Source organism: Vibrio tubiashii, from assembly GCF_028551255.1.
Taxonomy (GTDB): domain Bacteria; phylum Pseudomonadota; class Gammaproteobacteria; order Enterobacterales; family Vibrionaceae; genus Vibrio; species Vibrio tubiashii_B.
Map to the genome: position 1 here is coordinate 1,493,604 of NZ_CP117030.1, position 115,343 is coordinate 1,608,946.

The 115,343-nt window shown below is 45.5% G+C and carries 96 protein-coding genes, 1 pseudogene and 1 riboswitch (2 of these 98 cut by a window edge); of the genes and pseudogenes, 35 read left to right on the forward strand and 62 right to left on the reverse strand.

The window, feature by feature from the left end; genetic code table 11:
- The 4 genes from LYZ37_RS22245 to LYZ37_RS22260 all read right to left on the reverse strand — a co-directional run.
- A protein-coding gene (locus LYZ37_RS22245; RefSeq protein ID WP_272787666.1) for a hypothetical protein crosses the window boundary here: on the reverse strand, positions 1 to 403 show its 5' portion. 254 nt of this gene lie to the left of the window's left edge; only the first 403 of its 657 coding nucleotides appear in the window; it begins with the start codon at positions 401 to 403; the stop codon falls past the left edge of the window.
- Positions 404 to 538: 135 nt separating this feature from the next.
- The gene (gene glgB, locus LYZ37_RS22250) at positions 539 to 2,716 is read right to left on the reverse strand and encodes a 1,4-alpha-glucan branching protein GlgB (protein ID WP_272787667.1); all 2,178 of its coding nucleotides are present in this window, start codon (positions 2,714 to 2,716) and stop codon (positions 539 to 541) included.
- Positions 2,717 to 3,066: 350 nt separating this feature from the next.
- Complete coding sequence (gene malQ, locus LYZ37_RS22255) at positions 3,067 to 5,247, reverse strand: 4-alpha-glucanotransferase (protein WP_272787668.1); 2,181 nt, start codon at positions 5,245 to 5,247, stop codon at positions 3,067 to 3,069.
- 100 nt (positions 5,248 to 5,347) lie between these two features.
- Entirely contained in the window at positions 5,348 to 7,801 is a 2,454-nt protein-coding gene (locus LYZ37_RS22260) for a glycogen/starch/alpha-glucan phosphorylase (RefSeq protein WP_272787669.1), read from the reverse strand.
- A gap of 565 nt (positions 7,802 to 8,366) precedes the next feature.
- On the opposite strand from LYZ37_RS22260, the gene malT reads away from it, so the two are divergent.
- Together malT and LYZ37_RS22270 are read left to right on the forward strand one after the other, a co-directional pair.
- The gene (gene malT / locus LYZ37_RS22265) at positions 8,367 to 11,075 is read left to right on the forward strand and encodes an HTH-type transcriptional regulator MalT (protein ID WP_272787670.1); all 2,709 of its coding nucleotides are present in this window, start codon (positions 8,367 to 8,369) and stop codon (positions 11,073 to 11,075) included.
- Positions 11,076 to 11,380: 305 nt separating this feature from the next.
- Positions 11,381 to 12,544, forward strand: a complete 1,164-nt coding sequence (locus LYZ37_RS22270) for an amino acid permease (protein ID WP_272788404.1) — start codon at positions 11,381 to 11,383, stop codon at positions 12,542 to 12,544.
- 56 nt (positions 12,545 to 12,600) lie between these two features.
- Here the strand turns inward: LYZ37_RS22270 and LYZ37_RS22275 are convergent, their stop codons facing one another.
- From LYZ37_RS22275 to LYZ37_RS22325, 11 genes are all read right to left on the reverse strand, one after another.
- Positions 12,601 to 15,210 (reverse strand): hypothetical protein, encoded by a 2,610-nt coding sequence (locus tag LYZ37_RS22275; protein WP_272787671.1) that lies wholly within the window; start codon positions 15,208 to 15,210, stop codon positions 12,601 to 12,603.
- A 380-nt stretch (positions 15,211 to 15,590) separates the two neighbouring features.
- Positions 15,591 to 17,009, reverse strand: a complete 1,419-nt coding sequence (locus LYZ37_RS22280; protein WP_272787672.1) for an alginate export family protein — start codon at positions 17,007 to 17,009, stop codon at positions 15,591 to 15,593.
- A gap of 92 nt (positions 17,010 to 17,101) precedes the next feature.
- Entirely contained in the window at positions 17,102 to 18,688 is a 1,587-nt protein-coding gene (locus LYZ37_RS22285) for a PTS transporter subunit EIIC (protein WP_004743024.1), read from the reverse strand.
- Positions 18,689 to 18,691: 3 nt separating this feature from the next.
- Positions 18,692 to 20,098 (reverse strand): Sapep family Mn(2+)-dependent dipeptidase, encoded by a 1,407-nt coding sequence (locus tag LYZ37_RS22290; RefSeq protein ID WP_272787673.1) that lies wholly within the window; start codon positions 20,096 to 20,098, stop codon positions 18,692 to 18,694.
- Between the two features lie 59 nt (positions 20,099 to 20,157).
- Positions 20,158 to 20,862, reverse strand: a complete 705-nt coding sequence (rpiA, locus tag LYZ37_RS22295) for a ribose-5-phosphate isomerase RpiA (RefSeq protein ID WP_272787674.1) — start codon at positions 20,860 to 20,862, stop codon at positions 20,158 to 20,160.
- A 2-nt stretch (positions 20,863 to 20,864) separates the two neighbouring features.
- A complete protein-coding gene (gene tkt / locus LYZ37_RS22300; RefSeq protein ID WP_272787675.1) occupies positions 20,865 to 22,859 on the reverse strand; it encodes a transketolase in 1,995 nt (664 codons plus the stop codon).
- A gap of 11 nt (positions 22,860 to 22,870) precedes the next feature.
- On the reverse strand, positions 22,871 to 23,824 hold the full coding sequence (gene tal / locus LYZ37_RS22305; RefSeq protein WP_272787676.1) for a transaldolase: 954 nt from the start codon (positions 23,822 to 23,824) through the stop codon (positions 22,871 to 22,873).
- Between the two features lie 4 nt (positions 23,825 to 23,828).
- Complete coding sequence (locus LYZ37_RS22310; protein ID WP_272787677.1) at positions 23,829 to 24,563, reverse strand: HAD family hydrolase; 735 nt, start codon at positions 24,561 to 24,563, stop codon at positions 23,829 to 23,831.
- 20 nt (positions 24,564 to 24,583) lie between these two features.
- Positions 24,584 to 25,741 carry an iron-containing alcohol dehydrogenase gene (locus tag LYZ37_RS22315; RefSeq protein WP_272787678.1) on the reverse strand — a complete coding sequence of 386 codons (1,158 nt, stop codon included), beginning with the start codon at positions 25,739 to 25,741 and terminating at the stop codon, positions 24,584 to 24,586.
- 79 nt (positions 25,742 to 25,820) lie between these two features.
- Positions 25,821 to 26,537: a ribulose-phosphate 3-epimerase gene (locus LYZ37_RS22320; protein ID WP_069668620.1), complete on the reverse strand. Its 717-nt coding sequence runs from the start codon at positions 26,535 to 26,537 to the stop codon at positions 25,821 to 25,823.
- A 9-nt stretch (positions 26,538 to 26,546) separates the two neighbouring features.
- Positions 26,547 to 27,389, reverse strand: coding sequence for an HAD family hydrolase (locus LYZ37_RS22325; protein WP_272787679.1), 843 nt, complete (start codon positions 27,387 to 27,389; stop codon positions 26,547 to 26,549).
- Positions 27,390 to 27,603: 214 nt separating this feature from the next.
- Here LYZ37_RS22325 and ulaR point away from each other — a divergent pair, with 214 nt between their 5' ends.
- Positions 27,604 to 28,374: an HTH-type transcriptional regulator UlaR gene (gene ulaR, locus LYZ37_RS22330; protein WP_272787680.1), complete on the forward strand. Its 771-nt coding sequence runs from the start codon at positions 27,604 to 27,606 to the stop codon at positions 28,372 to 28,374.
- Between the two features lie 57 nt (positions 28,375 to 28,431).
- Here the strand turns inward: ulaR and LYZ37_RS22335 are convergent, their stop codons facing one another.
- Positions 28,432 to 28,788 (reverse strand): YibL family ribosome-associated protein, encoded by a 357-nt coding sequence (locus LYZ37_RS22335; protein WP_004743013.1) that lies wholly within the window; start codon positions 28,786 to 28,788, stop codon positions 28,432 to 28,434.
- A gap of 80 nt (positions 28,789 to 28,868) precedes the next feature.
- The gene (locus tag LYZ37_RS22340; protein WP_272787681.1) at positions 28,869 to 29,510 is read right to left on the reverse strand and encodes a CatB-related O-acetyltransferase; all 642 of its coding nucleotides are present in this window, start codon (positions 29,508 to 29,510) and stop codon (positions 28,869 to 28,871) included.
- Between the two features lie 218 nt (positions 29,511 to 29,728).
- On the opposite strand from LYZ37_RS22340, the gene LYZ37_RS22345 reads away from it, so the two are divergent.
- From LYZ37_RS22345 to LYZ37_RS22355, 3 genes are all read left to right on the forward strand, one after another.
- On the forward strand, positions 29,729 to 30,502 hold the full coding sequence (locus tag LYZ37_RS22345) for a DUF4344 domain-containing metallopeptidase (RefSeq protein ID WP_272787682.1): 774 nt from the start codon (positions 29,729 to 29,731) through the stop codon (positions 30,500 to 30,502).
- Positions 30,503 to 30,539: 37 nt separating this feature from the next.
- Positions 30,540 to 30,926: a thiol-disulfide oxidoreductase DCC family protein gene (locus LYZ37_RS22350; RefSeq protein WP_272787683.1), complete on the forward strand. Its 387-nt coding sequence runs from the start codon at positions 30,540 to 30,542 to the stop codon at positions 30,924 to 30,926.
- A gap of 199 nt (positions 30,927 to 31,125) precedes the next feature.
- The gene (locus LYZ37_RS22355) at positions 31,126 to 32,787 is read left to right on the forward strand and encodes a methyl-accepting chemotaxis protein (protein WP_272787684.1); all 1,662 of its coding nucleotides are present in this window, start codon (positions 31,126 to 31,128) and stop codon (positions 32,785 to 32,787) included.
- 68 nt (positions 32,788 to 32,855) lie between these two features.
- Here the strand turns inward: LYZ37_RS22355 and LYZ37_RS22360 are convergent, their stop codons facing one another.
- From LYZ37_RS22360 to LYZ37_RS22375, 4 genes are all read right to left on the reverse strand, one after another.
- Positions 32,856 to 34,283: an NAD-dependent succinate-semialdehyde dehydrogenase gene (locus tag LYZ37_RS22360; protein WP_272787685.1), complete on the reverse strand. Its 1,428-nt coding sequence runs from the start codon at positions 34,281 to 34,283 to the stop codon at positions 32,856 to 32,858.
- Positions 34,284 to 34,469: 186 nt separating this feature from the next.
- The gene (locus LYZ37_RS22365) at positions 34,470 to 35,588 is read right to left on the reverse strand and encodes an alkene reductase (RefSeq protein ID WP_272787686.1); all 1,119 of its coding nucleotides are present in this window, start codon (positions 35,586 to 35,588) and stop codon (positions 34,470 to 34,472) included.
- A 69-nt stretch (positions 35,589 to 35,657) separates the two neighbouring features.
- Positions 35,658 to 36,836, reverse strand: a complete 1,179-nt coding sequence (locus tag LYZ37_RS22370; RefSeq protein WP_272787687.1) for an MFS transporter — start codon at positions 36,834 to 36,836, stop codon at positions 35,658 to 35,660.
- Between the two features lie 82 nt (positions 36,837 to 36,918).
- Positions 36,919 to 37,587 carry an SDR family oxidoreductase gene (locus LYZ37_RS22375; protein WP_272787688.1) on the reverse strand — a complete coding sequence of 223 codons (669 nt, stop codon included), beginning with the start codon at positions 37,585 to 37,587 and terminating at the stop codon, positions 36,919 to 36,921.
- A gap of 115 nt (positions 37,588 to 37,702) precedes the next feature.
- Between LYZ37_RS22375 and LYZ37_RS22380 the strand changes: the two genes are divergently transcribed.
- On the forward strand, positions 37,703 to 38,617 hold the full coding sequence (locus LYZ37_RS22380) for a LysR family transcriptional regulator (RefSeq protein WP_272787689.1): 915 nt from the start codon (positions 37,703 to 37,705) through the stop codon (positions 38,615 to 38,617).
- Between the two features lie 45 nt (positions 38,618 to 38,662).
- Here LYZ37_RS22380 and LYZ37_RS22385 read toward each other — a convergent pair whose 3' ends face one another.
- Both LYZ37_RS22385 and LYZ37_RS22390 read right to left on the reverse strand, forming a co-directional pair.
- Positions 38,663 to 40,033, reverse strand: coding sequence for an L-serine ammonia-lyase (locus LYZ37_RS22385; RefSeq protein WP_272787690.1), 1,371 nt, complete (start codon positions 40,031 to 40,033; stop codon positions 38,663 to 38,665).
- A gap of 11 nt (positions 40,034 to 40,044) precedes the next feature.
- On the reverse strand, positions 40,045 to 41,586 hold the full coding sequence (locus LYZ37_RS22390; RefSeq protein WP_272787691.1) for a sodium:solute symporter: 1,542 nt from the start codon (positions 41,584 to 41,586) through the stop codon (positions 40,045 to 40,047).
- Positions 41,587 to 41,925: 339 nt separating this feature from the next.
- Between LYZ37_RS22390 and LYZ37_RS22395 the strand changes: the two genes are divergently transcribed.
- The 6 genes from LYZ37_RS22395 to LYZ37_RS22420 all read left to right on the forward strand — a co-directional run bounded on the left by LYZ37_RS22395 (position 41,926) and on the right by LYZ37_RS22420 (position 48,196).
- Complete coding sequence (locus LYZ37_RS22395; protein ID WP_272787692.1) at positions 41,926 to 43,224, forward strand: MFS transporter; 1,299 nt, start codon at positions 41,926 to 41,928, stop codon at positions 43,222 to 43,224.
- Between the two features lie 98 nt (positions 43,225 to 43,322).
- On the forward strand, positions 43,323 to 44,339 hold the full coding sequence (locus LYZ37_RS22400) for a nuclear transport factor 2 family protein (protein WP_272787693.1): 1,017 nt from the start codon (positions 43,323 to 43,325) through the stop codon (positions 44,337 to 44,339).
- Positions 44,340 to 44,521: 182 nt separating this feature from the next.
- Positions 44,522 to 45,604: a porin gene (locus LYZ37_RS22405; protein WP_272787694.1), complete on the forward strand. Its 1,083-nt coding sequence runs from the start codon at positions 44,522 to 44,524 to the stop codon at positions 45,602 to 45,604.
- Between the two features lie 260 nt (positions 45,605 to 45,864).
- The gene (locus tag LYZ37_RS22410) at positions 45,865 to 46,872 is read left to right on the forward strand and encodes a LacI family DNA-binding transcriptional regulator (protein WP_272787695.1); all 1,008 of its coding nucleotides are present in this window, start codon (positions 45,865 to 45,867) and stop codon (positions 46,870 to 46,872) included.
- Between the two features lie 231 nt (positions 46,873 to 47,103).
- Entirely contained in the window at positions 47,104 to 47,688 is a 585-nt protein-coding gene (locus LYZ37_RS22415) for an NAD(P)H-dependent oxidoreductase (protein WP_272787696.1), read from the forward strand.
- A 139-nt stretch (positions 47,689 to 47,827) separates the two neighbouring features.
- Entirely contained in the window at positions 47,828 to 48,196 is a 369-nt protein-coding gene (locus tag LYZ37_RS22420; RefSeq protein ID WP_171320268.1) for a winged helix-turn-helix transcriptional regulator, read from the forward strand.
- A gap of 57 nt (positions 48,197 to 48,253) precedes the next feature.
- On the opposite strand, the gene LYZ37_RS22425 is transcribed toward LYZ37_RS22420, so the two are convergent.
- Positions 48,254 to 48,793, reverse strand: a complete 540-nt coding sequence (locus LYZ37_RS22425) for a peroxiredoxin family protein (RefSeq protein WP_272787697.1) — start codon at positions 48,791 to 48,793, stop codon at positions 48,254 to 48,256.
- Between the two features lie 220 nt (positions 48,794 to 49,013).
- Here LYZ37_RS22425 and LYZ37_RS22430 point away from each other — a divergent pair, with 220 nt between their 5' ends.
- From LYZ37_RS22430 to LYZ37_RS22440, 3 genes are all read left to right on the forward strand, one after another.
- A complete protein-coding gene (locus LYZ37_RS22430) occupies positions 49,014 to 49,481 on the forward strand; it encodes a Fur family transcriptional regulator (RefSeq protein ID WP_272787698.1) in 468 nt (155 codons plus the stop codon).
- A gap of 72 nt (positions 49,482 to 49,553) precedes the next feature.
- On the forward strand, positions 49,554 to 50,888 hold the full coding sequence (locus LYZ37_RS22435; protein WP_272787699.1) for a dihydroorotase: 1,335 nt from the start codon (positions 49,554 to 49,556) through the stop codon (positions 50,886 to 50,888).
- Between the two features lie 39 nt (positions 50,889 to 50,927).
- On the forward strand, positions 50,928 to 51,932 hold the full coding sequence (locus LYZ37_RS22440; RefSeq protein WP_272787700.1) for a CobW family GTP-binding protein: 1,005 nt from the start codon (positions 50,928 to 50,930) through the stop codon (positions 51,930 to 51,932).
- A gap of 42 nt (positions 51,933 to 51,974) precedes the next feature.
- Here the strand turns inward: LYZ37_RS22440 and LYZ37_RS22445 are convergent, their stop codons facing one another.
- Together LYZ37_RS22445 and LYZ37_RS22450 are read right to left on the reverse strand one after the other, a co-directional pair.
- A complete protein-coding gene (locus LYZ37_RS22445; RefSeq protein WP_272787701.1) occupies positions 51,975 to 52,847 on the reverse strand; it encodes an aspartoacylase in 873 nt (290 codons plus the stop codon).
- A gap of 153 nt (positions 52,848 to 53,000) precedes the next feature.
- Entirely contained in the window at positions 53,001 to 54,389 is a 1,389-nt protein-coding gene (locus LYZ37_RS22450) for an SLC13 family permease (RefSeq protein WP_272787702.1), read from the reverse strand.
- Between the two features lie 337 nt (positions 54,390 to 54,726).
- On the opposite strand from LYZ37_RS22450, the gene LYZ37_RS22455 reads away from it, so the two are divergent.
- On the forward strand, positions 54,727 to 55,503 hold the full coding sequence (locus LYZ37_RS22455) for an SDR family NAD(P)-dependent oxidoreductase (protein WP_272787703.1): 777 nt from the start codon (positions 54,727 to 54,729) through the stop codon (positions 55,501 to 55,503).
- A gap of 4 nt (positions 55,504 to 55,507) precedes the next feature.
- On the forward strand, positions 55,508 to 56,503 hold the full coding sequence (locus LYZ37_RS22460) for an AraC family transcriptional regulator (RefSeq protein WP_272787704.1): 996 nt from the start codon (positions 55,508 to 55,510) through the stop codon (positions 56,501 to 56,503).
- Between the two features lie 42 nt (positions 56,504 to 56,545).
- On the opposite strand, the gene LYZ37_RS22465 is transcribed toward LYZ37_RS22460, so the two are convergent.
- Both LYZ37_RS22465 and LYZ37_RS22470 read right to left on the reverse strand, forming a co-directional pair.
- Positions 56,546 to 57,394: an alpha/beta fold hydrolase gene (locus tag LYZ37_RS22465; protein WP_272787705.1), complete on the reverse strand. Its 849-nt coding sequence runs from the start codon at positions 57,392 to 57,394 to the stop codon at positions 56,546 to 56,548.
- 108 nt (positions 57,395 to 57,502) lie between these two features.
- Positions 57,503 to 58,090, reverse strand: coding sequence for a TetR/AcrR family transcriptional regulator (locus tag LYZ37_RS22470; RefSeq protein WP_171320278.1), 588 nt, complete (start codon positions 58,088 to 58,090; stop codon positions 57,503 to 57,505).
- A 245-nt stretch (positions 58,091 to 58,335) separates the two neighbouring features.
- Here LYZ37_RS22470 and LYZ37_RS22475 point away from each other — a divergent pair, with 245 nt between their 5' ends.
- Positions 58,336 to 59,358, forward strand: coding sequence for an acyltransferase (locus tag LYZ37_RS22475; RefSeq protein ID WP_272787706.1), 1,023 nt, complete (start codon positions 58,336 to 58,338; stop codon positions 59,356 to 59,358).
- An 89-nt stretch (positions 59,359 to 59,447) separates the two neighbouring features.
- On the opposite strand, the gene LYZ37_RS22480 is transcribed toward LYZ37_RS22475, so the two are convergent.
- From LYZ37_RS22480 to LYZ37_RS22495, 4 genes are all read right to left on the reverse strand, one after another.
- On the reverse strand, positions 59,448 to 59,969 hold the full coding sequence (locus LYZ37_RS22480; RefSeq protein WP_272787707.1) for a DNA mismatch repair protein: 522 nt from the start codon (positions 59,967 to 59,969) through the stop codon (positions 59,448 to 59,450).
- The gene (locus LYZ37_RS22485; protein WP_272787708.1) at positions 59,969 to 60,355 is read right to left on the reverse strand and encodes an MAPEG family protein; all 387 of its coding nucleotides are present in this window, start codon (positions 60,353 to 60,355) and stop codon (positions 59,969 to 59,971) included. Before LYZ37_RS22485 ends, LYZ37_RS22480 begins: the two co-directional genes overlap by 1 nt.
- 198 nt (positions 60,356 to 60,553) lie before the next feature.
- Positions 60,554 to 61,126 (reverse strand): RNA polymerase sigma factor SigZ, encoded by a 573-nt coding sequence (gene sigZ / locus LYZ37_RS22490; protein ID WP_272787709.1) that lies wholly within the window; start codon positions 61,124 to 61,126, stop codon positions 60,554 to 60,556.
- The gene (locus LYZ37_RS22495) at positions 61,113 to 61,406 is read right to left on the reverse strand and encodes an ArsR/SmtB family transcription factor (protein WP_069668661.1); all 294 of its coding nucleotides are present in this window, start codon (positions 61,404 to 61,406) and stop codon (positions 61,113 to 61,115) included. Before LYZ37_RS22495 ends, sigZ begins: the two co-directional genes overlap by 14 nt.
- Before the next feature lie 209 nt (positions 61,407 to 61,615).
- Here LYZ37_RS22495 and LYZ37_RS22500 point away from each other — a divergent pair, with 209 nt between their 5' ends.
- Positions 61,616 to 61,798, forward strand: a complete 183-nt coding sequence (locus LYZ37_RS22500) for a hypothetical protein (RefSeq protein WP_239825026.1) — start codon at positions 61,616 to 61,618, stop codon at positions 61,796 to 61,798.
- A 194-nt stretch (positions 61,799 to 61,992) separates the two neighbouring features.
- On the forward strand, positions 61,993 to 62,706 hold the full coding sequence (locus tag LYZ37_RS22505; RefSeq protein WP_272787710.1) for a glutamine amidotransferase: 714 nt from the start codon (positions 61,993 to 61,995) through the stop codon (positions 62,704 to 62,706).
- Here the strand turns inward: LYZ37_RS22505 and LYZ37_RS22510 are convergent.
- Complete coding sequence (locus LYZ37_RS22510) at positions 62,703 to 63,980, reverse strand: peptidoglycan DD-metalloendopeptidase family protein (RefSeq protein ID WP_272787711.1); 1,278 nt, start codon at positions 63,978 to 63,980, stop codon at positions 62,703 to 62,705. The genes LYZ37_RS22505 and LYZ37_RS22510 overlap by 4 nt on opposite strands.
- Positions 63,981 to 64,393: 413 nt before the next feature.
- Between LYZ37_RS22510 and LYZ37_RS22515 the strand changes: the two genes are divergently transcribed.
- Complete coding sequence (locus LYZ37_RS22515; protein WP_272788405.1) at positions 64,394 to 65,467, forward strand: permease; 1,074 nt, start codon at positions 64,394 to 64,396, stop codon at positions 65,465 to 65,467.
- A 177-nt stretch (positions 65,468 to 65,644) separates the two neighbouring features.
- Positions 65,645 to 66,151, forward strand: a complete 507-nt coding sequence (locus LYZ37_RS22520; protein ID WP_272787712.1) for a hypothetical protein — start codon at positions 65,645 to 65,647, stop codon at positions 66,149 to 66,151.
- Positions 66,152 to 66,215: 64 nt separating this feature from the next.
- Here the strand turns inward: LYZ37_RS22520 and LYZ37_RS22525 are convergent, their stop codons facing one another.
- The 3 genes from LYZ37_RS22525 to LYZ37_RS22535 form a co-directional block, all read right to left on the reverse strand.
- Positions 66,216 to 66,701: a VOC family protein gene (locus LYZ37_RS22525; protein WP_272787713.1), complete on the reverse strand. Its 486-nt coding sequence runs from the start codon at positions 66,699 to 66,701 to the stop codon at positions 66,216 to 66,218.
- A gap of 190 nt (positions 66,702 to 66,891) precedes the next feature.
- Positions 66,892 to 67,500 (reverse strand): hypothetical protein, encoded by a 609-nt coding sequence (locus tag LYZ37_RS22530; protein WP_069668668.1) that lies wholly within the window; start codon positions 67,498 to 67,500, stop codon positions 66,892 to 66,894.
- A gap of 186 nt (positions 67,501 to 67,686) precedes the next feature.
- Positions 67,687 to 68,058, reverse strand: a complete 372-nt coding sequence (locus LYZ37_RS22535; RefSeq protein WP_272787714.1) for a nuclear transport factor 2 family protein — start codon at positions 68,056 to 68,058, stop codon at positions 67,687 to 67,689.
- Between the two features lie 100 nt (positions 68,059 to 68,158).
- Between LYZ37_RS22535 and LYZ37_RS22540 the strand changes: the two genes are divergently transcribed.
- Together LYZ37_RS22540 and LYZ37_RS22545 are read left to right on the forward strand one after the other, a co-directional pair.
- Positions 68,159 to 69,034 (forward strand): LysR family transcriptional regulator, encoded by an 876-nt coding sequence (locus LYZ37_RS22540; protein WP_272787715.1) that lies wholly within the window; start codon positions 68,159 to 68,161, stop codon positions 69,032 to 69,034.
- A 100-nt stretch (positions 69,035 to 69,134) separates the two neighbouring features.
- Positions 69,135 to 69,425 carry a hypothetical protein gene (locus LYZ37_RS22545; protein ID WP_272787716.1) on the forward strand — a complete coding sequence of 97 codons (291 nt, stop codon included), beginning with the start codon at positions 69,135 to 69,137 and terminating at the stop codon, positions 69,423 to 69,425.
- 70 nt (positions 69,426 to 69,495) lie between these two features.
- Here the strand turns inward: LYZ37_RS22545 and LYZ37_RS22550 are convergent, their stop codons facing one another.
- Positions 69,496 to 70,725 carry a hypothetical protein gene (locus tag LYZ37_RS22550; protein WP_272787718.1) on the reverse strand — a complete coding sequence of 410 codons (1,230 nt, stop codon included), beginning with the start codon at positions 70,723 to 70,725 and terminating at the stop codon, positions 69,496 to 69,498.
- 525 nt (positions 70,726 to 71,250) lie between these two features.
- The gene (locus tag LYZ37_RS22555; RefSeq protein WP_272787719.1) at positions 71,251 to 71,709 is read right to left on the reverse strand and encodes a MarR family winged helix-turn-helix transcriptional regulator; all 459 of its coding nucleotides are present in this window, start codon (positions 71,707 to 71,709) and stop codon (positions 71,251 to 71,253) included.
- Between the two features lie 332 nt (positions 71,710 to 72,041).
- Here LYZ37_RS22555 and LYZ37_RS22560 point away from each other — a divergent pair, with 332 nt between their 5' ends.
- The gene (locus LYZ37_RS22560) at positions 72,042 to 72,233 is read left to right on the forward strand and encodes a hypothetical protein (RefSeq protein ID WP_272787720.1); all 192 of its coding nucleotides are present in this window, start codon (positions 72,042 to 72,044) and stop codon (positions 72,231 to 72,233) included.
- A 66-nt stretch (positions 72,234 to 72,299) separates the two neighbouring features.
- On the opposite strand, the gene LYZ37_RS22565 is transcribed toward LYZ37_RS22560, so the two are convergent.
- The 7 genes and pseudogenes from LYZ37_RS22565 to thiD all read right to left on the reverse strand — a co-directional run bounded on the left by LYZ37_RS22565 (position 72,300) and on the right by thiD (position 78,303).
- Positions 72,300 to 73,067, reverse strand: coding sequence for a phosphatase PAP2 family protein (locus tag LYZ37_RS22565; protein WP_272787721.1), 768 nt, complete (start codon positions 73,065 to 73,067; stop codon positions 72,300 to 72,302).
- Positions 73,068 to 73,175: 108 nt separating this feature from the next.
- Positions 73,176 to 74,138, reverse strand: coding sequence for a sensor domain-containing diguanylate cyclase (locus LYZ37_RS22570; RefSeq protein WP_272787722.1), 963 nt, complete (start codon positions 74,136 to 74,138; stop codon positions 73,176 to 73,178).
- Between the two features lie 175 nt (positions 74,139 to 74,313).
- Entirely contained in the window at positions 74,314 to 74,979 is a 666-nt protein-coding gene (gene tenA, locus LYZ37_RS22575; RefSeq protein WP_272787723.1) for a thiaminase II, read from the reverse strand.
- Positions 74,979 to 75,929, reverse strand: a complete 951-nt coding sequence (locus LYZ37_RS22580) for an ABC transporter substrate-binding protein (protein WP_272787724.1) — start codon at positions 75,927 to 75,929, stop codon at positions 74,979 to 74,981. Before LYZ37_RS22580 ends, tenA begins: the two co-directional genes overlap by 1 nt.
- A 14-nt stretch (positions 75,930 to 75,943) precedes the next feature.
- Positions 75,944 to 76,669: pseudogene (locus LYZ37_RS22585) on the reverse strand (ABC transporter permease); the annotation flags it as partial.
- 67 nt (positions 76,670 to 76,736) lie between these two features.
- On the reverse strand, positions 76,737 to 77,483 hold the full coding sequence (locus LYZ37_RS22590; protein ID WP_272788406.1) for an ABC transporter ATP-binding protein: 747 nt from the start codon (positions 77,481 to 77,483) through the stop codon (positions 76,737 to 76,739).
- Positions 77,473 to 78,303 (reverse strand): bifunctional hydroxymethylpyrimidine kinase/phosphomethylpyrimidine kinase, encoded by an 831-nt coding sequence (thiD, locus tag LYZ37_RS22595; protein ID WP_272787726.1) that lies wholly within the window; start codon positions 78,301 to 78,303, stop codon positions 77,473 to 77,475. The genes LYZ37_RS22590 and thiD overlap by 11 nt, the downstream gene beginning before the upstream one ends.
- Positions 78,304 to 78,403: 100 nt before the next feature.
- Positions 78,404 to 78,513: riboswitch (TPP riboswitch) on the reverse strand.
- A gap of 168 nt (positions 78,514 to 78,681) precedes the next feature.
- Between thiD and LYZ37_RS22600 the strand changes: the two genes are divergently transcribed.
- A complete protein-coding gene (locus tag LYZ37_RS22600; protein WP_272787727.1) occupies positions 78,682 to 79,512 on the forward strand; it encodes an HDOD domain-containing protein in 831 nt (276 codons plus the stop codon).
- 94 nt (positions 79,513 to 79,606) lie between these two features.
- A complete protein-coding gene (locus LYZ37_RS22605) occupies positions 79,607 to 80,497 on the forward strand; it encodes a LysR family transcriptional regulator (protein WP_272787728.1) in 891 nt (296 codons plus the stop codon).
- Positions 80,498 to 80,508: 11 nt separating this feature from the next.
- On the opposite strand, the gene LYZ37_RS22610 is transcribed toward LYZ37_RS22605, so the two are convergent.
- The 9 genes from LYZ37_RS22610 to LYZ37_RS22650 all read right to left on the reverse strand — a co-directional run bounded on the left by LYZ37_RS22610 (position 80,509) and on the right by LYZ37_RS22650 (position 99,951).
- Complete coding sequence (locus LYZ37_RS22610; RefSeq protein ID WP_272787729.1) at positions 80,509 to 80,919, reverse strand: VCBS domain-containing protein; 411 nt, start codon at positions 80,917 to 80,919, stop codon at positions 80,509 to 80,511.
- Positions 80,920 to 81,219: 300 nt separating this feature from the next.
- Positions 81,220 to 91,647 (reverse strand): VCBS domain-containing protein, encoded by a 10,428-nt coding sequence (locus LYZ37_RS22615; RefSeq protein ID WP_272787730.1) that lies wholly within the window; start codon positions 91,645 to 91,647, stop codon positions 81,220 to 81,222.
- Positions 91,648 to 91,907: 260 nt separating this feature from the next.
- Complete coding sequence (locus LYZ37_RS22620; protein ID WP_272787731.1) at positions 91,908 to 92,066, reverse strand: hypothetical protein; 159 nt, start codon at positions 92,064 to 92,066, stop codon at positions 91,908 to 91,910.
- Between the two features lie 426 nt (positions 92,067 to 92,492).
- On the reverse strand, positions 92,493 to 94,385 hold the full coding sequence (locus LYZ37_RS22625; protein WP_272787732.1) for a PhoX family protein: 1,893 nt from the start codon (positions 94,383 to 94,385) through the stop codon (positions 92,493 to 92,495).
- 533 nt (positions 94,386 to 94,918) lie between these two features.
- Positions 94,919 to 95,971: a TRAP transporter substrate-binding protein gene (locus tag LYZ37_RS22630; RefSeq protein ID WP_272787733.1), complete on the reverse strand. Its 1,053-nt coding sequence runs from the start codon at positions 95,969 to 95,971 to the stop codon at positions 94,919 to 94,921.
- A gap of 92 nt (positions 95,972 to 96,063) precedes the next feature.
- The gene (locus LYZ37_RS22635; protein ID WP_171320313.1) at positions 96,064 to 97,341 is read right to left on the reverse strand and encodes a TRAP transporter large permease; all 1,278 of its coding nucleotides are present in this window, start codon (positions 97,339 to 97,341) and stop codon (positions 96,064 to 96,066) included.
- A complete protein-coding gene (locus LYZ37_RS22640) occupies positions 97,338 to 97,871 on the reverse strand; it encodes a TRAP transporter small permease (protein WP_272787734.1) in 534 nt (177 codons plus the stop codon). Before LYZ37_RS22640 ends, LYZ37_RS22635 begins: the two co-directional genes overlap by 4 nt.
- A 515-nt stretch (positions 97,872 to 98,386) precedes the next feature.
- Positions 98,387 to 99,220: an arginase gene (locus LYZ37_RS22645; protein ID WP_272787735.1), complete on the reverse strand. Its 834-nt coding sequence runs from the start codon at positions 99,218 to 99,220 to the stop codon at positions 98,387 to 98,389.
- 5 nt (positions 99,221 to 99,225) lie between these two features.
- The gene (locus tag LYZ37_RS22650) at positions 99,226 to 99,951 is read right to left on the reverse strand and encodes an IclR family transcriptional regulator (RefSeq protein ID WP_253649304.1); all 726 of its coding nucleotides are present in this window, start codon (positions 99,949 to 99,951) and stop codon (positions 99,226 to 99,228) included.
- 273 nt (positions 99,952 to 100,224) lie between these two features.
- On the opposite strand from LYZ37_RS22650, the gene LYZ37_RS22655 reads away from it, so the two are divergent.
- On the forward strand, positions 100,225 to 101,316 hold the full coding sequence (locus tag LYZ37_RS22655; protein ID WP_272787736.1) for an efflux RND transporter periplasmic adaptor subunit: 1,092 nt from the start codon (positions 100,225 to 100,227) through the stop codon (positions 101,314 to 101,316).
- A gap of 122 nt (positions 101,317 to 101,438) precedes the next feature.
- On the forward strand, positions 101,439 to 102,044 hold the full coding sequence (locus LYZ37_RS22660; RefSeq protein ID WP_171320317.1) for a TetR/AcrR family transcriptional regulator: 606 nt from the start codon (positions 101,439 to 101,441) through the stop codon (positions 102,042 to 102,044).
- 29 nt (positions 102,045 to 102,073) lie between these two features.
- Here LYZ37_RS22660 and LYZ37_RS22665 read toward each other — a convergent pair whose 3' ends face one another.
- Complete coding sequence (locus tag LYZ37_RS22665; protein ID WP_272787737.1) at positions 102,074 to 103,465, reverse strand: glycoside hydrolase family 1 protein; 1,392 nt, start codon at positions 103,463 to 103,465, stop codon at positions 102,074 to 102,076.
- A 205-nt stretch (positions 103,466 to 103,670) separates the two neighbouring features.
- Here LYZ37_RS22665 and LYZ37_RS22670 point away from each other — a divergent pair, with 205 nt between their 5' ends.
- The 4 genes from LYZ37_RS22670 (at position 103,671) to LYZ37_RS22685 (ending at position 106,284) form a co-directional block, all read left to right on the forward strand.
- Positions 103,671 to 104,090, forward strand: coding sequence for a universal stress protein (locus LYZ37_RS22670; protein WP_069668695.1), 420 nt, complete (start codon positions 103,671 to 103,673; stop codon positions 104,088 to 104,090).
- A gap of 305 nt (positions 104,091 to 104,395) precedes the next feature.
- The gene (locus LYZ37_RS22675) at positions 104,396 to 105,049 is read left to right on the forward strand and encodes a nitroreductase family protein (RefSeq protein WP_272787738.1); all 654 of its coding nucleotides are present in this window, start codon (positions 104,396 to 104,398) and stop codon (positions 105,047 to 105,049) included.
- 27 nt (positions 105,050 to 105,076) lie between these two features.
- Positions 105,077 to 105,367 (forward strand): putative quinol monooxygenase, encoded by a 291-nt coding sequence (locus LYZ37_RS22680; protein ID WP_272787739.1) that lies wholly within the window; start codon positions 105,077 to 105,079, stop codon positions 105,365 to 105,367.
- A gap of 44 nt (positions 105,368 to 105,411) precedes the next feature.
- Positions 105,412 to 106,284, forward strand: a complete 873-nt coding sequence (locus LYZ37_RS22685) for a LysR family transcriptional regulator (RefSeq protein ID WP_272787740.1) — start codon at positions 105,412 to 105,414, stop codon at positions 106,282 to 106,284.
- Positions 106,285 to 106,293: 9 nt separating this feature from the next.
- On the opposite strand, the gene LYZ37_RS22690 is transcribed toward LYZ37_RS22685, so the two are convergent.
- Complete coding sequence (locus LYZ37_RS22690) at positions 106,294 to 107,970, reverse strand: amidohydrolase (RefSeq protein WP_272787741.1); 1,677 nt, start codon at positions 107,968 to 107,970, stop codon at positions 106,294 to 106,296.
- 216 nt (positions 107,971 to 108,186) lie between these two features.
- Here LYZ37_RS22690 and trmY point away from each other — a divergent pair, with 216 nt between their 5' ends.
- Positions 108,187 to 108,786 carry a tRNA (pseudouridine(54)-N(1))-methyltransferase TrmY gene (gene trmY / locus LYZ37_RS22695; RefSeq protein ID WP_171320325.1) on the forward strand — a complete coding sequence of 200 codons (600 nt, stop codon included), beginning with the start codon at positions 108,187 to 108,189 and terminating at the stop codon, positions 108,784 to 108,786.
- A 107-nt stretch (positions 108,787 to 108,893) separates the two neighbouring features.
- Here the strand turns inward: trmY and LYZ37_RS22700 are convergent, their stop codons facing one another.
- The 6 genes from LYZ37_RS22700 to gcl form a co-directional block, all read right to left on the reverse strand.
- On the reverse strand, positions 108,894 to 110,030 hold the full coding sequence (locus tag LYZ37_RS22700) for a glycerate kinase (protein WP_272787742.1): 1,137 nt from the start codon (positions 110,028 to 110,030) through the stop codon (positions 108,894 to 108,896).
- Between the two features lie 9 nt (positions 110,031 to 110,039).
- On the reverse strand, positions 110,040 to 111,305 hold the full coding sequence (locus tag LYZ37_RS22705; RefSeq protein WP_004412799.1) for a GntP family permease: 1,266 nt from the start codon (positions 111,303 to 111,305) through the stop codon (positions 110,040 to 110,042).
- Positions 111,306 to 111,443: 138 nt separating this feature from the next.
- Complete coding sequence (locus tag LYZ37_RS22710) at positions 111,444 to 112,586, reverse strand: sugar diacid recognition domain-containing protein (protein ID WP_272787743.1); 1,143 nt, start codon at positions 112,584 to 112,586, stop codon at positions 111,444 to 111,446.
- Positions 112,587 to 112,957: 371 nt separating this feature from the next.
- The gene (locus LYZ37_RS22715) at positions 112,958 to 113,854 is read right to left on the reverse strand and encodes a 2-hydroxy-3-oxopropionate reductase (RefSeq protein ID WP_272787744.1); all 897 of its coding nucleotides are present in this window, start codon (positions 113,852 to 113,854) and stop codon (positions 112,958 to 112,960) included.
- Positions 113,855 to 113,904: 50 nt separating this feature from the next.
- Positions 113,905 to 114,681: a hydroxypyruvate isomerase gene (hyi, locus tag LYZ37_RS22720; protein WP_239823833.1), complete on the reverse strand. Its 777-nt coding sequence runs from the start codon at positions 114,679 to 114,681 to the stop codon at positions 113,905 to 113,907.
- Positions 114,682 to 114,699: 18 nt separating this feature from the next.
- Positions 114,700 to 115,343, reverse strand: the final stretch of a protein-coding gene (gene gcl, locus LYZ37_RS22725) for a glyoxylate carboligase (RefSeq protein ID WP_272787745.1). It continues 1,132 nt past the right edge of the window; only the last 644 of its 1,776 coding nucleotides appear in the window; the start codon falls outside the window, past its right edge; its stop codon occupies positions 114,700 to 114,702.

Sequence of the window (115,343 nt, forward strand, 5' to 3'; positions counted from 1 at the left end):
CCGCCTTTCTGGTCACTCCAGAAAGAAACAGATCCGTCCCACCTGACTCAACGATGCCATTATCGCCTAAGTAAGTACTGATCCCCATCTGATGAATCTTCTTCGATAAACGAAGGTTGGTTTCATCGTCGACAGAGCCTGGTATCTCCATTAATCGCAGTAGCTTTACTTTCGGGTACCGTTTAGTCATTTGTTCAAATGCAGTGTACGACCCCGAACAGATAACACCATTGACTCGCGCCTGCTCAAAAGAGGAGTCGACGGTAAAAGTGAGCGGCTCAAAATCATACTCATCTGCTTCTTGGCACTGTGACTGAAAGACATAGGGAGCAAGATTATCTTTTGAAGACTGACAACCTGAGAGTGCGGTAACGGCGATAAATAGCGGGATTAAGGGTTTCAATTTCAGCTCCAAAACCATTCATTATTGTTATGGATAGTTTATTGAGCCATTGATTATTAATGTATATGGATGTTGTAAGGCTTTGTCATCAAATGTCAGAGCTAAAAAAGCCCAGTTTTCACTGGGCTTAAATTACTAATCTAACTTGTAAAAGACAGTCGCTAACGGCGGCAATCTAAGGTGAATCGACTGCTCTAAGCCCTCGCTTGCTACCTCTTCGCTCGTCACCGAGTTTAACACTTCAAATCCACTACCGTGGTATTTGTTGTCATCGGTGTTAAGCAGCAATTGATATGTTCCTTTGTGCGGTACGCCCAATCTAAACTCTTCATGTGGAACAGGAGTAAAATTGGTCACAACAAGAATACGCTCTCCGCTATCACTCAAACGTTCATGAGCCAAAATCGACGCTTCAGCGGCATCTTGCAATCGCCACTCAAAGCCACGCGGTTCGCAGTCTAGCTCATGCATCGCTTTCTCGCTGCTGTATAGCTTATTGAGATCGCGAGTCAACGCCTGAACCCCTTGATGGCGTTCAAAATCAAGCAGGAACCATTGCAGTTGATCGTCATGGTTCCATTCCGCAGTCTGACCAAATTCTGCGCCCATAAAGTTAAGCTTTTTACCCGGTTGTGCGTACATGTAACCAAGGTACGCACGCAAGTTGGCTGTTTGCTGCCACTCATCGCCAGGCATCTTATTGTGAATCGAACCTTTACCGTAAACCACTTCATCGTGTGATAGCGACAATACATAGTTCTCGCTGTGGGCATAAACCAGTGGGAAGGTAATCGTATTGTGATGGTATTGACGGTGAATTGGGTCTTCTTGAATGTAAGACAAAGAGTCGTGCATCCAGCCCATATTCCACTTAAACCCAAAGCCTAAACCGCCCATAAAGGTAGGTGCTGACACTCCCGGGAATGCGGTCGATTCTTCTGCAATTGTCATTGCATTCGGGAAGTATTTATACACTTCCTCATTCATCCATTTCAGCGTGGCAATCGCATCGTAGTTTTCATTGCCACCATCAACATTTGGAATCCATTGGTCATGGCTACGTGAGTAATCGAGGTACAACATAGACGCCACTGCATCGACCCGAATGCCATCAATGTGGAACTGCTCAAACCAATACAATGCATTAGAAACTAAGAAACGTCTTACATGTTCACGGCCAAGGTCGTAGATGTATGAGTTCCAATCTTGGTGCCAACCGCGACGTGGATCTGGGTCGTGGAATAAAGGCGTACCATCAAAGTTCGCTAAGCCGTGATCATCTGATGGAAAGTGCGCTGGCACCCAATCAAGTACCACACCTAGACCGGCTTGGTGACACTGATCGACGAAGTATTTAAAGTCATCTGGTGTACCAAAACGACTTGTTGGCGCAAATAAACCCACAGGCTGATAACCCCAAGAGCCATAGAATGGATGCTCGGAAACAGGCATCAATTCGATGTGGGTGTAGCCCATATCGACAAGATAAGGGATTAGCTGCTCAGCCAATTCACGGTAGTTTAGGAAGTCACCGTTCGCGCCACGACGCCAAGAGCCCGCATGCAGCTCATAGAACGAGAGCGCTTCTTTGCGCTTTTCCGTCACCGGACGATTTTGCCACTGATCATCTTGCCATTGGTAACGGCTATGATCGTAAGTCACTGAGGAAAAAGAAGGGTACTGCTCCGCAAATGCGCCCCAAGGATCAGCCTTATGAGGTAAGCCTTCGCCATTTGGCCCTTTTAACTCAAACTTGTATTGAGTACCTTCAGGGAGGTTTGGAATAAAGATACCCCAGATACCATAATCGAGACGCTGCATAGGCGTGCGACGTCCATCCCACTGGTTGAACTCGCCCACCAAACTACACGCAGAAGCATGCGGGGCGTATACCAAGAAACGGATACCTGAAATCTGTTTGCCACCACGCTCAAGCGTCATAAACTGCGCGCCCATATGCTTGTACATTTCTTTAGGCGTATGCAGATCATCATATTCAGCGTAGATGTTGTGATACTGATAAGGATCATCCACCAGTTGCTCGGTCCCATTCCAATCGACAGCAAGCAAGTAGTGCGTTAAATGCAAATCTTGCTCTTGTTTAAGGATAAAGCCAGAGGCATCTTCCCTTTCAAGTTCTACTCGCTGATCATCGATCACTAATTCAACTTTATCAGCGCCTGGCATCCATACACGCAATGCGCCGTGCTCTGGATCGATAAAAGGCCCGATAAACGAAAATGGGTCAGCGAAGGTAGCGTGTGAAAGCCGGTTATATATCTTTGTCGCCTTATCTAACGTTGTTGTTTTCAAGTTACTTCTCTCCCTAACCTAACTTTCAAATTCCGAATAATACCAATCGGGATAAATAGATGCTCAGATAATTGCGCAGGAAAAATCGCTTAGAGCAAGGCATAGATTGCAGCTAGCTAGTTGACCTACCTACAAAATCTATAACGACGCTATCAGCGATTTTAACCAGCAAGAATGAACAGGTATTTATTCTGCTTGGTATAAGTTCAGTTGTAATATTAACGGGCCATATGACCCAAAAAGCCCGCTATGCAGCGGGCTTAATTAGCGTTACAACAGTTTACCGAATTCCGGCTCTACATAGAGTGATACATCCTAAAATTTTCTATGTATGAACTGCAATTAGACGACTATTTGCTTACTTTCGCTCGAACTTCGGTGAGCTTGTGAGCAATGCGATTAACCCCTTCATGCGCGAATACTTCGTCGAGATTCATCGACAGTTTCCGACGCCAGTTTGGATACTCATCGACCGTGCCAGGAATGTTAACTGGCTTGTCCATTTCAAGCCAATCTTCAAGCTGAACACTGAGCAGTGTCGAAGAGCCCGCGGCAACATGAAGTTGAAGTGCTTCCGCTAGGTAAGAGTCCATTGGCACATATTGCGCATCACGACCCACACCTTCTGGTAGGTAACCATGCCATGCCACTGAATCAAGGATTCCTTGCTTACATTCTAGACGGTCAGCGAACAGACCTTTGAGCTGCTCTGCGTCAGGGTATAGCCCAAGCTCTTCACCCATTTTAAGGTCTTCACAATGCCAGAAACCACGTAGCGTTGGCATATCGTGAGTACACAAAGCAGACATAGATTGCTCTGCGTAATGAGCTGGTGAAATAAAGCCACCGTCATCTTCTGAAGTTTCAAAGAAGAAGACCTTGTATGAGTGAACGCCAGCATCACGCAGAATCTCGACGATTTCATCAGGCACAGTACCTAAATCTTCGCCAATCACACTACATTGATAGCGATGCGACTCTAACGCCAAAATCGCTAGCATGTCTTCCACTGGGTAGTAAATGTAAGCGCCCTTAGTCGCATTTTCACCTTTAGGAATCCACCATAAACGTAGCAGACCTAACACGTGGTCAATACGCAGTGCGCCACAATGCTTCATGTTCGCGCGTAGCAGCTTGATGTATGCATCGTAGCCAGTCGCTTGCAGCACTTGTGGGTTAAGTGGAGGTAATCCCCAGTTTTGACCCAGTGGGCCAAGGATATCTGGTGGCGCACCGATGCTTGCATCCATGATTAGGTTGCCATCATCCGCCCAAGTTTCTGAGCCTGAATCCGCCACACCCACAGCCAAGTCACGGTAAAGACCCACTGACATGCCTTTCTCTTCAGCCAAAGCTTGCGCTTCTTTAATCTGAGTATCGGCAACCCATTGTAGATACATGTAAAGATGAACTTGATCTTGGTTTTGTTCGATGAAGCTTTGCACCGCACTGTTTTCAAACTTACGGTACTCTTCAGGGAATACTGGCCAACCCCAAACATTAGAATCTTCAGCGTGCAGTTTAGCGTGAAGCGCATCAAACGCCGCTTGATGAACTAAGCTCTCGCCACCCTCTTCAACGAAAGCTAAGAAAGTTTGCGCTCGCTCTGAATTTTTATCTAAATGACGTTTCTTAAACTCAGTAAATAGCTGAGGAAGAACACTCATTTTCAGATCAGAAACTTCGGTGTAGTTTACCCAGTGCGACTCGCGTGCTTTTTGCAGACGTTGTTGGAACTCTGCACTGCCCACTTTTTGCTGCGCTTCAATGCTTAGCGCAAACTCTGGTACAGAACTAACGTCAATGTACATGATGTTTAGCCAGCGGCGTGAAGACGGACTGTATGGGCTCGCCCCTTCTGGGTTTGCCGGGAACAATGAATGAATTGGGTTTAAGCCAACAAAATCACCACCGCGTGACGCGATGTCAGCAACTAGCTGTTTAAGATCACCAAAATCACCAATACCCCAGTTGTGCTGAGTGCGAAGTGTGTAAAGCTGAACACTTGGCCCCCACATCTTCTTACCGTTTAAGATGCCATCTTGTTTGAAACACGCTTTCGGCGTCACAATCAATGTCATCTCATAAGGGGCTTTACGACGTTTACGAGTGATCGTCAGCTTGTGATAACCCCAAGCGATATCTCTCGGTAATGCAAACACTAAAGGGCCACCCTCTTTGCGCTCATCGCGTACGATTTGCGATTGAAGATAGCCTTCAAGTACCTCTCCCTGCTCAGTATCTAAGCGCCAGCTAAACTCACTTTCACGAGCACTCGTTCCTAGATTCAGTGCCACTTCGACAGGTTCACCATCGCGGACAACCAGTACTGGGTCTAGCACATCTTTCTTATGCTTTTTCTCTGCTGATTTCAGAAGAGTTTCATCATTTGTCGTGTCATAGCCTAAAGACGCAAGTAAGTGACGAATGGTTTCGTCTTCAACTTTAGCTTCATCTCCCCACGCGCTAACGTAGCTGTCGGCAATTCTCGCCATTTCAGCGACTTGTTTTAATGCGTTACCTTGTTTCATCGCTCTCTCCGAAGGACTGCTAATACCTTCAAAATGTAGGGTTATTAATCATTATAAAAAGAGTAGAGCCAAGGCACGTGGCCTTGGCTTTTTTAATCAATTAGCGCTTAACAGCTTCTAATTTCCAAATGTTGTTCACGTAGTCTCTAATTGAACGGTCAGAGGTGAACTTACCAACCAAGGCGGTGTTCAATATGGCTTTCTTCGCCCAACCCGCTTGGTCTTTGTATTGTTTGCCCATATCTTCGTGTGCTTGAACATAAGAAGCAAAGTCAGCTAAACATAGGTATGGGTCACCACCATCTAGCAAGCTATCGAATGTGGCACGAAGTAGACCAGGTTGACCTGGGGTAAACTCTTCGCCCGCAAGTAGGTCAAGCGATGCTTTCAGTAGAGGGTCTGCGTGGTAGTAGTCGTAAGGGTTGTAACCTTGCGCTTTCACCGCTTGCACACCTTCAACGTCTAGACCGAAGATGTAGATGTTTTCATCGCCAACTTCTTCACGAATCTCTACGTTCGCGCCATCCATTGTACCGATGGTTAGTGCGCCGTTTAGCGCCATCTTCATGTTCCCCGTACCTGATGCTTCTTTACCCGCTAGCGAGATTTGCTGAGAAACGTCAGCCGCTGGAATGATGATTTCAGCCATGCTTACGCGGTAGTCAGGGATGAATACCACTTTCAGCTTGTTGCCAATGCGTGGATCGTTGTTGATCTTCTCAGCAACCTTGTTCACTGCGAAGATAATCTCTTTCGCTAGGTGGTAGCCTGGCGCTGCTTTCGCTGCGAAGAAACATACGCGTGGCGTACACTCAAAACCAGGTTCATTGATGATGCGGTGGTAAAGAGACAAGATGTGTAGCAAGTCTAGATGCTGACGCTTGTACTCGTGCAGACGTTTGATTTGAACATCAAAGATCGCATTTGTATCTAGCTCGATACCCATGTTCTCTTGAACCCAATCAGCAAGGCGCTGTTTGTTTTGCTTCTTAACTGCCATGAATTCCTGTTGGAACTTAGCGTCAGTTGCAAACTCAGCAATACCTTCTAACTGCTCAAGTTTTGCTGGCCACTCGCTACCAATCTTATCAGTGATAAGCTGAGACAGACCTGGGTTACAGAACTTCAACCAACGACGAGGCGTTACGCCGTTTGTTACGTTAGTCAGTTTACCTGGGAAGATTTCGTTAAACTCAGGGAATAGGTCTTTCTTAACAAGCTCTGAGTGAAGCGCTGCTACACCGTTGACTTTGTAAGAACCGATAACACATAGGTTAGCCATGCGAACCATGCGGTTGAAACCTTCTTGGATGATAGACAGCTTCGCTTGCTTCTCACCATCACCAGGCCACATTTTACGTACTTCTTGTAAGAAGCGGTGGTTGATTTCAAAGATGATTTCCATATGACGAGGGAGTAGACGCTGAATCAGCGACTCTGGCCATGTTTCTAGTGCTTCAGGTAGTAGCGTGTGGTTAGTGTAGGCAAAAGTATTTGCACTGATATCCCACGCTTTATCCCAAGATAGGCCTTTCTCGTCGATAAGGATGCGCATTAGCTCTGGGATAGCAATTGTTGGGTGCGTATCGTTAAGCTGAATTGTCTCTTGCTTAGGAAGATCAGCCAGCGCAAAACCTGCTTCTTCATGACGACGTAGAATGTCGCGTACCGATGCCGCCGAGTGGAAGTACTGCTGCATTAGACGCAGAGTTTTGCCTTTCTCGTGGTTATCATTCGGGTAAAGAACTTTAGTAATGTTGCCCGCATCAATTAGAGCGTGCTGCGCTTCAAAGTAGTTACCGTTGTTAAAGCTCGCTAGTGAGAATGGTGCAATTGCCTGACATTCCCATAAACGTAGCGGGTAAACCGTATCTGACTCGTAGCCCACGATTGGTAAATCCCAAGGCATCGCTTTTACGCTCATACCCGGTACCCATTTACGAACTTCTTTACCGTTCTCATGTGTGACTTCGACATGACCATAGAAGCCAATTTCTTGCGCAAGTTTAGGACGCGCGACTTCCCAAGGGTAGCCTTCAACACCGCGCCATGCGTCTGGTGCTTCTTGCTGACGACCTTCTTCGAATGATTGTTTAAACAGACCGTATTCGTAGTGTAGGCCGTAACCTACTGTTGGATATTCTTGTGCAGCACACGAATCCATAAAACACGCTGCCAAACGACCTAGACCACCGTTGCCCAGTGAAGGGTCACGCTCTTCTTCAAGTAGATCCGTTAGGTTTTGACCAAGCTCAGCCATCGCATCAGTGATTTGGTCGTATAGACCCATGCTGATTAGGTTGTTACCTGTTAGACGACCAATTAGGAATTCTAGAGATAAGTAGTTAACGCTTTTTGCGTTTTTGATTTTTGGATCTTGCTCTGTCTTAAGCAAGTCAAACGTTGTTAGTTCAGCAAGCGCTTTGCCCATAGCTAAGTACCACTCACGCGCTGTCGCTGTCTCTTCAGTCTTAGCGTAAGTTGCTGAAAGGTGCTTTTTCACGTCAGCTTGGAAAGTCGCTTTATCAAAATTTTTCTGTTGCGTAGGTTTCATTAGAGAAATCTCACTTATTGGTTCTAATCCATCTGTGCCATATCGTGCATTGACATGAACAGCAAAACATCCTCCCACAACACGGCAATTTGGGAGGAGGACGAAGGGCGTAGAGGGCGTATTACCAAGGGCTCAGTGATCTAACTCTCATTTAGATTCAACATCGTCTGAGCTCTGGTGATAGGGATCACACCATCAACGTATTTACCCTATAACTGATGTATTAAAGATATGTGTAGAGGGACATAACCAATTGAGCAATATGCATGCTCGGTCACAATAAGAATCACCACATGATGCAAATTACACAGTTTTTGGTGCAAACAGGTGTTCAAATCCCACTATTCAGCCCATCAATAAGTGACAAAAATCACAAAAATAGGGCGTAGTTGGCAGCAAAATGTGAATTACGCGAAAAACCCGCCGTCGATCAATAACTGTAGTGATTATTCTCAAGTAACATCCTTGCCGATAAGCTTGATTGCACAATATTTGCTCAATTACGTAAAGCACTTATTGAAATACGTGATCCTTTAAATAAAAGGTATGGCATAGGGATAAAAAGATGTGGATTCCTTCGAAATTAACTCGCCCAGCTCGCTTACATAATGCGATTGTCAGGCCGCGAGTTTTAGACCTTCTTCAACAAGCCCCGTTTTACAAACTGGTTTTGTTTAGATCTCCCGCTGGCTATGGAAAAACCACGATGGCCGCACAATGGCTATCGGATAAATCACACGTAGGTTGGTACAGTATTGATGAGAGCGACAACGATTCATTCCGCTTCATCAACTACCTGCTACAAGCGCTCAATAAAGCGACGGATGGCTGTTGCCCGAATTCACAAAAGCTGGCAGAAAAGCGTCAATTCTCTTCTCTTCACTCCTTGTTTGGCGAAGTTTTCACTGAAATGTCGAATTTCCATCAAGAGTGTTATTTGGTGCTGGATGACTATCACCTAATTTCAGAAGACGAAATTCACGAGGCAATGCGCTTCTTCCTCAAACATATGCCAGATAATGTCACTCTCGTTGTCACTAGCCGAGCAGCCCCACCACTTGGCACAGCGAACCTTCGTGTTCGCGATCTGATGATTGAAATTGGCGACGAACTCCTCGCTTTCGATACCGAAGAAACCACTCGTTTCTTCAATCAACGTGTCGCAGACGGCATTGATGATGCAACGGCAAGTAATCTACGCAACTATGTCGAAGGCTGGCCATCGGCGTTGCAGCTGATCGCTCTGCAAGCCCAGCACCAGCATAAAACCTTAGCTCAATCAGCCGAATCCTTCTCTCAGTTTAACCACGCTCATCTATGGGATTACTTGGTTGAAGAGGTGTTTGATCTTCTCGACAAAGAAACGCGTCATTTCTTACTCCAATGTTCGGTACTCGATCATTTCAATGATCAGTTGGTCTGTGAGCTGACAGAACGTGAAGATGCCCTTAGCATGATTGAATCTCTAAACCGATTCGGCCTGTTTATTCACCCGCTAGAGGGCGAGCAAAACTGGTATCGCTTCCACAACCTGTTCGCAGAATTCCTAGCTCACGAGCGTACCGCGCGTATCCCTCAACAAGAAAAACAACTGCATCAGACAGCAGCAAAAGCTTGGTTGAAACTCTCTTCGCCTCATCAAGCATTGCGTCATGCTCAAGAAGCCAATAACAACCAACTGACAGCGGATATCTTAAGCCAGTATGGTTGGAAGATGTTTAACGGCGGTGAACTCATCACGCTAGAAAAAGCGATTAATACTCTCACTCCTGAGCAACTTTATAGCGAGCCTAAACTCTGCATGCTGCAAGCTTGGTTGGCTCAGAGCCAGCATAGATATAACGACGTCGGTGATTTATTGTCGAAGGCCGATGAGCAGATGAAGCAGCTAAACATTGTATTAAGTGCTAAGGAGCAAGGAGAGTTCAATGCTCTACGTGCTCAAGTCGCGATTAACCAAGATGAGCCAGAGAAAGCGCTCGAACTCGCTGAACTGGCACTTAGCCAAGTAGACAGTACGGTTTATCGTAGTCGCATCGTTGCAACCTCTGTGGTCGGTGAAGTCAACCACGTACTCGGGCACCTAAGCCGCGCACTGCCTATGATGCAGCAAACAGAAAAGCTGGCTCGCCAATATCAGGTCTATCATCAAGCCTTGTGGGCAATGCTTCAGCAGAGTGAAATCCTCATTGCTCAAGGCTATGTTCAAGCGGCGTATGAAGTTCAAGATAACGCTTTCAAACTGATCGAAGAACACCAATTACAGCAAGTACCTCTGCATGAGTTTTTGCTTCGCGTCCGTGCGCAAATTCTGTGGTGCTGGAACCGCTTAGATGAGGCAGAAGAGTGTGCCTACAAAGGGCTTCATGTTCTCGGAGACCACAGCCCAAGTAAGCACTTACATAGCTATTCCATGTTGGCACGTATTGCGATTGGCCGAGGTGAACTGGATAAAGCGGGTAAGTTTATTGAACAGATTGCTCACTTACTTAAGCAATCTACTTACCATGTTGACTGGACCGCCAATGCATCACTGTCGCTGATCCTGTTCTGGCAAGCACGTGGCGATTTGGACTCCATTCAACAGTGGCTTGAAACCACAGTACGCCCTGAATCGGCGTGCAACCACTTTACTCAACTACAGTGGCGCAATATCGCTCGTGCACAAATCTCGCTAGAACAATATACAGATGCAGGGAAAACGCTTGAATTCCTGCAGCAACAAGCACAAGAAAATGAGCTGTTGACCGATACCAATCGCAACCTCATTGTCGAAGCCGGTTTAGCCGTCTCTCAAGGTGACGAAGAAACCGCACGCGAACGCCTAAAGTATGCACTAGAGCTTACTAACCAAACCGGTATGTTGGGCAATTTCCTCGTCGATGGTGCCAAGATTGGTCATATTCTTGAAAAGCTTAACCAGAAAAATGAACTTGGCGATCTAGAGCGCCATCGAGCACAGCAGTTGCTTAAAGATATTTCGACGACTCAGCGCAGCAGCTCTGTTCACTTTGATGAAGAGTTTGTTGAGAAGCTCGTTAATCACCCAAATATCCCAGAACTTGTTCGTACGAGTCCGCTTACTCAGCGTGAGTGGCAGGTGCTGGGGCTGATCTACTCTGGTTTTAGCAACGAGCAGATTGCTCAAGAACTTGATGTCGCTGGAACAACAATTAAAACTCATATTCGTAACTTGTATCAGAAGCTCAATATTGCTAACCGTAAAGAAGCAATTAAAACGGCAGAAAACCTACTGCAATTGATGGGCTATTAGTAAGAATTGGCCGACTTGAAACGTCGGCCAATTTTTTGAGCCTACTTGCTCAATTTGTCACGCTCAGCCAATCGCAAACGATTAAATGTCATTTATGAAACGAAATGGGATTGGAATCACTCATTTTCATTTATACATAAATCAAATCATATACACCCATCCAATAAGTCCACAAGATTTTAGAAAAAATCAACAAATCTTTTTGTCATTAGTGACACTTTTACGACCAATTTTGCTACTCTCTGGCAATAAATTTTTACAGATCAACTCGGATCTATCTTTGTCGAGGGTGTTTTCTTTTGAACATGAAATTGTTTGGCAGTTCGCTAATTTTAGGTGGAACTGCACTTGGTGCGGGAATGCTCGCCATACCTATGGTACTAGCGCAATTTGGCTTTATTACTAGCTCGATCTTGATGCTGGTTATTTTTGTTGGCACTACCTATGCGTCGTTGCTGCTAACCGAGGCATGCAGCAAAACCAAACAAAGTAATAGCATGAGTAGTGTTGCGGAATACACTTTGGGCAAGAGCGGTAAACGCTTTATCAATGCACTGTTTTATCTATTGCTGGTTTGTATGTCGATTGCCTACCTGCTTGGTATTGGCGACATCATCCACAAACTGTTTGATGACCAAGATATCTATGTTTCCGCTTCCACTAGTTACACGCTATTTAGCCTTATCATGGGGCTTGTCGTCGCTTCTGGTGCCGCATACATCGATCGATTAAATCGTGGTCTGTTTATCCTGATGGTTGTGATGCTGTTTCTTGTCATTGCCACTCTTCTTGGCAATATATCCTTTGATTATTTAGTTGAAACTAGCCAATACACAGGTCAAGAAGTCGTAAGATATAGCGCGATCATCTTCACCAGTTTTGTTTCTATGGTTGTTATCCCTTCATTGGTTAACTACAACCGCGAAGCGAGCAGCAAAGAGCTGCGCAACATGGTGCTATTAGGCTCGGTAATTCCACTCGTCTGCTACCTAACTTGGCTATTTGCTATTATCGGCAACCTAGGCACAGAGACGATAAGCCGTTTCCATAACATATCTGAGCTTATCAACGCCTTCAGTAACCAAGGTGCACATATTAAAGCTATCATCGCGATTTTTTCAGCTCTTGCTCTTGTGACTTCCTTCTTAGGTGTTTCCATGGCGCTATACGACCAAAACAGAGACATGGTGACAGCAAAGCGCCCAGTGGCTTACGCGTTAACCTTTATTTTACCGATTGTGTTAGCGACTTTGTTCTCTAACCAATTCGTCAGCATGCTCGATTACGCTGGCATGGTCTTAGTGTTCCTTGCTATTTGGGGACCGCTCGCCATGGTGCGTAAAGTGCGCCACCCTGAGTACAGCCAACCTATCGCCGATAACGCCTACACTGCAGGCGGTGGCAACGCCGCACTAGTCAGCACTACCCTATTCGGTGGTTTGATTTTTGTCTCTTGGTTTATGGGTTAAACAAAAAAGCCAACAGCTCATGCTGTTGGCTTCTTACTAACAGTTTAATAGGAACTCTATAAGATCTCTCGCGCTTCTAAAGACATCACAGCGTTCCAAGATGGCTCGACTCGCTCTTTCTTGACATAGCCTTTATTAATCAACCACGTCACGTCGCTATCCGTCTCATCCACTCCCGGGTAATGTGTTTTGCTAGTCAACTTACATGCGTCGAAAGTCCCTGCTGGAACTGATATCCGCTCTTTCCCTAGGTAAGTTTCACTATAATCAAATGCCGACATCGGCCAAGCCTCTGTTATGCTATTTAATGTAGTTTCACTATCCACACTTCTAAGCCCATGTGTCACAAGCTGAGCTGGCACCTTGCTATCATCAAAAATCACAGTTAGTGGGGCGTTGACTGCTCTGGTATGTGTTTTTTCAACACCAAGCAACTTGGAGCTATGTGCAACCGCTGGCGGTAAACCAACCTTGGCTGTCCCGTACAAAAGCTCACCTTGTGGATTAAAACCTTCCTGCCCTAAATAATGCTCATTTGTGCTATACATGAGTTCATAGCTATTTAAGTTACCATTCTGATCATAAATACTCAGCTTAGATTTAGACAGTGTTCCAGTCCAATCGGCTATCCATGTCGGTAAGCCAGTTACCTCCGTAACGTCATTTAGCCATGAAAAGTTGCTCCCTAAATACTCCAGTCTAAAATCAAAATTGGTCGACATTGATTGGTTCAATGTTCGTGTAACCTTGTAGTTAATCTTATCGCCTATCTTTGGTTGATAATGGCTGTCTGGTAGTGAGTCTAGACAAGCTTGTAGGTTGAGGGGCTGAGCATAGTTTTCCAAAATAAACTCTTTTGTCGCCACATCAAAAACGTACTCAGGCTCGCCTCTATTGATAGTTTCCATAAACCAAGCAACGCGGACGAAGTTGTCAACGACCGTGAAATAGACCGAATTATCAGCAGGGTTATAATTGTGCCAAGATGCCTGTGAAGCAATGCCTTTCGGTAAAGTCACCTGACGAAGCGTTTCACCATGAACCGTTAAATCTTTCCACTGTCCTGTTTGGGAATAACGAACCAACGGAGTCTCTCCATCATAGGAGCCCTTGTAATAGGCAATAGAGCCTGAAGGGAGTAATTGAGCATACAACACGCCATCATCTAGCTCGCCCATGACGGGCATACCTGACGTATCTACTGTACCTGTTCTATCACTTGAGTCCTGAGCGAGAGTTGACTCTAATGTCGTGAGCCAGCTGCTGACATTGTTCGCACTGACTCCATTACACATGTTGTTAAGCTCGGTATATCTTTGCAAATCATTGCACCAGTTTCCTTTGTTAAAACCATAATATCCTTTGTTAACAAAGTCGGTCTTAAGCTTGTACGCGGTTGTATTGTCCGGGAAGACTAAATCGCTAGGTACAACATTCGCCCAAGCGCCGGCTTCAGCAGTTTTAGCCAAAACCGCACTGACGTTCAGACCACCAATGTTAACTTTTTGAGCTGAGGCTGTTTGACTCAGTACCGACGAGCCTTTAACAAATGTCACCGTTTTATCGGGATTGAGCACTAGCTCAGCGACAGAGTCATTCAAAGAAGACCAACCAACTTGATCAAGCAATAAGATATCTTCAACTTGCCCAGTTGAACGAATAAACTCTCGACGAGCATAATCATAGCCATACTCCGTTGACGTCACTGAACCATCTGCTTCGCGCTTCAAGTATCCATAGTCAAGAGTCAATGGCTTGTTAGTGTGCGATTGGCTACTAAACCAGCTGATACCTTGTTCCGAAATCAAGGTAGCGAGATCTACCTTTGCGGAATTCTTAACCGCTTCATTCTCTTTGACTTTGTCGCGCAAATTATCTACATCTAGGTTGATGTGGTCGCGATCAATCTCGTCTGCAATCGACGTTGGATCGAAGCTGTTTCCATTTTGGGCGACTTTCGATACCACATTTTCAAGAACTATCGTCACTTCCTCGATGATTAAAGAGATTAACTCATCATCACTGATACCTGCATTTGCGCTCGCTTGCTTAAGAGAATCCGTTTTAGAAGCCATAATGTTGGCAGTAACTTGAGCCACTTTGTGTAAGCTTGCAAACGCTGTTTTCTCTTCGTCGCTTAAACTCGAAGAATTTTTTGCCGCTATATAATCTTTAGTTACATCAATTGTTGAACCAAGCTTTTGTTGTACTTTGCTTTTCGCTTCGTCTAGCGTGCTGCCTTTTTCCACTTCGTTTTGAATCATGGTGGTCAATGGACTCACAAAGTCAGAACCAGGAGGCGCAGTTAAGTTGTAACCTTTGCTCAACACTACACTGGGGTTGTCTGAATCAATAGTTTGTCCAGCGATTACTTCGATTAACAGTACGCCTTGTGCAATTTGTTCCGCAGTTAATCCAGTAAGTGTAAATTCGCCATTATCACTCGTTACTGCATTGGGTTCTGAAGATTCACAAACTTTGTTGTTGTTTAAATCTAAGCAAGCGTTCGCACCAATAAGGTAACCATCCGCGGCACGCGCAGTTAAAGATGTGGTGCTGGTTGAGCTAGATTCGCTATTTGTGTTCATTGTATCCGAGTCAGAACCTCCGCAAGCCGTTAATGCAACGGCTATAGCAAGAGCTATCGAAGAGTGCTTTAAGACCATAAACTGTCTCCAAATGTTCAATAATTGTCCTTAAAATGCACGAACCATGGATTCCTTGTGATATTTCGAAGGCGTGTGGCTTCATGCAAATACGCGCCCAAACATATCAATTAGCAAAATGGATAATTGCTACCCCATTCAAGTTTCAAATTGATATTTCACTTAGAAAATCCATGTATTTATTTGAATGCGAGCCACTACGAAACTATTGGGAAATTTATAAAAAACCTCTTATTTTCGAGACACTTATAGGTGTAACAAAATCTGTCAACTTGTTAATTAATATACACTTTCTTTCAACCTCCTATAACAAAAAAGCCCGACCAAAGGTCGGGCAATAGACAGACGATCATCATTCCATGACAATCAAATAGGACTTATTAGAAGTTATAGATTAGAGCAAGTTCGACACGCATTGCGTCTTTACTATCGGTGCTGACTACGTCACGGGTGTAGTCACTTGCTAATGCATAGTAGGTGTTCACTTCCGTTTTCAGGTTACCCGTAATGTAGTTATGGAACTGCAGATAGAACTGGGTGTAGGCGTACTTCTCATCCGAGTCTGCACCGAACAACACGTCTTGGTTTAGGGTGTAGATGGCATCATCCGTATTGGCACGCCACGTCGACATAAAGCCCGTAATAATGGTTTGCTTTGGAGAGTATTCAATCACTGAGTAGCCACCAAGCTGCATGGCGTTACCGTAAGCGCCATCATGAGCAAAGCCAAGTGGGTCACCCGTCCAAAGTGGGTTAAAGGTATTCACCTCATCACTATTCTTATCCGAGCCAGAAGCATAGTGAAGGTTCATACCCACACGGTAGTTCCAATCCGCTTTCCAGTTGTAGTTAAGGTCTGCATAACCCATGTAAGCCGAGATATCTTTACCTGCATGATCACCAAACTGGTATACACCGTCTAACATGTAGCCAAAGCCTTCACTAACGAAGTTATGCGCATGTAAGCCTAGCACTTGGATATCCACATCGCCGTCTGGTGCATTGACAAAGCTTGAGTTAGTTAGCTGATTGCTCATCACATAAGCTTGCATTACACCAAAGCTTGTTCCCCAGTTAGCGAATAAGCCCGTTGATTTCTTGCCGTTGGTTTTATCATCCCAGTTACCACCGAAGCTGCCATCTTTAAACAGCGGGAAGATCTCTTCACCATAGTAGGCATCAAAGTTAATGCCATTGACGCTGTACTTAGCGCTGACGGCATTCCAACTTGATTGAACTGGAGTGGGTTCTCGGTTCATCATTTGCCACTCATTGAGATAGATCTCTTGGCGACCTAGACGAGTACTTAAATACTGTTCTCCATCATCAACTAGCTTGAATTCAGTAAAGAATTGGTGGAAATCCGTCCCCGCATCATCGACAGGCCCCGGAGCATCTAAGTTGGTGTAGTTAGTGCGAATCTCACCAAACACACGCATCCAATCTTGATAAGTCACATCCGCTGAAAAGTGCATTCGTGAGCGAAGCTCGTTGTGTTTACGCACATCAGGGTCGTACATATGATTCCAGCGATTATCAAACGCCAGTTTCACGTTACCGGCAAACGAGACTTTCCACTCACCATCGTCCGTAATATCTAGACGTTTGAGTTTTTCAGAGAAGCTCTTGTCGCTCTCTTTTAGATTATCAACATAGCTCCAATCTTCGTTAGCGCGGTCGCCCCAGAAGACAATTGGGCTACGCTCTGGCCAAGAGGGGGTTTCTGCTTCACTGGCATGTAAGACACCGGAAATACTCAATGCTATTAAGGTAAGCGAACATTTTGTTATGGTTTTCATTATTCAATTTCCATATTTTGGGCACAAGGAATCCTGCCTGTGGCCCATCAGCCACAGGAGGAGTTTGTTGTTATTGGTATTTATTTTTTTAGTTAGGAATCCACGCCAAGCGCTTCTTTAATGCCTGAAGCTATGGTGATCACATTGGCACCGTAGATAACTTGAATACCTTTCGGCATACGGACAACACCGATGGCATTGAGCTCTTTCTTCCAGAAGTCATCGCTTGCGGCCAAGGTTTCGTCATGGAGTGAAACACGCAGTCGAGTCGCACAGTTAGAAACGTTTTCAATGTTCTCTGCGCCACCAAGTGCTTTGATGATCTCTACTGGCAGCCCAGCGGTGTTTTGCTTCTGCTTCTTCTTGAAATCTTCTTTGCTATACAGCGCGATATCACCTTCATCAGCGTCTTCACGACCCGGTGTTTTCGAATCAAACTTCAAGATAAAGAACTTAAAGGTGTAGAAGTAAATCACGAAGTAAAGCGGAATGATCCACAGCAGTGCCCATGCATGTACTTTCTCAGGTTGCAGTAAGTTTGGCACCATAAACAGTAGCTGGTTACCATGGATAGATACGCCCATCATCTCAGTAATGACATACGCAAGGCCATTGAGAGGCACGTGCACAGCAAAGAACAGGAATGGTTGAACGAATAGGAAGGTGTACTCTAGCGGCTCTGTGATACCGATAACCGCGGCAGTAAATACCGCTGGCACCATGATTGCGGCTACTTTCTTGCGGTTTTCCGTTTTCGCCGTAACGTACATAGCGTATGCAGCACCTGTTAGACCACCAATTTGGATTGGAATACGACCACTGGTGAAGTTATGCGTAATGTAGCCAGTCGCATCAGGTGAACTCATTTGGCCATTCATGATGTTACGAACACCTTCGTAGATCACGCCGTCAATTTCCATCACACCGCCGACGCGAGTGTATTCGATTGGGAACGCAATCAGATGGTGAAGACCAAACGGCAATAAGCCCTTATCGAACACACCAAACAAGAAAGAACCAAAAATGCCAGAACTCGTAATCAAAGTAGTAATCGACTGCAAACCGCCAGCAATTGGTGGCCATGCGTAGTAGGTAATTAATCCCACTGGCATGATCGCCATGTAAGAGAAGATCACTACCGCACGAGGGCCAGAGAAGAAGCTCAGCATTGCAGGCATTTCAAATTTGTAGAAACGGTTGTGTAGCCATGCCGTTAAACAGCCGACGATAATACCGCTGAAGATCCCCATGTTGTATGAGAATACCCCAAGGTTTTCACCCCATAGCGAGTTAAAGTTTTGCGCGGCAACCATCTCGTAACCGAGTTCGTTCACTAGGTAGTCGACGCTTGTTGTTTCTGGTGTCCAACCGTTGAAAGCGGCGATAGAGCCAACAGCAACGTTGAAACACATAAACATGGTGAAGCCAGTGAACGCCGCCCAACCTTTTTCTGATTTAGAAAGGGCGAACGCCAAACCAATGGCAAAGAATGGTGGTAGGTTACGCATTACCATCAAACCGAGATCCAACATCAGCTTGAAGAATGCCCAGATAACAGAGTCTTGGCTGGACATTTGGTTGACAACGCCCGCACCAATACCAATGTAAATACCTGCAATTACCAACACGATGATAGACACCATCATGCCGCCAGCAAGTGCTTGAACCTTATCTCTCATAATTTACTCCTGAAGTGATATGAGAACTTTCACGTATATTGTTATTGCTTTTCTCAATGACTCTAGGCTGAGCTGTTCATTGGGCTCGTGCACATGAGTCACATCACCTGGAAAAGTAGGTCCGAATGCCACACCATTGCTTAACGCACGCGCGTACGATGCCGCGCCTTTGCTAAAGCATTGAGATTCCATTCCCGTAACTTCGGAATACGCTTTTCCCATCGCTTGGATAAGGGCACTTTCGGGTGAGAGGTAAGATAGAGGTAGGTACTGCTGCTCGTTGAAACTCACTCCATACTTTTGGGATAAGTGTTGGAGTTGGGTACGGGTCTCTTCGATGCTCAGTCCTTTAGGAAACCGAAAATCAAAATCCAAGTTGTATCCATGTTCGTTGAGGTTGAGAGAAGAGACGCAGCAACTGGTGCTACCCATTTCTTCATCGTGATACGCAAGCCCTAATTTCGCTCCATCAATCGACTCTGAAAAACAAGAATCGAGCAATTCAATCAAGCTTTTTGAGTTTGCGTCTAACCCTTCAACATGGCGCATCACAGTCATAAACTTGTCCAAACAATTTGGGACGCGATGCGGGTTGCGAGATTTCTCCCACGGCGTTGTCAATACAACGCGATACAGCTCCTTCTGCTGAGTTACTTCGGCAACACTGTCAAAGTGTTGCGCCACTCTTGCTGCCTGTTGTCCTGAAAGCCAAACCGAAAGGTGGTGACACGTTGAAGTACGGTCTCGCTCACTTTCAATCCGGTGAATCTGGCAACATCCTAAGTCACGTAAAGGTGGGAATTCTTTTTGTAACTCGGCATACAAGATACCTTTCTCTCCATTGACGATTGGGAAGTCGCCATCCGGAGAAAAGCCAACAGCCGGTTGTGGCTGATGACGAAAATAATGCTCTACACATTCCCAAGTTGTCTCTTCAGCCCCACCGATAATGACGCGAATTTTTCGCTTCATCGGTACATTGAGCTGCTTAAACATCTTGAGGATGTACAGCGAAGCCATAAGAGGCCCCTTGTTATCCGTTACACCTCGGCCAAACACCAAACCGCCCTGTTGGTGAAGTTCAAACGGAGGCGTTTTCCAAAGGCTTGTGTCCCCTGCTGGGACGACATCAACGTGATGTAAAATGCCGATTTCTTCTTCACCTAGACCATAGCTAATGTCCATTGCATAGCCTTGGTGATCGCGTACTTCTAACCCTTCTCTTTTGGCAAAATTAATAAGGTAATCAAACGCTTCTCTAATACCTTTACCAAACGGTGCGTGGTGAGATTTTGTGCTCTCATCACGCACTGACGGAATAGCAATTAATCCAGATAAGTCGCTGAGTAATTCATCAGTACGGTGTACAAAATACTCTATCGCTAGGTTGGAAAAATTGCGTTCCGTCATCTTTTGTTCCTAATTTATTTACTGTTGATAAAGATATAATTAGAGTTGTTACACAAGTCTCAATTTCTCGCTAACCAGTGCACGCCACCCTGATCTGAAAACGCCATAAAGTCCGCTTTCCTGCGTGCAAAAATGCCATTTTCGACCACGCCTGGAATACTGTTTAACGCCGCTTCTGTTGATTCTGGCTCACTAAGATCAAGGCCAGAGCAGTCAAGGATGAGATTGCCGTTATCAGTGATGCAATTTTCTCGTCTGATAGGCGTTCCACCTAAGCTCTGCAAGGCGCGGCTAACGGCAGTCTCAGCAGCTGGCAGCACTTCAATCGGCAGTGGAAATGCGCCTAATGTGAGTTTTAGTCGCCCGCTGTCAGCGATGGTGATAAAGCTCATTGCCAATGTGGCGAGCACTTTCTCGCGTGCTAGTGCAGCGCCCCCACCTTTCACCGTCACGCCATTACTTAAGCCTTCATCGATGCCATCTACATAGACATCAATTCGCTCACATAAGCGGATAGGTTGCTCTGCTAATCCTGCATCGCTCAATGCTTTACTCGAACGCTCCGAGCTGGAAACGCAGTGAGAAAACTCAGCGCCACTTTGCTTGAGCAAGTGAATAAATATTTCAACCGTCGCCCCTGTCCCAATACCAATCACTGATGAAGGAGTCAGTACACTCAATACTTGCTCTAAGGCCACTTTCGCAGCCTTAGTTCGCAGGCAATCGGTGCTTTGCATTTCAATAAAGCGCTTTGCTATGCCCATAATTACTGCTCCAACAAGGCGTTAGCTTTTGACACCACGTTGTCGACGGTAAAGCCATACATTTCAAATAGCTGCTCTGCTGGTGCCGATTCCCCAAAGGTTGTCATACCGATGATGTCACCGTTAAGGCCTGTGTACTTAAACCAGTAATCGGCAATACCCGCTTCAATCGCGATGCGTTTAGTGACAGAGCTCGGTAGTACCTTTTGACGATAGTCAGCATTTTGAGATTCGAACAAGTCTGTCGACGGCATTGAAACGACGCGGCAACGCACATTAGAAAGCGCCTGTTTCGCTTGCATTGCGAGTGCTACTTCAGAGCCTGTCGCAATCAAGATAAGTTCTGGCTCACCAACACAATCAGACAAGATGTAACCGCCTTTCGCGACATCGTTTAATGTGGCTTGATCACGTTCGAACTGAACCAGATTCTGACGCGAGAAAATCAGTGACGTAGGACCTTCTTTGCGCTCTATTGCCGACTTCCATGCCACCGCTGTTTCCACTTGGTCACAAGGACGCCAAGTGCTCATATTTGGTGTTAAGCGCAGCGACGCGATTTGTTCTACAGGTTGATGTGTTGGGCCATCTTCACCTAAGCCAATTGAATCATGGGTATAAACGAAGATGCTGCGCTGCTTCATTAGCGCCGCCATACGCAGAGCATTACGCGCATACTCCATAAACATCAAGAAAGTGCCACCATACGGGATGAAGCCACCATGCAAGGCAATACCATTCATCATGGCTGACATGGCAAATTCACGTACGCCGTAGCTTAGATAGTTACCCGACGCATCTTGAGCGCTAATCGCTTTTGAGCCAGACCAGTTAGTGAGGTTCGATGGGGTTAGATCCGCAGAACCGCCCAAGAACTCAGGCAAATGTGCGCCAAAAGCTTCAAGCGCGTTTTGCGACGCTTTACGTGTCGCGATCGTGGCTGGATTAGATTGCAGCGTCGCAATCACATCTTGACTGATTTGTTGCCAGTTATCCGGTAAATCACCCTCGACTCTGCGCTTAAATTCTGCGGCTAGTTCAGGAAACGCTTGTTGATACTCGTTAAAGCGACTTTGCCATTGAGCTTCAGCATCTTTACCCGCCTCTTTGCCATCCCATTCAGCGTAGATTTCCGCCGGAATTTCAAATGGTGCATAGTCCCAACCTAAGTTAAGACGTACTAAAGCGACTTCATCATCACCAAGTGGTGCTCCATGGCAATCATGGCTGGCAGACTTGTTCGGCGAACCAAAACCAATGATTGTTTTGCAGCAAATTAGCGTCGGCTTGCCTGTTTCCTGCTGCGCTTCAACGATCGCTTGATGAATCGCCTCAGAATTATGTCCATCGACGTCAGAAATAACGTGCCAACCATAAGCTTCAAAACGCTTCGGCGTATCGTCAGAGAACCAGCCATCCACTTCGCCATCAATGGAAATACCATTGTCATCCCAAAACGCGATCAGCTTACCCAAGCCAAGCGTACCCGCCAGCGAACATGCCTCGTGGGAAATGCCTTCCATCATGCAACCATCACCCATAAACACATAAGTGAAGTGGTCCACAATGTCATGGCCAGGGCGGTTAAACTGCTCACCTAGTACCTTCTCAGCCAACGCCATGCCGACACCATTGGTAATGCCTTGACCTAAAGGACCTGTCGTCGTTTCAATACCCGGAGCATAACCATACTCAGGGTGGCCCGCCGTTTTGGCGTGCAACTGACGGAAAGATTTAATATCTTCCATCGTTAAGTCATAACCGCTTAGGTGCAATAAGCTGTAGATCAGCATTGAACCGTGACCATTGGACAAGATGAATCGATCGCGATCGGCCCAGTTAGGATTGGTCGGGTTGTGCTTTAAAAAGCTGCGCCACAAAACTTCGGCAATATCTGCCATACCCATTGGCGCACCGGGGTGACCTGAACCCGCTTTTTGCACCGCATCCATGCTTAGAACACGAATTGTATCTGCAAGTTTAGAACGTGAAATCATAGTCAAACTCCTTACAGACGCGCTTCAATCATGGCTTCTAGCTTGCCCTGATCGACCGCAAAGTTGCGGATACCTTCAGACAGCTTCTCTGTCGCCATTGGATCTTGGTTCATTTCCCAGCGAAACTCAGCTTCAGTCATCGCAACAGGTGCTAATTTCACCTCATCGCGCGCAGCAAACAGTGTCGGTTCAACTTCACCCTCTTGCGCCGCCAATTGGTCTAGAATGGCTGGGCCAATGGTCAAGCGGTCACAACCCGCCAGCGCTAGCACTTCTTCTGCATTGCGGAAGCTTGCGCCCATCACTACCGTGTTATAGCCGTGGTCTTTGTAGTAGTTATAGATTTTAGAAACCGACACAACGCCCGGATCTTCAAACGGTAGGTACTCTTTCTTATCGGTATTGGTTTTGTACCAATCGAGAATACGACCGACAAATGGTGAAATTAAGTAAGCGCCCGCTTCGGCACACGCTTTTGCCTGCGCAAAGTTAAACAGCAAAGTTAGGTTACAGTTGATGCCCTCTTGTTCTAGCACTTGTGCCGCGCGAATGCCTTCCCAAGTAGAGGCTAGTTTGATCAAAATGCGCTCTTTCTCAATACCTGCTTCTTGATACATGGCAATCAACTTGCGTGCTTTTACAAGGCTCGCTTGTTTGTCAAAAGATAAGCGTGCATCGACTTCCGTTGAAATACGTCCCGGTACTGTTTTTAGAATTTCGACGCCAATATTGACTGCCAACTTGTCACTTGCGTCAATCACCTGTTGCGCTTTGTCAGCACTTTGTTGCTGCGCCCATGCGACAGCATCAACAATCAAATGATCGTACTGAGGCATTTCTGCCGCTTTAAGGACGAGCGATGGGTTAGTCGTTGCATCTTGAGGCTGAAAGGCAGCAATAGCATCAATGTCACCGGTATCGGCGACAACGGTGGTGTATTTTTTCAGTTGTTGTAATTTGTTCATGTTTCTATCTCGATAAATGTTCAATCAAATTTGCTAGCGATAACTGGCTCATAGACGACAACACCACATTGGCGTGCGACACATCCAAATGCCGGGTTAACAGGTTGGTTACCGCAACCGTAGAAATATCTGCTGATCGAGCCGCTGTGACTCCGGGTGGAGAATCTTCAAAGGCAATGGCTTGATGGGCAGAGACTCCCAATTTAGCGAGGCTAGTTAGATACACATCAGGACATGGTTTTCTTCGCAGAGGCGAGATTTCTTCTGCGCCAGTGAAGCAGTCGAAGTAACCGTCTAACCCTAATCGTTGTAAGATTGGCATGTAGTGCTCGCGCTCTGAACTTGTTGCCAACGCAAGCTTAAGCCGCTTTTGTTTGGCAAAATTAAGATAGTCGCGTACACCCTCACGTTCTGGTATGGATTCGATTTTTTGATAGGCAAGTTCTAACACTTGCTCACGAATTTGCTGATCGGAATAGGTCAGACCGGAATGACGGCGATAAAGATGATAAAGAGCGGTTGCTGGCGCTGAGCTCCCAACTAGTCCAGCAACCTGGAGAGGCGAAACGTCAACACCGTATGGCTTCATCAAAGCTTCCCAGGCTCTGAACATACAGCTTTCCGTATCGACTAAAAGACCATCGAAGTCAAATATCAGTGCTTGAAAACGACCACAACTCATGTCCTCTCTTTCCACATTCGTCTGGTTTGTTTTTGTCACACTCATTTTGCCTTCCATGCTCTAAACTCCTGTTTTCTTTATGCTAAACTGGCATGAAGAATCGACTTCATCTCTTCACCCGTCGTCAGTGGTAAGTCAAAGCAGAATGCTGGCTCTAACGCCTCAACATCTTGCTTGCTTACCCCAACTTGCGTAAGGTTCGACTCCAAGCCAATGTCTTGTAAGAAACTCACCAAGTGACCTGCCAAGGATTGCGCTTTCTCTTCAGTGCTTCCCACGGCACCAAACAGTTCGGCAACTTGTGCGTATCGCTCTGGTTGCTTACGCCATTGCAGTTGGACATAGGCGGGATAAACAACCGCTAATGTCAAACCATGTGGCAAATTGGTTTTCTGGCTGCCGAGAATCTCACCCAGTGGATGAGGTGCCCCTGCGCCGCCATTAGCCAGTGAAATACCACCTAATGTGTCAGCCGTGGCAAGCTCGCAGCGACCTTGAATATCAGAGCCGTCTGCCACCACTTTTGGTAGGTTATCCACCACCAACTTCATTGCACGCAACGCAAGTTGATCAACAAATGGCGAAGGTCGAGTGCCCGTGAATGATTCAAACGCATGTGAAAACGCATCAAAGCCAGTCATCGCAGTCATTCTCGGTGGAAGTGTTAGCATTAACTCTGGGTCAATCACTGCTTCAACCGGGAAAAACTGCGGATGGAAAAGTGTCAACTTAGCGTGCTGTTCTACGTCAGTAATCACCGCTGCTTGAGTGACCTGAGAGCCAGTACCTGAAGTTGTTGGCACCGCAATTAACGGCACAACCGAGGCTGGTAATTCTGCAATGTCACCAAATGGAGAGTCATAGGTGTTAAACCAATGCGTCCAATCGATGTCAGGTGCTTTGATGGTTGCGGCGATGATTTTCGCGGTATCAATTGAGGAGCCGCCGCCCACCGCAAGCACGACATCACACTCTGCCGCTTGAGCAACTTGACGGCCTAATTCGACAACCGTGGTTGGAGGGTTAGGAACCACACCATCAAAGTGTGTCACTGTAATCCCTTCACTTGCCAAAAGCGCAAAGATGCGATCATAGGCAGGTTTAACGGCATCAAAGATCGGCTCTGAGACAACAAGGCAGCGTTTCCCGTACTGAGCGACTAGCTGACCAATTTTTGAAATTTCACCCGCACCAAACAGTAATTTGGTCGGCTGATAATGTTGAAATTGTGTCATGATAAAATCCTTGGTAGAGGTGCCAAGCCGGAGCATATCGGGGGAACATCAGCCTGGCACCAAATTCTTTAACGGGCAATTAAGCCGGTTCTACTTCAGCTGCGACGTTTTTCTCTGCTTGGTCCAATGCAGCGCGGAAGTCATGCACACCTGCTGTAATACCTTTCTCATGACCAAAGATATTGGTTGAAGCAACCATCACGTCGATGTCTTCTTTCAGCAGAGCTTCTAGGTTGTGGTTACGGATACCGCCATCCACACACAATTCACAATTAGGGTTACGTTCGTTAATAAGCTGGCGAGCTTCACGAATCATTTCGATTGCTGATTCACGCCATAGCCACTCATCGTTGTTCACACCGTGGATAACAATGTGCAAGCGATCTAGGTAGTAAATGGCTTCTTTAACGAAAGAAACAGGGGTGAAACAACCGACAGTCAAACCAAATTTCATGTTGTAGTCGCGGCAGTACTTCATCATGTACGCGAGTGGTGCGCCCAAAAAGTTTTCTGCTGGGAGGATCAGCATGTCTGCCCCTGCCGCTGCGATTTTTTCAACGAATAGACGATCGCAATCTTTAAAGTACGCGTGTACTTCAATTGGCTTGTCAGTGTATTGACGAATACCTTCAACAATTTGATGCCCGCCCATTAGCTGCATATTTTTCAAATCATGCATATCTGCTGCATCACAGTGGATGTAGTCTGCACCTGCATCTGAAACTTCTTTTACGATGTCAGCCATATGACCGTAATCAACGTGCGCTAGACCTGCAGCAATTTTTACTTTTTTCATGAGATTTCCTTAGTAGCTAAATGAGTGTTGGCATGTGTGTTGGCCTTCACGAACGATCAGTCGTAAATACTGGCCAATGCCGCAACCGTTGTTATCTGTGATAATGAGATTCGCGATTCCTCGAAGTGCCGGACTCGCATTGTCCATCGCAACGGGTTCACCGACGGCTTTAAACAACTCGATGTCGTTGTCTCCGTCGCCGAATGCGATGGTTTGAATTGGATTTAAATTGTTGTTTGTGAGCCACTTCAGTGCAGAGTGACCTTTGTTGGCACCGATAGCGGTAATGTCCAACTTATTCGGAGCTGATAAATCGGCTTGAAGCGTGTGTTGTAGCGCGCTTCTCAACTCGCTTAACGCCTGTTTGTCACTGCTCGAAACCAGCACCTTATAGACATCACCACATCTTTCTTGCAGTTGCTGTAACGATGGAATGACTTCCATATTAACCTTCACGCCCAAGCTGTTAGCTTGCGCCTCAAGACCATTGAAATGCTCAGAAGGCTTAGCGCTGAAGATGCCTCTCTTAGTGTAAAGCGTGAAATCAAAGTGACCGAGGTTCAGTGTAGTAAGCAGCTCTGTGAGTTGATTTTTTTCAAACGGCTTAGCATCAACAATGGCTCTCTTGTTCATGTCATAGTGGTATGCGCCGTTGCAACAGATCATCGCCGTTGAAATGCCAAGCTGCTCGGCATAAGGCAACATCAAATCATGTGGACGCCCACTCGCCAACGTCACCACTATCCCCTCTTTCTGTGCTTGCTGAATCGCTTCAACGTTATTCACACTGATCTGGTTGCGATCATTTAGTAGGGTTCCATCTAAATCGATAATGACAGCTTGATAGTTCACTTTGGCCTCCGTTGACTCTTTGTGACGCAACATGAATATAAACCGTCAAATTCGGTCATGTAAAGTCATGAATGACTTTTTATGACGTTTATTTTGCTAAAGATCACAAAATATCGTCACTTAAGATTCAAAAAACGTCAAATTAAAATTTAAATTGCTCAAAACGTCAAAATCGCTCAAAATAGTTCAAAATAAAAATCAGGATGTAACAGATATGAATGAAGCCCAACGTCATAGAAGGTTGTTAGACTATTTAGAAAGCCATACTTTTATTACCACCAACGATTACGTCGCTATGTTGGACATTTCTCTTTCTACGGCTCGTCGAGATATCACTAAGCTGGCTGAAGATGGGAAACTGAAGAAGATTCGTAATGGTGCAGAAACATTGAGATCAGACACTGGCACCCATCACACTCCTTCCAGCTTTATTCCCCATGAAGGTGATATTGAAAATGTTGAAGCAAAAAAACGAATCGCTCATGCGGCGGCACAGCTGTGTGATGAGCATGACAGCATTATTGTCAGTGGCAGTAACTCAACCTTTCTAATGGGTCAGTATTTAGCGGGGCGTGATGTTCAAGTCGTGACTAATTTTATGCCGTTAGCTCACAGCCTGATCACACAAGATCATCAGAGCATCATTATTCTCGGAGGTCAGTACCTGCCAGAGCGTCAGATCACCATCTCGCCTGATGAAGAAGCATCGGATGATCACAAAAGCCGCTTTGTGTTCTTCACAGGAACTGGCGTCACTGCAGCAGGTATCCATACCTCAGATTTGCTAGTGTATATGGCAGAGAAAAAACTCTTAGAGTATGGCGCTCGTTTAATTGCTCTCGTCGATGGAAGCAAAATTGGTAAGCATGGCGGTAAGCTACTGGCGACGACAAACCAACTAGATACCTTAATTACTGATGAAGCCGCAGACGGTACCGTTCTAGACTCACTTCGCAATCAAGGCGTTAATGTCGTTGTCGTGTAAATCTCACAGACACAAAAAAGCGCCATTGCGGCGCTTTTTTAATATCTCAAATCCCGATTAGAATTTTTTCGGTGCGTAACCTGTCATTACCTTAAGCTGCAGCTCTTTACCAAGCTTGGTCATTGGGTGAACCACAACAAGTCCCTTAACCGACTTCTTCAGTTTGCCCATATCCGCTTGCTCTGCTTTGGTGATCTCGCGAGAAAATGGCATATCCAACAAACTCTTACGCTCTTTATTCATATCGTAACTCTGCTTATGCTTCATAGAGTTCGCTTTTTTCGTTAGCTTGTCGATATCGTTGGTAAATTTAGTGATCATTTCTTGGTCACCACGGCCTTTGGCTGCCTCTAGTTTACGTTTGCAGTTATCTAGACGGTTGTGGATGTTTTGTAGTTCTTGCTTAAGGCTCATGGTTACACTCTTATAGAAACGGAAAAGGGCGGCGAGTGTAGCACAAGCCCACTCACTGCCCTAATTATAATCATTCAAATCTACTTGTCGTGCTTTTGATCGTATTGATTTACCGCACCTTCAAGCAATCCAAAATCAGCTTGGGTCAAATAACTTTGCAGTGCCGAGAACTTCTCTTTTGGCCATTGATAGATTTCCATCGCAAGCAGTTTTGCTATCTTCTCCGGCTCAAATCGATACTTGATGTGCTTGGCCGGATTACCACCAACCATCGCATAAGGCTCAACATCTTTAGTCACCACACTATTAGCAGCGATAACCGCGCCTTCGCCAATGGTTACACCTGGCATGATCATCGCTCTCATGCCAATCCAAACACCATCGTGAATGATTGTGTCACCTTTACTTTGATACGAGCGCTCGACATCTTCAAGAAACGGATACAGACAAAACCAATCGACACGATGGTTATGGTTGCCACCCATTAAGATAACCGCTTCAGCGGCGATACAAACATAATCGCCAATATAAAGCTGGTCTATCTCCCACCTTGGCTCCCATTGTCTACTTACCGCATCCCCATGTAAGTAGCGGACAACAGACTCTTCAAACCCATTATCCCAGCAATCACTGTAATAGCTGTGGGTACCTTTAACATGGATGTTTTTGTTACTCACCACTTGATGAAGTAACTGAAATTTAGACCAATGTTTTTTAGTCATGACAAATTCCTCTGATTATTTAGGATTGCCACGGAACGAATTTTCGTGGCGTTGTTTACACGTTCAAACTAAACAACGCGTTTTGCACCCGAGGTTGCTTTAATAATGGTTGAGTTTTCATATTGAGACTCCTTAGTGCGCAAACTATAGGCCAAAGCTTAGAATTTATGTCAGTATTAAGTGAGTTTATTTATGTAAAAGAACAATAAGGAATGTTTATGCTTTTGCGCTTCGTGCTGCTGCCTTTGCTCGCTTTCTCAACTCACGCTTTTTCCGCTTCAGATAACATCACCATTCGTTATCTTCAGCCGGACAATAACGCGGAAGCTAAATTAAAATCAGAGATAGAGCAAAGTGGTGTTAATCAAACTCTCATTGATCTCTCAAACGAACTGTTTCCTTTTAACAAAAAACTTACCGTAGAGTATGGCAGCAAAGATGGGCCACTGTACGATCCGGAAAAACACGTTGTGCAGATGCCATATCACTTTTACCAAGAGGCGTTGGACTACTTCAAAAAGAACAAATATGACGAAAAGTACGGGAAATCTGCCGAACTTGGGGCGATGGATACGGTCCTTCACACCTTACTTCATGAAGCTGGGCACGCCTATATTGCCGATCAGAACATCCCTATTTTGGGCAAAGAAGAAGATGCTGTAGACAATTTTGCCGCCGTGATGATGATTGAGTACGTAGAGAACGGCGAAGACGCTGCTATTAGCGCTGCGGATATGTTTGCTTTTGAGTCAGAAGATAAACCCGACTACTATGAGTTTGGCGAGTACATTGATGAACACAGCTTCGACTTACAACGCTACTTTTCAACGCTTTGTTTAGTCTACGGCAGCAACCCAGACAAACATCAGAACTTGCTCGATGAAGTGGAAAACGACTACCTTGCTGACCGTAAAGACTTCTGCGTGTTCCAATACCAGAACATCGCCCAAAATTGGCATAACTACTTAAATGTTGAAGTCGCTGATCAATAAGATAGGGGGCGTCGTAGAAAGTCTAAAAGGAGCCAATATGCCTACACTCACTCTCTTCTACGATGGCCACTGCCCACTTTGCGTTAAAGAAATGAACAAACTCAAGGGGTATGACACACATCACCAACTGCTTCTCGTCGATACACACTCGTCTATGTTCGACGACTATCCTGATATTGATTCGCACAAGGCTTCTAAAGTTTTGCATGCGATTGACGATCAAGGCACGCTACTTTTAGGGCTCGACGCCATTCACTGCGCATGGAAGCTAGTTGGAAAAGGCTGGCTTTATGCTCCACTCAGATGGCCTTTGGTGAGACCTATTGCGGACTGGGCTTATATCAAGTTTGCCAACAATCGATACCAGATATCTAAGTTATTGACCGGAAAGGCTAAGTGCGACAACGATCAATGTTTTCGCTAGTTTCTACTAACGTCTAACTCATAAGACCTATAAACCCTTCAAGAATCACAGCCATTTGCCGATATATTGGCTAATCTTATATGTATAAACTTTTGGTCTATAAGCATGATTCCAATAAACAAGCTCACTTCTTAGAAGATGAACCACAACGTTTTATCTTTGAGTTGTAGAGCCATTATTACTAAAACAGGATGTTTGTATGAGTCTTACTATTCGTAGCCGCCTTTACATTTTGGCACTCGTCCCGCTGCTCGTCATTGCATTAGGTATGCTGAGTTTTACCTATATGAAAACCACACAGCTCAATGATCAGCAGATAGAAGTTACCCGCACTAACATGATGAACATGAAAAAAGCGGAACTGAAAAACTACCTGCAAATGGCAAAATCAGCCGTTCAACCTTTTCTTGATAAAGGAGCCACATTAGAAGAGGCTTATCCGACATTAAAAACGCTTGAATACGGCAAAACAGGTTATGTATTTGGCTACGATTCCAAAGGGATACGTCGTGTACAGGGGCAAAGTGGTAAAGGGATTGGAGAAAGCTACTGGAACCTGCAAGATAAGCAAGGCAACTATCTGATTCAAGATCTTATTCGCAACGCTAAGACAGGCGAGTTTACCACCTACTACTTCCCAAAACCGGGCGAAACGGAAGCACTGCCAAAACTGAGTTATTCTATATACATTCCTGAGTGGGACTTGATGTTAGGGACGGGTTTCTATACCGACGACATCGACGCCATCATTACTGAAATGGAAAATGCCACCACCAGCGCACTACAAACCACGCTTTCAGCCATCATTATTTTCTGTTTGGTCATTGCAGGTATTGTTGCTGTCTTCGCTGTCGCAGTGAACCGCACCATCATGAAACCGCTAGAAATGTTTGATGAGTCGATTAGCTCATTCGCCAGTGGTGATGCAGATTTAACCGCGCGTATGGATGACTTCAAAGCACCTGAATTCTCTCAACTAAGTAAGAACTTCAATGCCTTTGTTGCAAGCCTGCAAACCATAATCAGTAGCGTGAGTAATGTGGGACAGCAAGTGGTTTCCGAGACCAACAACATGTCGCTGCGCGCTGCAAAAGTTGATGAACTAGCAACAGGGCAACGTGAAGAAACAGAGCAAGTCGCTACCGCAATGACAGAAATGACCACCACTGCAGGTGAGATTTCAAACAATGCTAGCCAAGCTGCCGATTCTGCCAAAGAAGCTGACGACAACGCTAAAGAAGCGCAAGGTATTGTTAACTCAGCAGCTCAGTCTGTTGAAGCTTTAGCAGAAGAAGTCTCGCAAGCAAGTGGGGTAATTTCTCGCTTAGAAGGTGACGTGCAGAACATTTCGTCTTCTCTTGAGGTGATTCAAGATATTGCCGAACAAACTAACCTGTTAGCACTGAACGCAGCGATTGAGGCCGCTCGTGCGGGCGAACAAGGTCGCGGCTTTGCCGTTGTTGCTGATGAGGTACGCAAGCTAGCAAGTCGCACACAAGACAGTACTGGTGAAATCCATAAGATGATTGAACAGTTGAAAGCCGCCTCTGATGATGCGGTTAAAGCGATGGAATCAAGCCAAAAACGCGGCGCTAGCACAGTGGAAGAAGCCAATGCCGCTGCTCAAGCGCTGATTCAAATCCAAGAATCTATCGGCACTATCATGGACATGAACTCGCTGATTGCAACCGCGACAGAGGAACAGAGCTTAGTTGGTCAAGAAATCTCACAACGTATTGTGGTCATTTCGGATCAAAGCTCTCAATCGGCTGAACTGGCGAATGAAAACCGCTCGGGTAGCCAAGAGCTCAACCATAGAGCGAACGAACTCTACGAGTTGGTTGACCGCTTTACCGTTTAAAAATAAACCACAAAAAACGCCCTAAACCAAACGGTTAGGGCGTTTTTTTATATCTCAATTAGTCGCTTTTAATTGCCACCAAAGCAGAGGTATTTCACATCCATATACTCATCAATCCCCTGTTTGGCACCTTCTCTACCAATCCCTGATTGCTTAACGCCACCGAACGGAGCGGCTTCTGTCGAAATAATCCCTTCATTGATACCCACCATCCCATATTGCAACGCTTCAGCTATTTTCCAGACTCGGTGAATGTTCTGACTGTAGAAGTAGGCAGCCAATCCATAGATAGTATCGTTAGCCATCTCTATCAACTGTTCGTCACTGTCAAAAGAAATCACCGGGGCGACAGGCCCAAAGATTTCTTGATGCACGATATCCATATTATGCGAGACACCTTTTAACACCAGTGGCTGCATAAACAACCCATCTAACGGCTGCAATGGCGTCTCAGGGCTCGCACCTTGCTCAATCGCCCCATCTATCAAGGCTTGGATGTTCTGTTTTGCTGTTTCACTGATGACTGGGCCAATAGTAACACCAGACTCTAGACCATTACCTACCGTTAGTTTTTGCACCTCTGCATCAAACTTAGCGACAAATTCCTCGTACACATTTTCATGTATATAGAAGCGGTTAGCACACACGCAAGTTTGACCTGCATTGCGAAACTTAGACGCCATCGCCCCTGTGACTGCAGCGTCAATATCGGCATCTTCAAAGACAATAAATGGCGCATTGCCTCCTAGCTCCATTAAAGTGCGTTTAATATCATGAGCACTCTGCTGCATCAAAATGCTACCAACCTGAGTTGAACCAGTGAAAGAGAGCTTACGAATCAAGGGGTGAGAGGTAAATATCGCTCCTACTGCTTTAGGGTCAGAACCAAGCACAACTTGCAGCACATCGCGTGGAATTCCCGCTTGATACGCGAGCTCTGCCACCGCAAACGCACATAAAGGTGTTAGCTCTGAAGGCTTAACAATAAAACTGCAGCCTGCCGCTAAAGCAGGGGCAGCTTTACGTGTGATCATTGCGATTGGAAAGTTCCATGGAGTAATTGCGCAAGCAACACCTACTGGCTGCTTGATGGTCACTAGGCGCTTGTTCTGACTAGGTGCAGGAATCGTCTCACCATAAGTACGTTTCGCTTCTTCTGCAAACCACTCGACAAAGCTCGCACCATATAGCACTTCACCTTGGGCCTCGGTAATAGGCTTACCTTGCTCCAAAGTCATTAATCTCGCTAAATCATCTTTGTTATCTAACAGCAATCGGAACCACTGTTGCAGCAAATTAGAGCGAGCTTTAGCAGGTAGCGTCGCCCACTCTTTTTGAGCGCTATGTGCCCGCTCGATACCAGCAACTATGTCTTGTTCAGTTGAGATAGGCGCATAACCTAAGCTCTCGCCCGTAGCAGGGTTTGTGACCTCAAGACCTTGGTCATTGTTTGGTGCCATGAACGAGACAAGGCTCTGATTTGTGATTAAATGCATGGTCATTCCTTATGGATAAGCGCTGAGTCTTTACTATCTAACATACAGCACTTAACTCTATCGTCAGCTAAGCGTAAATAGCATTTACTATTCTCGATAATATAAATTGCATAAAAAGCCCTATCAATTATTGATAGGGCAGATCTTTAACTCGTATAGTTTTTTTTCGACACGATGGCAGTGTATTCAGAGTGCGCTTTTTTGGACACTGGCTTCCGTAAAGTTGGGATAATCGGTATAACCAACCTCATTGCCACCGAATAGTGTCGAACCATCGAGCTCTGCTAACGGATGCCTCTGTTTTAGACGTTCAACCAAGTCTGGATTAGAGACAAACGGACGCCCAAACGCGACCAGATCGGCATAACCTTTCTCAAGCACTTCATTGGCACGTTCTAAGGTATAACTTCCCGCAACAATAATGGTATTGGTGAAATACTCACGTAGCTCAATACGGAAACTTTCTGGTATCACAGGGGCATCATCCCAATCCGCTTCCGACAGATGTAAGTAGGCAATGTTTCTTTCTTGAAGCTGTTTCGACGCCTGCAAAATTGTTGGCACAATATCTGGGCAGTTCATATCTTTAAAAGTGATAAAGGGAGCAAGCCTCACGCCAACGCGGCTTGCACCGATAGCAGCACTAACTGCATCGACAACATCGAATAAGAAGCGCAGGCGATTTTCTCTGCTGCCTCCATAGCTGTCTGTACGATAATTGGAGTTGGTTCGCAAGAACTGGTCGATAAGATAGCCATTGCCGCCATGAATTTCGACACCATCAAAGCCTGCTTCAACAGCCCGCTTCGCCGCATTGGCAAAATCTTGAACCACGCGATCAATATCCTTTTGCGTCATAGCTCTTGGCTCAACACACTCCACCATATTGCCATTGCCCTGCTCATCGGCAATCCAGACTTGTGTTTCAACTGGCTTTAATGCTGAAGGTGCTATTGGCAACTCACCCTTTTGAAACACAGGGTGTGAGACTCGACCAACATGCCATAGCTGGCAAAACATTGCAGTGCCTTGCTGCTTAACACCTTGAGTGATTTGCTTCCAACCAGCGACTTGCTCATCGGTATAAACCCCTGGGGTGAATGAGTAACCTTGCGAGTCATCTGAGATTTGAGTCGCTTCGGAGATGATCAGTCCAGCACTGGCTCGCTGTTTATAGTAAGTCGCCATCATCTGATTAGGAATATTGCCTGGCTGACTGGTTCGCGCCCGAGTCATTGGTGCCATTACAACACGATTTTTCAAGTTAAAGGATTGAAGCTGGGCTGGTTGAAAGAGTTTACTCATGATGAGCTCCTTATCATTGGGACAGCCAGACAACTGTTCTGGCTGCGAATACTGAGGGGATTGGTCGGATTAATTAGTGACACTAACGGATTGCGGATTCTCTCCACGGTTGGCTTTGGCAATAAACAGCAAACCGATGAGTGGAACAATGATGGCGGCATAAGGAATCATGCTTGCTCCCAATTGACTATCGAGAACCATCCCACCTAAAAATCCGCCAAATGCATTAGCTAGGTTGAAAGCAGAGATATTGGCTGTTGCGGCCAGTTCTTGGCCCTCACCACCGTGATTCATCACTCGAAGCTGCATTGCAGGTACATTGGCGAACGAAGCGATACCAAACACAAAGGCTGTTGCAACAAACAATACTTTACTTTCGACAGCCACACCCACTAGCAGTAGGGAAACAATCATGGCTAGGGCCCAAAACATTGAGGCTTTTTGTAAGTTTTTATCTGACGAACGACCGCCCATGGTGTTACCGACAATCAAACCCACACCGACAATGACCAGAATCCAAGTCACTGCGCTCTCGCCGAAGCCTGTGATGTGCATCGCGATAGGAGCTAGGTAACCATACAGAGTCATAAAGCCAGACCAAGCAAACACTGTGATAGCTAAGCTAATAATGAGCATAGGATTTTTGAATGCAGCTAGCTGCGCCTTTACATCTTTCGCTTCACCGTGACCTGTCGACTTAATGACAGAAGTGATGAAGAACAGTGCGACTAATCCAAATGCAGCCACGGTCAGGAATGTGGTGTGCCAGCCGAACTGTAAGCCAATCCAAGTCCCTCCGGGAACACCTAGCACGTTTGCCAAAGTTAAGCCTGCAAACATCTGTCCAACCGCTCGCCCTGCCATTTTCTCTGAAACCAGATTCGTCGCAACGACTGCACCAATACCATAGAAAGGACCTTGGACCAGACCAGTAATAACCCGGCTAATCATCAGAGTTAGATAATTCGGCGCAAAAGCTGACAACACGTTACCCGCGATAAACAGAACCATCAGCCCTGCGAGTACCATTTTCTTGTTGAACCTGGCGAGATAAATGGTTAGCAATGGCCCACCAAATACAATTGCGAGCGCGTATGCACTAATCAGGTAACCAGCTTGCCCCTCAGAAATGGATAGCGAATGTGCGACCTGAGGAAGGATGCCAGCAATAACAAACTCGGCAGTACCGATAGCAAAAGCGGCAAGTGTTAAGATCCATACCTGCAGCGGCATTTTTTCTTTGTTCATTGGAATATCTCTATTTAAATCTAATGTGGAACTTAGGCACCAACGACTCTTAGTGGCTGATACTTAGTACTCGCGAAATGAATCAACCCAGCAACGCGCCGCCATCGACGTCAAGCACGGCACCTGTCATGTAAGTGTTTTGAATCGCAAACTGGTAAACCGCCGCCACGTCGCTCGCTTCTCCGACCTTGCCAACAGGCAGGCTCTGTTGCGTTTTTTCGTACATCGCATTTCTATCTGCTTCAGCCATGCCTTGATATGCCTCGGTTTTCGTTAATCCTGGGCTGACAACATTGACCCGAATCGGAGCCAGTTCTTTCGCTAATACTTTTGCCGTCGCTTCCATTGCTGCATTGATCGCGGTTTTTACATAGGTATTGGCGACGACTTTGCGCGACAACATGCCAGAAGTAAGGGTGATAGAGCCGCCTTTCTTAACATAACGAGCACCGTGCTTTGCCGCATTTATTGCTCCCCAGAATTTAGTATCAAACGCGTACTTGGCTTGGGAAACCTCAACGTCTACTACCTTGCCTGCCGGAGCATAAGATCCCGCAGTGACGATCAGATGGTCAAATGCGCCTATCGTTTCGAAGTAGTGGTAAACCGCCTGCTCATCGCTAATATCTAGTCCTGTTTTGCGACTGGCTACATGTACGATGCTGTTATCACCGGCTAATTGTTTAGCGAGCTCCGCACCAATACCTGATGTTCCACCGAGGACAACGTATACCGTTTTGTCTGTTTTCATGACTTCTTGCTCCAATCTTGTTTCGATGAGGTCAGTATATTGATTGGATTGAATTTGATAATTGAGTAATAATTAAATTGATTATTCAGCCATACCGAATAATAAGGAGAGAAAGGTGGACAAGTTTTCCGATATGACACTGTTTGTCAGCATCATCAAAAATCAGGGGCTAGCAGCCGCTGGGAGAGAGCTCGGTCTATCGCCAGCAACGGTGACGGCAAGACTACAAGCATTAGAAGATCGCTATGGCGTTAAACTGCTCAATCGAAGTACTCGGCACATCTCATTGACTGATTCGGGCGCTATGTATCATCAGGCTTGTCTTGAAATCATCGACAGCGTCAAAGAAACAGAAAACCTGCTTCAAACGGGTATCAAAGAAGTACGCGGAACATTAAAGATTTCCGCACCACGAGATATAGGTAAACAATACATCTCACCGCTGTTATCTGAGTTTAGCGAACTGTATCCAGAAGTGATTCCTTACCTCTACCTGAACGATAACTTGTCTAACTTGGCGGAGTCTGGATTGGATATCGTGATTCGTTATGGAGAACTTGCAGATAGCAATCTTATCTCTCGTAAGCTAGCGCCAAGTCGACGAGTGCTTTGTGCCTCTCCAACTTATTTAGCCAAGAAAGGGACACCTATCACCCCGCAAGATTTAGCCAATCATGACTGTTTAGCTATGGTGCGAAGTAATGAAGAGCTCAAAACTTGGCACTTTCAAGACGAAGACAAACACAATGCGATTACTGTAGTGCCAAAACGCTTTTCTGATGATGGTGAAGTCATTCGTCAGTGGGCACTCGATGGCGCAGGTATTGCGCTGAAATCGATTCTTGACGTGCAAGAAGACATCAAACAGCAACGTTTAGTGACGCTGTTGAACGGCTATATGAAGAACTTCAATGCCTCAACCTCTTCGGCTGGCGCAGACTTAAATGTTATCTATCTAAGCAGGCAATACCAACCAAAACGAATCCGACTGTTTATTGATTTTTTGATTGAGCGATTCGACAAGATGTAACTGATAGAATGAGCCCACTTTTACGGTAAGCTCATTCTGTTTACGCTATTCGCAAGGTGCTGCGAGATGAATAAGTGCAAGACCGCCTAGTGACGTTTCTCGATACTTTTTGTTCATGTCCTTGCCGGTTTGGTACATAGTTTCAATTACCTTATCTAAAGAGATCAGGCATTTACTGTTACGTTTGAGTGCCATACGAGAGGCGTTGATCGCTTTCATCGCTCCCATGGCATTGCGCTCAATACATGGCACCTGAACCAAGCCCCCTATGGGGTCGCATGTCATACCCAGTGAGTGTTCCATGGCAATCTCAGCAGCAATACAAATCTGCTCATTGCTACCCCCGCGAATAGCTGTTAAACCCGCTGCCGCCATTGATGAAGAGACACCGACTTCCCCCTGACAGCCTACTTCAGCTCCAGAAATCGAAGCATTGGTTTTGTACAAGATCCCAATAGCACCAGACACAGCAAGAAAGTCTTTGAGCTGTTTAGTATCAAGCTGCTTGATAAAGCGGTGATAGTACATCAGCACCGCAGGAATGACCCCTGCCGCACCGTTGGTTGGCGATGTCACCACTTGACCACCCGCCGCGTTTTCTTCACTTACCGCAAAAGCAAACAGGTTAATCCAATCCATAATTTCCATTGGGTCATTTTCAACCGCAGCGTTCGCTTCAAGCTTTTTCAGCAGATTAGGAGCACGACGGGTTACGTTCAAGCCACCTTCCAAAATCCCTTCCGTCTCGAAACCACGCTCCATACAGCGAGTCATAACTCGCCAGATTTGCTCTGCTCGCTGGTTGATGGCATCCATGCCTTGAAACGCTTGCTCATTTTGCAGGATCATGCCACCTAAACTCATGCCATTCTTCTCAGCTTGAGCCAGCATTTCGTCTGCACTGGAGAATGGGAACTCGACCTCTATTGGTACAGTAGCACTGCCATTTTGCAACTCATCCGCCGTTGCAATGAAACCACCACCAATCGAGTAATAGGTTTCAAATCCAATTTGCTCACCTTGTGCATCTAACGCAGTAATCGTCATACCATTTTCATGCAAAGGTAAATTCTTTTCATGGAACACCATGTCTGTTTGGTAGGTAAACTCAATTTCATGACGACCATCAACCGACAATATCTTTTCATCCATTGCCTTGCGCATAGCTTGGTTAGCCGACGCAATTTTAATCGTATCGGGCTTATTGCCTAACAAACCCAGAATCGTCGCACGATCCGTATGGTGGCCAATTCCAGTGAGTGAAAGTGAACCATAAAGATCAACTTGAATACGAACCACTTTTGCCAAGTTTGATTCAATTAAGCGCGTGAAATGGTATCCCGCAATCATTGGTCCGTTAGTGTGAGAGCTAGAAGGTCCCACACCGATCTTGTATATATCAAAGATAGACAGCATAAACTTACCCGTTACGACAGTGCAGCATAAAGCCAATCAGGAAGAACCACACAAGCTGCGATGGTCGCGACAGCGAACACCAACAATCCATAGTGGCTAGCGGTTGGCTTTGCAAAAAGGTGCTTTTGATTATTGATAAAGATTTGTTGTTCAGCGCTCACCGAGCCCCATCGACGACTGACAAACACGCCAAACACTAGAAATGCGAGCGTTCCAATCGGTGCAAACCAAGGCCAAGCAATATCCAAATACCTTGCGATAAAGACAACAATGACGCTTGCAATACTGCCTACAATCACCCCTTTCTCATTCGCTTTCGACCAAAACAGACCTAAGACGAACGAGCCTAATCGAATACCGACAAAGATGGAGGTTAAGCTCGCGATGGTTTTGAGTACCGATTCATTGGAAACCGCGAGCAATGCTGGAACTACCACTAGTGCCGCTGCCAACAAGCTCATTTTACGAGCCACATTTTCATAGTGTTTAGCATCGGCTTTTTTGCGAACAAAGCGTTTGTACAAATCGAATGTCGCCACTGTCGCCATCGAGTTGTAGGTTGAATCCAGTGTTGACATAGCAGCTGCAGCCAGCGCTGAGATGATCAAACCTACAACGATAGGATTCGTATGATTAAAGACAAAATCTAGAATGACTTCATTGCTGTTTTCAAACGATTGGTCTTGGTAAAAAACACTCAGTAGTACACCAATCAACGCAAAAAATAGGTAGATGAAAAAGGCTCCATAACCACATAACAACATTGACTTTTGCGCCGTTTTTTCACACTTGGTTGCTAGCGTGCGTTGAATGATCAACTGATTGGTTCCGTACACACTTAAATGTAAGAAACTCACCGCAACCACCCCTGCCCAAAGTGTTGTATCTACGCCCAAATCTAAATTTAGGTTGATGATGTCAAGGTGGTCTCGCGACAAATGCTCAGCCGTATTGATATCGGTTAACAGAATAAAGAAAATTGCAATGCTACCGGCTACGAGAACCGCCGACTGCAGCATGTCGGTCCAAATTACCGTAGAAATACCACCAGCATAGGTGTAGCAAGCAGTAAAAATACTGATATAGATAATGGCTTCGGAAATGCTAATGGGAAGTACATGTACCAGAATCAAAGCCACCGCATAGAGAATCACACCAGCAGAAATACACTGCACCACGATAAAGACAAGTGAATTGATGGTTCTGGCGTAGACCCCAAAGCGATGTTCGAGATACTCATATATTGACGTTAGCCCTAGCTTATAGAAAACCGGAACGAAGAAGATAACGGTAAAAAAGATCACAATCGGATAGTTGAGATGAACGCTCATCGCTTCCATACCAGAGCTATATACCCAACCCGGCATACCCACGAATGTCATCGCACTGATATAAGTGGCTAGTATTGAAACCCCCGCGGTAAACCAGCCAAATTGCTTACCACCAGTGGAAAAGTCACCGCCCACGCGGTATCGCCTATTCACTAAGTAGCTAATTAATATGGTGATTGCTATATACGCAGCAATGACAACTAAACTTGAGTACGTAACCATTTTTGGATTTCCGATATTTTCTGGAAGCCTTAAATCAGGCTTTATACTACTGAAAACTGGCTTTCCATTTCCAAAACATCGCAGTAACTGTGATTATTATCACCAATATAGATGATTTTGTGTTCAAAACAGCCCAAACACCGCAAGAGCGGGATCTTGATCACCAAAAACACCAAAAATGGGTACGCATTCATTTTAAAATTGATTTTGATCACGGATCCTTAGCAAGGAATAAAATTATCATTACCACCGAAGAGACACGAGATTAGATCAAATCAAGATCCAAACTATTTAGTCTTTATACATTTAAAATCCAATATAAATAGAGGTTTATCGGTCATGACTGCGAAAAGACACATGAGCGAAGTTCCTATGATTCAAAGAGTAGCTGCGTATCTAGCGATACTGGTCGGATACTTTTTCTATTGTTATAACTTTGTAATTATTGACTACGTACGCCCATACATTGTTGAAGCGTATGATGGTATTAGCTTGTCGGACACTGCCCAATTTTACACCTGGCAATCACTAGGTGCCCTTATCGGTGCTCTTTCTTGTGCTTGGTTTGCTACCAAATTCGGTAAAAAGAATACACTTATCGCCATTACTGCCTTAAACGGCGGTGCAACCATCATCAACATGATGTTCACTGACTATGCAACATGGGCTGCTATGCGATTCATCGTAGGTATCTCACTAGGTGGTTACTTCACTGTCGCAGTAAGTATGATGATCGGTCTATTTAAGCCAACCGTTCGCGGCAAGCTAACCGCTTTCGCCTCGTCAATGTTCTCTGTAGCACTAATGGCTATGGGTGCTTACGCAGCCTTTATTTCAAGTATTGATGCACCATGGCAGAGCCTAATGTGGGTGGGTGGTGTGCCGCCTCTTGCTGCTGCAGCCATTATGATCTTCATTCTTCCAAGTGACAAAAAAGTGATCGCTTACGGTGAAGAAGAGCAGCAACAAGCCAGTGAGTCGTCAACTGAAGAAGTTAAAACCGGCTCTTGGGGCGAAATGCTAAGCAAGCCGTACCGCATGATCACCATTACTTGTTTGCTACTTGCTGGCCTTAACTTTTACGGTTATCAGTTCTTCTCAGGGTTTGTTACTACTTACTTAAAAGAAGTCCGTCAATTTGATGGTGCAACGATCGGTCTGATCTTCTCTATCTCAGCATTTGGCTCACTATTTGGTGCTTGGGTATGGGGTGCTATCGCAGACAAATATGGTCGTAAAGTCAATGCATTTGGCTTCATTCTAGCGGGCATCATGGTTTCAATCTTCTTCGTTGCACCTAGTGACGTGATGATCGGCAGCTTAAACATGCTGGCTCTACTTGGCCTTATCTACAACTTCGGCTTGTCAGCTTCTGCGGTATGGGGTGGTTACTTCTCAGAGCTATTCCCTCCACACCTACGCAGCTTCGGTGCCGCGCTATTCCACGGTGGACGTATTATCGGCATGTTCGCTCCAATGGTTCTTATCTTCATCCAAGAGCGCACCGACCTACAAACGGCAATGTGGGGCTCTCCGATCGTCTGGATCGTTGCAGGTCTGCTATGGCTATCTCTACCAGAAACACTAAAAGGTGGCGTGTTCGATAAGAACAAGAAAGCGCAATCTGCCACTGCTTAATCAAGACAACCCTGCCGACTGAAGAGTCAGTCGGCACAACAAATTAATTTCGAGTCCTGTTCCAACTTGCTGACTCGGCAACTAACAGAGAGTTTATTATGTCTAAATATCAAGAAGCTAAACGCATTGTTCGCAACTATTTCGATGCAATGGAAAACGCGACTCACGAAAATGTAGCGGAAGTACTGAAAGCTCACACATCTGAAGATTACCTATGGCGCGGCGTGTACCCATTCCGTGAGCAGCAAGGTGCTCAAGCGGCGGCTGATGTATTCTGGTCGCCACTAATGAAGTCTATGACTCGTATGCAACGTCGCCAAGACATCTTCATCGGTGGTGAAAACGAAGTCACTTCTGGTGAAATCTGGGTAATGAGCATGGGTCACTTCATGGGTCTATTCGACGCTGAATACCTAGGCATGCGCCCAACAGGCAAAATCATGAACATCCGTTACGCAGAGTTTAACTGTGTTGAAAACGGCAAGATCACCAAAACTGGCCTATTCCTAGATTTACTAGGTGCGATGGATCAAGCGGGTTGTTACCCACTTCCGCCGTCAACAGGTAAGCACTTCGTCTACCCTGGTCCTCGTAACCACGACGGCCTGCTGTTTGAAGACGCAGCACCAGAAGAAGGCGTAGCAACGCTAGCACTTGTCAACAAGATGGTGGATGACCTATCTGCACTCAACGACAGTGGCGCAATGGGCTGCCCACCAGAAGTACTAGAGAAGAGCTGGTCTAAAGACATGATCTGGTACGGCCCATGTGGTATCGGTGCATCTTACACCATTCCTCGCTACCAACAGCAGCACCAATTGCCGTTCCGCAACAACCTAAAAGATAAGAAGTTTAACGGCCACGTATGTCGCTTCGCTGAAGGTAACTTCTCTTGTTTCTTCGGCTGGCCAAACCTGTCTAACACGCCAATCGGTGGTTTCCTAGGTATGACTGGTGGTGAAGTTCGTGCAGACATGCAAGTCGTTGACGTTTACTACCGTGACGGCGACAAGCTATCTGAGAACTGGGTACTTATCGACCTACCATACTGGCTAAAACAGCAAGGTCTAGATGTATTCAAACGCACATCAAGCATCCTAAACCCATCGCTATAAGAAGTCCTAAAGGCGGGCCGTCAACCCGCCTCAATGTCGCTTAAAGCTCCTTCTCGGTTTAAGCGATATGCTATGCTCCCAACTAGTGCCTCATGGATGGGGCACACCTCTAGATAGAACCCTTATTCATAACGGGCATGAACGCACGGTGGCTTTCTGCGCCCTGAATAATGAGATTGATGATGAAAAAATCGACCCTTTCAGCAGTGATTCTCGCAATGCTTGCCTCTGGCTCAGCATTCGCTGCACACACTTTTGTAAATGACGCTGGTGACAGCTTGACGATAGATGGACGTTTTGATCTTCGCTACCAAGATAAAGGCGGTGACCACAACGGTGAATGGAATAGCGGCAGCTCACGTTTCGGCCTAAAAGGTCAAATGGGGCTAGACAATGGTTGGACAGGCTTTGGCCATGCAGAGTGGGGTTACAACTCTGGCGCAAACGGCGACAACATTTATGACCGCTTGCTCTACGCAGGTGTTGAGCACGAAAAGTACGGTAAAATTGCCGCAGGTACTAAGCAGTGGTCTACTTTCTATGATGTCGCTTGGTATACCGATTTAGGTCGTGTATTCGGAACACGTGGCTCTGGTGTTTACAACCTATCTGATTGGGGTATCGCCTCTGGTGCTGGTCGTGCAGAAAACTCGATCACTTACCGCAACAACATCAATGATGATATTAGCTACGGCTTTACTTACCAGACATCGCGTGAAGATACCAAACTGGTTGGCGACTCAACAGCGACATTGAAAAATGGCCTCGGTGGTTCGATCACTTACAAAGGTTTTGAAGGCATTAGCATTGGTGCTGCATACCACCAAAATGAGTTAGCAGATCTCTCTGCCGGTGTTCAGGGCGCAAAGAATGGCGACCACATGCGCATTTTACTCCTTGGTGCTAACTACACCAATGGCGCATTCTACACAGGTGTCACGGTTCACATGGGTGAGAACTGGGAAGCAGTCAAAGGTAGTAGTGATACCCTCATTGATACTCTGGGTGGCGAAATCTACTCATACTATCACTTCGACAATGGCTTGCGTCCAACGCTGAACTATAACTACATGGAAGATCGTGGTGATGAAAAGACGGGGTATGAGCGTAACTTAATCATCCCTGGCGTTGAGTACCACTTTAAGAAAAACAAGTTCCTTGTTTGGACTGAGTACCAAATCGACGTTGGTAAAGATAAGTTCAAGGGCAGTGAGTTTGTAAACAGCGACGATCAATTCGCGGCTGGTATTCGTTACTACTTCTGATAAGACAAGTAGGCTGTATTGGGAACATAGCTCATTGCTTTTATCATAAACGCTATCAGTTCAAGCCTTGCCTTTTTCGGTAAGGCTTTTTTCATTCTAGCACCTACAATTACTCCAATTATTCTATTGGGTTAACCCAAATTTCAAACCTCACACACTCGCTAGCCTTTATTTAACTGAAAGTTTGCTATTTATATTGATGAATACGTACCTATTTGTGGTAACCTAAGCTCAGTTTAACGTCGTATGAATCTGCACACATGTCTGCTGAAAAACAAACCGTCACTTCCAAAGACGTCGCCAAGTTGGCTGGCGTTTCTCAATCTACTGTTTCACGTGTCTTTGTTCCGGGAAGCAGCGTCTCTGAAAAGACTAAAACCAAGGTATTTGAAGCGGCGAAAGCACTCAACTATCGCCCTAATGCATTTGCACGTAGCTTAACAACTAATGAATCAAAACTGATTGGATTGGTTTTTCCTGATGCTGACTACCCTATTCATATGAAAACCCTCCAACTCATTTCCATTGAGTTGCAGAAGCAGGGCTACTCAGCGGTCTTGATCCCATGGCAAGTCGATGACGAAGATAATCATTCAATCCCCAACATCTTCCAGTATCGTGTTGATGGCGTGATTGCCGCCTCTGCAACATTCAATAAATCATTGTATGAAGAGTGTGAAGAATTCAACATCCCAATCGTCCAATATGCACGTGTTGTCGAAGGAACCAAGAGCAGCTACGTCATTAGCGATAACTACGAAGCAGGCCAACAAGCGGCGCAACTACTACATGAAAGTGGTGTCACCAATGCACTCTATCTGACAGGTGAAGTCCCCACCTTTACCAATGATGAGCGACAAAATGGATTCTGCACTGAATTTGAAGATCTCACGGGTAAAACACCCCGCATCGTCGAGGCAACCTACGACTATTCAAGCTCATTAGATAAGATTCGAACCGTGTTAGCCGACAAAAATCGACCTGAAGCCGTTTTTTGCGCCACCGATAACCTAGCGATGGCGGTCATGGATATCGCCAGATTAGAGTACGGATTAAGCATCCCACAAGACATACAAGTTATTGGTTTTGACAATATTCCTCAAACTGAATGGCTTAGCTATCAATTGACAACATTCCGCCAAGACTTTCGTCGTTTAGCTCGCGAATGCGTCAAGATCATTGTTGACCAAATCAATAGCAAAAACAGCAGTTTGGTTAAAATGATGGTACCGGTAAAGCTAGTCGAGCGCCAGACAACAGCAAAATAGTCTTATCTCTCTACCTATGCTCAACTAAATGAGCATAGGTACTGGCCTTTATAATCCTTTCAATACATTCGCTTATATAGCCTCCTATTGTTTATTGGACAACCGAACTTCATCAACAAACTAGGTTACTAAAAGTATACTAATTGATTTAAGTTCCCAGGTTACCATAATAAACCACATAGTAGACATCGCAGATAAATGTCATCAATGTAATCCAATAGGAATCTTGTTATGAGTAACGTATTAATCATTAATGCCCATGAACCTTCTCCTTTTTCGCAAGGCAGACTCAATGCTTCCCTTGTAGAGAAAGCTCGCGGCATCCTAGCTGAAAAAGGTCATCAAGTTCGTGTAGTCACGATGCAAGATGAGCTAGTCGTTGAAGATCAACTCGCTCACTTTGAATGGGCGGATAGAGTTATTCTTCAATCGCCAGTGAACTGGATGACTATTCCTTGGTCATTCAAAAAGTATATGGATGAAGTGTTTACTGCCGGTATGGGAGGAGCACTATGTGCATTCGATGGTCGAACCGAAGAAGAACCAAAGAAAAACTATGGTACTGGTGGAACAAGAACTAACACCAAATATATGCTATCACTCACTTTCAATGCACCAGAAGAATCATTTAACAACGAAAAAGAATACCTCTTCCAAGGAAAGAGCGTCGATGATTTAATGTTCCACATGCACGCTAACTTCCGCTTCTTTGGTATGTCGGCACTGCCAACGTTTGCTAGCTTTGATGTGATGAAAAACCCACAGATAGACACTGACTTCGCCCGCTTTGAATCCCATTTGGACGAGCACTTCTAATCACCAACTTGAGAAAACGGTGACAACCTTAGGGTCATCACTGATTCTTGATCGTCGAACATCAGGTTGCAGTGGTAGATACTCTCCCTACTGTTCAGGTATACTTTGGTAACCTGAACAGTTTTAAACGGCGGATCATGTGGAAAGCGTAGTTAAAGTCGATAGTAAAGGTCGTAAATCAGTCATCAATACCTGCACTGAACCGTGTGCTATTGAGAAGGGTATGCGCCTGATTGGTGGTAAATGGAAAGGCTCGCTTATTTATCACCTAAAAGATGGCCCTGTGCGCTTCAATGATTTAGTTCGCTTGCTTGGTGGAGCAAGCAAGAAAATGATTGATCAACGGCTTAAAGAGCTAGAGTCTGAAAACATGGTGATTCGCAAGGTACTCAGCGATCGACCTATTGCAGTTAGCTATGAGCTCACCGAGTTTGGACGCACTGCTCTTAACATTCTTGAAGAACTACGAATCTGGTCTGAGACTCATCAGATTGAACTAAAAAAATAACGCGATATGCAAAAAGCCAGAGTTCTATCTCTGGCTTTTTGATTTATATTCATAACCTTAGTAATCTAACATGCCGCGAATAGGGTAGTTATTGTTTGGGTCACGAATCCAAGCTAAGCCACGAGTTAAGGCCCCCAGCTCAGGTCTTACAAATGGGTTGTTTGATATATCAACCACATGTAGGTCACCTTTCTCGTTAACCACGAATAAGCCTGGTTCAGCAAAGTTATGATCCGTTTCTTTTTCGGAGCGTGGAATAGAAATATAAACCCCAAGCGCTTTCATCGCTTGCTCTGTAAGGCCATAAGCAATCGGGAAACTGATATCTAGTTGATCTTTGTGCGCTTCCAACTGCTGCTTAGTATCACCAGAGACAGCCAGAATATCGACTCCAGCATCGTGAAATGCCTGCTTATATGTTTCAATCTCATTAAGATATTTGGTACACAAAGGGCAATGTTTGCCGCGATACACAAATACCGCTTGCCACGTCGCTCCGTCTTTGGGTTCGCCTAACTTCACCATTGAACCATCAAGCAAAGTGGCTGAAATTTCCGGAAATGCATCACCTGCCTTTAGTTTTACTGAATGCGCCATTACTATCTCCTAACCATTGCCGAATACATAAAACCTTAGAGACAATCTAGGAGCTAAACAGATAACTTACAAGTAGTTACCATTTGGTAACCACATAGAAGCTGTTGGTTTAGAGTAATGACATTCGAAAAATCTAGGCTGCTATACTTACTACCATCCTTTGAGCAAAATCAAATGTTATGTTATAACGTTTTAAAATAACGATTACTCACTGGATTGAATGCAAGATATCGAAGCGACCATTAAGCACGTTGAGCAAAGCTGCAAACATCGCGGCAAGCAATTAACGACAAAACGTAAGATCGTTCTACGCGCCCTAATACACTCCAACAAGGCTTTGTCTGCCTATGAATTGGTCGACTACTGCAAAGAGCACTTCGACGCCAACATTCAGGCGATGACCATCTATCGTGTTTTAGACTTTTTAGAAAGCGAACAGTTAGCTCACAAGATCAAAGTGTCTAACAAGTACGTCGCCTGTTCACATATTCAATGTGACCATGACCACGGTGTCGCTCAGTTCTTAATTTGTTCTAAGTGCAACAAAATCAGTGAGCAAACAATTGATCCTGCTATGGTTTCAGGGCTTCAGTCCAACGCGCGCCAAGAAGGTTTTACCGTGATTAACCCGCAAATTGAAATCAGCTGTGTGTGCGATGAATGTGCAAAAAAGGAATCCGACAGTTAAAGCAACCTTCTCTCAAGCCAATCTCTACAACTCATTCCCACTTAGTTTTAAAACAAGGAGACTTCCAAGACTATGTCAGCCACGCTCATTAAAAATGCCCAAATCGTCAATGAAGGGACTATTATCGAAGCCGATTTACGTATTGTCGGCCAAAGAATAGAAAGAGTTGAACAGGATATTACCGCCCAGCCAACTGACACCATCGTAGAGGCCAATGGCAAGTATCTGATTCCCGGAATGATTGATGATCAGGTTCACTTCAGAGAGCCGGGGTTGACGCACAAAGGCTCTATCGCATCTGAGTCCCGCGCAGCAGTCGCTGGCGGCATCACTAGTTATATGGAAATGCCTAACGTTAGCCCTGCAACCACAACCATTGAAGCTCTTGAGCGTAAATTTGATATTGCCTCGGCTAGCTCATTGGCTAACTACTCCTTCTATCTCGGTGCGACAGAAGACAATTTAGAGGAGATTAAACGCCTCGACCCACAGAAGCACTGCGGCGTTAAAGTGTTTATGGGGGCTTCTACGGGCGATCTTTTGGTTGAGGCACCGCATGCACTCGATGCTATCTTCCGTGACTCTCCCGTTCTGATTGTTACCCATTGTGAGAGTGGTCCAGTTATCGCTCAAAACAAACAACGCCTTTTACAACAGAAATCGCAGCTCACCATTGAAGATCATCCTCTTCTCAGAGATGACGAAGCCTGTTTCGCCTCTTCCTCTTACGCGGTTGAGCTGGCCAAAAAACATGGCAGCCAATTGCATGTTCTACACATTACAACGGAAAAGGAACTCGCTCTGTTTGAATCAGGCCCAATCGCAAATAAGAAGATTACCGCGGAAGCCTGTGTCCATCATTTGTGGTTTAGTCACCAAGATTATGCAACCTTAGGTAACCAGATCAAATGTAACCCGGCAATCAAGTTTCCTAGTGACAGAAACGCACTACTCAACGCACTGAAAACAGGCCAAATTGATATTATTGCCACCGATCACGCCCCTCACACATGGCAAGAAAAACAGGTCGCCTATGAGCAAGCTCCTGCGGGTTTGCCTTTAGTGCAACATGCTCTATTGACCCTGTTTGATCAGGTCAAATCGGGGCACCTGACCATGGCACAGGTTGTTGAAAAGACAGCACATAACCCTGCCATTCGTTACGCAATCAACCAACGCGGATTTATCCGTGAAGGCTATTTTGCTGACTTAGTTCTGGTCGATCCTCAATCAACGACAACAGTTAGCAACGAAAACAGTTTATACCACTGTGGTTGGTCGCCGTTTGCGGGGCATGCATTCTCTAGCCAGATTCAAAACACTTGGGTCAATGGCGACTTAGTGTATGCAAACCAGCAAATAAACCCTTCATCTAACCCAGCAATGCGCTTGTCATTCAAGCGATAACCGTCAATTACTCTAAGTCAGTCTATAGGAGAGTAACCAATGAACACTGATAGCTCCGCAATAATGGGAGTTCCAACCAACATCATCACAGGCTTTCTCGGCGTAGGGAAAACATCGGCAATATTGAACCTAATGAAAAGCAAACCAGAGGGTGAACGCTGGGCGGTGCTGGTTAATGAGTTTGGTGAAATTGGTGTCGATGGCAGTTTGTTCCACGGACAAACTAATCAAGGTCAGCAAGTCTTTATTCGGGAAGTGCCTGGGGGCTGCATGTGCTGTGCGGCAGGACTGCCGATGCAAATTGCCCTCAACCAGCTGCTATCAGAGGCAAAACCTGATCGGCTATTGATTGAACCAACAGGCCTTGGTCACCCTAAAGAAGTGTTAGAGATTCTCTCTTCTGAGCATTATCGCCAAGTGTTGTCACTGCAAAAAAACGTCACTTTGGTCGACGCGCGTAAGTTGTCTGATCAACGCTATACTCATCACGAGACCTTCAATCAGCAGATTGCCATTGCTGATACCGTGGTCGGCAACAAGCAGGATTTATATCAACCCGGTGACAAAGACAAACTCAAAGCTTATGTTACTGAGATCAGTCGTCCAAACACTAAAGTTGTCTTTGCTGAGCATGGCAGACTTCCATTGTCTGAGTTTGAAGGAAAAGCAAACCTAGACGCACATATCCCACATCACCACCATCATCATCATAAAGGCAAACCACTGGCTTCCGAGTTGCCGATGCCAGACAGCGGTATGCTAAAAGCCACCAACTCAGGTGAAGGTTATAAAAGCGCAGGATGGCGATTTGCAGCGAACAAACTCTTTGACCGCCAAAAATTGCTGAGGTTGTTAGTCGGCTTAAAAGCTGAACGCATGAAAGCCGTATTCATTACCCAAGATGGCATCTTCGGCTATAACCTAACCGAGGATGGTCTGACTGAGTCTGAGCTGGATGAATGCAGAGAAACTCGAATCGAAGTGATCGCCGAAACGATAGCGGCCGACTTAGAAAGCAAACTCGTTGAATGTGTTGTTAGCTAGATGCAATCAGTCCTGAGTGTCCATAGCGCACTCAGGATTTTTCTAACTTGCTGAAACTAAGCGTTTCTCTGCCAAAGCCATCGCAATGTTGGCTTTGCTATAAGCACTTTCATTGATGAAATGTGGGTAGATATCTTGTGCCTTTTCCCAAAGAATGTCATGGCCTAAGAACGTCGCTAATAGCGGCTCTCCTTGCTTCACCACTTCAAAGTCTCTCCCGCATACCATCGGATGAACCATAGCACTGCGCATTCCATCTTGATCGAGCAGAATCGGCACCTCTTCCGTGTAGAAAAACGCGCTGTAATCTTGCAAATTATCTATCTGATTGAGATTGTGCTTTTCTACGTAATCAAGCACCGCCGTGAGCATTTGTTTCATCAACTCAAGTGTTTCCGACTTCAGCGCGCCATGAGCTTGAGCCCCGACTTCAATCATCACGCCATACTCGCCTGTTGAGCACAAATAAGGTTGCTCCGACCATGGTTTTCTATCTTCGAACAAGATGTTTGCTTTTGGCATGCGCTGTTTAACGTAGGCTCCCATCTTACGGTAGAAGCGATCCGTAGAGAGTAAGATGAGCGTCGCGCCCATATTGCTGGTCGTGTTATGTAAATCAACGATGAGCTGATTTTTGCTGGCGGCATGTTTAGCAGCGAATGCAGCAGCGACTTTACTCTCATGCAATACACGCTCTTTCTCGTTACCAAGCTCAGCAAACTCTCGATTTAAGTCTGTCTCTAAATAGCGCACATTCTGTTTTACCGCTTCTGGGTTAGCGATAACCGAAGAGGTAGTCAATGTTGAACGTTCAGCGGAGTAAAGCCTGTCATTAATCAACTTATGCAAATAAATACCTGAAAGCTCATTACCATGTGTCCCCGCAACAATCAGCGCGCTATTGATCTTGTCCATTATATTTCTATTCCAAGGTTTTAAATTACATAAATGTTATAACATAACAAAACATGCAAAATAAACTTTCTAGGGTTTGAAATACGCACAACTAAAAAAGCCTACCGGATTCAAGTAGGCTTTAGAGATTTTCGATATCAAGTTAGCTAGTGGCTAGGTCCAAAAGCTCAGAGCGATAAAGGTAAGCACGCCGATACAAGCAATGTTAAGAATAATACCAACTCGCATCATCTCACTCTGTTTAATGTGCCCAGATCCAAACACAATCGCATTCGGAGGCGTCGCAACTGGCAACATAAAGGCACAGGATGCCGCAACCGCTATCAGAACAGACAGGATGACAGGCGACATGCCAAATGCTTCAGCAACACTTGCAAATACAGGGATTAACAAGGCCGCACTCGCTGTATTACTGGCAAATTCCGTTAAGAACACAACAAAAACCGCAATGATAGCGATGATGAAGAAGATCCCCCAGTGAGCAATCATCTCACTCAGAGTATTGGCGAGAAAGACACTTGTTCCCGTCGCCTTTAGAACATTACTCAAACAGATACCACCACCGAACAGGAGCAAAACGCCCCAATCTGCGGTCTTCTCAATATCTTTCCAGTGAACAACGCGGGCAAAGCTAACCGCGATAATGGCTGCTAGCGCGACAAGCGTATCAAACTTAGCGTAACCGCCGAGCATAGCATTAATCGGCTTGCTGAAGATCCACAGACAGACGGTAGCGCCAAAAATAGCCAGAGTCACAACTTTGCCTTTATCCCAATCAATGGCTTCGCGATTTAACTCGAACTCGCCAGATAGATTTGGCTTTAGCGTCGCGTAAAGAACAGCTATCGCAACAGGTAACAAAATCACGGCAGTAGGAACACCAAAGCTCATCCACTCAGTGAAGGTTAAGCCAACTTCCGCAGCGGCGATAGCATTCGGTGGGCTACCAACAATCGTTGCGATGCCACCAATACTTGCACTGTAGGCGATGCCAAGCAGAACAAACACATAGGTCTTATGACCACTTTCTGAGTTCACTTTGCTTAACACACCGAGTACCAAAGGCAGCATCATTGCCGTGGTCGCAGTGTTACTGATCCACATTGATAGCGCAGCGGTAACACCAAACAGCATGAACACTGCCACGCTCATTTTACCTTTGGCGAGGATCAGCACTTTATCGGCGATAACTTTATCCAAACCCTGACGGTGCATAGCCGCGGCTAAGGCGAAACCACCCAAGAATAAGAAGATAATTGAGTTAGCAAAGTTGTTCAGTGCAGTTTGGGTGTCAAACACGCCAAACAAAACCGCCATAATTGGGACTAAAATGGCCGTCACGGTGACATGTAACGCCTCTGTCAGCCAAAGAATCGCGACAAAGGTGAGCATACTAATACCAAGCACCACTTGAGGGTCAAAAGGTAGGGTAAAGTACATGGTGAGAAACAGAGCAACGTCTGCGAGGATAATCAGACTATTGCGGTTGAAAAACCATTCTCTAGTGTTGTTGGGCAAAGGGACACTATCATTTCTATTCATTATTATTTTTTCCTTATTAGGGCCTTGTGGCATTGCAAATGATCCCACATAAATACCTTCTGGAAATATTTTTCATTGCGAATTTGTTAACCATATCAACAATAAGGTTATGAATGTTAACAGCATGAATAGATTGGATATTTAAGCATCACTATCAGGTCTATTTTCTAGAAGAATAATTCACGACAATTATCTCTCAACCCCAATTGGTAAAATTTCAATTGGCGTCATTAGCGAGTAATGTGTCACCTTTTGCCAGTGTATGGCGCGATCAGATTGCTTATTATTTCCTCATCCCAATTACATAACGTTTAACAATCAGAAAGTGAGGCACAACATGGCAAACACAGCATTAATTACTGGCGCATCAGGTGGTATCGGTTTAGAGCTAGCAAAAATACACGCTCAAAAAGGTGGCGATCTTGTATTGGTGGCGCGATCTGAAGATAAGTTAAACCAACTGAAAGCTGAATTGGAAAGCGAATACCAAAGCAAGGTGTTTGTTATTGCCGAAGACTTATCTGATCCTGAGTCAGCAGATAGAGTTGCCGCTAGCGTCGAAGCGATGGGACTACAAATCGATACTTTAATTAATAATGCGGGTTTCGGCGGCCATGGATTGTTCCACGAACGAGCACTCACGGATGAGCAAGCCATGATGCAGTTAAACATGGTGACCCTAACCAACCTGACTCACCACTTTTTGCAAGGTATGGTTGAAAGACGAAATGGGCGCATTCTTAATGTTTCATCGACTGCATCGTTTATTCCCGGTCCACTGCAAGCGGTTTACTACGCCACTAAGGCTTATGTCACCTCTTTTACTCAAGCAATTGCCGAAGAGGTCGCGCAATACAATGTTACTGCAACTGCATTATGTCCAGGGCCTGTCGCAACAGGTTTCGTCGCAGCGGGCAACCTAGATGGTGTCGACATTTGGAAAAATGCCAAATCACCTCGTTCAGTCGCTGAATGCGGTTATCAGGCAATGGAAAAAGGCGAACTGGTTGCATTCAACGAACGTGGGCTAAAATTTCAACTTAACTGGGTAATTCCATTCTTACCGCGTAAGATGGTATTAAAAATGTCTCGTAAGTTTATGGAAAAGAACTAATAAAATGAAACGTGCGAACCGATTTGCCGTCTCTCCATTATGGAAAGTACTACTCAATGATATGCAAATTGATCTCCAAGCTGTGTTGGCTCATGCCAACCTGCCGAGGGATTTATTTAGCAGAGAGAGTGCTAGCTTAGCACCTCACGAATACTTTCAATTGTGTAATAGCCTAGAAAAAGCAGCAGGGGATAAAGAGGTCCCACTTTTGTTCGCACAGCACCTCTCTGTGGAGGCATTTGATGCCCCTCTGTTTGCTTCTATCTGCAGTCCAAACCTCAACGTAGCCTTAAGCCGTTTGAGCCAATACAAACCACTGATTGGCCCAATGATGTCTGTTGTGAATCAAACCGAACAATACACAGAAATCACAGTACGTTGCTACGGCTACCGCGAAGCACTGCCAAAAACGCTGGGGCTAATGGAAACTGTCTTTTTTACCCAGTTGGCACGGTTGACGACGCGAGAGAAAATTCGCCCCCTGAGTGTTGAACTGCAAGTGTTACCGAAGGATATCGCTCAATATGAAAGCTACTTCGGCTGCTCCATTCGCAAAGGAGAAGAGGTAAAAATACGCTTTTCTGCGCAAGATGCCGCACGAACTTTCCTTACCTCTAATGCGGCTATGTGGGAGTTTTTCGAGGCGAAACTTAATCAGAAGTTATCTGATCTCGATAGCAGTGCCACCACATCTGATCGAGTCAGAGCGGTACTACTGGAAGCGCTGCCAAGTGGTCAATCTAGTATTGAAGACGTCGCAGAAAAACTTGCGATGAGTAAGCGCACACTTCAACGTAAGCTCAGTACTGAAAAGGAGAGCTTCCAAAGTATCTTACAAACGGTTAGAGAAGAACTTGCTGATCATTACTTAGAGAAATCAGAGATGTCTTTGGGAGAGATTTCATTTCTACTTGGCTTTCAGGAGTCGAATTCTTTTATTCGCGCCTACAGTGCTTGGAAAGGCGTTTCACCTGGTCACTACCGAGAGCAATACCATTAATCAATTGGAGGTAAGGGGACTTAGCAGCCCCCTTTAGTAAACCTATCCAATCAGCTTATCGAAGCTTTCCATTACTTCAGCACACTTCATCACTCTGCCGTGGCCTTGCCCTTGGGTTGCCACCAGCGTAACGTTTTCCATTTCTTGAGCCGCCTTTTGTGACACCTCAAACTTAGTAAACTTGTCACCTTGATCGTGGACAATAATGGTTTGCGCACTGCGTAACTTAAGTTTGTTGTATGGGTCGACGGATTGAATTGGGTAGTGGTACTGATCTTCAACCTCAGAAACGACTGCATTGAACAAACGCATTGAGTAGCCTGAGCGAGCGACACTACCAAATAGGTTGTCGAGATAGTCCAATACAGGCGCAATCAACAAGAATGGTTTATCGACCAACTTCTGATGATGACACTCGATTGAAGACGCCGTTCCCATGCTATGACCAACAAGCCCAGCCACATCACCAACACTATCTAAAATCGCTTCTAAGCCATGAACAAATGCAGGAATATGCCCGTACACGCCGCCACTTTGACCATGGCCCGGATGATCATACGCCAATGCGGTGTAGCCTCGGCTAGCGATGTGCTCCATCAACGGGTAAAACTGACTCGCACTCCCCGACCAACCATGAGTCAACACCCACACTGGGCCTGTGCCTAATCGGTACGTTTTGAGTACGCCTTCCTTCGATTCTACTTCGCCTTTAATCAATCCGGTTGGCTCAGCATTCTTAGGCTTAGTACGCGCTGGGGTCAGCAGTAACTTGCGCGCGGTGTTCTTCGCATGGTTAGGCGCGAGAGTGTGATGAAGCCGAGTAGTTATGTTAACCAAGCTCTTCTTTACACTGAACTTTTGCGAGGTATTAAAGTAAATCTTCTCACTCATGGTTTTATCCTTTTGGTGCCAGTCTCTACTTCTCGCCAAAAAGCGAACGACCGTGCTATTTTTAACTAAATAATAAGCCAAGTAGTGTCTACTTAGCTTAGAAATCCGTTACTTCCAGCTTGCAATCAAACGCTTAACGCCCTGCCAGAAGTGTTCGTTGCTCGCCTGCTCTCCGTGTATCGAATAAAACAGGTGTGCACTTAAATACAAGCCATACAATTCAAACGTGGCCTGCCTAGGCTCAAGATCTTGGCGAAATTCACCGTTCTCGACCCCTTTCGCAACTTGAATTCGTAAGTACTCTATCCAAGTCGCGATGGTTTTCTTTAGTACTTGCTGGGTAGGGGCCGCTTCTGCGCTCGTCTCTTTCCAAGCATCTAAGAACATACAGCTGCCTTGAAAAGAGTGGTTCCACCCTAACCAGTTATCGAGCAGCAATGTGAGCTTTTCTTCGATGGTGATCGAAGTTCGCTCCCTCGCGGGCGCAATCACTCGCTGAGTAAAGATCTGGTTGGCGTAATCCAAAACCGCTATTTGCAGGTTATCTTTGGAGTTAAAATGAGCAAATAAGCCACTCTTCGACATCCCGCATTGCTTGGCTAATTCCCCAATGGTTAAGCTCTCAAGCCCATTTTCACTCGCTAGCTCAAATGCCTTGCTTAAGATATTTTCTCGGGTAACTTTGCCTTTACTCATACTGCTCTCTCGTTACTGTTAATGCTATTTTTAGCACACTCGTTCTTTTTTGCAAATTTTATCTCACTCGCGACTGAATGAAATCACAAAGTCTAACCCGTAAATGTAACAATTCTTAGGGTTAGATTTGACTCTCAAATTACTCTGATAACTGATAGTCGCCGCTTCATAATTTGATTTAGATTCATTCCTTAAGGCTGATTTATTGATATACCCTGAACACTTTTAATGGTTTTGATGTCGTTATGGAAAGTAAGAAAATACAAAGTATTGAGCTAGGCCGAGTGGTTGCGATATTAGCGATTGCCGCCATGCACTGTCAGATGTTTCTCAGCTACTGGCAGATTAATGAGACACCGTGGGTTGGATATGTGTTTAACCAAGCAACACGCTTTGCCGTCCCCTTGTTCTTTTTGATTTCAGGTTATTTGATCCAACCCAAGCTAACCGTTGACCCAATCGCGACGCTTAAGCGCTACACCACTCCTTTACTGCGCATTTTTATTGTCTGGAGTGTGATATGCCTTGTTATGCCTTTTAACTGGGCGACTGTGGCTGAGCATGGCTATCTCGCAGAACGTCAAGGCTATTGGGGTTACCTCGGTCAAGCACCACTCAACTCGCTGCTAGAAGGCGGTCTCGTCCATCTATGGTTTATTCCCGCGCTGATTTTTGCAGCTGCGATTGGTGCTGGATTGCAAAAATTTAAGCAGATAGAGCTTTTTGTCCCACTTGGCATCGCACTGTATGTTTACGGTGTTCTTGCAGGCAGCTATCAGGGTCTGACCGAGTTCTGGTCTCCATTCTTTACCCGAAACGGCCCGTTCTTTAGTACCTTGTTGTTTGCGATTGGTTTATCTATTCGTCAGCAAACGATAAATGCCACTTCCCGTCAAGCCTTGCTGCTAGCATCAGTCGGTATGCTGTTACATTTCGTTGAAGCCTTTATCCTCAATAACTATCAGCAACCTTTTAATGGCAATGACTTCTTGTTTGGGACTGTGCTGTGGGGAACAGGCTGTTTTATGTGGTTACTATCAAAACCAGCACTCGGAACTCAATCTTGGCTAACCAAGCAATCTAAGTATGTGTTGCCTCTCTACGTGGCTCATCTACCTATGATTATTGTGATGATGAACGTTTCTGGAGTATTGGGCCTGACTGGATGTTCCAAAGATATGACCGTACTGTTTGGCGCGATAGTGATAACCTTTGGATTGATTAAAGGGTTAGAGAAAACACCCCTCTATCGACTGCTATTTAGGTAGCCATATTGGAGAAATATAGGGGGTAATATTTAGGTAATCGTTGATCAATAGGCAAAAACAAAGCGATGGGTAATTCCATCGCTTTGTGGTTAGTTGGGCTTACGTGCCAAGTCTCTGGCAAGAATCAAAGCTAAACCAAACACCTGCAGAAACAAACCAATGTTCTTGTACCAAGCGATCCTTTCATTAAGCATTGTCATCAGCTCAGAGATAGAGAGATTCTCTAGGTAAAAATCATCAATTTGATTTCGATATGCCTGCTGGGCTTGGTTTATCAGCATCATCAATTGTGGAAGATTGTCTAAGCTAATCTCTGGGATTGGCTGATTAACCCACTGGCTCAATTGACCCTGTAGCGTCGCTTGCAGTTGTTGTTGAACTTCACCCTCGTGAGCAATATGCAGGAGCAACATTTCACGCTTGCGTTCGAGCATTTCAACACTGTTCCATGCAAGCTGAATTGAATAGATGTTCTCGTTTTTTTGCTCAGACAGCTGACCAATCTCCCCACTCAGCTTGTCGAGCACAATACTCGACATCAAAAGCGCTAAGACATTGAGGACTAGCCCCGTCAGCACTAACGCCCATGCAGGAGGAGAGCGCAACATCATTACCACATCCTATCAAATGGTAGATAAGCAATATTAATCACAGTCAGAACCGCCATCACTAAGAAGGTCATCTTCATCCCCGAAATACGGCCTTTTAGTCTGTCTGCAAGGATACCTTTCGCATGTAATATACGGCCCAGAACAAACACAATACCACACGCATGGATCATCCAAGGACTTGCGCCGTTGTACTCCACCATTGCCATTAGAATGAGGGTAATTGGAATATAATCCACCGCATTGCCCTGTGCACTTCTGGCGATCGTCAGGGCATCTACCCCGCCATCCGCATATTTAACCTGAGCTTTGCGGCGCTGCTTAATCACCTGAATAGAGAGCCAAATCATTAGTGCAGCAAGAATTGCAGCGTATAGCGCTGTAACCATCAACATTCTCCTTGTGATTCAGGTTTCTAACACCTGATATTTTTCTCATCTCTAAGTATTACTAATTAAGCATAAAAAAGCCCCGCTGAATAGCGGGGCTGAATATTTAAGCCCAGATACGGAAAATTTTGTTGCCCTATCAAAGCGTTTCAATAAAGGGAGCTATCACTCTGAAGCGCTCAATAGAGAGGTTTAAGGCTAACAACTCCCACACTGTTTTGATTTCGCTTCACAGTCAACAAGGTTGCCGTGTTTATCAAGTTGAAGGGTGCAGCACTCTTCGAACAGTTTTTTTAGCTCGACACGGCCTTTCTGCACACGCGACTTTAACGTTGAGTAGCTTACGCCGACTTTCTCAGCGATCTGCTTTTGGCTCTCACCGTTTAGCTCAACAGCTTCGAGAAGTTGGGATTGTTCAGCAGGCAGAGCATTAACAAAAGGTTTAATACACCCTGCCATTTCTTGCTCTAAGCTGGCCTCTTGCTCTTCAAACCACAAGTCATCGGCTTGGAGTTCACCATCACGCTGCTGGCGAGCACGCTTACGGTAAAAGTCGATGATGGTGCGATTCGCCAGTTGAAACAGCCAAGCTTTGACACTACTGACATCCGCAATGGTGGATAGGTTCTGGTAGGTTTTGAGTAAGATCTCTTGCTGCAAATCTTCTACATCATCTGGGTTACTTACCTTAGAGTGAAGGAAGGATTTTAGCGCCTGCTGATACTCAGCCCACACTTGCTCTAAGCTGAGGCTTGGGTTAGCAGTTTTCATCTGCGCAGCACTCATCCTGCAAGAAGCCAATAACGCCTTCTAAACATTGGTAATCGGTGACACAGTAAAGGGTTCGCCCTTCTCGACGTTGGCTAATCAAACCTGCAGACGCAAGGCTAGAGATATGGTGAGAAAGCGTCGAGCCTGGTATACCGAGCTTCTCTTGTAAGCCACCCACCGCAATACCTTGATAACCAGCTTTGACCACACTTTTGTAAATCGAGAGACGAGTTGGATGGCCAAGCTCTTTCAATGCTTTGGCAACGACTTCAAGTTCCATGACAGACTCCACATAAAATTGTATATTTCCAAAGTAATCGAAATATACCTGAGATGCAATAGTTAGACGCCCCACTTTGTAGACAAGCATAAAATGCCGATTTCACCACCCACATTTAGTTAATCTAATGTTGCACAATTAACAGCTGTAAAACATTCGAGATGTCGCTAATGTTTCTTATACGTGCTACAGGAGTGAACGAAAAATCAATGAAAGTACTGATCCAATACACGCAAACAGGCAAATATAAAGACAGAGTATGGGAATCCCTAACGCTTAAAGCCAAGGGGGAAGTTCAAGCAGTAACGCCTTCTTCGGCTGTTCGATTGATAGAGCAGAACAAAGCCGTGTTATTTACTACGGAAGACGACGACATTGTTCTCCAAAGCTAATTGTTGCCAACCGATTTCGACTTAAGGGTTCATTTTGCGATTCCCCAAATCGCAAAGCGAATGCCCACAACCGGAACCAATCTATTCCCTCAGATAGCTTGCTGTTCCGGTTTTTCTTTGCTCACTATCCATTGCCATTGAACTTCCAATTCTATAACTTAGCCAAGTGACATGGATGTTATTCGAGGTAGATTGTGAAAAAGCTATTGATTGTCAATGTGGGCTCAGCGCCTGAAAGCCAGCTGAGCAAATTTGGTGATTTTGAACTGTGGGCAAAACAAGCCATTGGCGCTACTACGCTTGAAATCGAGTTTCACGATGGAATCGCAAAACCACTGCCAAAACCGCACTTGCTCGCTGGCGTTATTATCATGGGTTCACTGTCCATGGTGACAGAAGAAGCTAGCTGGATGAAACGGCTTGCAGCAGAAATTGTGCAGCTCGCAGAGCATCGTGTTCCAACCTTAGGTATCTGCTTTGGTCACCAACTGATCAGCTACGCTTTTGGTGGTGAGGTCAACTTCAATCCAAACGGGCTGGAAGTCGGTACGGTCAATATCTCGCGTTTGACCAGTAGTAACAACGATCCACTACTTAGCCAATTGCCTGAACAGTTCCACGCTCAAGCCGTCCATTTTCAATCTGTACTTACATTACCAACACAAGCGGTTCGATTGGCACAAAGTCGTATTGATCAAAACCACGCGTTTCGTGTCGGAGAGTGCACATGGGGCGTACAGTTCCACCCCGAATTTACCGCCGATATCATGCTCGATGTGCTTGAGAACTTTAAAGATGAGCTAGGGGAAGAGGTTGTTAGCCGTAAAATACAACGCGTTGTGCCTGCTGATGAGGCACAACGCGTATTAGTGAATTTCGCTCGACTATGCGAAGAACGAAAGGACTAGCGGCTGTTTGGTTCACCCTGTGATTTAATTGAGGCTGTGGCACTTTGTTCACCTTTCACCAAGCTATCAAACTCAGAGATACGCGCTAAAAATGCTGGCTTATCTTGCTTTGAAATTGAGCTAGCGAGCGGAAGGTTAGCTTTCATTGGGTCAACCGCACGGTTACGCACTAAGACTTCAAAGTGCAAATGTGGCCCAGTGATCCTGCCCGTCGCACCTGCAATCGCAATTTTCTGACCACGTTTAACATGCTGACCTTTCTTAACCAGAAAACGGTGCAGATGAAGGTAACGAGTTTTGTAAACGCTATTGTGTTCAATCACAAGATACTTACCCGCATATTTGTGGTTACGTACCGCAATCACTTTACCATCCCCCGTAGAATAAATCGGCGCTCCAACAGGAGTGGCGAAGTCTGTGCCATTGTGCGGAGTCACTCTCCCCGTCACAGGGTGCTTGCGTCGTGGATTGAATGGTGACGTAATTCGACGATACTGTTTGGCCACTGGATAGCGGTCAAAGGCTTGTTCAAGGCTATTACCTTGCCTGTCGTAAAAGCGACCATCTTCAGCCAAAAACGCCGCAACTTCTCTACCACGTAGATAAATCGCGATACCTTGAATTTCGGTATTCCCCGTCAGATGAGTACCTAAGTATTGCTCTTTAACCAACACATTAAAGCGATCCCCTGCACGCAGCTCTTTGGCGAAATTTACTTTGTCACGCAATACTCGGGTAATGTTGGCAATCTGATTTGGCGTTAAACCCGCACGATAAGCCGATAGCGAAAAGCTGCCTTGAATATCACCCGAATAGAGCTTTTCTTGCCATTCACCCGCTTCTTCGACAAAACGGTAGCGAAAGCTATTGTCTTCCTCACGACTAAACACTGCCCTTTCGACCAAACTTTGATGATAGATCAAGGTCGTGAGCTGTTTAGTATCGCTATCAAGCACGAGTTCTAAGTGATCCCCCGGCTTAATCGTATCTAACTTCAGTGATTCGAGATCGGCCTCTAAAATACTTTGCAGCGTCTCGTAAGGTATGTTCCATGCCGAAAATATCGTGCTTAAGGTATCCCCTACTTTAACAAAATAGTGAGCGCGAATTTCAGACGACTGCTGGGGAGCAAGAGTGGCATTTTCTAGCGGCTGATAAGCCGTCACTTTGATAGGAGTAGCCTCACGCTTAGACTCAGATTTGAAAGTCAGCACAGCAGAGAGACAAAAGGCGGTGATCGCAACCGCAATCAGTATGGGACGAACGAGCTTCATAAAACAAACAAATCAGAACTTAATGTTATGTTATAACATTTATGGGATGGTAATAACATGCGATCTTTGCCACCGAATATTGATCAACAATAGCACCAAAGTTTCACAAACGAACTTGAAAGCTAAAATAGCGCAAACCAGACGTAAACAAAATCATATTTACATCAAATTAGTTACAGAAATAGAGTAACTGGCGACATTAAGAGTTCATTCCGGCCAGAAGCCAATCATTTTTGGTCTTAAAATTAAAATCTGTTGATTGATTTTAGTTCCGTTTAGCTCACTTAAACTTATCTATCTGATAAACAATAGCTTTGCATTTTATTTCGATTTTTATGGAAATATTTATTGATCTTTTTTTTCTCACTTCTATAATTCGAGAAAAATCGAAATAAATTTTGGAGTCAATAATGATGAATAACGATTTTATGACCATGGCGAGTGAAGCACTCGATATGTTCGCATTTTTAGCCACCGAACTGATCATCCTATTTTTGGCTATCAGCTACATTGTTGGTGTGTTACAAGAGTTTTTAACCCCAGAGAAGATCCAATCGATCCTAAGTTCGCGCAACGGTAAAGGTTATGTTGTCGCGGCATTGCTCGGTGCAATCACGCCATTTTGCTCGTGTTCCACAATACCTTTCTTGAAAGGTCTACTCAGAGCCAGAGCAGGGTTTGGCCCAATGATGGTGTTCTTATTTGGTAGCCCACTACTTAACCCAGTCATCATCGGCTTATTCGTCGTGACCTTTGGTTGGAAAGTTGCGCTGTTCTACTTTGCTATTGCTATGCTGGTGTCAGTGGTTGCGGGCTATACGCTAGAAAAACTCGGTTTTGAACGCTATGTTAAACCAGAAGCTTACCAAGCAGCGCAAACTTCAAGCTGCGGCACAAGCTGTGGTGAGAGTAAACCTGAAGTAAAAGCGGTATCGTCATGTGCGACAACGAGTTGCGGTGAGACTGCACCGGTTGCAGCAAAAGAAGCGGCTTGTGGCAGCGAAACCAAAGTTGAAGTGTCATGCTGCTCTTCTGACGGCACAGCGACAGCGACTCTAGTTGAGAACAAAGAGCCAAACCGTTGGGTTAAAATTTGGCACTCAACATGGAAAGACTTTAAGCAAGTCTTTCCTTATCTAATGCTGGGTATTGCTATTGGTTCATTTATCTATGGCTTTATCCCTACTGAGCTGATCGCTGAGTACGCAGGAGCAGGAAAATGGTACGCCATTCCCGTTGCAGCCATTATCGGGATTCCTTTGTACATTCGCGCCGAAGCGGTCATTCCACTGAGCGCAGCATTAGTACAAAAAGGGATGGCATTGGGCTCTGTGATGGCACTGATTATCGGTAGTGCAGGAGCAAGTTTGACTGAGGTGATCTTGCTAAAATCAATCTTCAAAAATCAGATGATAGCAGCCTTCTTGATTGTCATTCTCAGCATGGCAATTGGCGCAGGTTTTCTATATAGCTTTATCTTTGGTTAACCACCACTGTCCTAAAAAGGCTCGAATTTTCGAGCCTTTTTTGTGCATGCGTTCGATATAAACCGTATTAAGTTATCACCTTTTGCACACCAATTTGACGAATCATAGTTTATGACCTGTTCTTAACTGGCACATATTCACAATGCGCATAATATCAATTATGGAAAGAGGTTAACTATGAAGATCTTAACGTCAGTGTCGCTACTCTCAATCGCCTTTTTGGCTGGCTGCCAATCAACATCTTCACCAGAAGAACAAGCAATAAAATCAAACCTGTGTAAGGCTGGCGATGGATCAGGAGCCACTTATACCCACGAAAAATTTGAACAAGCCGTAATGGACTGTGGCGGTTACGAAATCTTTACTGACGATATGGTCGTAGGGCAAGAGCTTGTGTTTTCGTTCAACAACGGTAAGAAGAAACGCAAAATGGTCTTAAATGATGATGGCACCGGCGCATACACCAAAATGGATAAAGGTAGCACCGAAAACATCACCTGGAAGTTCCAAGATAACGGCAATTTACATTTAGAATTTGAAGATGGCTATCAATGGGATTGGAGATTGATCGCCGAACAAGGCAATTTCTGGGCAGTGAAATCGTTCGGCTATGGAGCAGATGCCGCAGATCGTGACATCTTGTCTATGGTCGTTACCAATAAAACGGCGATGATGGCGCAGTAAATAGAACATCATCATATAAAAAGGATTGGCAATAAGTGCCAATCCTTTTTTAGTTTGGATGCTATTACTCGTAGTCTGACGCGTAGGTCTCTTCATAGGTGTGAGAGTAAAGCTCAAATAGGTTGCCAAACGGGTCTTCTAGGTAAACCATTTTCGCAGGCTTGCTGTCGTCTTCTGGATGATAGCGCATTACGTCCATACGCACTTTGCCACCAAACTGCTCGACTTTCTCCATTACGCCTTCAAAGTCATCCGTTTGTAGGCAGAAGTGGAAGATGCCTAAACGAGAGAAATCGACCTCATTGCGCTCTTGACGCTCTTTCATCTCAAACAGCTCCACACCGATACCGTCAGTTGTCACTAGGTGAGCAATATTGAAGCCTTTAAAGCCTTCACCAAATACGGCGATACACATACGACCGATAGCGGTTTCGCGCTCTTCAATAACTTTAGTGTTGTTCATAACAATCTTAAGACCTAACGCTTGAGTGTAAAACTCAACCGCTTTGTCCATATCGCCAACCATGATGCCTACGTGATTCATTTTCATAACTTTCTCCAAAATTGATTCGATGTACTGTTTCGATGGAGAGAGTGTATGTACTGGTGGTAATTAAATGAAATTATCAATAGTTATAAAAATAATAATTTAATTTTATTATGAACAAAAAAGACTGATATCAGGATTGGAAAACCGAAAGGAATGTCAGGCCCCTCTACTTCGGAGCCTGAACCAATATTTAATCTTTTGACCAACTGTACCATTCGGTCGAGAGCGCTCGGACAGACTGATTCACCAGTGTCATTGCACGGGATTCTACAACATAGTTTCGCAGCGGCCCTGCGCCTTTTCTTTTGTTGTAAATATCGTCATACATATCCTCATTGTGGTCCATCATTGAGAACATCGAATGACACCAAGCATAAATCACTACCTTACCTTGGCTCATTTTTCCTAGCGTGGCACTTTTGAGTTTTTCTGTCGTATTGAGTGTCGCTACATCCACCACCTCAACTTTGGTGCCAAATTCTTTGGCCGCTTTTAAGTCATCGAGATAGAACTGCTTTTCAATCACGTACTTTTTGTTGAACTGACCCGTACTCGAATCAACGGCTTGCCCTGCTTGAGTGCCATGTCGACCTGAGAAGACAACATAGCCGCCAGGATGATTGAGGTGTCTAGCCAAAGTAGGCCAAGAAGAGTTGGCTGTTTGAGTAACTGAAAGATAAAGCTTGCCGACTTTAACCCAAGGACAGGTTGTCCACGGATCATCAGGGCATGAGATAAGATGATCATTCATCAGTGACAGAGGAGTGCGTTGATCATTACGAGGCACAACTTCAAACATTATTGGCTCCTATCGGGTAATAAACGTTTGAATTTTATCATGGCACATTAATAGAGGTTACAAAAATGTTAATAGAACTTTAGTTTAGAATATGGGTTAGGAGCCAAATTAAAGACCCGAAAATATAGAAAAAGCCAATTCAGTCATTATACCGTGTACTTTGACTAAATTGACTTTTATGGACGCTTAACGTTCTCCTAGAACTTCAAACTCGTCGTAAGTTAAGCGAGCTTTGCCATCTTCTTGCATTGTCCATACCTCTTTATGAACGACACCGAATGCTTTGTTCATTGTCCACTTCGACGTCAGGATGTAATTGCTCTCGTCTACTTTTTCCCATCTTGTGTCTGTATAGTCAACATCGCTGAAACCTTGGTCCATGATGTTTTGCCAAAAGGCTTGGATCTGCTCTCGGCCTTCGAAACGACCAAAAGGTTTAGCATACATAACCGTGCCTTCTTGGTATTGCTCCGCACACCCTTTTGCATCTTGATTGTTGAAAGCGTGTTTCCACGCAGCAATACCTGCCTGACAGGCGTCTAATACGGCTTGGCTCATTTTTATTCTCCTCTCAATGAATGCGCTCAGTTTAATGCTATGATTAACACTCAAAAACAGACAAATAAGAAATCACTGTTCGAAAATAGAGAACAATAAGATGAACAAATACCGCCAAATGACCCTGTTTATGTACATTGTTGATTGTGGGTCAATTTCAAAGGCCTCCGAAAAGCTAGAACTTTCCAAATCAGTACTTAGTGGCGCACTCAAACAACTAGAAAGCGAACTGGACACTACTTTGCTCAAACGCACCACTCGCAAGCAAAGCCTCACTGTACAAGGAGAGATGTTCTACCAGCACTGTTTAGCGATGAACAAAATTGTTGACCAAGCATGGGACGAGATGCGAGAAACACATCAGGCTCCATCCGGCAATCTCACCATTACGGCTCCCCATGCATTAGTAGAAACTGTGATTACTCCTGCATTGGCACGCGCATTTGCGGCCTATCCTCAGGTTTGCCTCAATATCAGGGCAGACGATGATCAAATAGACTTGATGCACCATGATATTGATCTCGCTATTCGAGTTGGAGAAACTGGCGACAGCAGTTACAAACAAAGAAAAATAGGTTCATTTCGCGACGTTTTGTGCCAGCAAAACTCATGCAAAACAGCCTTGAAAGACGCCAACTACATCGCCAACCACTGGCAAGGTAAACAGATCACTCACACAATGCACTCCATTTCGACTGGAGAGGTCATTGAGCATCGTTTCCTCGCCAAACACAGAGTCAATACCATTAATCAAGTGGCTGCTATGATTGCTCATGGTATGGGGATAGGTATCGTGCCTGAGTTTGTTCTTTCACAATACCCACAGCTCTCCCCTTGTTTACCTGATTATGCACTTCCTAGTACAAATGTTTACGCCTTACACCCCTATTCAAGGACGCCACCGACCGCAGTTTCAATGGCAAGAGACGCCATACAAGAGCAGCTAATAAGTTTTTACTCAGGTAAAAACGGGTAGAAATTAACCTGCATCAATATTCTTATTTATTTCACTAATCGTTCAAATTTGATCGCCTACACTTGTTTAAAACGTCAGTGACTAGAGTAAGGAGAAAGCCGTGATTTCAGTACATAGAGAATACGAACTAATCGATGTAAACCACTCCCATGCCCATGTTGAGATTAATCCTATCGGGCTGATTGACGTAGAGATCATGGAAAACAAGCAACACCATCAAGCGGAGTTTAGTGAACTGTCATTTCAAAAAGTCGGTGGTCACACGCGATTATGCGGCAAACATAATAAAAAGCCATGGCAGTTAGAGTTAGACAATAAAGATGCAGAAGAGATAAATCGCTTAATCGACCAAGCGAGTGAGGAATTTGAAACCTTAATGCGCGATCTTTAAACCCAGTCGAATCAAAAAAGCCATATCAAGCCTAAGATTTGATATGGCTTATTTTCTAATAGGATACCGATTAAGGCGTTGCTTTCTTCACGACAAACTCATGCCCATCCAAAATTCCTTTACCATTCTTGAGCTCGTTTAAGCGTGCCGTCACAACACCATCTTTGCTGGTGAAATCCACACTGTAGCTATCGACATACTCTTGAACGTACTTGCTTGAGAGGGATTTCAGCTTATCAATGTACACCACTGCCTTATCAAACTCCCCTTGAGAGACGACCTCAAGCTTTGGTGTCAACAACTGGGCAAATTTATAAGGGTGGGCGACAAATCCGCTGCCCATGACCAGAGCTGCAATAATAGGCGTGGTGATCACTGCACTTTGGAACCACTCAGAAAACATCTTATGGTTTTGAACTAAGCTACCGTTGGCATTACGATTAGACCACTCTTTCTTAGCGCGCTTAAGCACCTTACCTACTAAGCATCGTTGGATCATGTAATCCACCAGCTTGACGATACGCTCAAACAATCCAGTTAACACGCTCACTAATGTGCCCACGCCAGCAAACGCATCGCCCGCAGCCTCTAACCCTATCTTAGTGATACCAACCGCTGCGTTTTTAATTCCGCCTAACGCACCTGTGGCAGAGTGACGAGCCAATGCATTGGCAATGATACTTGGGTGACCGCCCAACAGTTCGACACCTCGGCCGGCATAAATTTGCGTGATGAGATCTTTAGATTTACATACCGCTTGTTTTACGCCTGAGTAGATATCGGAAGCGCTCTGAACATAGCCCCAGCCTGGAATAAAGCTTGAGAAGTTACCGGCAAACTCACCAGTCATCCACGTCGCGAACTCGGCAAACCACTCGACACCGTAGAGCAAATCACCATAAATGTTGCGCGCTTTGTTCATCAGCATACGGAAAAAGTCAGAAATCACCTGTTTAACTTTAGTGACCACGGCACTCGCGGTATCGCCGACAACTTTCGCTGCACCGACAATCTTTTTACCGGCTTTAGTTTGTTGCAGCTTATTGATCGCATTGGTTTTATCTAGAAGGCCAGAGGCTGCTGATTTGAGATCACTAAGAGGCTCAGAGCCAATCACAAAGTTATCGAAGAAGTGAGCGTTAGAGAAGGCGGAAACCTTAGAGATCTCAGTACTCGCTAACATATACATGGCACCCATACGCGCATCCGCCATTTGGGCGACTTGAACATCCAACGCAGTATTTTTGGTTTTACCAAACATTTTGTCTTTAATCAGACGTTTAAGAATTTTTACCTGCATGCAAGCCTCGCAACAAAATCAAACGCAATCAAATATTAATTGATCGCTTATATTAGTGTTATTTATATATTTGCAAGGATAATACATTTTTCTATCAATAATGTGGTCTGTTTAGACAAATGATGAGGAATGGGTTCCATTCAATTGCGTTAGACACACTGAGCAAAACGAAAACCCCTGACACTGAGCTCATTATTGGTAAGGAAAAGATTAAACAATCTCATTATTGATGAATATTAAATCACAAACGATTTAAAAGTTAAACCAGACAAGGTAGAATTGAATCTAAAGAGAACGTAAACCACCTTATTTGAACCGAGTGCGACCAAAAGTCTCAATAAAGGTGATCAGATAGGAGAGGATCCAATAGTGAACAAACAACACACAATTATCCGGCTTCCATTTCCGTTGCTCGTGATGAGCTTATCGACTTGCGTATATCACGCCTTACAATGCCTCTCATAAGTGCTAGACAGCTGAGCAACAAAAAGGGTGCTTGATGCACCCTTAATCGAAACCGCTGTGTTACGCTTCGTAAAAATTAGGCTTGTAACGAAGAATGATTTTTTCCATCGCAGAGAAAACATGCTTACGTTCTTCGTCACTTAAATCTTGCGTCGCAAATTCCATTTCGTCACGAATCATCTGCGCGAGCTGGTCATGTACCTTCTTACCTTTAAGCGTCAAGAATAGTCGCTTGGCATTTTTATGGCTTGGATCTTTTGCACTTGCAATCAGTTCATTCTTTTCCGCATGGCGAATAAGACTAGTCATAGTGCCTTTGCTGCGATGCAAACGCTCAGCAATAACGCTTGGGCGAAGTCCATCTTCGTAATCCAGTTCCATCAATACTAGCATTTGTTCAAAATTCACATCATCGCGAAGCTTCGAAATTTTGTTTTGAATGGAATTCTGAACCATACGGGTAGCAATGAAGCTCATACCAATTGTGGTTTCAAATAGTTTCTTTGATTCTTCAGACATTGTGATCATTCCAATTTATGTTATCTGCCCTATTATCCATTTATTAGTTCGATACGAAAGCATTTCCAACACACTTTATCATTTAATTTGTGAATTTGTGCGACCAGATATGCATATGTGTTAATGATTGATTAGCTCGACACTTATATAACTGATGCTTATCCATTCGTGACGACGAATTTTCATTGTTCGCACCGATTTGAGGGCTAAGGTTCCACCATGTGAGTAGATAGCGAGGCAAACTACCTTAAACACACCCTATTTAATTTGACACCAAATCAAAATAGCTGCAGAATGCACCCGATAAAAAACAGTGTACATTATGAGGAAGCATGACTTTTGAACTCAAAGTGACTCTAAAAGACATCATTGTCACAGTGATCTGCATTGTCTGGTCTACGTTATGGATCTCTTCCGAAATCGATAATCATCAAGAAATGCAGCAAAAGCAGTTTAATGAACTAAAAGATGAGCTACAGAGCATCATACAGCTTGAAGCAAAAAAGATATCTGCATATCAGTAAACGATAGCTTTCCTATCGCCTAATACAGCAACACCCAGTAATCTGTTCATTGACTGGGTGCCTAAATCAACGTTTGACTTGCTTGCCCTTCACGAGTAGATGACTCTCTATCATCGGCCAAACTTTGTTAGCCAGTTTGTCTAGGCTCGGAATTAACATATACACCATCCCGACAAACAGAATTGAGCCAACAAGATCAATCGGCCGATGCATTCCTAGCCACAAGCGACTAAAAGCGACTCCAATCGCCCACACACCAACAATGGCAACTAAGCCGTAATGTTTGTTTTGCCAAAATAGACTACCGAAAAATGCCAAACAAATCGCGGCGAAAATAGTATGACCTGATGGGAAAGAGTAGTCTTTTTCCCCTTGCCAATGGCGAGTACGCCAAGTCGTCACCTGTTGTGAGATTTGATTGATCACCTCTGCTTTTTGCGCTGCATCTAACTTGTAAAAGTGCGCAGGTTGAGGAATCAACAACTGATGTGAAAGCAGCTCAGTGTACGGGCGCGGACTTTCTGTCATGTGCTTCAGTCCCGTTTTAGCCGTAAAGCCAATCACTAAAATAATACCAAGCTGAACCAATTTACTCAGCAATTGCGAGTTTGTACCTACTATCTTCCAAGAGACTAAGACTAAAAGGGAGAGAGTGATCAGGAAGCCTTTCGAGCCCGCAGAGTCTGTCAATAAGGTGTAACCCATCCCAGCCAGATCAGACACTTCACTCAACAGATCAATGTGGCTGACAAATAGCGACATTGGTGCAACAACGAGCAAGAAGGCAACAAGCAACAACAAGCCTTCACGTTTGTTTTGAATGAAGTTTTTCACAATGGGAGTTCACAACGGCTAAAAACGAAGCTGAATTTTAGTCGAGAAAGTGTGGAAAATTTATCAATACAATGTCAATTTAATGAAATTTCGTGTTGATTACCGACGTTACCCCCTATTTGTCTCCTTTACTCGCAACATGCGTTTGTCAGCAATGTTCAATAAAGACTCTAAGGTAGTGTCGTTGAGCACTTTAGACGACGCAATGCCAACACTAAAACCTAACTGATACATATGACCGGGATCTTTATTAAACGCCTCGATTGCCTGTGTAAAGCGATCAATGGCGATGTGCGCAACCATTTCGGTCGTCCCCGACATCAAGACAACAAACTCGTCGCCACCCATACGTGCATAGACATCCGACTCTCTAAAGGAAGCTTGTAATAGTCGGGTAAACTGCTTGAGTGCATCGTCCCCTACTTGATGGCCGAATTGGTCATTAAGCTGCTTGAAATTGTCGAGGTCGAAATAGGCCAAAGAAACCGGAAAACCACCAAAACGGCAGTAGTCGAGTAACTTTTCTCCGAGTGAAGAGAAGCCGCGTCGATTGGATATCTGGGTCAACGGGTCTGTTGTTGCGGTGACTCTAGTCGCTAACTCTTGTTCAACAATTTTAGCTAAATCGACAAGGTCATTGACTTGCTCTTGATTAAACTGGCGAGGCTTAGTGTCAATCACACATAAGGTGCCAAGCATAGAGTTATCATGGTGGACGAGCGGAACGCCAGCGTAGAATCGCACCCCCGGGTCACCAACAACAAGAGGGTTATCTGCAAATCGCTCATCTTGAGTCGCATCCGAGATAATAAAAGGTTCGGTACCAAGAATAGCATGACCGCAAAAAGAGACGTCGCGCGGGGTTTCTTGCGCATCAATCCCATAGCAAGACTTAAACCACTGACGATCGCTATCGACAAGGCTCACGACTGCGATAGGTACATCGAACAATCTTTTAGCCAATCGAGTCACACGATCAAAACGTTCTTCAGAATCAGTGTCTAGTATTTCAAGCTGCTCAAGATCTTTGAGACGCTGAGCTTCATTATCAGGCTTGCTAGGTACTTGCATTGGGTCATCAAAATTTCGTAAAACATACTAAAAATCTTAGCAGTCGAGAATTAAGATGCCTGATAGTTGACCAACAAATTTCCATTTATGCTGCTTAGGCAACAAATTTGTCAGCAAAAACAATAAGGGCTTGAATACCTTATGCACTCAAGCCCTTACACTTTATCTGGACACTTTAGATTTTGACATCTATTCCCTGTTGCCAGAATGCGACTTCCATACGCGTTGCCGTTTTAAACACCTGAATCAGGTTTTGACCGCGCTGGCTATTGATATCAATTTCTGCGAGCAATTGGTTGAAATGCTCTGCACCTTGTTCAACGCCTGACTGAAACTCTTCACCACCATACAACTCTATCCAGCTGTGGTATGGGTTGCCTTCTCGTTTAGTCGTATTACTTTCACTCAATGCCTTACCGATCAACGCGTAGCCAATCGAACAAGGAGCAAGTGCAGCATAGAGCTCTACCAGATCGCCCGTCATTCCAGCATCAAGCACGTAGCGAGTGTATGCGACTGTGCCAAAATCTTCCGGCTCATTCTCTAAGTCAGATTCAGTGAGCCCCCACTGACCACAATACGTCACATGGTGACCAATTTCTGAATCGAGCAAAGCATGCACACTTGGTAACGCTCGGCGCATATCTTCCAAGGTACGCGCTTTATAAACGGCCAAGGCATAGGCACGCGCATATTGCTTTAAGAACAAGAAATCCTGCTTTAGATAATGCAAGAAACAAGGCTGAGGCAAAGTGCCTAGTGCAAGCTGCTGAACAAATGCGTGCTCTGTGTACTCTTGCCAATCAGACTCACAAGCTGCAATCAGGTCTTGATACTTCATTAGTTAAACTCCGGTACGTAATCCGCCGCTTTTGGCAAATTCTCAATCAGTTTTTGTGAATACATAAACTGTGCGTAATCGTCATAACGCTTTAGATCCACCGCTGACGGGCGCAAAGCGAAACGGGTCAAAGTGTCATTCCATGCACGTTGATTAAGTTCGTTGTTCAGCGTATCCGGCGCGTACGCGACAAACTCTTTCCAAGAGGCTTGCGGGTGGTTAACGATATAGGTGGTAGCTTGCTCTAACGCTTTGTTAAATGCCTTGATCGCTTCAGCATCATGGGTTTTCGCATTAGCGACAAATACTAACTCATCATAAGCAGGCACGCCGTGCTCCTCTGGGTAGAAGGCTTTCGCTTTGTAACCCTCTAGCTCAAGCTGGTTGGTTTCAAAGTTACGCAAACCGCCCCAAATCGCATCAACCTTGCCCGATGCCAATGATGAAGAGAGCGCCCAACCAACATTGATGATGTTCACATCTGAAAACTTCACACCCTCTTGGCCTAGCATAGTACCGATGGTTGCCTCTTCGTTGCCCGCAATCGCGATACCAATGTTTTTGCCTTTCAGATCAGCCAGATTGTCGTTTTTGCCGTTATCTAGCACCATCAAGGTATTAAGCGGTGTTGCAATCAGTGTCGCAGAACGAATCAGTGGTAAACCAGCCGCGACATCAATGGTTAAGCTTGGTTGATATGAAATCGCTAAATCGACCTTACCCGCAGCAACAAGCTTTGGCGGCGTACTTGGATCGGCAGGTTCTTGGATCTCCACTTCAATACCTTGCTGTTTAAAGTAACCACGCTCTTTAGCAATGACGATTGGCCCATGGTTAGGGTTAACAAACCAATCGAGCATTAGAGTGAGCTTCTTCTCTTCTGCAATGGCATTCGCTGACAATAATGAGGTGAGTAGTGCCACTGCACTGATTTTTTTAGTTATTTTCACGGGGTATCCTTTCTTTATTGATTTTCCCAAGGAATAAATTTTTTAAGTAGTTTGTCTGTGATGAAATAGAGAGAAACAGAAAGCAAAGCGAGGATGAATAATGCGGCGAACATTTCATCGATGATCATGCGTGCATTCGCTTGAAGCATTAGATAACCAAGACCCGCACTTGAACCGACCCACTCACCGACCACAGCACCTATCGGCGCAATCACCACGGCGACTCGTATACCTGAAGCCAAGGTCGGCAACGCAGCAGGCAGTTGTATGTGTCTTAAGAGCTGCCATTTACTTGCTCCCATCGTCTTAGCCAGATCGAGGTACCCTGTCGGGGTATTACGCAAACCGTCATAGCAACAAGTGGTTACCGGAAAGAAGATAATAATGGCTGCCATTACCACCTTGGACGCGATGCCGTACCCAAGCCAAAGCATCAGTACAGGCGCGATGGCAAATACAGGGATTGCTTGGCTTGCAATAAGAATCGGTAACAGCCAACGTTTTAATGGTTTAAATAGCAGCATTTGCAGTGCAAAGATAAGCCCCATAGAGAGGCCAAGCAGCAAACCCAGTATGATTTCTTGCCCAGTAACGAGCGTATGTTTCATCAGCACATCAAAGCGTGAAACCAAGCGCTCGAAGACATCTAGCGGAGCAGGCAAAATGAAGCTTGGCATATCAAACAAAACCACAACGCTTTGCCATAAGCCCAAAATCACCAACAGGCTGATCGCCATACGCACCATAGGATTCGTCACCTGAGCTTCGATTCTCTTGTTCGGTAGCGTAAGTTCTAGGTTGGTCACCTTACTCATAGTCTTGCTCCAACTGTTCAAGAATGCTTCGTTGTAACGCCGCGCACTCTGCATCTATTTCCCGTGGAGGTGCTGAGACTGGAACGCTTAGAGGAAAAGCATAGGCGGGAGTACCTTGAAGAAGATAGAGTGAATCCGATAAACGCACCGCTTCTTGGGGATCGTGGGTAATCAACACAACGGTTTTGCCCTTAAGTAACTTGGCAGACAAGGTTTGCAACTTGTGCCGCGTGACGGCATCTAGCGCTGAAAAAGGCTCATCCATCAGCACAACGGGCTTTTCTTGCATGAGTGTGCGCGCAAGAGCTACACGCTGGCGCATTCCCCCAGACAACTGGGCAGGCATTGTATTGATATGGGCGGCTAACCCTACTTGCTCAAGCAGTTCGATTGCCTTGTCATACTTGACATTCTGCGCACCAAATTGACGGCTTAGCATGACGTTATCAATAACATTTAGCCACGGTAGTAACAGATCTTGCTGCGCCATGTAGGCAATGTTTTCTTGTAGGCCTTGCCCTTGAGTTAATTCGAGCGTCCCCTTCCACTCCACTTTGTTATCTAGCAAACCGGCTAAATAACGTAGCAAAGTGGTTTTACCGCAACCACTTCGACCCAGCAGACTGGTCCACTTCCCAGCTGGAATGTGCATATCCAAGCCAGTTAAAGTCGGGGTTTGGCTATCAAGATAACGAAGCTGCGAAGCCTTAAGCTCAATACCAATCGCTTCAGCGCACATTGGTGTGCCCACAGAAAAAGTGGTGCACTGGGCCATGGCCTTGACCCACATCTAGCTGATCAGCGTGAGCAATGGCTTGCGAGATATATTGCTTACCAAGGTACACGGCTTTGTGAAGACGGTTGCCTTGAGCAAGATAAGAAGCAATCGCAGACGAAAGAGTACAACCTGTGCCATGAGTATTTTTAGTCGCGACACGTTTAGCGCTCAATAACTCACTGCTCTCTTGCTCGATAAGTAGATCATTACTGTTTTGGTCTTTCTCTAGGTGTCCGCCTTTTAGCAGCACCGCTTTCGCCCCAAGTGCGCGTAATGACTCGATCATCGCCCCCATTTGTTCTTCATCTTGAGGGACTTCTCCCCCTATCAGAGCAGCCCCTTCAGGTAGATTCGGCGTAATTAAATCAGCGAGAGGTAGCAGTTCTTGTTTGAGCGTAGAGATTGCCGATTGCTCTAATAACAGGTCACCGCTTGTGGCGACCATGACAGGGTCAACCACAAGATGCTTAGGTTGATATTGACGTATCTTTGCCGCGACAACCTTGATGATTTCCGCATCCGCCAACATACCGACTTTAACAGCAACCACATTCAGGTCAGTGAATACCGCATCCAACTGGCTTTCAATATGTTCAAGAGGAATCGGGTGAATGGCACTGACACCCTGTGTATTCTGCGAAGTGATAGCAGTGATGACGGAGCATGCGTAACTGCCTGTCGCTGAGATGGCTTTAATATCGGCTTGGATGCCTGCACCACCGCCGCTGTCAGATCCAGCAATGGTTAATACAATAGGGGTTGTGTCTTGTGAATGTGGCATAGATGCTCCTACTACAAGACGTATAGGAACTCTCGACCACGAAAAGAACGCTCATAAACAGAGTGACTCTCGAATGCGAGTACACTAAACCCGAGATATGGAATTAATGCGCATAGTTCCCTACGTCAGTGCTAACTGAATCAGGTTCTACGGGTCTCGCTTCGCGATCTCAGCCCTTTCCCTATTGGGTAGGCTCCCCGACTATTTCCAATGATGATAACAATAAAAGTAAATTTAGTGCATCACTTATTTACTGCGCTGCTGCAAAAACCAAACAAAAACCCAGTCCGAATATATGGCACTCATTGCTTATTTTTTGTAACAGGATAAATTTCTGAACTATAGTAACTTAGCTCACATGGAATTAAGGAGAGAGCTATGAGCCAGGAGGCACTACTATCTCGTTTAAACGAGTTACCTAGAATTCAAAAGGTTTTGCAAGAACTGCTTGATATGGTAAATCAAGATGAAGTGGATTTTGGTCAGTTGTCAAAAAAAATCGCAACAGATCAAGTTCTTAGCGCACGTCTGCTACGCATGGCGAACTCAGCCCATTTTGGAGGTAGCAAAACTATATCGTCGGTCAATGAAGCTTTGCTTAGGGTGGGAACGGGACCTGTTCGAACCTTAGTTGTCGCTTCTGTCCTCTCTAGCGCTTTCCCTAGGATCAAAACACTAGACATGGATAACTATTGGGAAGAGACCTTCGAAGTCTCCATCATTGCCAGTAAAATTGCTGAAGAAACTGGCATGGACAGCAATGAGGTGTTCACTACAGGCATACTGCATAACATCGGAGAGTTGATGATCCACACCTTAGTTCCAAACGAAGCTCTAACCATTGCTGCCCGTGCAGAAGCCGGGGAAAACCCCATAGCTGTACAAGAAGAGATTCTTGATATAACCGCACCTACTTTGGGAGCCAAACTCGCCAAAACGTGGAAGTTCCCAGATGATATGGTTGATGCTATCGCCAACTACGCAGAACCACGCGACGCAGAGCTTTCACCCAAAATGGCAACAACGTTACATTTTGCTCGCTCTATACATCGCGACTGGGATGATTTGAACAGTGATGAGGCCAAGGCACGCTATCTGGCAGAACACCCTGACTCTCGTTTACTCCACATTTCCGCTGCCTTTGCACCAAATGTTGATAAATTTAGGGGCAATGGTCGAGACTTAGCAGCGCAACTTAACGCCGCATAATTCTATAGGTGAGCACTCAGCTCACCTTTTTCTATCCAAACTATCAGTTATCGCATAGACTCAGATGAATAATTTTTTGTTATGAGAAAATGTGATGATCAATCCTGTCTGGCTCAAGACCTTTGTTACTCTGATCGATACAGGTCATTTTACCAAGACCGCTGAGAAGCTGTTTATGACTCAGCCAGGTGTTACTCAGCACATTAAAAAACTTGAGCAGGCTTGCGGTTACCCCTTAATCGAAAGGCATAACAAGAGTTTTGACATCACCGAAGCGGGCCGCAATGTCTATCAACATGCGATTCAGCTTGAGCGTCAAGAATCGGAGCTGCTGAACTCTCTCAATAGGGAAGACCCCTTTTCAGGCAGTGTTTCGCTTTCTTGTTCAGGTTCATTAGCGCTGCTGCTCTACCCGCATTTGCTTAATTTACAATGTAAATACTCTCAGCTTATACCAAGGCTAGAAGCAGCTCCTCATCACAAAATTGTTGCGGATGTCTTATTAGGTGCGACAGATATTGGGATTGTGACGCAGATTCCATCTGATTCTCGCTTTGACTCAGAAGTGTTAGGTAATGAGCCGCTGTGCTTACTATTGCCGAAAGCGCGGGCAACCAAAGATTTAAACCAAGAGAGTTTGAAAGAAATCGGGCTAATCCAACACCCTGATGCGATTCATTATCTTTCGATTTACTTTGCTCAATGCGGGGAATCTGAACTGGAAAAAATGAATATCGATGATATTCCGGTCACAGGCTACATCAATCAATTGAGCCAAATCCTGCTGCCTGTGGCCAATGGCTTAGGCTTTACCGTCTTGCCGAAAAGTGCACTCGATTCGTTTGCCGAGAGTGAGCGAATTTCTATCTTCGAGCCAAGTAATGAAGTGGTCGAAACCTTATACTTTTTGACTAAAAAACATCGCCAGCTCCCGAAGCGCTTTGAAACTATTAAAAACGAAGTGGCGCAACATTTTCAGCAGTAAAAAAACGCTCGTTAGCCAAAACTAATCGTAGTTTCTAACTCTTCAATCAAAGCGCCACCATGAGCGCCAACAAGCACAATCGTCACAGCAAAGCGATTACCGTCTGTTGAACGTAAGAAGAAGGTTTCTATCTTTCTTTCTCCCATCACCAAGTACTGAGTTTTAATGCTATAGACAGAGTAATCCCAGTGACCCGATTCATCGATAACCAAGGAGCCTAATGTGCCTGCCTTAGCGGTGACACTCTTAGGGTTAAAACGAACGCGACGACGGTTTTCTCCACTAATAGAGAACATACCGGAATCAAACAGCAATGGGGAAAAGTCACGTTGCACCATTGATAGTAGGCTCGCATCGCCCGACGGTGCACCAAAAGAGTTCGCGGTATGGGTGTTATTGGTCATTTGATCTAGGTAAGCCATAACGTTCTCCTTAAGATATCTAGACTCAACCACTGTGAGCGCTCATATCTTCTACTAACGCAATGTGCATGCCAAAAAAACAATACTCAACCAAGTGAATATTACCTCATATTTTCAAATAGATAATATTTCCGCAAGAAAATCGTTATCTGCATTCTCAAAATGGGAAGCAAAACAAGAGGTCTAGAACCAAAATGAAAATGTCATTCTCACATTGAATTTTACGATCAAAAACGAAGAGGGAGAGCTAATAGCTCCCCCCTTAACTATCTTTATTGATAGCAAAGTTCGACCGTCATTCTAAGTCTCAACTTGCAGGACTTTAAGTTGCTCGACTAATGCAGTCACTATCGCATCATCGCTAGAACCACTACCCAAGCCTAGTTCGCTGTAGCCCATATCATTGATCTTGATATTGGTTTGCCCGCCGTTTTCATCGGTCACTTCTAGTAATGTATACGCATCGTTGTTAGGGTCGTTGATGTCATCGGCCACATTGGCATCGATATGAGCGAACAAGTCATTCATATTAGGTGCATCAGGCAATAAGTCTGATAGGTCAATAATGTCATCGCTGACTGAGAAGTCCGCCAAGGTGTCTTGGGTTGGATTTAGTGCACTCCCTGCATTGCCACTCAGCATCACAAAGGTATCTTCGCCTAGTCCGCCTAACAAGATGTCATCACTTGCGCTGCCGGTTAAAGTATCATCCCCTTCATGCCCGTAGGTTTGAGAGAGGGTGATCGCTTGCTCGCTGACTAAAGTGCTCAGCAGCTCCGCTTGAGTCATACCGGTAGTATCTTCACTGGTCAGTTCGCTAATTAATACATCTTGTAAAGTAATGGTTTGAACCAAATTTTGATTGCTATCGAACAAGCTAATTTGTGTATCAGTTCCAACCTCATCGATGCTCACTTGCTGCGCTACTGAGACTGATTGCCAAACATCGTTAGCATTGACGAAGCCAGATAGGTCAACGATGTCTTCACCAGCATCAAAGTCTTTCACGTAATCGGTACCTGGCTGGGCTGATGTACCAACCGTAGAGTCACTCCAAGCGAAGCGGTCTGCTTGCCCTACATCAGAACCGTCATTAGGACCGCCCCATAACCATTCATCTGCGCTGCTCGCTTGCAGCAAGTCATAGCCGACACCACCTTGTTGAGCCACATTACCAATAACCGTAATAGTAATGACTTGCTGTGTGGTTTTAACACCATCCGACACTTGTACAGTGAACTCGTCAGTATCTGTGGCACTAGCGACTAAGTCATTGGTTGAGCCTGGATTAAGTTGATAGTTCCATGCACCAGTTGACGGGTTAAAGCTCAACGTACCGTACTGACCGACTGAGTTGCTCACCAATTGCCAAGTAAGATCACCAACATCAGTTTCGGTGTCTGTCGCTGCAAGCTGCCCAGAGGTTTGATTGAGGTAATCTTCTTGAACCTGACCTGTCGCCGAACCAGTAATTACTGGCGCATCATCGGTACCTTGAATGTTGACGGTTAACACTTGAGTAATCGCGCTACCATTTTGATCATCAATGGTTACCGTGAAGGTATCGCTCACCAACTCATCTTTAAGCAGCAGTCCTGCAGCAGCATTTAGTGCGTAGTTCCATACACCAGTTGTGCGGTCAATCGTCATTTCACCAAAGCTACTGGTCAGCATTTGCACATCTCCGGTCAAGGCGAAGGTGTGCGTATCACTGGTGTCTTCATCGTCTATAACAATGCTGCCACTTGCCGATGTAATCGCACTGTCAGCATTGATAGTTTCCGTTAATGTGCTGTCTGCAACAACCACACTTGGCACACCATTCGTACCTGTCACTTCAAACTCTACGACTTGAGTATCCGTTTCATTAAGTTCATCCATAACTTGGATGGTGTAGCTGAGAGTTAGGAGCTCTCCTGCCGCTAAAGATTGGATATCAGCATGGGAATTATTAAGTTCAAACTCCCACGCTCCAGTGGTTTGATTGACCGTCAATGTGCCTCTTGCATCCGAGCTAACCACTGACCAAGAGTGAGGGTCTGAGGTATCTGGGTCTCCACTGTCGAACGTACCAGAAAGGGTTAACAGCGAGTCTTCTGTCACTTCCTGAGTCGCTATGGCAACAATATTAGGCGCATCATTGGTACCGTTAATGGTGATAGTGATGTCTACGATATTAGATTCGCCATTTTCACTATCAACCGCTTTGACTTGAATAGTATCTGTAGTGCTTTCACCCACTGCCAGCGCATTAACCGCAGGAGCAGTATCATCGACCACATAGGTCCACTCACCTAAAGCGTTCACTTGTAGCGTGCCTAAGCTGCCATTCGAGACGATAGAGAAGGTTGCACTATCTCCCACATCAGCGTCGCTGACCACCAGCTTACCTGACGCGTTACTGCCTGACGCTTCTTGCACAATACCTTGCGTATCCCCCGACAAAATTGGAGCATCGTTTGAACCAGTGACAGAAACCGTGACCACTTGGCTGACCTCTGTACCGAGGTCATCCGTAGCGAATACAGTAAAGCTCTCGGTGACCACTTCATCTTTTGCTAATGCTTGCAGATGTGGCTCATCATTATAAATGGTGTAGCTCCACTCACCGGTCGCATCGATAATAAACAGACCATAAGTACCATTGAGCGACTTGGCTCCAAAAGTCACTGTGTCGCCGCTATCAACATCTTCACCGATAAGCTGCTTGGTTTGAGTTAAGACGCCATCTTCACTCAATGACGCATTAGCATCTCCACTAATAGTTGGGGTTTCGTTGACGCCATTGATAGTAACCACAACGTCTTTTTCAGACTCTAAACCAAGATTATCAACCACTTTCACCGTGAAGGTTTCGGTTAATGGCGCTGAGTCTCGGCCATTGAGTTCGATAAGTACATCTAAACTCTCATCCAAGTCATAGGTCCATTGCCCATTTGCAGCCAAACTAAACACACCGAAGTTTCCAGACTGATTTACTGCTGTCCACGTGTGACTGTCATTAGTATCGACATCGCCCGGCTGCAAGTTACCCGAAAGAGTTGAGGTATTATTGGCATTGGTTGACTCGGCCAAATCGCCAGTAATGTTTGGTGCATCATTGCTCCCCTGAACATCCACAGTAAATTCCATAAACTGCGGTTTGCCACTACCATCAACAACGGTTTTACCATGCTCATCGACGACATAAAGCGTAAAGGTATCTTGCACCGTTTCACCGGTTTGTAGTGACTGAACCGCATTACTGTTGTTGTTTAAGGTGTAAACCCAGTTACCGCTCGCGTCCACGATGATACTACCGTATTGGCCCAAGCCATCGACTAAGGTCCAGGTTGGATTGTCACCAAGATCTGTTGGTGCGGCTAGCGATCCCGAAGCGGTGTAAATGCCGTCATCACTGCCATCTTGGTCATCGATATCCTCTGTCATGGTGAGCGTTTCAATCACAGGGTCCACAACCAGTACGTCTTCACCTACACCTGTTACTTGTAAGGTAATAGTTCGGGTATCAGTCGCAAGCTCGCCATCGGTAACCGTCACGATAAAGGTTTCAGTGGCCGTTTCTCCATGAGAAAGATCGTTAACCGCAGCGTTATCGGCCAAAACGTACACCCACTCACCGCTGTCTGCATCGAGTGTTAAGTTGCCGTAAGTGCCTGCTGCTGGGGTAGCTGGGTCCAGCGCCCAAGTATGCGTGTCGCCATTGTCTGGATCATCGACACCAAGTACACCGGATGCTTGCGGAGAAACCTCATCGGTCACTTCACCGACTTGAACAGTGACGCCCGGCGCAGGTTCAGTGGCAGAAGAGTCGGTAAAGGTGATCACTGGTTCATCGTTTGTACCTGTGATCAAGACATTCATGCTGTAATGATCGCCACTGGTGGTTTGAATGCTCCACGTTTCGGTAATGATTTGCCCTTCAGCGAGCCCCTGCACCAAATTGCTGTTGTTAAATAGCTGATAATCCCAGCTGGATGGCGACGTGAAATCAAGTTCACCAAATATTCCACCTGACAATGGGGAAACCTGGCTAATGACGTACGCAGGGTCAATAGCTCCAGAGCTTGTCGGTTGTAAGTCTTCAAAGACTGTAGTGTTAATCGTACCTAAATTTGTACCCGGCCCCGTTCCGCCACCAAAGCCACTCTCATTTTGTCCATGTACATCAATGGTGATCTGGTGCCACTCTGAGACACCACCATCATTGTCGGTTGCAGAGACATAAAAGGTTTCTTGGGCGATATCACCCAAGTTGAGCGCTTGAGTATCTGGGTCGCTGTTGTTTAACTGGTAAACCCATTGGCCATTGTTACCTAGAGTTAACGTACCGTAGATGCCTTGACCGTAATCGGCGTCACCAGGATCAGTACCATTCTCAATCGCCCAACTGACCACAGAGCTGTCTTTGTCGACATCCGAAGAGGTTAACTGCCCACTGGTAGAGCTGAAATCGATCGCACCAAAGTTAGCACCATCTTCAATCACACTACCTGAGCTATCCCCAGTGATGACAGGCACATCATTAGTCCCTTCAATGTTGATGGTGACGTATTGGGTGATTACGCCGCCAAAATCATCTTGAGCAATCACAGTGAAGACTTCTGACACTACTTCTTCCCGCTTCATCGCATCCAATGAATCTCGGTAAGCCGTAAAGCTCCACTCGCCCGCTTGGTTAATATCAAACTGACCAAAATTACCTTGGTAACTATTGGCAATAAAGCTTGATGTGTCGGCATCGTCTATGTCTGACAAGATCATCACACCCGTAATATCGGGAGAGGCTTGGTCTTCGACAAAGGTACCGGCAATATCACCTGATACGGTTGGCAGATCGTTGGTACCACGAATGGTGATCACCACATCACGACTGTCGGTTTCACCATAGCTATCGACCACTTCAACGGTGAAGTTTTCTTGCAAGGTTTGGTTTGGATTAAGCGCTTGGATCTCTTCAAGCACATTGTTAAGTGAATAGACCCATGAGCCGCTAGAGGTCATGGTAAAGCTGCCGTAGTTACCGACTAGATTGCTTGGTGACCATAAGTGAGTATCGTGATCGTCTGGATCACCATCTTGCAATTGGCCACTAAAGCTTGATGTATCTTCTCGGATCGTTTTGGCAACATCCCCCTGAATACTTGGCCCATCATTGTTTCCTTCAATATCGATAACGAAATTTTTGATCGACACTTCACCAAACCGGTCGACGACTTTTATCTGCACCGTATCTTGCAGAAGGTCGCCCTCATCAAGTCGATTCACTGGATTTTTGCTGTTATTTAGGGTGTAAATCCAATCGCCATTCCCATCGACCACAAAGTTGCCATAGGTCCCATTTGAGATGACAGTCCAGTCTGCTGAGTCACCAACATCAGGATCGCCCGAACCAAAGGTGCCGCTAATGGTACTTGGCATATCATCTTCAACAATCGTAGGCGTATCACCAAGGACGATATCAGGTGTGGTGTTAACACCAGCCAACGAAATATCCACCGTGATAGTTTCTGTGGCGCCATTGATATCCGTGACTTCAACTTCGAATGTATCGACTTCTGTTGTGCCCGGTGGGATAGATTTGGTACTCCAACGGGTACTGTCGAGTTGATACAGCCATTGGCCGTTATCATCGACGGTTAATATGCCATATAGGCCACTCGCCTCACCGTTAATATCTTCCCCAACCACTTTCCAGCTATGCGCATCGTTGGTATCAATATCAATGGCTAACAATTTGCCTGTTGCGCTACTTTTCGCTGGCGTATCTTCAATCACACTACCAGTCGTGCCACCAGTGATGCTTGGTGTGTCATTACTGCCTTCAATCGTGATGGTGATGGTTTCAGTGTCGGATGCATTGTTCCAAGATTTGTTGTCATTGGTGTCATCAGTAACTGTAACCAAGAAGGTTTCAGTCAATGTTTCACCTGGCAGCAAGGCTTGAACCTCCGAGTGACCATTGGTTAAGGTGTAAGTCCATTCGCCATTGGCATCAATTTGTAGCGAACCATATTGGCCTTGATTGGTTTGCAGTGACCAAACATGGTCATCCAATCCATCAACATCATTGTGATTCAGTTGACCTGAAGTGGTCACTGGCAGTGCATCATCTTCGGTCACCGTACCCACTAGCACACCATCAATTTCTGGTGCATCGTTGCGACCTTTAACCGTGACAACCACTTGTTGGGTGTCCACTTGGTTATGCTTATCAACCACTTGAACCATAAAGTACTCTTTGACGCTTTGATTGAGCGAGAGTGCTTGGGTGTTGGCCGCTTGCGTAGCATTGGTGTCTAAGGTGTAAGTCCACACCCCGTTTTGATCGAGAGTCAGGGAACCAAATTGTCCATTGGGGTCGCCAACAATCGACCAAATGTGTACCTCATTCACATCTGGGTCGCCAGTGTTTAAAGTACCACTTCGAACGCCGCTACCATCGTCTTCCCAGATAGTTCGAGTTGAGCGACCTGAAATATCCGGCGCATCATTTTGGCCGAGAATATCGATGTCGATTTCAAAAGTATCTGTGCCGCCATTGCCATCGTTAACGATAGCCGTGAACGTTTGTTCTTCGTAGAGCTCTCCGTGTTCAAACGACTGAGTCAAACTAGGATCGAGGGTGTATTCCCACTCACCATTTTGGTTGATGGTGATACTGCCGTAGCTGCCTTGGCCATTGCCTTGAATTGACCAAGTGTGGTTATCCGTCAAGTCACTATCTTCAACGCTCAGTGAACCATCCGCTACCAGCATTAAATCCTCTACGGTATTACCACTATCGTCACCGCTGATCACAGGGTCATCGTTGGTCCCTTCAATGGTAATGACGATGTTTTGTTGCGATGATCCACCTAGCCCATCATCCACTTGCACTACAAAGGTTTCTTGTACTTCTTGACCTTCCGCCAATGGTTGTGCGGCATTATTATCAAGGGTGTAAGTCCATTCACCCATTTGGTCATCGATTGATATTGAACCGTAAGTCGAATCGGTTTGACCAACTAATGTCCAAGTATGCGTCGCACCATTATCGACATCGACTGGAGTGAGCGTACCTGTGGTTTGTAGAGTCGTTTCCTCTTTCACCTCACCCGTAAGATCTCCCACCATAGTAGGAATATCATTGGTGCCGACAATGGTAACGGTTACGGTATGCTCTGTGCCATCAACCGACTCAACAATAAAGGTTTCAGCCTTAGTTTCACCCTCTGCCAAGTATTGAACATCAGCATTGTCCACCGTGTAGGTCCAATCGCCATCTTGAGTAATATCTAAGCTACCTAGAGCGCCTGCACTGGTGATGCCTGTGGCAGCAACAAAGATCTCTTCGTCTGCGCCATCGACATCTGAAATACGCAGTGAGCCAGTATCAATCAGCTGTGGGGCGGACTCGTCTTCGGTTACGGTGCCAACATCGTCACCTGAGATCACTGCAGCATCGTTGACGCCAGTGATAGTCACAGTAATGGTGTGCTCGGTACCATCGAGCGATTCTACGGTGAAGGTTTCGACTTTGGTTTCGCCTTCACCAAGGTATTGCACGTCAGCGTTATCGACTTGGTAATCCCAGTTGCCTGCAGCATCGATGGTCAGTGAACCCAATGCGCCCGTAGAAGCAACCACGCTGCTTGGTTTAAATTCTGCTTCACCGCTATCAGCATCTGAAATAGTTAAGGTGCCAGAATCAGTAAGGAGTGGATTATCATCATCTTCGGTCACCGCACCTACATCATCACCGGCAATTTCGGCTCTGTCGTTAACACCAATGATAGTCACAGTAATGGTGTGCTCAGTGCCATCGAGCGATTCTACTGTGAAAGTTTCGACTTTGGTTTCACCTTCTGCCAAATATTGCACATCGGCATTATCAACTTGGTAATCCCAGTTACCTGAAGCATCTATGGTGAGTGAACCTAATGCACCTGCAGAGGCGACTACGCTGCTTGGTTTAAATTCCGCTTCACCAGTATCGGCATCCGAAATGGTTAAGGTACCCGAGTCAGTCAGTAGAGGGTTACTGTCATCTTCCGTTACTTCGCCGGTATCAACGCCAGCGATCACTGCGCTGTCGTTGACACCAGTAATGGTCACGGTAATGGTGTGCTGCGTGCCATCGAGCGTTTCAACGGTAAAGGTTTCTACTTTGGTTTCGCCCTCAGCCAAATATTGCACTGAATCATTGGCAACGACGTAATCCCAATTGCCCGTTTCATCGATGGTTAACGCCCCTAAAGCGCCTGCTGATGCAACCACGCTAGTCGGTTTAAATTCCGCTTCGCCTGTATCGGCATCTGAAATGGTTAAGGTGCCTGAATCAGTAAGTAGTGGTGTGCTGTCATCTTCGGTTACTTCACCGGTATCAACGCCTGCAATCACAGCGCTGTCATTGACACCGGTAATGGTGACGGTAATGGTATGCTCCATGCCATCAAGGGATTCAACAGTAAAGGTTTCTACTTTAGTTTCACCCTCGCCAAGGTATTGCACGTCAGCATTATCGACTTGGTAATCCCAGTTGCCCGCCGCATCGATGGTCAGTGCCCCTAGAGCACCTGCAGAGGCAACCACACTGCTTGGTTTAAATTCGGCTTCGCCGTCATCGGCATCTGAAATGGTTAGCGTGCCAGAATCAGTCAGCAGTGGCGTATCATCGTCTTCGGTGACAGCCCCAATATCATCACCGGCAATTTCTGCACTGTCGTTGACGCCCATAATGGTGACGGTCACGGTATGCTCTGTGCCATCGAGCGACTCTACAGTAAAGGTTTCAACCTTAGTTTCACCCTCTGCTAAGTATTGAACATCAGCATTATCTACCGTGTAGGTCCAATCGCCGTCTTGGGTAATGTCTAAGTTACCTAGAGCGCCTGTACTGGTGATTCCTGTGGCAGCTACGAAAAGTTCTTCATCTTCGCCATCCACGTCAGAAATGCGGAGTGAGCCAGTATCAATAAGCTGTGGGGTGGACTCATCTTCAGTTACCGTGCCGACATCGTCGCCCGTAATTACCGATGCGTCATTGGTTCCGATGACTTGAATAGTGATCGGGTGTGAAGTGCCATCAATAGATTCAACCGTGTAAACCTGGGTAATGGTTTCCCCTTCGCCCAAATATTGGATTGAGCTATTATCCAACTCGAAATTCCATTGACCATTTTGATCAATAGTCAGTGTACCAATCGCATCTTCCGGAGCAGTCAAAGACTCCGGTACAAACAGCTCTTCGTCTGCACCGTCCACATCACTGATGGTTAATGTGCCAGATTCCGTTAAAAGCGGTGTAGATTCATCTTCTTTAACACTGCCTGTATCTTGGCCTGCAATCACCGCCGCATCGTTCACACCAATAATGGTTACCGTCACGGTGTGCTCCGTGCCATCAGCCGAACTGACGGTAAATAGCTCTTGTTTGGTTTCCCCTTCCCCTAAATATTGAACATCCGCGTTGTTTACTCTGTATTGCCATCGGCCGGTTTCATCAATCTCAAGCTGACCAAGAACACCCGTTGAAGGCTCGACACTGCTGATATCAAACGCTTCTTCTTGCGCACCATCGGCATCACTAATTGTTAGCTGACCAGAGTCGATAAGCTCTGCACCTTGAGAATCTTCGATAACCTCACCAAAATCGAAGCCAGCAATCACGGCGGCATCGTTCACGCCTGTAACCGTTATCGTCACATTCTGCAGTTGGCTATTTAGGCCACCATCATCAGTAACGGAATAAAGGAAAGAGACTTGAGTGGTCTCGCCTTCTGGTAAGAAATCAAAATCAGTTCCAGTCTCAAACACGAACGAACCGTCAGTGTTTACCGTGACATTGCCCAGTTCGGGGCTTGCCAATAACTGATAGGACACGATCGTACCATCAACATCTTCCCCGCCAGGTAAACGCCCTTCTAGAGTTTGGTTTTCGATGACAGAACCTTCACTGTCAAAGGCAATCGGCGCATCATTGATGGGCGTAAGGAGGATCTGAACTGACCCAGGTTGAACACTATTAAATAGTCCCGCGCCATCATCGACCGTATATTCCAATAGACCAGCAATCTCTCCTGCATTGTCCACTTCGTCAGGGGCTTCAAATTGGAGTGAAGTAAGCTGTTCTATCGCCAACTCTTGGCCTAGTAAGATTGGCGTTCCATCTTCCAATGTCACGCGCCCTAGGGATGGCAGCCCTGTAATAGTTATGATTAAGGCCTCATCGTCTAAATCAAAGGGTAGCGTAATAGAAAGTGCGTTAGAGCCCGACTCTTCGGCATAAGTACGAGACTCAATTGCGGCAAACGGCGCAAGGTTACGAGTCTGAAAACTTGGATCATCAAACAGGGAAGGCGTGTCCAGTTCACTTTCTTCACGTGCTGCTGAGGTCTCAAACAGTGTAGAGGCAATTTTCTCCGTTCCGTCACGTTCAATCCCCTCTTGCGCAGTCAGACTCGCTCCTTCGTTCGCCCCTGCTGCGGTAGCAAAGTCATCAATCGAAGTGGGGTCCACACCTTGTTCCAATAAACGAGTAATTTCGTCGATATCAGAATCAACAGCGAGGGGGAGTTCTGAACTATCAACTAATGCATCTTTTAACTCGGGAAGGCTATCTAAGTCCGACTGTGTTATGACAATCTCTTCTGGTTGCGGTGGGAGCCCCAAAGGAAGCACTCTAACGTTGCCATCTTTATCAACCGCTATCTGCGCACCTTCAGGAAAGGAAAGTGATTGCTTCATAACTGGCTCCTTAGTCGTCTTGAATAAGTCCTGCCACTAGTGTTTGGTTAGTGGAACAAGGCATGGACACTAGGTATCGCAAGTTACGAGCCAAATTTTTTCTTAATATCGCGAGAAAATAAGCCTCTCTTTTTTAATGAGTTAGGCAAAAGTTGTGAGATCTTGGAAAGTTGTTGTCAGATAGACAATCAAATTGAGAACAAAAAGTAGAAATTAAAAAAGGAGCCGAGGGCTCCTTTTTTTACTGGTGATATTTTTCGTTATGCTTCGAGCACGTCTTCGCCAGACATCTCTGAAATCAGCAATAAATCATCTTCATCGAGCTTCATGCCCAAGACAGGTAGACCGTGCTGAACGACCCAGCAGAAGAAGAATACGAACACGCCTAAAGCGACTAAACCGAGTGATAACGATAACATAGCCAAACCTCCTCCTTGGTTATCAAAACAGTATCGATAACTTGAAGATGCGACTACTTGAGAGGGATAAAGCAAAAGGCCTTTGAAAATACTTAGTTCTTATACGTTTTTCGATGCACTCTTAACGACGGGTTCGTTAAGCCCTGTGTCTCTTTTTGCGTTCAGTTTATTCGTATTAACTCTGGGAGTTTACTCGGTTCTCTACACCTTTAAGTTATTGGGATACCCTTTCAATATAGTGATACCGTACAAATGTCGCAACTAGATTTAGTGCCATATCGACATAAGATCACAAATTTTATGCTTCCATGCGCATAATTATCCAATCTTGTGCTGTAGAGATGGTGGTGACAAGCGAAATTCCTCGCGTTACGATCAAAAAAGCCCCCGAATGATGCCATTCGGGGCTCAACCATTTAATAACGCTTATGCGCCGATTACACCGCCATCTTCGCGCGTAATCGCCATGATAGTCGAGCGCGGTTTACTGTTACCACCAGCAGGGAAGTGCGAAGGTGCGCCACTTTCTCCTGGGTGCTGAACCCCAACAAACATGGTTTTGTTATCCGCTGAGAAGGTAAGTCCAGTAATCTCACAAGCAACAGGGCCAGTTAGGAAGCGGCGCACTTCACCTGTCATTGGGTCACCACACAACATCTGGTTGTTACCTTGGCCAGCAAAGTCACCTTTGTTCGAGTAGTTACCATCAGTCTGAATCCATAGGCGTCCTGCCGCATCAAAACCAATTCCATCTGGGCTGTTAAACATGTTATCAGCGTTGATGTTATCACTGCCTGCGTACAAGTTACCTTTATGCACTTCAGGGTTGCCCGCAATCAGGTACAGATCCCACTCAAAGCCATCACTTGTATGGTCACCATTTTGTGGTACCCAACGCACAATCTGGCCGTAATGGTTTTCTTTACGTGGGTTAGGGCCACCAACAGGCTGACCTTCTTTTACGCCGCGATGCTTATTGTTGGTCAAGGTACAGAATACGTGTTTGTTATCTGGGTGAACCGCAACCCACTCTGGGCGATCCATTGTTGTTGCACCAACGTGCGTGGCTGCGCGGCGAGCAAAGATCATCACTTCCGCTTGATCTTTAAAACCGTTCTCTTTGGTTAAGCCATTTTTACCATGCGTCAGCTCTAGCCACTGGCCTTTACCCTTAAGCTCTTTGTCATCCATTTCGAACTTAGCCACATACAGCGTACCTTCTTCGAGCAGATCGCGATTTGCTTTGTCGTTACCTGGTTGGTATTTATTCTTAGACACAAACTTGTACAGGTGCTCGCCACGCTCATCATCACCTAAATACACCACAACATGTCCGTTGTCGTTGATTAGCAGGGCAGCATTTTCATGCTTAAAGCGACCTAATGCAGTACGCTTAAGTGGCGTTGAGCTTGGGTCGTTAGGGTCGATTTCAACCACCCAGCCAAAACGGTGTGGTTCATTTGGATGCTTAGCAACATCAAATCGCTCATCAGTGTCGTGCCATTGATATTTGCTCTTAGCTGCTCTGACACCATAGCGTTTGTGATCAGCTGACACTTCTGCGCTACCACTAGTACCAAAGTAACCGTTGAAGTTCTCTTCACAAGTCAGGTAAGTACCCCAAGGCGTTTGACCGTTTGCACAGTTGTTGAACGTACCTAGTGGCTTCATACCTGATGGATCGAGTTTGGTTTTCATCAAGTCATGACCTGCGGCCGGGCCTGTCAGCTGCATTTCTGTATTCGCAGTAATACGGCGGTTACGCTGACCGTTTTTATCTAGCTTCCATTGGTCGCCTGACTTAACGATTTCAAATACGGTTACACCGTGTGCTGCTTGCGCTTTTAGCACATCATCTGCGGTCATAGCGCTACCACCGTGGTCAAACAACAAATCATAATTAGTGTATTCGTTGTTTACGGCAATCACAGCGCGGTTTTCACTGATTGGGTAGAAGCTCATCCCATCTGTGTTATCTCCAAACTGGCGCAATTGTGCTTTCGAGTCTTGCTTACCGCTTGGGTCAAATTCTGGAGCGTCTGCGAAAATTGGATCACCCCAAGAAAGGAGTGGCGTCGCTTTATAGCCTTTAGGCACGATAAAGGCATCGGCTGTTGAAGCTGGCACTGCTTCAAAGTTAAGCAGCGGGCTGTCATTTTTCGCTGCAAAAGCTTTAGTAATTGGGTTAAGTGAAAGAAAAGCACTCGCACTTACTGCTGCTGTTCCCGCTAAAAATCGACGACGAGATAGACGTGCATCGATCATTTGACTGAATTCAGAATCCTGATTGTCGCACTTCTTGTCTGAAACCGAACGCATTGCTGACTCCTTGCTTGAGTAATATTTTTATAAATGCGAGCCAATCGTAGACATGAAAAATGACACTTTGGTTAACTTATTGTTTAGTATTGATTAATTAAAAACGACACTCAGCCATCAGTTACATTTCAAACTTATTAAACTGCGCTATGGTTCACTTTTAACTAATAAGGTATGGCGTACATACAAAAAAATGTGATCAAAAGCCTAGATCTTTTCGAAATTGGCGTCTAAATTAATCCCTGTTCATGAGGAACTACATTCACATAAGCTCAATGACGAGCTGCATTGTTTCTAAGTGAGGGATTATCATGAAGAAAATGAGAAGAGCACAATTGCATCGCGTACGTATTCAGTACTGGAAAGAGTCGAACAAAGACGCGAACAAATCTTAATGTGCTAACACCCAACTAAGCTGGCTTAACCGCCAGCTTTTGCGTTTCTAGCGGCCAGCAAAAGTTCATCATTAAGTCTTGCCCGCCGCTAAAACAAAAAAGCCCCAACCAACGTTGGGGCAAATGGATGGAGAAAGCCTATTTCAAATATGTCGAGTGATTCGCTTTGTCTACTTCTTCAAGGAAGAGATTTAGCAGTTCTGTTCCTTTCTCTCCATGGGTCTCTTTGACGTAAGCAATCACACCAGGTTGCGTTGCTTTTCGCATCGATTCACGCTGCTCTGCAGTCAAAGAGTTGACCTTCATACGCTTTTTCAACCCTTCTAGTCCACGGTCACTCGATGCTTCAATCAAGCGCGACAGACCACGGTTTGCACTCAATGCAATCTCAACCGCATCAGAGACAATCTTCTTCTCATCTTCCGTCAGACTATCGTAAAAGCTTTTGTTGACCATGAAGGTGTAAGGTGCGAATAGATGGTTCGTCAGCGTCAGATACTTTTGAACTTCATTGAATTTAGCAAAAGAGACCGTGGGTACTGGGTTCATCTGACCGTCGATAACCCCAGTTTGCAGTGATGAGTAAACCTCACCCCAAGACAGTGGATATGCTTCAGCGCCCAAAGACTGAATGATTTTCTGGTGCGTTGGCAGAGTCATTGTACGAATACGCAGACCTTTAAAATCTTCAAGATCTTCGATGGCACGCTTAGAGTTAGTTACTGAGAAGAAACCGCCTGTGTCAGGGAAACCGAGGATTTTGACATCTTTTAGTTCTGACTCAATGTCAGAAGCCAGTGCTTGCCCGAACTTGCCATCGAGGACTTCATAGGTAGAGGCATTGTTGTCAAACGCAAATGGCACATCCAAAACACCAATTCTTGGGTAATAACCCGCTAATGGTCCAACTGGAGACAGCGTTCCTTGAAGTTGTCCATCACGTACCATCTGGATATGTTCTTTCGCAGTACCTAGCTGATTACTTGGGAATACTTGAACTTTAATCTCACCATTAGTCGCCGTTTCAACAATGTTCTTAAACACACCAGTAAACGCATGCGCCGGGTTTTCCATGATATCGGCTTTGTTGTCATGACCAATACGCAGCACTTTCTCAGCCATGGCAAAAGGGGCAGCCAATAAGCTCGTAGCCAGAGCAGTAGCAATCAATGATTTGGTTAGCTTTTTCATAATAACTCCATTATGTATGAATTTTAGTTATTACCTGACTAGGCTCCCGCGCTAGCCAGGGTTTGTAGGGTTGAAGGGGTTAGGTTTTAGTGTCAGTAGCCCAGTAAACGCGGGATAAACAACACAATGTCAGGGAAAAATGCGATAGCAAACAAGAGTAATAACTGCCCGATAAGGAATGGCATTAGCTCTTTCGATATGCCTTCTATCTTCGCTCCAGTCACTGATGAGAGGACAAACAAACAGGCACCGATCGGTGGTGTCATCAATGAGATGTTGAGAGCAAGAATGAAGACTATGCCTGCGTGCAGTGGGTCCATACCGATTTCCATCGTTAATGGCACTAGGATAGGAGCAAGGATGATCAACATGACATTGATATCCATGATCATACCGACCGTTAGCAGCAGAGCGATAATCAGTGCCAAGATAACGTGTGGGTTATCTGACAACGAGATAAACATATCCGCGATCATTTGTGGAATTTGGTTAAAGCTCAACCACCAGCCAAGTATCGATGCTGAACCGATAATCAGGTAAATCACCGCTGAAATCTGCGCGGTACGAATAACCATCTGAAACAGCGCATCTAGCGTTAGATTGCGGTAGATAAATGTACCAATGATCAGCGCATAGGCCACAGCAATGGATGCTGCTTCTGTCGGCGTAACAATGCCAAACACAATGCCGCCAAGAATGATCAATGGCATCAGCAGAGCAAGTGCTGAGTTTTTGAAATGATCCAACACTTCCGCCAAAGACGCTTTTTGGCTCATCTTAGGCAGATTTTTACGCTTACCCATTGCGCCAATGATTGCCATACAAACCAAACACACTAAGATGCCCGGTAAAATACCTGTCGCGAACAGACCACCAATTGAGACGCCCATCAGTGAGCCATAGACCACCATCAGACCCGACGGGGGAATAGTTGGACCTATGATTGAACCAGCGGCTGTTACAGCGCAGGCATAGTCTTTTGAATAACCTTGCTTAACCATCGCCGGAACCAAGGTTCGACCGAAGGCTGCAGCATCAGCCGTCGCCGAGCCAGTGATACCAGAGAAGAATACCGAAGCAACCATGTTGGAATGTGCAAGACCGCCGCGAAAATGGCCAACTAGCGCTTCTGACAGATAAACCAGTCGATTCGTTATGCCTGTGTGGTTCATGATCTCGCCAGCGAGGATGAAAAACGGCATCGCCAAAAACGGGAAGATATTCAATCCATTAAAGATCTTACTGGGAGCCAGAGAGGCAAAATGCGCCCCGCCCATATCGTACATGCCAGTGATACCTGCGACACCTAAGGCAATAGCTATCGGTGCCCCGATTAGCATCAACAACAAAAATACAATGCCGACAATCATAGCTGCTCTCCTTGCATATCAAATTTCTCAGCCGCCAAATGCAACCTCAGTGCGTAGATATCCTCTAGCCAAACCAAAAAGGCTTGAAAGCTAGACAGAGCAAAAGTGACGGGAATAGCAGCATAGGCATACGCCATTGGCATAGAAAACACGGTAGAGAGTTGGTTAGCCCCTTTTTCTGCAAAGGTGTACCCCAAGTAGGCGATGTAACCGAAGAAGCTAAATGTCAGTGCACCAACACAAATCTTGATAATTTGTTGGATGGTTTGAGGGAATCGTCGAGTAACAAACTCCAGTCCCATATGCTCTCTTCCAGCAGTACAGCATGGCACTGCCATTAAGATTGCCCATATCATGATGTAGCGTGCCAGTTCTTCCACCCAAACCAGTTGCAGTTTGAGTATGTATCGATCTAATACTCCCAACCAAACATCCAATATCAATAAGACCGTCAGTATGCCTACCGCAAACTGGTTGGCCTTATTGAGCCGATTCTTGGTTGTTGTAATGATGTTATTCGGTAATGCCATAATCCCGATGTCCTTCCTTTTTTGACTGCTTTCCTTGGAGGCGCATCCACATCCAATTTGCTCACTCTAGTGCGGATAAATTAACCATACCGATAAGGTTTTAAGGGTGAAGTGGCCACGTTCACAATTTTAACTTTGTGTGATAGTTTCTAACATTGAGTGATGGAAATTTATTTAAATTACTGTTTTTATTGGATTATATTTTAATGGCGCAGAATTGCAGTTTTCGGAGCAGTTAAAAAGTAACATGGCGCGAGATATGTCATATCAACGACTTAGTTACAAAGGTGTTAATAAAACTGAGAAAAGTAACACGACACAAAGAGTAAGGACTTTATGATAAAAAAGTGAATTCCGTCACACCCTATAAATCAAGGCATTAAGAGGAATAGATGAGGTTAGCTCTGTAAGTTTCACAGAGTGATTCGGTGCAAGAAAAGCGGAATATGTTGGGTTCAATGTCGGCGAAAAACCCTACACGACATTGAACACCTACCAGATGTTAGAAAGTAACATCAAGCTGCTCGATTATTCGATGGGAACATCTGAGTTAACTCATGCAGAATACTTTGGGTTTGCTTTGAATAGAGGTGTTTGTCTTTATAGCCAACCAACTGCACCTGACGAACCTTACCGGAAATCAACAGCTGGCGGATCATTCGATTGACCATTTGAACATCCAGTGCCGAGCCTCTCTCTAAACGCGATACCGGATAGAGACAAGAGAGATCAATATTGACGATAACATCATCACAGTGAGCTAAATAATTGGCTAGCTGCTGTTTGACCTGCAATCGGTAACTGAAGCTGCATTCTGCCAATGTCATCCAGTCACAGCCGAGATCTTCGGCATACTCCCACGTCCTTTCATCTTGGCTTGCTTGATCGATGCCCAAACAGAACAGGCGACATTCGTTATAACGAGATAACGCGAAATGAAAAGCGCTCCCTTGGTCTGGTTCAAGAGAGGCTTTGAGCTCAAATTGCCGACCAATATGTATGATGCCAAGCTCACGCCGAGGCGAGTGGATAAGAGGTAAGGTGTGCAGCACCGTTTCACTGTGGTTCGTTAACACAATGGGCAGTGCTTCAGAGCCAAGAAAACGACTTAAATGAAGTTGATACTTGCCGACGGGTTGTGCCTCAAGGTTGTAATGACCACCGTTTATCCAACAGTGCCCTTCTAGCTCAGAGACCCAATCGTACATCTCTTCTAAGCTTTGATCGGCCATTTCGAAATCCACTTGTTTCATCGGTTTCAAGCGCTCACTGACGCTCAGCAATACCAAACGATGGGACAAAACACCTGTAACACTTTGCGTTTTATTGCGTCGAAATAGCCCGAACATACCTATTACCTTTCTGGGGGCAATGCCCTCGCTGCTTGAAGAACGTGAAGAATAATCTTCTGTTGATTCATTTGAACTCTATGCGCGGGCGCCATCACCGAAATGGCCCCCACTAGCTTAGAACCTTTCATCACTGGCGCACTGATCCCAGAAACGCCAGAGTCAATTTCAGAGGTACTTAGCGCATAACCTTGGTTACGGATCTGCTCAAGCTCTTGTTGCCACTCTTCCAAGCGCTCTTGTTGACCAAAGTAACGCAGGATCTTTTCGCATCTCGCTGCGGGCATATACGCCAACATCACTTTCGATGAGGCGCCTCGCAGCAGGGGTTGACTTTGACCCTGGACGTAGCTGCAGCGAAGCGCCTGCATACTCTCTTTACGACTGACACAAAGTGCTCGATAACCAACCGGCACCATGTATGCCGCCATTTCATTGGTCTGTTTTTGCAAACGATTGAGCACTGAATCAACAGTATCTAAGTCATGCTGACTGGTTTCGTAACTACGCATAAGCAGCAACGCAGCTGGACCTATGATCAAGGTTTTGTCATTTGGACTCTCTTCGATCAAGTTCCATTCTCGCAGTAGTTTTAGATGTCGGTATAGGCTACTAATAGGCGTACCTAACTGCTCACTAAGTTGTTTCGCTGTCACGGGTTCATCATTTACCGCAACTTGCATAAGTAGCTGAAGAACCTTTTCGTTTACTTGCCCACTATTTTGCTTCATTGAGTTCACGCTATTGTTGTATCGCCACATTCAGGTCATGATCAAATTGTATTCTTACTCTGTAGGAATGAGTAAGTAAAAATAACCTTCAATTCTCAACAAGTGAGAATAATTAAGCTCTGTACTTGTCTCTTGCTGCGAAGAAAACTGACATCATTCGAGACAAAACTTTACTTAACGGTAAAGTTAAAATATCCTTCAAATCATAAAAATATCGAACCAATTATAAAGTTTGATAAATCATATAAATAAAACAACGAATCAGGGACAGATATGAACAAGCTCGCCCTTTCATTTGGCCTTACCCTAACACTTGCTCCAACACTGTTTTTCAGCTGCCAACTTTCTCAAGCAAAATCGTCAGCTAACTCGACCGCTTACATGGTTCAATTACCTATTGAACGAAAAGCAACTAAATTGATCGCGTTGGAAGGCGAATTTAAACCTTCCAAGTACACACAGATTCTGGCGGAAAACAGCGGAAAAATTGCCAACATTTATGTCCAAGATGGCGATTACGTTGAAAAAGGTCAGCCATTGCTCGACTTCGATGCCACCTTAGCCGCTCTCGCAGTAAAGACTGCTCAAAACGAATATCAAATGGCAACTCGAAACATCATCGAGCTTACTCGTACCACTAGTGAAGATGACCCTAGGTTTGAAAGTGCAGTCAGTGCGGTGGAGGCAACCAGAAATAACTTACTGATCGCCCAGCAAGATCATGAAGCGACCACCATGTACGCGCCATTCTCAGGCACACTGGGCCAATTCCATTTGAATGCAGGCAATTACGTGAATGAAGGTGAGCTGATCACTGAATTAGTGGCGACCGATACCGTAGAGCTGCACTTTACCGCGTCTCCTCAGGTACTGAACGTCTTTCGCAAGGTGCTAAACAACTACCCTGACCGCTTACAGGCTTCCGTTGTCAGTCAGGAAGGCGATTATATTGATGGCAAGTTGCGCTATGTTGATTCGAAGCTCGCTAACCAGAGCCAAGAACTCAGCGCTTATGCGGTTTTCGACAACCAAAATGGCGAACATTTGATCGGCTCAAAGACCGCTTTCTATTTGAACAGCCCTCAACAAGAGCCTCAGCTATTTGTCCCTGCCTCCTCTATTCATACTAATGATGGGATTCCAACCCTGTTTGTCTTGGATGATAAACGTATAGTAAGGCCAAAGCAGGTGACAATCGCAAAAATCAAAGAGAGCTACACGGGTTATGTACCGATCAAATCGGGATTGGAAGCCAATGACTTCGTGCTGACTACCCCAGAAGCCCCTGAGCTGGTCGGTAAGAAAATCGACCCAATGGTTAACCTCGTTAATCAGCTTAATGAGATACTCAATCGCCAATCTTGATGGTAAAAGCAGCAAACAAGTCGATAAAAGATGAAAAAACTCTCAATAAGCTATTTTAGTGATAGAAGGCATGATTATTTATGGTAGCTTTGCATCTTTCCCCATCCTGTACGGATAAAGGTATGGATAAACGAAACCAGCGCAGCGAGAGAACCAAGCTCAGTATCATTTTGGCTGCGATTGAGTGCTACAAGGAAATGGGCGTACAAGGCGCCTCGTTAGAACTCATTGCAAAGAAAGCGAATTCAACAAAGCCGACTGTCTACTCTCATTTCGGCTCTAAAGAGAACCTGTATAAAGCCGTTGTTGAGTACATCATGGAAGAGGAGAAGCTCAATCATGCTTTACCTGATTTCAATCCAGCTATCGGTATTCGCCAACAACTGATCGACATTTTTACCCAGCAACTTGAACATGTCATGCAGTGTGAAAAGCGACGTCTACTTGTTGCTATTACTATTGAAGCCATGTGTCAGGGGAAATGCCATCTCAATGAGGTCGAGAGTATTAAAGCTTGCCCGATGGAGACTTGGCTTGAAGAAGCAATCCGTCACGGCGCTTTACCGCCGCAAAACACATCAGAACTGGCTACTAACCTTTGGGCGTTAGTTAAAGGGAGAACCTTCTTCCCCGTCTTCCTCGGTATGGCTCCGAACGACGCAACCGAACGTCAAGCTAACCTAGAGTCTGCAATAGACTTCTTTCTTGGCTGCCAAGGCATAAAGTAAAGGAGCCAACAGGCTCCTTTTTAATACCACTAGACTTCAAGCGAACCACCGTTAGAAGCGATCACTCCTTTATACCAGTAGTAACTTTTCTTAGGTTTTCGCGCTAGCGTTCCGCTTCCATCATCGTGACGATCAACGTAGATGTATCCGTAGCGCTTACTCATTTCTGCGGTTGAATTTGCCACAAGATCGATCGGCCCCCAACTGGTAAAGCCCATCAGATCGACTCCATCAAGCACCGCTTCCCTTGCCTGAACAAGGTGATCATTCAAATAAGCGATACGATAGTCATCGATAATTTCGCCATTTTCATCAACTTCATCGCGAGCACCTAGGCCGTTTTCAACGATAAAGAGTGGCTTTTGGTAACGATCATGAAGGAAATTGAGCAGAATCCGCAGACCTTTTGGATCAATTAACCAACCCCATTGACTCTTTTCGAGGTATGGATTTGGCACGCTATCAACAATGTTGCCCACCTCTTTTTGCTTAGGATCGGCGCTCGCACAGCCACTTGCGTAGTAACTAAATGAGATAAAGTCGACACTTGCACTCGCTAGCTCTTCTAGGTCACCCGGTTCCATTACAATTTCTATCTTTTGCTCACGGAAGTAACGCAGCATGTAGCCAGGGTACTTGCCTCGGGTTTGCACATCGCCAAAGAACAGCCACTTATTGTTTTCGTGCATCGCTGCAATCACATCGTCAGGATTACAGGTGTACGGATAGTTGAGCGCCCCTAGTAGCATGTTACCAATTTTTCCATCAGGTATGATTTGGTGACACAGTTTAACCGCTTTAGCATTCGCAACTAATTGATGATGAATAGCCTGATAGATCGCTTGCTCTGAGGCATCTTCTTCGAGCCCGACACCAGTAAACGGAGCATGCAACGACATATTGATTTCATTGAACGTTAGCCACAGCTTGACTTTATCTTTGTAACGTTCAAATACCGTGCTGGCGTAACGCTCAAAGAAAGTTATCAACTCGCGGCTCGCCCAACCACCATAATTTTCCACCAAAGCATAAGGCATTTCATAGTGAGACAAGGTGACAAATGGCTGGATATCGTATTTTGCCAGCTCATCGAAAATCTTGTCGTAGTAGGCTAAACCTTCCTCATTAGGCTCAAGCTCGTCACCATTGGGAAAGATACGTGTCCACGCAATTGAAAGGCGCAAACAGTTAAAGCCCATATCATTAAATAAGGCGATATCTTCAGGGTAACGATTGTAGAAATCGATCGCCAAATCCTTAATGCCATCGGTTCGCTGTTCGCGGGTTTGATGAGGGCTTAAGATGCCATTTGGCAACATATCTGATGTTGATAAGCCTTTGTTATCTTGATTAAAAGATCCTTCAACTTGATTGGCAGCGATGGCGCCACCCCAGAGGAAGTGGTTGGGAAATGTAGTCATGAACGATTCCTAAATCAGCATTAACATCTGCAAATCATTGTAGATCTGAAACTAGGAACAAATGAGGTCTGATTGATTAGCTGTTATTTCCTATTTTTGCCGAATTTACAGTGGATAATTTTCGTCATTTCGAGACCTTTACGACAATATTCATTCAGGACAAATATTATGCTTATTGTAGGATATTCAATAAGAGGACACGATTATGAACTACCGACATATTCTTGTTGCCCTTGAGCTTGAGGAAGAGACTAAAGCTCTTATTGACAGGGCCGTTTACTTGGCAAAATTAACCGACGCGCAAATCTCTTTTATCCATATTGATGGCTCACATGGTGAAATTTATCCAGAGTTAGTCGATTTAAAAGATAGCCCCGATCAACAACCCTTAGGTGAGCGTGCCATCGAACAAATTATCGCTTTTGAAGAGTACAGTCCGCTTTCAATCAGACAAATATTTGTGGGCACTGGCGAACTGGCTGACAAGCTCAAAAACACCATAGAAGACAACAATGTCGATTTATTAATCTGTGGTCATCACCATGATTTTTGGAGCAAAATTGTCTCTTACTCTAAGCATATCGTCGATAAGTCACCGGTTGATATTCTGGTTGTGCCTCTTTAGAAAGAGGGGATCACAACAATCTACTTTTATGGCGAGATGATAACGCTCTCGCCATTTCTTTTAGTATCTCCTTCACTCCGAAGCCAGTTCCACATGCTGACCCTTTTATTATGGAAGTTTTATTCCATAGTGATTGGAACAATTGGCTATTTTTCTCTGTCACCAACTGCACTAAATTAGCCCCATCGACATGAGCAAGAGCGGATTTTCGATAATTGGGGCATGTTCCAGCCATACGTTAATTGTTGACGCACCGAACATCAAACCCGACTGAATTCGTAATTTTTAGATAGTTAGGAGCCAACATGACTCATCCAATCATCAAAGACTTAAACACTCGTTACACAGCGAAAAAATACGATGCGACAAAACGTATTTCTGCAGAAGATATGCAAGTAATCAAAGAAGCTATCCGCTTATCTGCATCGTCAATCAACTCTCAGCCATGGAAATTCATCGTACTTGAGAGTGATGAAGCCAAACAGCGCTTCCACAACACGTTTGCCAACATGCACCAGTTCAACCAACCGCATGCAAAAGAAGCATCACACACTATTTTGTTTGCTCATAACCCGCACTTTACTAAAGAGCAATACGCAAAAGTTGTCGATGCAGAAGTAACTTCTGGACACCTGCCAGCAGAGCGTTACATGCTAAACGGTGCTTATGGTTTTGCTGAGCTAAATACAGATGAAACTGGCTTTAACGGCAACTGGACTAAAGCTCAAACCTATATTGCTTTGGGCAACACGCTGCACACTCTTGCGCGTATGGGTATTGCATCTACTCCAATGGAAGGGGTTGACCCTGAGCTAATCGGAGAAGTCTTCAAAGATGAGCTAGACGGCTATGTGTGTGATTTTGCTTTGGCTATGGGTTACCACAAAGAAGGTGAAGACTATAACCATGGTTTGCCAAAAGCGCGTCTTCCAATGGATGACGTAATCACCACACTTTAAAAACTAATTGAGAGAGTGACATCAACCATGACAAAGTTAACCATCATTGCCAATATCATTGCTAAAGACGGTCAAGTAGAGCTAGTAAAATCTGAGCTTATCAAGTTAATCGACAAGACTCGTGTTGAGCAGGGTTGTATTAACTATGACTTGCACCAAGACAATCAAAACCCAGCTCACTTTGTATTCCACGAGAACTGGGAGTCAGAAGCCGCGCTTGATCAACACTTGGCAAGCGAGCATATTGCGGCATACTCAGCAGCGGTAGAGGGCTCAATCGAGAGTTTTACTCTCAACAAGATGACGCACATTGCGTAATCGAGGATAATAGGCGGTGTTTTTTCCAACTGGAGCTCCGCCTTATGAATGTCACTCACCTCAAAGCACTATTGCTTGCCATCGAGCTGGGTTCGATATCCGCTGCGGCGCGCAAGTTAGGTAAAAAACAATCTCAGGTCAGTCAGTGGATTTCTGACCTTGAGATTGATTTAGGTGTCAGCTTTTTCGATCGAACAGGCAACAAAAGCACCCTAAGTGCTCAAGGTGAACAACTACTCCCTTCCCTAACTCATACTCTTGCACAACTTGATAAACTCAACCATCGAGCAACAGCACTTAGCCAAGGAGAGCCATCGTCCATTCGCATCGGACTTGAACATTATATTCCTGAGTCCCCGTTAACCAAGGCAATCACTACTCTTTTTCAACTGCCTAACTTGTGCCTAGAGATTTACCGAGCAGAGTTTCAAGAACTCAGCGAAGATCTGCACAATGGCGACACAGATATCGTCATCCGCCATGAATCAGGACAGCTGCATCAAACTGACATGGAATACGCCAAACTGGGCTGCTATCAAGAAGGCTTGGTCTGCCATCCTTCTCTGCCTCTAACGCAATCTCAGCCTATCTCTGTTGACGACTTAAGCCTGTTTAAAGAGTTGATTTGGGGAGAGCTTGGAGAAGAAGAGGGAGAAGGATTTAGCCCCGACTATGCGGTGATCAATGATCTAACGCTACTCATTCGATTGCTAGAAAACGGCCAAGGATTTGCGTTCTTGCCTCTTGATAATCTCCATCAACAGCTTAAATCGGGCTCTCTCGTCGCTCTAGAATCTGATTTTGAGCAAAGCGCGATCCCGCGCCGTGTTGAAGTAAACTGGCGTTCCGGCCTCACATTATCAGAGACCGGAAACAAGGTGATTGAGGCGATTAAAAACCTGCACCAATTTAGATAATGCGAGTGGTTACTGCTGCTCTAAATCAAACACTATCTTACCTTTTAGGATCGTCATCCAAATATCAGTGGCTTTTATCTTTTCTGGTGAAAGTTGGGTAATGTCATGAGAAAGCACGGCAAAATCAGCCGACTTACCTAGCTCAATCGAGCCCGTTACCTCATCAATACCTAGACTAGCAGCGGCATTAATCGTATAGGCCTCTATGGCGTCTTTAACGCTCGGTAAACCTGTTTTTCCCATAATCACACTGTTAGCGATCCCCACCAGAGGGTTGATGTCGTGAACGTTCCAGTCACTGCTTAATGATACGTTAGCACCTGTATCGAAGATAGCTTTTAGGTTCATCAAGGCTCTTGTGCGTTTAGCACCTAAGAAGGCTTCTGCCCACTGATGATCGTGGTAAGCGACGTAATCAGAGCCGACTTGGAAGTCTGCAGTCACATCTAATTTAGCAAAACGTGGCACATCTTTAGAATTGACTAACTCAACGTGAGTTAAGGTGTAATCTTTATCGCCACCTTGGCCGCGCATTGCTTCGATCGCGTTCAACGACTCGCGAATCGCTCCATCACCAATCGCATGGATATGAGCGCCATAGCCGATTTTGTCTAGGGCTTTTAACCACGTCTCCATCGCTTGTGGTGGAATATAGTTGATGCCATACGGTTCATCTGGAATATAGGTATCAAGATAAGGTGCGAGCGTCTTGGCGGTACCATTAACCAAAATACCATCGCTGTACATTTTGACTTGATCAACCAGCAACAACCCTGACGTATCTGCTGAGTATATCTCGCTTAAGAACGATAACTGAGGCTGCATACTGTCCGTTGGGTAAATCCAAGGCCTAAGCGAAACACGCGCCGTGAGATCCCCGCGCTTTTCTGCTTCTTGCCATACGTCATACCATCCGCGCTTCCAATATAAGCGACCATCACCAATCGTAGTAATACCATGAGCTCGCGCCTCTTCTAGCCCTGCCATAAGCCCTTCATAGCTTTGATCAAACTGCTCTTCTAAGCTGTTCCAAGCCATTTCCATCACGATATCGCCCGCATTATCAAACAAAATGCCATTGAGCTCACCGGTGTACTCATCCTTTAGGATCTTTCCGCCTTGTGGCTCAGGTGAGCTTTTAGTGATACCAGCAAGCTCTAGAGCCACCGAGTTAACCCACATAGAGTGAGAGGTTTGCTCCATAATAATGACAGGCTGATCTGGGAAAACGGAATCGATCACTTCAAGTGGAGTTCTCTCATTGTCTTCAGCAAGAAGTGCTTCAATTGAAAAGCCGTAGCCCATCACCCACTCCCTCTTGGTCGCGTCTTTGCGACACGCCTTAAGGTATTGGATTTGCTCCTCTAGCCCTGCATCCATGCTCACTTCGCATTGCCCGCCCGCCTCTGATGCTGCTTCAAAGACATGGTTATGATTATCGACAAAACCAGGCATTACATAAGCGCCTTCTAAGTCGAGCACTTCGGTATAACGATTGGTGAATTTATCTGATTCAGCGCTTTGGCCAATATAAAGAATTTTTCCGTTGGCGATGGCTATCGAATCTGCCGTTTGGTGACCATAAATCTTGGCGTTGGTTAACACCATATCCGCACTGTCTGCTGCAAAAGTATGTGTACTCATTGATAAGCTCGCGAGTAATGTCAGAGTGAAAGCTCGTTTCATTGGCTTGTTCCTTTTTATTCTTCCCTAACGCTTCTCAGTATAGGGGGAGTGAATACGCATAGCCTAACAAGTGACTCAATGAATAGAAAAATAGTCACTATCAGAGAATTGGGATAGCAACAAACCAACCCACGGATGCAAATAATTCAAAATGCAAATAGACAGGGCGTTGTACATCGTTAATATAAGGGGCAATTTTCGCTCTAATGGTTATCTATGAATAAAGCCTTTGTAATCCGTGCCCGCGCAGCTTCAACTGACCATAAGGTTTTCGTTGAGGGAGTCGGTGGCGACGCTCATTCCGAAATTCTTGCTCATGTATTGATGAATGCGATTTTCACTGCTCAATCTCATCGAGATGACGTGAAGGTCTATCTGGTCATTGAAAGTACCGCGGACTTTTCGCGCACTCTATGCTTTGAGTCCTCTCAGCTTTCCAACATTGGTGGCTTTCATGAATCGGCGTTAATCGCTTTAATTGCAAAAGCATTGGAGCACTCTGTCGGCATGAAAAAAGAAGAGCTGCGCAATGTGGCAGGCGGCTTAAGTGTCGAAACCATCAGCTTTGAAAAACTGGTTCAGCGCTTGGCAGAAGACTATACGCTTTACTTACTTGATAAAAAAGGCACGGACATTCGTGACGAGCCGTTTGATGGCAATGCTTGTTTTATCCTAACCGACCACATTCCAATGCCGAAAAAGAGTTGGAACAGTCTTAAGCGTTTAGGCACGCAAAAGGTCAGCCTTGGGCCTCAAATGCTGTTTGCGTCTCAATGTATCGTACTTATTCATAATGAGTTTGATCGACGCGGATAACGCAGTTAGTTAAAGTTCATATATAGGTACTAAACGCCTCGATAGCTCTAACTTCTTTAATACAAAAACGGCCGCTAACTAGCGGCCGTTTACAGTGTAAAGGGAAGTTATTTAAGCGTCATTGCCAGTGCAGCGGCAACGTTGCGTGAGGTCATCTCGACATTGAATGCCGCTTCTTTAAGTGCAGTCGGCAGATCGGTTGCACCGAGTACTACACTGTAGACTGCATCAATGCCGTGCTCATGCACAACGTGGCAATCTTGCGCGATACTTCCAGCAATACCAATCACAGGCAAGTCGTACTGTTTGGCAGTGCGAGCGACACCGATTGGTGTTTTACCATGAATGGTTTGGCTATCGATACGACCTTCACCAGTAATCACCAAGTCCGCATCTTTTACCACTTCGGCCAGATTGACTGCATCCATAACAATGCTGATACCTGGGCGTAGGCTCGCATCAAACAGACCAAGTAGAGCAGCACCAAGACCACCCGCAGCACCTGCGCCAGCTTGGTCTATCACTTCTTTACCGTTAGTTTGGCGAATCACCTCAGCGTAGTGAGCTAGGTTACTATCTAGCTGCTCTACCATTTCAGGTGTTGCGCCTTTTTGCGGGCCAAAGATATGAGACGCACCTTTCGGGCCACACAGTGGATTGTCAACATCACACGCCACTTCTAGCTTAACATCAGTTAGGCGACTATCTAGACCAGACAAATCAATGCTAGCTAGTTTTTCAAGCGCTCCACCCCCATAGGCTAAATCAGCGCCTTGTTCGTCTTGCAAGCGAGCCCCTAACGCTTGGGCCATACCAATACCACCATCATTGGTCGCACTGCCACCAATGCCCACAATGATATGCTTCACTCCAGCATCAAGCGCCGCTTTAATCAGTTCGCCAGTCCCGTAGGTCGTCGTTAACAGTGGGTTACGCTTTGCGGGTTCAACAAGATGTAAGCCCGATGCCGCAGCCATCTCGATCACGGCTGTTGAGCCATCACCCAACAAGCCATAGAAACCTTCAACAGGCTGACCTAACGGTCCTGTCACTGTTGCAGTGACAATGCGACCACCCGTTGCATCAACTAATGACTGCACAGTACCTTCACCGCCATCAGCCATTGGCAACTTAACAAACTCTGCGTCTGGCATTACTTTTTTAAAGCCGTTTTCAATCGCAGTCGCCACTTCCATAGCAGTTAAACTTTCTTTGTACGAATCAGGAGCAATTACAATCTTCATTTTCATTCCTTAAACAAATAAACCAAACACACCGAACATCATGGTCGAGACGAAGGCGATCATCAGACCTACCGCAGACTCGTATGGAATCAACTTCAGACGTTCGCGAATATCCATGTGAACTGCACCACCCGTCGCATGGAAGAAGCTGCCATGTGGCATGTGATCGAGAACTGTCGCTCCCGAATGAATCATTGCAGCGCCTGCTAATGCTGGCACTCCGAGTTCTAAAATTGTGCCGCTAAATACACTTGAAGCGACTGCCGTACCCGCCGTTGTCGACGCCGTTGCCAGTGCCATCATTGCACCTGAAATTGGTGCCAGTAAGAATGAAGGCAATCCAGATGCCGTCAATACATCAATCAATCCATCTTTAAGGCCAGAGTTAGCAATAATGCCCGCCAATGTACCTGTACCAAGCAACATTACCGCGACTGGTGCCATACGGCTAAGACCGGCAACAGCGAAGTGATTGGTATCTGCAAAGCGCCCCATTACTACGGCACCGATAAGTCCACCTAAAGGAAGCGCAATTAATGGGTCAACGTTAATACCAGCTATCGGGCGTAGAGACAGCAGTGCAATCGCAACCAATGGTGCAACAATCGCTGCCTTAAAAGCAGGTAGGCGCGAATGATCCACTTCTACCACTTCACACGCATCTACTTTAGAGCCTTTGTTTACAAGCTTTTTCGCAATGAAGTAAGCCAATACCAAGCCGCACAAACCAGGAATTACACCTGCCGCCATCACCGATGTCAGTGGGACATTAAACGCGTCGGCTGCTGCAATCGCGTTCGGGTTTGGTGACATCACATTACCCGCTTTACCACCGCCCACCATGGCTAGCAAAATTGCGGTCTTAGAGATATCAGCGCGGCGTGCAATGGCGAGTGCAATTGGTGCCACCGTAATAACAGCTACATCGACAAACACACCAACCGCAGTCAAAATCATCGTCGCGATAGCGAGTGCAAGAAGCGCGCGTGTTTCACCCACTTTTTTCACTATGGTTTCGGCAATCGACGTTGCCGCACCCGACTCAATCAATACGCCCGCTAGTACACCAGCGGCAAGAATACGGAGTACCGCAGTAACGATACCTTGCGCACCACCAATCATCAGTGAAACCGTGTCAGTCAGTGATACACCACCGACCACACCACCAATTAAGGCACCAATGATCATGCCGTATGCAGGCGGCACTTTTTTCAAAATAAGGGCAATGGCGACGACCAAAGCGGTCAACGCACCAAGGGTAGTGACTTCTATCATTTTGTTGTTATTTCCGATTATTTTGTGAACTGCCTGAAGAGTAAGAGCAGAGACAAATAAATTCTTTATGCAAAATGACAGATTTATTATTATCTGAAACGAACATTTTTGTGCAAATTGACAAAAACCTTCAAATAATCACACACATTTTAGGGCTAAATAAAGTTGAACTTTATGGTCTAACTTATTGATTTTTAAATCTGTAACTTCTTCAATCTTTTCTATTCGGTAACGCAATGTATTGCGGTGAATATGGAGAGCTGCACAGGTTTGAGCCAGATCGCAATCCTGAGCAAAAAATTCTTTTAACGTCTTAACCAGAACATCTTTACTGTCATGTTGCTGCAAAACTTCAATCGGGTGACTTATCTGATTGCGACGCCACTCATCTTGCTTCAAATTATCAATCAGAACCGACAGCTTATGCTCCTGATAAAATAAAATCGCGTCTTTGCTTTCATCGCTACAAGCTAGGGTCGCCTTTGCCGTTTCATAAGAGCGAGATAACCCGGTAAGGCCGGGGAAATACTCTCCCATGGCGATTTTGACCGTAAAGTCCGCCTCTTGAGCGATCCTCTTAAGCAGGCGTTTAACCCGCTTTTTCTCTTCAGCTTTGCTCCATGTATTGTCGACTAAGGTCACTGGCTTGAGCACGACAACTTCGTTTTGAGAGACAGACACAATACCAACAATGTTGTCTCGCTCTGGGTACTCCAACAGATGTACTAGCTTCTGCAACTGCTCTAACGTCAAAGGTTGACCTTGCTTAGGTATCACCTTAACTGTGGCAGCGATCCTTGGCTGAGCTAAATCCAAATCTAATCGTTCTGCTATCGATAGCAGCTGGGTTTCATTTAAGGTAGAACCCTGTATTAGCTGCAGCAGTAGCTCTTCTCTATGACGTTTATTCCACTGAATCTGAGCCATTAAATCAGCTTGCTCAACGATGAGTTCAGCGGTCATCTTAACCAGTTCGCCATAGCGTCTGACCTCTTCAGGCTGCCCCGAAATACCGACTACACCAATCACACTGTCTTGATGCAAAATAGGCAAGTTAATCCCTTCTTTTACACCAATCAGAGTACTGGCAACCGTATGATTAATTTCAACTGTTCGGTTGTCATGTATCGCCAATAAGGCGCCTTCATGGGTTCGGTGCAATCGCGCTGGATCGCTTGAGCCGATAATTATCCCGTTCTCATCCATCACATTGACAGGAAACTGGATAATTTTTGTCGCGCGCTCAACGATTTGTCTCGCGATTAACGTATTTAACTGCATCTCTTTACTCGTACTCGAAGCCTTAATCTTCCTAGGGCTAACATAGCACAACTCCCCCGCGCTTTTATTGCGCCAACAGTGCCTGCAGCTGAGTAACCAAGAAAAAATCCCGATGTAAGCACGCGAGGTGCCTGCTAAGACGAGGCCCGAATGAGCCTCTACCTGTTGCCTTACAACGGGAACGCGTACAAAAGGAGACGAAAAACTACGCGATTTAAGTAATATCAACCCGACTGATTTCCCCCACAACGGCTAGTCAGCAAGATTGATATATAGATACCAATCACCACCAATTGCTTGTCGTGATTGGTATGGGATAGCGAGGGAGAGGAGTCCTTGCTATCCCAGACGGAAACTAGAGGCAGTAGACCCTAATCTCGAATCGAATGTCCTGAGCGCTTCTCAATCGCTTTAATCAGCGCTGAGTGATCCCAGTCCTGTCCGCCTTGAGCCGCACACTCTTCAAACAGCTCTTGCGCATTTTGCGTATTAGGCAGTGCAACTTCCAACTCTTTGGCACCCGTTAGCGCTAGATCTAAGTCCTTCTGGTGCAACGAGATTCTGAAACCAGGGTCAAACGTGCCTTCAATCATACGCTCGCCGTGGACTTCTAAGATCTTAGAACTTGCAAACCCACCAAGCAGCGCTTGGCGCACACGTGCTGGATCAGCGCCCGCTTTTGAAGCAAACACCAGCGCTTCAGAAACCGCTTCAATGTTAAGTGCCACGATAATCTGATTGGCGACCTTACAAGTTTGGCCCGCACCGTTTTCTCCGACTAGCGTGATGTTTTTGCCCATCACCTCAAATAGAGGGCGAGCTTTATCAAACGCTTCTTGCGCTCCACCAACCATGATGCTTAGCGTAGCGTTAACCGCACCGACTTCACCGCCAGATACTGGTGCGTCTAGGTACTTTGCACCACTTTCATTGATGCGCGCAGCAATCGCTTTGGTTGCCATTGGTGAGATTGAGCTCATATCGATCACAAGCTTACCTTCAGCACCACCTGCATTCAGGCCGGCTTCAACACCTTTCTCGCCAAATAGCACATCTTCCACTTGTGGTGTGTTTGGCACCATAAGGATAATAACGTCTGCTGCTTCAGAGGCTGCTTGCGCAGAGTTAACAACTTGAGCTCCCGCATCCACCAAGTCTTTTGGCGCGGGATTAAAGTGATCAGATAGCACAATGTCATAACCGGCTTTTTGCAAGTTCGCTGCCATTGGGCGGCCCATAATACCTGTACCAATAAATGCAATTTTCATATTCTGTTCTCCGTAACGTTAGCCCACCCTTTGGTGGGCACAGACCGCACTTAGCGGTATAGGTTGATCCAATCTAAGCCTTCAGTGGTGGTGGTTTTCGGCTTGTACTCGCAGCCAACCCACCCTTGATAACCAAGCTCATCAAGATGTTTCAAGACGAATGGGTAGTTAATCTCCCCAGTACCCGGTTCATGTCTGCCTGGGTTGTCGGCTAACTGCACATGGGCAATTTGGTCGATGTTGGCACTCATGGTTGGCGCTAGGTCCCCTTCCATGATTTGCATGTGGTAGATGTCGTACTGAATGAACAGGTTGTCACTACCCACTTCTTTAATCACCGCTTTCGCCTGCTCAGTGGTGTTGAGGAAGAATCCCGGGATGTCACGCGTATTGATGGCTTCAATCACTAAGCGAATGCCAGCCTCTTTTAGAGCCTGCGCGGCATAACGTAGGTTGATAACAAATGCCGCGTGCGCATCATGTTGGCTTACCCCTTGTGGAACGATCCCTGCGAGGCAGTTGATTTGGGTATTACCCAATACTTTGGCGTATTCAATAGCCTTGGCGACGCCTGCTTGGAACTCTTCAATTCGGTTTGGGTCCACCGCGATACCGCGCTCGCCCGCCTCCCAATCGCCGGCCGGAAGGTTGAACAGCACTTGGGTAAGTTGGTTTTCATCCAGTTTCTCCTTGATTTGAGCGGCTTCTAAGGCGTAAGGAAATAAATACTCTACACCACTAAAACCCGCCTTTGCTGCGGCCTCAAAGCGATCTTCGAAGTCCAGTTCGGTAAACAACATGGATAAATTTGCTGCAAACTTTGCCATTTTGATTTCCTTATTCTGTTAGCTGTTGTTGATTAACGCCGTTGGTGCGTCGTCAGCGCTTTCTGCCAAGGCTTCGAACTCATTGATTGAGTCAATCTCGACGCCCATCGCAATGTTGGTTACACGCTCTAGAATCACTTCAACCACAACAGGCACCTTGTGCTTGTTCATTAATTCTTTCGCTTTAGCAAACGCCTCTTGCATCTGCTCTGGGTCAGTCACTCGAATCGCTTTACAACCTAAGCCCTCAACAACCGTCACATGGTCAACACCGTAGCCGTTAAGCTCTGGTGCGTTCTGGTTCTCAAACGACAGTTGAACACAGTAATCAATGTCGAACTGACGCTGCGCTTGGCGAATCAGACCAAGGTAAGAGTTGTTTACCAAAACATGGATATACGGCAGGTTAAACTGCGCGCCAACCGCCAGCTCTTCAATCATGAATTGGAAATCGTAGTCACCAGAGATCGCAACGATATCGCGATTAGGATCCGCAGCACGTACACCAAGTGCGGCAGGTGTCGTCCAACCTAGCGGGCCAGCTTGACCACAGTTAATCCAATGACGTGGCTTATACACGTGTAGGAACTGCGCTGCGGCAATTTGAGAAAGACCAATCGTGCTGACGTAACAAGTATCGCGACCAAACGCTTTGTTCATCT

Bases quoted from the DNA above. Each gene is read 5' to 3' on its own strand.
- LYZ37_RS22520 (WP_272787712.1), top strand. From the start codon at position 65,645: ATGAAGATCTTAACGTCAGTGTCGCTACTCTCAATCGCCTTTTTGGCT.
- LYZ37_RS22605 (WP_272787728.1), top strand. From the start codon at position 79,607: ATGATCAATCCTGTCTGGCTCAAGACCTTTGTTACTCTGATCGATACA.
- tal (WP_272787676.1), bottom strand. From the start codon at position 23,824: ATGAACAAATTACAACAACTGAAAAAATACACCACCGTTGTCGCCGAT.
- LYZ37_RS22530 (WP_069668668.1), bottom strand. From the start codon at position 67,500: ATGTTTGAAGTTGTGCCTCGTAATGATCAACGCACTCCTCTGTCACTG.
- LYZ37_RS22630 (WP_272787733.1), bottom strand. From the start codon at position 95,971: ATGAAAAAGCTAACCAAATCATTGATTGCTACTGCTCTGGCTACGAGC.
- LYZ37_RS22495 (WP_069668661.1), bottom strand. From the start codon at position 61,406: ATGGAACTTGAAGTCGTTGCCAAAGCATTGAAAGAGCTTGGCCATCCA.
- LYZ37_RS22290 (WP_272787673.1), bottom strand. From the start codon at position 20,098: ATGACGGAACGCAATTTTTCCAACCTAGCGATAGAGTATTTTGTACAC.
- LYZ37_RS22470 (WP_171320278.1), bottom strand. From the start codon at position 58,090: ATGAGTAAAGGCAAAGTTACCCGAGAAAATATCTTAAGCAAGGCATTT.
- LYZ37_RS22715 (WP_272787744.1), bottom strand. From the start codon at position 113,854: ATGAAAATTGCATTTATTGGTACAGGTATTATGGGCCGCCCAATGGCA.
- LYZ37_RS22370 (WP_272787687.1), bottom strand. From the start codon at position 36,836: ATGAACAAAGAAAAAATGCCGCTGCAGGTATGGATCTTAACACTTGCC.
- LYZ37_RS22410 (WP_272787695.1), top strand. From the start codon at position 45,865: ATGTCTGCTGAAAAACAAACCGTCACTTCCAAAGACGTCGCCAAGTTG.
- LYZ37_RS22590 (WP_272788406.1), bottom strand. From the start codon at position 77,483: ATGTGCGCTGAAGCGATTGGTATTGAGCTTAAGGCTTCGCAGCTTCGT.
- LYZ37_RS22510 (WP_272787711.1), bottom strand. From the start codon at position 63,980: ATGAAGCTCGTTCGTCCCATACTGATTGCGGTTGCGATCACCGCCTTT.
- LYZ37_RS22710 (WP_272787743.1), bottom strand. From the start codon at position 112,586: ATGCAGTTAAATACGTTAATCGCGAGACAAATCGTTGAGCGCGCGACA.
- LYZ37_RS22555 (WP_272787719.1), bottom strand. From the start codon at position 71,709: ATGTCTGAAGAATCAAAGAAACTATTTGAAACCACAATTGGTATGAGC.
- LYZ37_RS22385 (WP_272787690.1), bottom strand. From the start codon at position 40,033: ATGCTGTCTATCTTTGATATATACAAGATCGGTGTGGGACCTTCTAGC.
- tkt (WP_272787675.1), bottom strand. From the start codon at position 22,859: ATGATTTCACGTTCTAAACTTGCAGATACAATTCGTGTTCTAAGCATG.
- LYZ37_RS22610 (WP_272787729.1), bottom strand. From the start codon at position 80,919: ATGGCTTACCTAGATCAAATGACCAATAACACCCATACCGCGAACTCT.
- malQ (WP_272787668.1), bottom strand. From the start codon at position 5,247: ATGAAACAAGGTAACGCATTAAAACAAGTCGCTGAAATGGCGAGAATT.
- LYZ37_RS22540 (WP_272787715.1), top strand. From the start codon at position 68,159: ATGAACAAATACCGCCAAATGACCCTGTTTATGTACATTGTTGATTGT.
- LYZ37_RS22685 (WP_272787740.1), top strand. From the start codon at position 105,412: ATGAATGTCACTCACCTCAAAGCACTATTGCTTGCCATCGAGCTGGGT.
- LYZ37_RS22615 (WP_272787730.1), bottom strand. From the start codon at position 91,647: ATGAAGCAATCACTTTCCTTTCCTGAAGGTGCGCAGATAGCGGTTGAT.
- LYZ37_RS22680 (WP_272787739.1), top strand. From the start codon at position 105,077: ATGACAAAGTTAACCATCATTGCCAATATCATTGCTAAAGACGGTCAA.
- ulaR (WP_272787680.1), top strand. From the start codon at position 27,604: ATGAATGAAGCCCAACGTCATAGAAGGTTGTTAGACTATTTAGAAAGC.
- rpiA (WP_272787674.1), bottom strand. From the start codon at position 20,862: ATGGGCATAGCAAAGCGCTTTATTGAAATGCAAAGCACCGATTGCCTG.
- LYZ37_RS22415 (WP_272787696.1), top strand. From the start codon at position 47,104: ATGAGTAACGTATTAATCATTAATGCCCATGAACCTTCTCCTTTTTCG.
- LYZ37_RS22655 (WP_272787736.1), top strand. From the start codon at position 100,225: ATGAACAAGCTCGCCCTTTCATTTGGCCTTACCCTAACACTTGCTCCA.
- LYZ37_RS22315 (WP_272787678.1), bottom strand. From the start codon at position 25,741: ATGACACAATTTCAACATTATCAGCCGACCAAATTACTGTTTGGTGCG.
- LYZ37_RS22485 (WP_272787708.1), bottom strand. From the start codon at position 60,355: ATGGTTACAGCGCTATACGCTGCAATTCTTGCTGCACTAATGATTTGG.
- LYZ37_RS22475 (WP_272787706.1), top strand. From the start codon at position 58,336: ATGGAAAGTAAGAAAATACAAAGTATTGAGCTAGGCCGAGTGGTTGCG.
- LYZ37_RS22535 (WP_272787714.1), bottom strand. From the start codon at position 68,058: ATGAGCCAAGCCGTATTAGACGCCTGTCAGGCAGGTATTGCTGCGTGG.
- tenA (WP_272787723.1), bottom strand. From the start codon at position 74,979: ATGAAGTATCAAGACCTGATTGCAGCTTGTGAGTCTGATTGGCAAGAG.
- LYZ37_RS22640 (WP_272787734.1), bottom strand. From the start codon at position 97,871: ATGGCATTACCGAATAACATCATTACAACAACCAAGAATCGGCTCAAT.
- thiD (WP_272787726.1), bottom strand. From the start codon at position 78,303: ATGCCACATTCACAAGACACAACCCCTATTGTATTAACCATTGCTGGA.
- LYZ37_RS22525 (WP_272787713.1), bottom strand. From the start codon at position 66,701: ATGAAAATGAATCACGTAGGCATCATGGTTGGCGATATGGACAAAGCG.
- LYZ37_RS22480 (WP_272787707.1), bottom strand. From the start codon at position 59,969: ATGATGTTGCGCTCTCCTCCTGCATGGGCGTTAGTGCTGACGGGGCTA.
- LYZ37_RS22340 (WP_272787681.1), bottom strand. From the start codon at position 29,510: ATGACTAAAAAACATTGGTCTAAATTTCAGTTACTTCATCAAGTGGTG.
- LYZ37_RS22365 (WP_272787686.1), bottom strand. From the start codon at position 35,588: ATGAGTAAACTCTTTCAACCAGCCCAGCTTCAATCCTTTAACTTGAAA.
- LYZ37_RS22600 (WP_272787727.1), top strand. From the start codon at position 78,682: ATGAGCCAGGAGGCACTACTATCTCGTTTAAACGAGTTACCTAGAATT.
- LYZ37_RS22310 (WP_272787677.1), bottom strand. From the start codon at position 24,563: ATGGAAGGCAAAATGAGTGTGACAAAAACAAACCAGACGAATGTGGAA.
- LYZ37_RS22620 (WP_272787731.1), bottom strand. From the start codon at position 92,066: ATGTTATCGTTATCACTCGGTTTAGTCGCTTTAGGCGTGTTCGTATTC.
- LYZ37_RS22360 (WP_272787685.1), bottom strand. From the start codon at position 34,283: ATGCATTTAATCACAAATCAGAGCCTTGTCTCGTTCATGGCACCAAAC.
- LYZ37_RS22665 (WP_272787737.1), bottom strand. From the start codon at position 103,465: ATGACTACATTTCCCAACCACTTCCTCTGGGGTGGCGCCATCGCTGCC.
- LYZ37_RS22650 (WP_253649304.1), bottom strand. From the start codon at position 99,951: ATGAAGCAAAATAGTGGGCAAGTAAACGAAAAGGTTCTTCAGCTACTT.
- LYZ37_RS22460 (WP_272787704.1), top strand. From the start codon at position 55,508: ATGAAACGTGCGAACCGATTTGCCGTCTCTCCATTATGGAAAGTACTA.
- LYZ37_RS22705 (WP_004412799.1), bottom strand. From the start codon at position 111,305: ATGATAGAAGTCACTACCCTTGGTGCGTTGACCGCTTTGGTCGTCGCC.
- LYZ37_RS22660 (WP_171320317.1), top strand. From the start codon at position 101,439: ATGGATAAACGAAACCAGCGCAGCGAGAGAACCAAGCTCAGTATCATT.
- LYZ37_RS22285 (WP_004743024.1), bottom strand. From the start codon at position 18,688: ATGAGAGATAAGGTTCAAGCACTTGCTGGCGGCATGATGGTGTCTATC.
- LYZ37_RS22395 (WP_272787692.1), top strand. From the start codon at position 41,926: ATGACTGCGAAAAGACACATGAGCGAAGTTCCTATGATTCAAAGAGTA.
- LYZ37_RS22645 (WP_272787735.1), bottom strand. From the start codon at position 99,220: ATGTTCGGGCTATTTCGACGCAATAAAACGCAAAGTGTTACAGGTGTT.
- LYZ37_RS22275 (WP_272787671.1), bottom strand. From the start codon at position 15,210: ATGGTCTTAAAGCACTCTTCGATAGCTCTTGCTATAGCCGTTGCATTA.
- LYZ37_RS22550 (WP_272787718.1), bottom strand. From the start codon at position 70,725: ATGCAGGTAAAAATTCTTAAACGTCTGATTAAAGACAAAATGTTTGGT.
- LYZ37_RS22450 (WP_272787702.1), bottom strand. From the start codon at position 54,389: ATGAATAGAAATGATAGTGTCCCTTTGCCCAACAACACTAGAGAATGG.
- LYZ37_RS22440 (WP_272787700.1), top strand. From the start codon at position 50,928: ATGAACACTGATAGCTCCGCAATAATGGGAGTTCCAACCAACATCATC.
- LYZ37_RS22345 (WP_272787682.1), top strand. From the start codon at position 29,729: ATGCTTTTGCGCTTCGTGCTGCTGCCTTTGCTCGCTTTCTCAACTCAC.
- LYZ37_RS22280 (WP_272787672.1), bottom strand. From the start codon at position 17,009: ATGAAAACCATAACAAAATGTTCGCTTACCTTAATAGCATTGAGTATT.
- LYZ37_RS22690 (WP_272787741.1), bottom strand. From the start codon at position 107,970: ATGAAACGAGCTTTCACTCTGACATTACTCGCGAGCTTATCAATGAGT.
- LYZ37_RS22430 (WP_272787698.1), top strand. From the start codon at position 49,014: ATGCAAGATATCGAAGCGACCATTAAGCACGTTGAGCAAAGCTGCAAA.
- LYZ37_RS22560 (WP_272787720.1), top strand. From the start codon at position 72,042: ATGACTTTTGAACTCAAAGTGACTCTAAAAGACATCATTGTCACAGTG.
- hyi (WP_239823833.1), bottom strand. From the start codon at position 114,681: ATGGCAAAGTTTGCAGCAAATTTATCCATGTTGTTTACCGAACTGGAC.
- LYZ37_RS22670 (WP_069668695.1), top strand. From the start codon at position 103,671: ATGAACTACCGACATATTCTTGTTGCCCTTGAGCTTGAGGAAGAGACT.
- trmY (WP_171320325.1), top strand. From the start codon at position 108,187: ATGAATAAAGCCTTTGTAATCCGTGCCCGCGCAGCTTCAACTGACCAT.
- LYZ37_RS22700 (WP_272787742.1), bottom strand. From the start codon at position 110,030: ATGAAGATTGTAATTGCTCCTGATTCGTACAAAGAAAGTTTAACTGCT.
- LYZ37_RS22625 (WP_272787732.1), bottom strand. From the start codon at position 94,385: ATGCGTTCGGTTTCAGACAAGAAGTGCGACAATCAGGATTCTGAATTC.
- LYZ37_RS22635 (WP_171320313.1), bottom strand. From the start codon at position 97,341: ATGATTGTCGGCATTGTATTTTTGTTGTTGATGCTAATCGGGGCACCG.
- LYZ37_RS22500 (WP_239825026.1), top strand. From the start codon at position 61,616: ATGAAAGTACTGATCCAATACACGCAAACAGGCAAATATAAAGACAGA.
- LYZ37_RS22465 (WP_272787705.1), bottom strand. From the start codon at position 57,394: ATGAGTGAGAAGATTTACTTTAATACCTCGCAAAAGTTCAGTGTAAAG.
- LYZ37_RS22260 (WP_272787669.1), bottom strand. From the start codon at position 7,801: ATGAAACCTACGCAACAGAAAAATTTTGATAAAGCGACTTTCCAAGCT.
- LYZ37_RS22675 (WP_272787738.1), top strand. From the start codon at position 104,396: ATGACTCATCCAATCATCAAAGACTTAAACACTCGTTACACAGCGAAA.
- LYZ37_RS22320 (WP_069668620.1), bottom strand. From the start codon at position 26,537: ATGAAAAAAGTAAAAATTGCTGCAGGTCTAGCGCACGTTGATTACGGT.
- LYZ37_RS22425 (WP_272787697.1), bottom strand. From the start codon at position 48,793: ATGGCGCATTCAGTAAAACTAAAGGCAGGTGATGCATTTCCGGAAATT.
- LYZ37_RS22350 (WP_272787683.1), top strand. From the start codon at position 30,540: ATGCCTACACTCACTCTCTTCTACGATGGCCACTGCCCACTTTGCGTT.
- LYZ37_RS22570 (WP_272787722.1), bottom strand. From the start codon at position 74,138: ATGCAAGTACCTAGCAAGCCTGATAATGAAGCTCAGCGTCTCAAAGAT.
- LYZ37_RS22515 (WP_272788405.1), top strand. From the start codon at position 64,394: ATGAATAACGATTTTATGACCATGGCGAGTGAAGCACTCGATATGTTC.
- LYZ37_RS22335 (WP_004743013.1), bottom strand. From the start codon at position 28,788: ATGAGCCTTAAGCAAGAACTACAAAACATCCACAACCGTCTAGATAAC.
- LYZ37_RS22390 (WP_272787691.1), bottom strand. From the start codon at position 41,586: ATGGTTACGTACTCAAGTTTAGTTGTCATTGCTGCGTATATAGCAATC.
- LYZ37_RS22435 (WP_272787699.1), top strand. From the start codon at position 49,554: ATGTCAGCCACGCTCATTAAAAATGCCCAAATCGTCAATGAAGGGACT.
- malT (WP_272787670.1), top strand. From the start codon at position 8,367: ATGTGGATTCCTTCGAAATTAACTCGCCCAGCTCGCTTACATAATGCG.
- LYZ37_RS22375 (WP_272787688.1), bottom strand. From the start codon at position 37,587: ATGAAAACAGACAAAACGGTATACGTTGTCCTCGGTGGAACATCAGGT.
- LYZ37_RS22405 (WP_272787694.1), top strand. From the start codon at position 44,522: ATGAAAAAATCGACCCTTTCAGCAGTGATTCTCGCAATGCTTGCCTCT.
- LYZ37_RS22355 (WP_272787684.1), top strand. From the start codon at position 31,126: ATGAGTCTTACTATTCGTAGCCGCCTTTACATTTTGGCACTCGTCCCG.
- LYZ37_RS22270 (WP_272788404.1), top strand. From the start codon at position 11,381: ATGAAATTGTTTGGCAGTTCGCTAATTTTAGGTGGAACTGCACTTGGT.
- sigZ (WP_272787709.1), bottom strand. From the start codon at position 61,126: ATGAAAACTGCTAACCCAAGCCTCAGCTTAGAGCAAGTGTGGGCTGAG.
- LYZ37_RS22445 (WP_272787701.1), bottom strand. From the start codon at position 52,847: ATGGACAAGATCAATAGCGCGCTGATTGTTGCGGGGACACATGGTAAT.
- LYZ37_RS22400 (WP_272787693.1), top strand. From the start codon at position 43,323: ATGTCTAAATATCAAGAAGCTAAACGCATTGTTCGCAACTATTTCGAT.
- LYZ37_RS22455 (WP_272787703.1), top strand. From the start codon at position 54,727: ATGGCAAACACAGCATTAATTACTGGCGCATCAGGTGGTATCGGTTTA.